The organism is Aeromonas eucrenophila, assembly GCF_000819865.1.
GTDB classification, from domain to species: domain Bacteria; phylum Pseudomonadota; class Gammaproteobacteria; order Enterobacterales; family Aeromonadaceae; genus Aeromonas; species Aeromonas eucrenophila.
The window spans coordinates 1-112,185 of record NZ_CDDF01000016.1 but is presented as its reverse complement, the minus strand read 5'-3'; the positions used below and the strand labels follow the sequence as shown (position 1 = coordinate 112,185).

The 112,185-nt window shown below is 60.3% G+C and carries 112 protein-coding genes and 2 tRNA genes (1 of these 114 only partly in view); 59 read left to right on the top strand and 55 right to left on the bottom strand.

Translation table 11 applies throughout. The features are described 5' to 3' along the window. The 3 genes from BN1124_RS16520 to cutA all read right to left on the bottom strand — a co-directional run. Window positions 1-265, bottom strand: partial view of a hypothetical protein gene (locus BN1124_RS16520; protein ID WP_042643674.1) — the 5' portion only. The gene continues 176 nt to the left of window position 1, outside the view; only the first 265 of its 441 coding nucleotides appear in the window; the start codon lies at window positions 263-265; its stop codon lies beyond the left edge, outside the window. Window positions 266-389: 124 nt separating this feature from the next. Beyond that, the gene (locus BN1124_RS16515; RefSeq protein ID WP_042643672.1) at window positions 390-2,168 is read right to left on the bottom strand and encodes a protein-disulfide reductase DsbD; all 1,779 of its coding nucleotides are present in this window, start codon (window positions 2,166-2,168) and stop codon (window positions 390-392) included. Then, window positions 2,165-2,482 carry a divalent-cation tolerance protein CutA gene (gene cutA / locus BN1124_RS16510; RefSeq protein ID WP_042643670.1) on the bottom strand — a complete coding sequence of 106 codons (318 nt, stop codon included), beginning with the start codon at window positions 2,480-2,482 and terminating at the stop codon, window positions 2,165-2,167. The genes BN1124_RS16515 and cutA overlap by 4 nt, the downstream gene beginning before the upstream one ends. A 193-nt stretch (window positions 2,483-2,675) precedes the next feature. On the opposite strand from cutA, the gene BN1124_RS16505 reads away from it, so the two are divergent. After that, window positions 2,676-3,017, top strand: a complete 342-nt coding sequence (locus BN1124_RS16505) for a hypothetical protein (RefSeq protein ID WP_042643668.1) — start codon at window positions 2,676-2,678, stop codon at window positions 3,015-3,017. A gap of 91 nt (window positions 3,018-3,108) precedes the next feature. On the opposite strand, the gene BN1124_RS16500 is transcribed toward BN1124_RS16505, so the two are convergent. Next, a complete protein-coding gene (locus tag BN1124_RS16500) occupies window positions 3,109-3,546 on the bottom strand; it encodes a PACE efflux transporter (protein WP_033128859.1) in 438 nt (145 codons plus the stop codon). A gap of 131 nt (window positions 3,547-3,677) precedes the next feature. Here BN1124_RS16500 and BN1124_RS16495 point away from each other — a divergent pair, with 131 nt between their 5' ends. Next, entirely contained in the window at window positions 3,678-4,559 is an 882-nt protein-coding gene (locus BN1124_RS16495; RefSeq protein ID WP_042643666.1) for a LysR family transcriptional regulator, read from the top strand. Between the two features lie 26 nt (window positions 4,560-4,585). On the opposite strand, the gene ygfZ is transcribed toward BN1124_RS16495, so the two are convergent. Then, window positions 4,586-5,497, bottom strand: coding sequence for a tRNA-modifying protein YgfZ (gene ygfZ, locus BN1124_RS16490; RefSeq protein WP_042643664.1), 912 nt, complete (start codon window positions 5,495-5,497; stop codon window positions 4,586-4,588). A gap of 113 nt (window positions 5,498-5,610) precedes the next feature. On the opposite strand from ygfZ, the gene BN1124_RS16485 reads away from it, so the two are divergent. Next, complete coding sequence (locus BN1124_RS16485) at window positions 5,611-5,880, top strand: FAD assembly factor SdhE (RefSeq protein WP_033128856.1); 270 nt, start codon at window positions 5,611-5,613, stop codon at window positions 5,878-5,880. Between the two features lie 67 nt (window positions 5,881-5,947). After that, complete coding sequence (locus BN1124_RS16480; RefSeq protein WP_042643662.1) at window positions 5,948-6,319, top strand: protein YgfX; 372 nt, start codon at window positions 5,948-5,950, stop codon at window positions 6,317-6,319. Window positions 6,320-6,508: 189 nt separating this feature from the next. Here BN1124_RS16480 and nadB read toward each other — a convergent pair whose 3' ends face one another. Then, complete coding sequence (nadB, locus tag BN1124_RS16475) at window positions 6,509-8,116, bottom strand: L-aspartate oxidase (protein ID WP_042643660.1); 1,608 nt, start codon at window positions 8,114-8,116, stop codon at window positions 6,509-6,511. A gap of 181 nt (window positions 8,117-8,297) precedes the next feature. Here nadB and rpoE point away from each other — a divergent pair, with 181 nt between their 5' ends. The 10 genes from rpoE to pdxJ all read left to right on the top strand — a co-directional run bounded on the left by rpoE (window position 8,298) and on the right by pdxJ (window position 17,158). After that, the gene (gene rpoE / locus BN1124_RS16470) at window positions 8,298-8,879 is read left to right on the top strand and encodes an RNA polymerase sigma factor RpoE (protein WP_033128853.1); all 582 of its coding nucleotides are present in this window, start codon (window positions 8,298-8,300) and stop codon (window positions 8,877-8,879) included. A gap of 24 nt (window positions 8,880-8,903) precedes the next feature. After that, window positions 8,904-9,491 (top strand): sigma-E factor negative regulatory protein, encoded by a 588-nt coding sequence (locus tag BN1124_RS16465; protein ID WP_042643657.1) that lies wholly within the window; start codon window positions 8,904-8,906, stop codon window positions 9,489-9,491. Window positions 9,492-9,512: 21 nt separating this feature from the next. Beyond that, on the top strand, window positions 9,513-10,493 hold the full coding sequence (locus BN1124_RS16460; RefSeq protein ID WP_042643655.1) for a MucB/RseB C-terminal domain-containing protein: 981 nt from the start codon (window positions 9,513-9,515) through the stop codon (window positions 10,491-10,493). Between the two features lie 102 nt (window positions 10,494-10,595). Next, window positions 10,596-11,057 (top strand): SoxR reducing system RseC family protein, encoded by a 462-nt coding sequence (locus BN1124_RS16455; RefSeq protein ID WP_042643654.1) that lies wholly within the window; start codon window positions 10,596-10,598, stop codon window positions 11,055-11,057. A gap of 185 nt (window positions 11,058-11,242) precedes the next feature. After that, entirely contained in the window at window positions 11,243-13,036 is a 1,794-nt protein-coding gene (gene lepA / locus BN1124_RS16450; RefSeq protein ID WP_042643652.1) for a translation elongation factor 4, read from the top strand. A gap of 3 nt (window positions 13,037-13,039) precedes the next feature. Beyond that, complete coding sequence (gene lepB / locus BN1124_RS16445) at window positions 13,040-13,963, top strand: signal peptidase I (RefSeq protein WP_042643650.1); 924 nt, start codon at window positions 13,040-13,042, stop codon at window positions 13,961-13,963. Beyond that, window positions 13,964-14,635 carry a ribonuclease III gene (rnc, locus tag BN1124_RS16440; RefSeq protein ID WP_033128848.1) on the top strand — a complete coding sequence of 224 codons (672 nt, stop codon included), beginning with the start codon at window positions 13,964-13,966 and terminating at the stop codon, window positions 14,633-14,635. It abuts the gene before it with no gap. Then, on the top strand, window positions 14,632-15,537 hold the full coding sequence (era, locus tag BN1124_RS16435) for a GTPase Era (RefSeq protein ID WP_042643648.1): 906 nt from the start codon (window positions 14,632-14,634) through the stop codon (window positions 15,535-15,537). Before rnc ends, era begins: the two co-directional genes overlap by 4 nt. A gap of 14 nt (window positions 15,538-15,551) precedes the next feature. Next, window positions 15,552-16,262, top strand: a complete 711-nt coding sequence (recO, locus tag BN1124_RS16430) for a DNA repair protein RecO (RefSeq protein WP_042643646.1) — start codon at window positions 15,552-15,554, stop codon at window positions 16,260-16,262. Window positions 16,263-16,420: 158 nt separating this feature from the next. Next, window positions 16,421-17,158 carry a pyridoxine 5'-phosphate synthase gene (gene pdxJ / locus BN1124_RS16425; RefSeq protein ID WP_042643644.1) on the top strand — a complete coding sequence of 246 codons (738 nt, stop codon included), beginning with the start codon at window positions 16,421-16,423 and terminating at the stop codon, window positions 17,156-17,158. A 69-nt stretch (window positions 17,159-17,227) separates the two neighbouring features. On the opposite strand, the gene BN1124_RS16420 is transcribed toward pdxJ, so the two are convergent. From BN1124_RS16420 to barA, 3 genes are all read right to left on the bottom strand, one after another. Then, window positions 17,228-18,109 carry an N-acetylmuramoyl-L-alanine amidase gene (locus BN1124_RS16420; RefSeq protein WP_042643642.1) on the bottom strand — a complete coding sequence of 294 codons (882 nt, stop codon included), beginning with the start codon at window positions 18,107-18,109 and terminating at the stop codon, window positions 17,228-17,230. Window positions 18,110-18,130: 21 nt separating this feature from the next. After that, window positions 18,131-18,610 carry a YehS family protein gene (locus BN1124_RS16415; RefSeq protein ID WP_033128843.1) on the bottom strand — a complete coding sequence of 160 codons (480 nt, stop codon included), beginning with the start codon at window positions 18,608-18,610 and terminating at the stop codon, window positions 18,131-18,133. A gap of 130 nt (window positions 18,611-18,740) precedes the next feature. Beyond that, on the bottom strand, window positions 18,741-21,461 hold the full coding sequence (gene barA / locus BN1124_RS16410) for a two-component sensor histidine kinase BarA (RefSeq protein ID WP_042643641.1): 2,721 nt from the start codon (window positions 21,459-21,461) through the stop codon (window positions 18,741-18,743). A gap of 234 nt (window positions 21,462-21,695) precedes the next feature. Between barA and rlmD the strand changes: the two genes are divergently transcribed. The 14 genes from rlmD (at window position 21,696) to rpoS (ending at window position 36,651) form a co-directional block, all read left to right on the top strand. Next, a complete protein-coding gene (gene rlmD / locus BN1124_RS16405) occupies window positions 21,696-23,018 on the top strand; it encodes a 23S rRNA (uracil(1939)-C(5))-methyltransferase RlmD (RefSeq protein ID WP_042643639.1) in 1,323 nt (440 codons plus the stop codon). Window positions 23,019-23,468: 450 nt separating this feature from the next. Continuing rightward, window positions 23,469-25,679, top strand: coding sequence for a GTP diphosphokinase (gene relA, locus BN1124_RS16400; RefSeq protein WP_042643637.1), 2,211 nt, complete (start codon window positions 23,469-23,471; stop codon window positions 25,677-25,679). 63 nt (window positions 25,680-25,742) lie between these two features. Further along, window positions 25,743-26,540 (top strand): nucleoside triphosphate pyrophosphohydrolase, encoded by a 798-nt coding sequence (mazG, locus tag BN1124_RS16395; protein ID WP_042643635.1) that lies wholly within the window; start codon window positions 25,743-25,745, stop codon window positions 26,538-26,540. 141 nt (window positions 26,541-26,681) lie between these two features. Next, a complete protein-coding gene (gene pyrG, locus BN1124_RS16390) occupies window positions 26,682-28,319 on the top strand; it encodes a glutamine hydrolyzing CTP synthase (RefSeq protein WP_042643633.1) in 1,638 nt (545 codons plus the stop codon). Between the two features lie 89 nt (window positions 28,320-28,408). Continuing rightward, window positions 28,409-29,710, top strand: a complete 1,302-nt coding sequence (gene eno, locus BN1124_RS16385) for a phosphopyruvate hydratase (protein ID WP_042643631.1) — start codon at window positions 28,409-28,411, stop codon at window positions 29,708-29,710. A gap of 229 nt (window positions 29,711-29,939) precedes the next feature. Continuing rightward, window positions 29,940-30,257, top strand: coding sequence for a cell division protein FtsB (ftsB, locus tag BN1124_RS16380; RefSeq protein WP_033128836.1), 318 nt, complete (start codon window positions 29,940-29,942; stop codon window positions 30,255-30,257). Then, the gene (ispD, locus tag BN1124_RS16375) at window positions 30,250-30,951 is read left to right on the top strand and encodes a 2-C-methyl-D-erythritol 4-phosphate cytidylyltransferase (RefSeq protein ID WP_042643629.1); all 702 of its coding nucleotides are present in this window, start codon (window positions 30,250-30,252) and stop codon (window positions 30,949-30,951) included. The genes ftsB and ispD overlap by 8 nt, the downstream gene beginning before the upstream one ends. Window positions 30,952-31,064: 113 nt before the next feature. Continuing rightward, window positions 31,065-31,541 (top strand): 2-C-methyl-D-erythritol 2,4-cyclodiphosphate synthase, encoded by a 477-nt coding sequence (gene ispF, locus BN1124_RS16370; protein ID WP_042643627.1) that lies wholly within the window; start codon window positions 31,065-31,067, stop codon window positions 31,539-31,541. Beyond that, entirely contained in the window at window positions 31,541-32,599 is a 1,059-nt protein-coding gene (truD, locus tag BN1124_RS16365) for a tRNA pseudouridine(13) synthase TruD (protein WP_042643626.1), read from the top strand. The genes ispF and truD overlap by 1 nt, the downstream gene beginning before the upstream one ends. After that, window positions 32,580-33,341, top strand: coding sequence for a 5'/3'-nucleotidase SurE (surE, locus tag BN1124_RS16360; protein ID WP_042643625.1), 762 nt, complete (start codon window positions 32,580-32,582; stop codon window positions 33,339-33,341). The genes truD and surE overlap by 20 nt, the downstream gene beginning before the upstream one ends. 4 nt (window positions 33,342-33,345) lie before the next feature. Next, window positions 33,346-33,963 carry a protein-L-isoaspartate(D-aspartate) O-methyltransferase gene (locus BN1124_RS16355; protein ID WP_042643623.1) on the top strand — a complete coding sequence of 206 codons (618 nt, stop codon included), beginning with the start codon at window positions 33,346-33,348 and terminating at the stop codon, window positions 33,961-33,963. Beyond that, window positions 33,960-34,541 carry a YqaA family protein gene (locus BN1124_RS16350; RefSeq protein WP_042643621.1) on the top strand — a complete coding sequence of 194 codons (582 nt, stop codon included), beginning with the start codon at window positions 33,960-33,962 and terminating at the stop codon, window positions 34,539-34,541. Before BN1124_RS16355 ends, BN1124_RS16350 begins: the two co-directional genes overlap by 4 nt. 9 nt (window positions 34,542-34,550) lie before the next feature. Further along, window positions 34,551-35,621: a LysM peptidoglycan-binding domain-containing protein gene (locus BN1124_RS16345; RefSeq protein ID WP_042643619.1), complete on the top strand. Its 1,071-nt coding sequence runs from the start codon at window positions 34,551-34,553 to the stop codon at window positions 35,619-35,621. A 46-nt stretch (window positions 35,622-35,667) separates the two neighbouring features. Next, a complete protein-coding gene (gene rpoS, locus BN1124_RS16340; RefSeq protein WP_042643617.1) occupies window positions 35,668-36,651 on the top strand; it encodes an RNA polymerase sigma factor RpoS in 984 nt (327 codons plus the stop codon). A gap of 68 nt (window positions 36,652-36,719) precedes the next feature. On the opposite strand, the gene tsaD is transcribed toward rpoS, so the two are convergent. Beyond that, complete coding sequence (gene tsaD / locus BN1124_RS16335) at window positions 36,720-37,733, bottom strand: tRNA (adenosine(37)-N6)-threonylcarbamoyltransferase complex transferase subunit TsaD (RefSeq protein ID WP_042643615.1); 1,014 nt, start codon at window positions 37,731-37,733, stop codon at window positions 36,720-36,722. A 179-nt stretch (window positions 37,734-37,912) separates the two neighbouring features. Between tsaD and rpsU the strand changes: the two genes are divergently transcribed. The 5 genes from rpsU (at window position 37,913) to BN1124_RS16315 (ending at window position 42,805) form a co-directional block, all read left to right on the top strand. Further along, on the top strand, window positions 37,913-38,128 hold the full coding sequence (rpsU, locus tag BN1124_RS21015) for a 30S ribosomal protein S21 (RefSeq protein ID WP_005309452.1): 216 nt from the start codon (window positions 37,913-37,915) through the stop codon (window positions 38,126-38,128). 14 nt (window positions 38,129-38,142) lie between these two features. Then, the gene (locus BN1124_RS16330; RefSeq protein ID WP_033128826.1) at window positions 38,143-38,586 is read left to right on the top strand and encodes a GatB/YqeY domain-containing protein; all 444 of its coding nucleotides are present in this window, start codon (window positions 38,143-38,145) and stop codon (window positions 38,584-38,586) included. A gap of 88 nt (window positions 38,587-38,674) precedes the next feature. Next, complete coding sequence (gene dnaG / locus BN1124_RS16325; RefSeq protein ID WP_042643613.1) at window positions 38,675-40,462, top strand: DNA primase; 1,788 nt, start codon at window positions 38,675-38,677, stop codon at window positions 40,460-40,462. 183 nt (window positions 40,463-40,645) lie between these two features. Beyond that, the gene (gene rpoD, locus BN1124_RS16320) at window positions 40,646-42,541 is read left to right on the top strand and encodes an RNA polymerase sigma factor RpoD (RefSeq protein WP_331415522.1); all 1,896 of its coding nucleotides are present in this window, start codon (window positions 40,646-40,648) and stop codon (window positions 42,539-42,541) included. Between the two features lie 187 nt (window positions 42,542-42,728). Further along, a tRNA-Ile gene (locus tag BN1124_RS16315) sits at window positions 42,729-42,805 on the top strand. 429 nt (window positions 42,806-43,234) lie between these two features. Here BN1124_RS16315 and BN1124_RS16310 read toward each other — a convergent pair. The 7 genes from BN1124_RS16310 to BN1124_RS16280 all read right to left on the bottom strand — a co-directional run bounded on the left by BN1124_RS16310 (window position 43,235) and on the right by BN1124_RS16280 (window position 48,586). Continuing rightward, the gene (locus BN1124_RS16310; protein WP_042643609.1) at window positions 43,235-43,666 is read right to left on the bottom strand and encodes a hypothetical protein; all 432 of its coding nucleotides are present in this window, start codon (window positions 43,664-43,666) and stop codon (window positions 43,235-43,237) included. Continuing rightward, window positions 43,666-44,040, bottom strand: coding sequence for a hypothetical protein (locus BN1124_RS16305; protein ID WP_042643607.1), 375 nt, complete (start codon window positions 44,038-44,040; stop codon window positions 43,666-43,668). The genes BN1124_RS16310 and BN1124_RS16305 overlap by 1 nt, the downstream gene beginning before the upstream one ends. A 226-nt stretch (window positions 44,041-44,266) precedes the next feature. Next, window positions 44,267-44,620 (bottom strand): hypothetical protein, encoded by a 354-nt coding sequence (locus BN1124_RS16300; protein ID WP_042643605.1) that lies wholly within the window; start codon window positions 44,618-44,620, stop codon window positions 44,267-44,269. 205 nt (window positions 44,621-44,825) lie between these two features. Next, window positions 44,826-45,089, bottom strand: a complete 264-nt coding sequence (locus BN1124_RS21010; protein ID WP_082041660.1) for a recombinase family protein — start codon at window positions 45,087-45,089, stop codon at window positions 44,826-44,828. Between the two features lie 76 nt (window positions 45,090-45,165). Beyond that, a complete protein-coding gene (locus BN1124_RS16295) occupies window positions 45,166-45,525 on the bottom strand; it encodes a helix-turn-helix domain-containing protein (RefSeq protein ID WP_042643602.1) in 360 nt (119 codons plus the stop codon). A 1,169-nt stretch (window positions 45,526-46,694) separates the two neighbouring features. Then, the gene (locus tag BN1124_RS21400) at window positions 46,695-47,231 is read right to left on the bottom strand and encodes a hypothetical protein (RefSeq protein WP_143239016.1); all 537 of its coding nucleotides are present in this window, start codon (window positions 47,229-47,231) and stop codon (window positions 46,695-46,697) included. A gap of 53 nt (window positions 47,232-47,284) precedes the next feature. Further along, window positions 47,285-48,586: a tyrosine-type recombinase/integrase gene (locus BN1124_RS16280; RefSeq protein WP_042643598.1), complete on the bottom strand. Its 1,302-nt coding sequence runs from the start codon at window positions 48,584-48,586 to the stop codon at window positions 47,285-47,287. Window positions 48,587-48,752: 166 nt separating this feature from the next. On the opposite strand from BN1124_RS16280, the gene BN1124_RS16275 reads away from it, so the two are divergent. After that, a tRNA-Ile gene (locus BN1124_RS16275) sits at window positions 48,753-48,829 on the top strand. Between the two features lie 49 nt (window positions 48,830-48,878). Here the strand turns inward: BN1124_RS16275 and BN1124_RS16270 are convergent. The 6 genes from BN1124_RS16270 to purH form a co-directional block, all read right to left on the bottom strand. Then, entirely contained in the window at window positions 48,879-49,349 is a 471-nt protein-coding gene (locus BN1124_RS16270; protein ID WP_042643596.1) for a tetratricopeptide repeat protein, read from the bottom strand. A gap of 257 nt (window positions 49,350-49,606) precedes the next feature. Next, the gene (locus tag BN1124_RS16265; RefSeq protein ID WP_042643594.1) at window positions 49,607-52,183 is read right to left on the bottom strand and encodes an alpha amylase C-terminal domain-containing protein; all 2,577 of its coding nucleotides are present in this window, start codon (window positions 52,181-52,183) and stop codon (window positions 49,607-49,609) included. A gap of 342 nt (window positions 52,184-52,525) precedes the next feature. Further along, a complete protein-coding gene (locus tag BN1124_RS16260) occupies window positions 52,526-53,077 on the bottom strand; it encodes a cytochrome b/b6 domain-containing protein (protein WP_042643593.1) in 552 nt (183 codons plus the stop codon). Continuing rightward, window positions 53,058-53,432, bottom strand: coding sequence for a cytochrome b562 (locus BN1124_RS16255; RefSeq protein WP_042643592.1), 375 nt, complete (start codon window positions 53,430-53,432; stop codon window positions 53,058-53,060). Before BN1124_RS16255 ends, BN1124_RS16260 begins: the two co-directional genes overlap by 20 nt. Window positions 53,433-53,777: 345 nt before the next feature. Continuing rightward, window positions 53,778-55,067, bottom strand: a complete 1,290-nt coding sequence (gene purD, locus BN1124_RS16250) for a phosphoribosylamine--glycine ligase (RefSeq protein WP_042643590.1) — start codon at window positions 55,065-55,067, stop codon at window positions 53,778-53,780. Between the two features lie 105 nt (window positions 55,068-55,172). Beyond that, window positions 55,173-56,765: a bifunctional phosphoribosylaminoimidazolecarboxamide formyltransferase/IMP cyclohydrolase gene (gene purH / locus BN1124_RS16245; RefSeq protein WP_042643588.1), complete on the bottom strand. Its 1,593-nt coding sequence runs from the start codon at window positions 56,763-56,765 to the stop codon at window positions 55,173-55,175. A gap of 413 nt (window positions 56,766-57,178) precedes the next feature. Between purH and zntR the strand changes: the two genes are divergently transcribed. From zntR to BN1124_RS16230, 3 genes are all read left to right on the top strand, one after another. Next, window positions 57,179-57,616, top strand: a complete 438-nt coding sequence (gene zntR / locus BN1124_RS16240) for a Zn(2+)-responsive transcriptional regulator (RefSeq protein ID WP_033128817.1) — start codon at window positions 57,179-57,181, stop codon at window positions 57,614-57,616. Continuing rightward, window positions 57,606-58,157: a dihydrofolate reductase family protein gene (locus BN1124_RS16235; RefSeq protein ID WP_042643586.1), complete on the top strand. Its 552-nt coding sequence runs from the start codon at window positions 57,606-57,608 to the stop codon at window positions 58,155-58,157. The genes zntR and BN1124_RS16235 overlap by 11 nt, the downstream gene beginning before the upstream one ends. A 97-nt stretch (window positions 58,158-58,254) precedes the next feature. Beyond that, window positions 58,255-58,470 carry an alternative ribosome-rescue factor A gene (locus tag BN1124_RS16230; protein ID WP_042643584.1) on the top strand — a complete coding sequence of 72 codons (216 nt, stop codon included), beginning with the start codon at window positions 58,255-58,257 and terminating at the stop codon, window positions 58,468-58,470. 88 nt (window positions 58,471-58,558) lie between these two features. Here BN1124_RS16230 and hemW read toward each other — a convergent pair whose 3' ends face one another. Both hemW and BN1124_RS16220 read right to left on the bottom strand, forming a co-directional pair. After that, a complete protein-coding gene (gene hemW / locus BN1124_RS16225; protein WP_042643582.1) occupies window positions 58,559-59,704 on the bottom strand; it encodes a radical SAM family heme chaperone HemW in 1,146 nt (381 codons plus the stop codon). Window positions 59,705-59,868: 164 nt separating this feature from the next. After that, window positions 59,869-60,465, bottom strand: a complete 597-nt coding sequence (locus tag BN1124_RS16220) for an XTP/dITP diphosphatase (protein WP_042643580.1) — start codon at window positions 60,463-60,465, stop codon at window positions 59,869-59,871. A gap of 233 nt (window positions 60,466-60,698) precedes the next feature. Here BN1124_RS16220 and BN1124_RS16215 point away from each other — a divergent pair, with 233 nt between their 5' ends. The 3 genes from BN1124_RS16215 (at window position 60,699) to BN1124_RS16205 (ending at window position 63,619) form a co-directional block, all read left to right on the top strand. After that, on the top strand, window positions 60,699-61,865 hold the full coding sequence (locus BN1124_RS16215) for a multidrug effflux MFS transporter (protein ID WP_042643578.1): 1,167 nt from the start codon (window positions 60,699-60,701) through the stop codon (window positions 61,863-61,865). Between the two features lie 160 nt (window positions 61,866-62,025). Then, on the top strand, window positions 62,026-63,075 hold the full coding sequence (locus BN1124_RS16210) for an oxidoreductase (RefSeq protein WP_042643576.1): 1,050 nt from the start codon (window positions 62,026-62,028) through the stop codon (window positions 63,073-63,075). 310 nt (window positions 63,076-63,385) lie between these two features. Then, window positions 63,386-63,619 carry a hypothetical protein gene (locus BN1124_RS16205; RefSeq protein ID WP_033128959.1) on the top strand — a complete coding sequence of 78 codons (234 nt, stop codon included), beginning with the start codon at window positions 63,386-63,388 and terminating at the stop codon, window positions 63,617-63,619. 92 nt (window positions 63,620-63,711) lie between these two features. On the opposite strand, the gene BN1124_RS16200 is transcribed toward BN1124_RS16205, so the two are convergent. Continuing rightward, window positions 63,712-64,167, bottom strand: coding sequence for an NfeD family protein (locus BN1124_RS16200; RefSeq protein WP_042643575.1), 456 nt, complete (start codon window positions 64,165-64,167; stop codon window positions 63,712-63,714). Continuing rightward, on the bottom strand, window positions 64,164-65,087 hold the full coding sequence (locus tag BN1124_RS16195) for an SPFH domain-containing protein (RefSeq protein WP_042643574.1): 924 nt from the start codon (window positions 65,085-65,087) through the stop codon (window positions 64,164-64,166). The genes BN1124_RS16200 and BN1124_RS16195 overlap by 4 nt, the downstream gene beginning before the upstream one ends. Before the next feature lie 198 nt (window positions 65,088-65,285). Here BN1124_RS16195 and cysG point away from each other — a divergent pair, with 198 nt between their 5' ends. The 4 genes from cysG to cysC all read left to right on the top strand — a co-directional run bounded on the left by cysG (window position 65,286) and on the right by cysC (window position 69,814). Further along, complete coding sequence (gene cysG / locus BN1124_RS16190; RefSeq protein WP_042643839.1) at window positions 65,286-66,713, top strand: siroheme synthase CysG; 1,428 nt, start codon at window positions 65,286-65,288, stop codon at window positions 66,711-66,713. A gap of 105 nt (window positions 66,714-66,818) precedes the next feature. Then, the gene (gene cysD / locus BN1124_RS16185; protein ID WP_033128808.1) at window positions 66,819-67,727 is read left to right on the top strand and encodes a sulfate adenylyltransferase subunit CysD; all 909 of its coding nucleotides are present in this window, start codon (window positions 66,819-66,821) and stop codon (window positions 67,725-67,727) included. 11 nt (window positions 67,728-67,738) lie between these two features. Continuing rightward, on the top strand, window positions 67,739-69,166 hold the full coding sequence (gene cysN, locus BN1124_RS16180) for a sulfate adenylyltransferase subunit CysN (RefSeq protein ID WP_042643572.1): 1,428 nt from the start codon (window positions 67,739-67,741) through the stop codon (window positions 69,164-69,166). A 54-nt stretch (window positions 69,167-69,220) separates the two neighbouring features. Beyond that, on the top strand, window positions 69,221-69,814 hold the full coding sequence (gene cysC, locus BN1124_RS16175) for an adenylyl-sulfate kinase (protein WP_042643570.1): 594 nt from the start codon (window positions 69,221-69,223) through the stop codon (window positions 69,812-69,814). 317 nt (window positions 69,815-70,131) lie between these two features. Here the strand turns inward: cysC and BN1124_RS21605 are convergent, their stop codons facing one another. The 12 genes from BN1124_RS21605 to BN1124_RS16125 form a co-directional block, all read right to left on the bottom strand. Beyond that, the gene (locus tag BN1124_RS21605) at window positions 70,132-71,820 is read right to left on the bottom strand and encodes a hypothetical protein (protein ID WP_197066231.1); all 1,689 of its coding nucleotides are present in this window, start codon (window positions 71,818-71,820) and stop codon (window positions 70,132-70,134) included. 18 nt (window positions 71,821-71,838) lie between these two features. Then, window positions 71,839-73,266, bottom strand: coding sequence for a DEAD/DEAH box helicase (locus BN1124_RS21600; RefSeq protein ID WP_197066230.1), 1,428 nt, complete (start codon window positions 73,264-73,266; stop codon window positions 71,839-71,841). Then, window positions 73,256-74,065 (bottom strand): Hachiman antiphage defense system protein HamA, encoded by an 810-nt coding sequence (locus tag BN1124_RS21005; protein WP_082041659.1) that lies wholly within the window; start codon window positions 74,063-74,065, stop codon window positions 73,256-73,258. Before BN1124_RS21005 ends, BN1124_RS21600 begins: the two co-directional genes overlap by 11 nt. Window positions 74,066-74,639: 574 nt before the next feature. After that, window positions 74,640-76,268 (bottom strand): methyl-accepting chemotaxis protein, encoded by a 1,629-nt coding sequence (locus BN1124_RS16165; RefSeq protein ID WP_042643568.1) that lies wholly within the window; start codon window positions 76,266-76,268, stop codon window positions 74,640-74,642. A gap of 251 nt (window positions 76,269-76,519) precedes the next feature. Beyond that, window positions 76,520-77,371, bottom strand: coding sequence for a TIGR03899 family protein (locus BN1124_RS16160; protein WP_042643566.1), 852 nt, complete (start codon window positions 77,369-77,371; stop codon window positions 76,520-76,522). A gap of 171 nt (window positions 77,372-77,542) precedes the next feature. After that, window positions 77,543-78,013, bottom strand: a complete 471-nt coding sequence (locus BN1124_RS16155) for a DUF3299 domain-containing protein (RefSeq protein WP_378051619.1) — start codon at window positions 78,011-78,013, stop codon at window positions 77,543-77,545. Between the two features lie 17 nt (window positions 78,014-78,030). Further along, window positions 78,031-79,278 (bottom strand): ABC transporter permease, encoded by a 1,248-nt coding sequence (locus tag BN1124_RS16150; RefSeq protein ID WP_042643838.1) that lies wholly within the window; start codon window positions 79,276-79,278, stop codon window positions 78,031-78,033. Between the two features lie 82 nt (window positions 79,279-79,360). Then, window positions 79,361-80,047 carry an ABC transporter ATP-binding protein gene (locus tag BN1124_RS16145; protein ID WP_042643562.1) on the bottom strand — a complete coding sequence of 229 codons (687 nt, stop codon included), beginning with the start codon at window positions 80,045-80,047 and terminating at the stop codon, window positions 79,361-79,363. A 4-nt stretch (window positions 80,048-80,051) separates the two neighbouring features. Then, window positions 80,052-80,621 (bottom strand): DUF2796 domain-containing protein, encoded by a 570-nt coding sequence (locus BN1124_RS16140; protein ID WP_042643560.1) that lies wholly within the window; start codon window positions 80,619-80,621, stop codon window positions 80,052-80,054. Window positions 80,622-80,661: 40 nt separating this feature from the next. Next, window positions 80,662-80,952: a hypothetical protein gene (locus BN1124_RS16135; RefSeq protein ID WP_042643558.1), complete on the bottom strand. Its 291-nt coding sequence runs from the start codon at window positions 80,950-80,952 to the stop codon at window positions 80,662-80,664. Between the two features lie 45 nt (window positions 80,953-80,997). Then, entirely contained in the window at window positions 80,998-81,540 is a 543-nt protein-coding gene (locus BN1124_RS16130) for a YtfJ family protein (protein ID WP_042643556.1), read from the bottom strand. 221 nt (window positions 81,541-81,761) lie between these two features. Continuing rightward, window positions 81,762-82,637, bottom strand: a complete 876-nt coding sequence (locus tag BN1124_RS16125) for a hypothetical protein (protein WP_042643553.1) — start codon at window positions 82,635-82,637, stop codon at window positions 81,762-81,764. 140 nt (window positions 82,638-82,777) lie between these two features. Here BN1124_RS16125 and BN1124_RS16120 point away from each other — a divergent pair, with 140 nt between their 5' ends. After that, window positions 82,778-83,113: a hypothetical protein gene (locus BN1124_RS16120; protein WP_042643551.1), complete on the top strand. Its 336-nt coding sequence runs from the start codon at window positions 82,778-82,780 to the stop codon at window positions 83,111-83,113. Window positions 83,114-83,138: 25 nt separating this feature from the next. Here BN1124_RS16120 and ppa read toward each other — a convergent pair whose 3' ends face one another. After that, window positions 83,139-83,672, bottom strand: coding sequence for an inorganic diphosphatase (gene ppa, locus BN1124_RS16115; protein ID WP_033128795.1), 534 nt, complete (start codon window positions 83,670-83,672; stop codon window positions 83,139-83,141). 178 nt (window positions 83,673-83,850) lie between these two features. On the opposite strand from ppa, the gene mpl reads away from it, so the two are divergent. Both mpl and BN1124_RS16105 read left to right on the top strand, forming a co-directional pair. Continuing rightward, window positions 83,851-85,230 carry a UDP-N-acetylmuramate:L-alanyl-gamma-D-glutamyl-meso-diaminopimelate ligase gene (mpl, locus tag BN1124_RS16110; protein WP_042643549.1) on the top strand — a complete coding sequence of 460 codons (1,380 nt, stop codon included), beginning with the start codon at window positions 83,851-83,853 and terminating at the stop codon, window positions 85,228-85,230. Window position 85,231: 1 nt separating this feature from the next. Beyond that, complete coding sequence (locus BN1124_RS16105) at window positions 85,232-85,843, top strand: flavin prenyltransferase UbiX (protein ID WP_042643547.1); 612 nt, start codon at window positions 85,232-85,234, stop codon at window positions 85,841-85,843. 75 nt (window positions 85,844-85,918) lie between these two features. Here BN1124_RS16105 and BN1124_RS16100 read toward each other — a convergent pair whose 3' ends face one another. Further along, entirely contained in the window at window positions 85,919-86,533 is a 615-nt protein-coding gene (locus tag BN1124_RS16100; RefSeq protein ID WP_033128792.1) for a TetR/AcrR family transcriptional regulator, read from the bottom strand. A 201-nt stretch (window positions 86,534-86,734) separates the two neighbouring features. Between BN1124_RS16100 and hpt the strand changes: the two genes are divergently transcribed. The 3 genes from hpt to BN1124_RS16085 all read left to right on the top strand — a co-directional run bounded on the left by hpt (window position 86,735) and on the right by BN1124_RS16085 (window position 89,116). Next, window positions 86,735-87,265, top strand: coding sequence for a hypoxanthine phosphoribosyltransferase (gene hpt, locus BN1124_RS16095; RefSeq protein ID WP_033128791.1), 531 nt, complete (start codon window positions 86,735-86,737; stop codon window positions 87,263-87,265). A 113-nt stretch (window positions 87,266-87,378) separates the two neighbouring features. After that, window positions 87,379-88,296 (top strand): ABC transporter ATP-binding protein, encoded by a 918-nt coding sequence (locus tag BN1124_RS16090; protein ID WP_042643544.1) that lies wholly within the window; start codon window positions 87,379-87,381, stop codon window positions 88,294-88,296. Between the two features lie 46 nt (window positions 88,297-88,342). After that, complete coding sequence (locus BN1124_RS16085) at window positions 88,343-89,116, top strand: ABC transporter permease (RefSeq protein WP_033128789.1); 774 nt, start codon at window positions 88,343-88,345, stop codon at window positions 89,114-89,116. Between the two features lie 207 nt (window positions 89,117-89,323). Here the strand turns inward: BN1124_RS16085 and BN1124_RS16080 are convergent, their stop codons facing one another. The 9 genes from BN1124_RS16080 to thpR form a co-directional block, all read right to left on the bottom strand. Then, entirely contained in the window at window positions 89,324-89,671 is a 348-nt protein-coding gene (locus BN1124_RS16080) for a putative quinol monooxygenase (protein WP_042643542.1), read from the bottom strand. 13 nt (window positions 89,672-89,684) lie between these two features. Further along, the gene (gene panC, locus BN1124_RS16075) at window positions 89,685-90,542 is read right to left on the bottom strand and encodes a pantoate--beta-alanine ligase (RefSeq protein ID WP_042643540.1); all 858 of its coding nucleotides are present in this window, start codon (window positions 90,540-90,542) and stop codon (window positions 89,685-89,687) included. A 100-nt stretch (window positions 90,543-90,642) separates the two neighbouring features. Further along, complete coding sequence (gene panB / locus BN1124_RS16070) at window positions 90,643-91,437, bottom strand: 3-methyl-2-oxobutanoate hydroxymethyltransferase (protein WP_042643538.1); 795 nt, start codon at window positions 91,435-91,437, stop codon at window positions 90,643-90,645. Window positions 91,438-91,455: 18 nt separating this feature from the next. Next, on the bottom strand, window positions 91,456-91,953 hold the full coding sequence (folK, locus tag BN1124_RS16065) for a 2-amino-4-hydroxy-6-hydroxymethyldihydropteridine diphosphokinase (protein ID WP_042643536.1): 498 nt from the start codon (window positions 91,951-91,953) through the stop codon (window positions 91,456-91,458). A 7-nt stretch (window positions 91,954-91,960) separates the two neighbouring features. Beyond that, a complete protein-coding gene (gene pcnB, locus BN1124_RS16060) occupies window positions 91,961-93,436 on the bottom strand; it encodes a polynucleotide adenylyltransferase PcnB (RefSeq protein WP_042643836.1) in 1,476 nt (491 codons plus the stop codon). A gap of 176 nt (window positions 93,437-93,612) precedes the next feature. Then, window positions 93,613-94,515, bottom strand: coding sequence for a tRNA glutamyl-Q(34) synthetase GluQRS (gene gluQRS / locus BN1124_RS16055; RefSeq protein ID WP_042643534.1), 903 nt, complete (start codon window positions 94,513-94,515; stop codon window positions 93,613-93,615). Window positions 94,516-94,631: 116 nt separating this feature from the next. Next, entirely contained in the window at window positions 94,632-95,081 is a 450-nt protein-coding gene (gene dksA / locus BN1124_RS16050; RefSeq protein WP_005329052.1) for an RNA polymerase-binding protein DksA, read from the bottom strand. 119 nt (window positions 95,082-95,200) lie between these two features. Then, complete coding sequence (gene sfsA / locus BN1124_RS16045) at window positions 95,201-95,944, bottom strand: DNA/RNA nuclease SfsA (RefSeq protein WP_042643531.1); 744 nt, start codon at window positions 95,942-95,944, stop codon at window positions 95,201-95,203. Continuing rightward, window positions 95,941-96,492 carry an RNA 2',3'-cyclic phosphodiesterase gene (gene thpR / locus BN1124_RS16040; RefSeq protein ID WP_042643529.1) on the bottom strand — a complete coding sequence of 184 codons (552 nt, stop codon included), beginning with the start codon at window positions 96,490-96,492 and terminating at the stop codon, window positions 95,941-95,943. The genes sfsA and thpR overlap by 4 nt, the downstream gene beginning before the upstream one ends. 246 nt (window positions 96,493-96,738) lie before the next feature. Between thpR and hrpB the strand changes: the two genes are divergently transcribed. The 3 genes from hrpB (at window position 96,739) to gloA2 (ending at window position 102,047) form a co-directional block, all read left to right on the top strand. After that, a complete protein-coding gene (gene hrpB, locus BN1124_RS16035; protein WP_042643527.1) occupies window positions 96,739-99,186 on the top strand; it encodes an ATP-dependent helicase HrpB in 2,448 nt (815 codons plus the stop codon). Between the two features lie 82 nt (window positions 99,187-99,268). Beyond that, window positions 99,269-101,596, top strand: coding sequence for a penicillin-binding protein 1B (mrcB, locus tag BN1124_RS16030; RefSeq protein ID WP_042643525.1), 2,328 nt, complete (start codon window positions 99,269-99,271; stop codon window positions 101,594-101,596). Window positions 101,597-101,636: 40 nt separating this feature from the next. Then, entirely contained in the window at window positions 101,637-102,047 is a 411-nt protein-coding gene (gene gloA2 / locus BN1124_RS16025) for an SMU1112c/YaeR family gloxylase I-like metalloprotein (protein WP_042643523.1), read from the top strand. 80 nt (window positions 102,048-102,127) lie between these two features. Here gloA2 and BN1124_RS16020 read toward each other — a convergent pair whose 3' ends face one another. Together BN1124_RS16020 and BN1124_RS16015 are read right to left on the bottom strand one after the other, a co-directional pair. Further along, a complete protein-coding gene (locus tag BN1124_RS16020; protein WP_033128778.1) occupies window positions 102,128-102,448 on the bottom strand; it encodes an SMR family transporter in 321 nt (106 codons plus the stop codon). Next, window positions 102,436-102,837 (bottom strand): SMR family transporter, encoded by a 402-nt coding sequence (locus BN1124_RS16015; RefSeq protein ID WP_082041658.1) that lies wholly within the window; start codon window positions 102,835-102,837, stop codon window positions 102,436-102,438. Before BN1124_RS16015 ends, BN1124_RS16020 begins: the two co-directional genes overlap by 13 nt. A gap of 156 nt (window positions 102,838-102,993) precedes the next feature. Between BN1124_RS16015 and BN1124_RS16010 the strand changes: the two genes are divergently transcribed. Then, the gene (locus BN1124_RS16010) at window positions 102,994-103,875 is read left to right on the top strand and encodes a LysR family transcriptional regulator (protein ID WP_042643521.1); all 882 of its coding nucleotides are present in this window, start codon (window positions 102,994-102,996) and stop codon (window positions 103,873-103,875) included. Between the two features lie 35 nt (window positions 103,876-103,910). On the opposite strand, the gene BN1124_RS16005 is transcribed toward BN1124_RS16010, so the two are convergent. After that, on the bottom strand, window positions 103,911-104,423 hold the full coding sequence (locus BN1124_RS16005) for a DUF2937 family protein (RefSeq protein WP_042643519.1): 513 nt from the start codon (window positions 104,421-104,423) through the stop codon (window positions 103,911-103,913). Between the two features lie 198 nt (window positions 104,424-104,621). Between BN1124_RS16005 and BN1124_RS16000 the strand changes: the two genes are divergently transcribed. Together BN1124_RS16000 and BN1124_RS15995 are read left to right on the top strand one after the other, a co-directional pair. After that, the gene (locus BN1124_RS16000) at window positions 104,622-105,305 is read left to right on the top strand and encodes a phosphatase PAP2 family protein (protein WP_042643517.1); all 684 of its coding nucleotides are present in this window, start codon (window positions 104,622-104,624) and stop codon (window positions 105,303-105,305) included. 284 nt (window positions 105,306-105,589) lie between these two features. Further along, window positions 105,590-106,492 carry a sulfite exporter TauE/SafE family protein gene (locus BN1124_RS15995; protein ID WP_042643514.1) on the top strand — a complete coding sequence of 301 codons (903 nt, stop codon included), beginning with the start codon at window positions 105,590-105,592 and terminating at the stop codon, window positions 106,490-106,492. A gap of 37 nt (window positions 106,493-106,529) precedes the next feature. Here BN1124_RS15995 and BN1124_RS15990 read toward each other — a convergent pair whose 3' ends face one another. Together BN1124_RS15990 and hemL are read right to left on the bottom strand one after the other, a co-directional pair. Then, window positions 106,530-107,339 (bottom strand): hypothetical protein, encoded by an 810-nt coding sequence (locus BN1124_RS15990; RefSeq protein ID WP_042643512.1) that lies wholly within the window; start codon window positions 107,337-107,339, stop codon window positions 106,530-106,532. 218 nt (window positions 107,340-107,557) lie between these two features. Then, window positions 107,558-108,844 (bottom strand): glutamate-1-semialdehyde 2,1-aminomutase, encoded by a 1,287-nt coding sequence (hemL, locus tag BN1124_RS15985; RefSeq protein WP_042643510.1) that lies wholly within the window; start codon window positions 108,842-108,844, stop codon window positions 107,558-107,560. Between the two features lie 220 nt (window positions 108,845-109,064). On the opposite strand from hemL, the gene clcA reads away from it, so the two are divergent. The 3 genes from clcA (at window position 109,065) to erpA (ending at window position 111,678) form a co-directional block, all read left to right on the top strand. Then, the gene (gene clcA, locus BN1124_RS15980; protein WP_042643508.1) at window positions 109,065-110,459 is read left to right on the top strand and encodes a H(+)/Cl(-) exchange transporter ClcA; all 1,395 of its coding nucleotides are present in this window, start codon (window positions 109,065-109,067) and stop codon (window positions 110,457-110,459) included. A gap of 86 nt (window positions 110,460-110,545) precedes the next feature. Continuing rightward, complete coding sequence (locus tag BN1124_RS15975; protein ID WP_042643506.1) at window positions 110,546-111,238, top strand: DUF6776 family protein; 693 nt, start codon at window positions 110,546-110,548, stop codon at window positions 111,236-111,238. An 89-nt stretch (window positions 111,239-111,327) separates the two neighbouring features. After that, window positions 111,328-111,678, top strand: a complete 351-nt coding sequence (gene erpA / locus BN1124_RS15970; protein ID WP_042643504.1) for an iron-sulfur cluster insertion protein ErpA — start codon at window positions 111,328-111,330, stop codon at window positions 111,676-111,678. The last annotated feature ends 507 nt before the right edge of the window (window positions 111,679-112,185 follow it).

Here is a 112,185-nt window from a genome sequence, read left to right as displayed (position 1 = left end):
GGTCGTAGACCAGATCCTCATCCTGCAGGATCTGCAGCTGATCCAGTCCCTGCTTGAAGTGCAGTTGGTAGCCCACCTTCACCAGATAGACCCCCTCCATCCGCTCCTCCTTGCCGAGCACGGCGAAGTCGCTGATCTCGAACAGGTTGGCGTCTGTGTCTGCCTGGAGTCTGGCGGTGACCTGAGTCTGGATCGCCTCTTCACCTGGACCTGCGTCGCAGCCATAAAGCCAGCAGGCCAGCAGGGGGATGAACCACTTTTTCATCAAAACTCCGGATGATGCGAGACGGGAAAGGGCAAAGTTTGCCACGGCGTCTCGCAGATACAAGGGATGGCCAGAAAAATCAGCGACCGATCGCGGCCAGGCCCGGGGCTGTCGCCCCGAGGTCTCAGCGCAGTTTGTCCAGGTGGGCGAGGAACTCGGTCGGCCCCATGAAGCCGGTCACCCGCTGGCCACTCACCTCATTGCCGGCACTGTCGAAGAAGATCAGGGTCGGCAATCCCAGCACCTCCAAGCCGTTGAGCAGCTCGACATCGGCATCGTCGTTGACGGTGACATCCGCCTGCAGCAGCACCATGTCGGCGAAGCGCGCCCGCACCGCGGGGTCGCTGAAGGTCTTGTGCTCGAACTCCTTGCAGGCCACGCACCAGTCGGCATAGAGATCCAGCAACACCGGCTTGCCACGGGCGGCGGCGAGCTGGCTCCTGAGATCGTCCAGGGTCTTGATGCGGGTGAATTGGGGCGCCTGGGTCTGGGTGCTGGCACCGACCCCAGGTGTCGGCAACAGCAGATCCTTGCCCACCACCACGGCCCCTATCATCGCCAGCAACAGGGTGAAGCCACACAGGCTCCGGCCTATCGAATGGGGTCTGTGCTGGTTCTGGTGATAGAGGTAGGCGCACAGCACCAGACCCCAACCCAGCCAGACCAGGTTGGTGATCTGATCGCCCCACAGCCGCGACAGCAGCAGCACGGGCACCGCCAGCAGCGCAAAACCGAACAGCTGCTTGATCACATCCATCCAGGCGCCGGCCTTGGGCAGCAGCTTGCCCCCCGAGGTGCCGAGCAGCAGCAGCGGTAGTCCCATGCCCAAGGAGAGGGCATAGAGGGCCGCGCCGCCGAGCCAGAGATCGCCGCTCTGGGCCACGTAGATAAGCGCCCCGGAGAGCGGCGCCGTGGTGCAGGGAGAGCAGACCAGACCGGAGATCATCCCCATGATGCCGACCCCGACTACGGAGCCGCCCTGCTGGCGGTTGGACAGGCCGGAGAGCCGGGTCTGCAGGCCGCTCGGCAGTTGCAGGCTGTAGAGCCCGAACATGGAGAGCGCCAGCAGCACGAACATCACCGAGAGGCCGATCAGCACATAGGGGTGCTGCAGGGCGGCCTGGAATTTCAAGCCGGCCGAGGCCACCACCAGCCCGAGCAGGGTGTAGGTGACCGCCATGCCCTGCACGTAGACGAAGGAGAGCAGGAAGGCGCGGCGGGTGGAGAGGCGCTGGCCGGCACCGGCGATGATGCCGGTCAGTATGGGGTACATGGGGAAGACGCAGGGGGTGAAGGCGAGCCCCAGTCCCAGCGCGAAGAAGGCGGCGATATTGAGCCAGAAGCCCTGGCTGCCGAGGGCGGCGGCCAGCTGATCCTGCTGGCTGCTGGCCGGGGTGGTGGCCGTCTCTGAGCTCGCCGCCGCGTCGCCAGCGGGTTGCACCGCGGCTATGGGTTGCACCTCGACCCGCTTGTCGGTGGGGGGATAGCAGAGGCCATCGGTACAGCCCTGATAGCTGAGCTTGATGCTGGCGGCCTGGCCCACCTCGGTCAGGTTGACGGGGATCTCGACCTCCTGGTAGTAGACCCGGGTCTTGCCGAAGAAGTCGTCCTGGTGCTCGGTGCCGGCGGGCAGTTCGGGCTCACGGAAGGCGAGGTTCTCCCCCTTGAAGCTGAAGCGGTGGCGATAGAGATAGTAGCCATCGGCGATGCGCAGGGTCAGCAGCAGCTTGTCCCCTCGCTGTTCGCTCTCCAGCACGAAGGCCTCGTCGACGGTCAGAAACTTGGGTTGGGCGCTGGCCTCAATGCCGAGGCTGGCGAGCAGGTCGGTGCCGCTGGCATGCACCGGGGACGCCAGCAGGCTGAGCAGGAGCAGCAGGGGAGAGAGCAGGCGCGGCAGAGTCATGAGGTCTCCTGTGTTAACCAGTCGAGGTAGGGCTGATGACCCTGGCTGACGGGGAGCGCCAGGATCTCCGGCACCTCATAGGGATGATGGTCGAGGATGCACTGGCGAAGGGGCTCGAACAGCCCGCTCCTCGACTTGATGATGAGCTGGATTTCACGGCTGCGTTCAATCTTGCCCTGCCAGCGATAGACGGAGGTGAGCCCCGGCAGCTGATTGATGCAGGCGGCGAGGTGCCCGGTCAGCAGCTGTTCGCAGATGCGATCTGCACTGGCTTCATCCGGGCAGGTGCATAGCACCAAAATAGCGTCGGTCATGGCGTGAAAATCTCGTCAGAATGGGCTGAAACAGACCCATAAACCAGAGGCTACTATACCTAGGGGCCGCATAAATAGCACCCGCCGTGCATGTCCTGCCAAGCCGCCAAATAAGTGGTGCGCCCGAGATAGACGCTGTGAAAAGGACAGGGCAGAATGAGCTGGCTTGTTCCCATTCGACGTAAGGAAATGTATGACCCAACAGAATGAGCAGCAGAGAAACCGCATGTTGAGCCTGTTGCGCGAAGGTGAGCGCCGTATGTTGGTGCAACTGGCCGGTCTGCTGCGTACCAGTGCCGATGAAATCAATGCCGAGCTGGAAAAAGAGGAGCTGCTGGCTACCCTGGATCAACCTGTCACGGTGGAGTATCTCAACGGCGTGGTGCAACACCATCTGTTCGAGCGTCTGCACAAGGGGGACATGGTGGCGGCTCAGCGCATGCTGACCCAGTACCAGAGCAAGCTCGAGGCCCTGCTGGCCCAAGAGTCAGCCGAGGCAGAGGCCCCGGCCGAAGAGGTGAAGGCACAAGCCTGATCGCCCGGCAGGCCCGGCGGCTTGTCCTCCCAGCACCATCATGCCTCTCGCATGATGGTGCCTCGCATGACTTATCACTTCTTTCTATCGCTTAACCCAGTGCGTTCTGCTGCACCCGAGCCGGGATGGGGAACAGCTTGTCATAGCTCCAGTTGTAGACGAAGGCATAGACCAGATAGAACAGCACGAAGCCCAGATCCAGCACCAGCGCCTCCAGCAGGCCGATGTTGAGCCACCAGGACATCACCGGCAGGGCGACTATCAGCAGGCCCCCCTCGAAGCCGAAGGTATGCAGCACCCGTTGCCATAGCGTCTTGTGGGTATGGCCCTGGTAGCGCAGCAGCAGCTTGTCCACCCCGATGTTGTAGACATAGTTCCAGACGGTGGCGACCACCGAGAAGAACAGGGCCAGCGGGCCCATGTGATTGAGGCCGACGCCGGTGACCCAGCTCGCCAGCGGGGCCGCGATCAGCAGGCCAATGAGTTCGAAGCCAATGGCATGGCGCAGACGATCACGAGTATTACGCATCTTCAGTCTCCTTTACTTGATGGCTGAATCTCTATGGCGGGTAATTTAGCGCTCTTATCGGATAGATTCACGTTAGTATCTATCGCTAAAATAGATGGATGAAACGCCCCCCTCATGAAAGGAACAGGCCGATGAACCCCTCTCTGGAACAACTCAAGGCGCTGCTGGCGGCGGCACAAACTGGCTCCTTCTCGGCGGCGGCGCGCAAGCTGGGTAAGGCGCAGTCGGTGGTCAGCACCGCCATCGCCAACCTGGAGATCGATCTCGGGCTGGAGCTGTTCGACCGCAGTGGCCGCTATCCCGTGCTGACCGAGGCGGGGGCCCGCATCAGCCAGGAGGCCGACATACTGCTGGCCCAGAGCGAGCGGCTGCAGGCGATTGCCGGGGAGCTGGCCACCGGCATCGAATCCCGGCTCACCCTGGCCATCGACGATGACTCCCACCTGCCCTGGCTCGGCTCCTTGCTGGAGGAGTTCGCCACCCGTTACCCGACGGTGGAGCTGGAGCTGTTGTTCCCGCTGATGGAGGACGTGACCGAACTGCTCAAGAGCGGCCGCGCCCAGCTCGGCATCAGCTACCAGAAGGAGCAGCCGGAGCGGGAGATAGTCGCGCGCTCCCTCGGGGTGGTCAGCATGCCGCTGGTAGTCTCCCCGGATCACCCGCTGGCCCACAAGGCGCCGCTGCGGGAGAGCGATCTGCAGGGGGCGCGTCAACTGATGGTGACGGGACGACGGGAGGGGACGGAGCGCCATCGCTTCCGCCTCTCGTCCCAGGTGTGGTGGGTCGAGGGGGATCTGGGCATCCTGGAGCTGGTGAAACTGGGGCTGGGCTGGTCGGCGGTTCCCGACTTCTTGCTGCATCGGCCCCTGGCCAGGGGGGAGGTGGTGATACTGACCCCCGACTTTCTTTCAAGCCAGGAGCTGGGGCTGGAGTTGCAGTGGCATCGCGCCCGCCCGCTGGGGCTGGCGGGGCGCTGGCTGAAAGAGGCACTGCTGGCGCGCGTGCCTCGCTAGCGATCGCGGCATCCGCCGAGCGGGGATCAGTCGATCAGGGGATAGGGCAGGGGTTGCAGGGCGAGGCTGGAGCCTTCGTCCTGCTTGAGACGGAACTGGGCGTCGGCCTCGGTGTCCTTGGGCAGCACAGCGGTGAGCCACAGCTGTCCCTCTTGCTGCCAGGCGTTGAGCACCATGCCGCTGCGGCGCCAGTTGTCACCGAGGCGGATCTCCAGGGGATCGCCGCTGGCGACGGGCTCATTGGCCTGCCCGGCCAGCACGAACAGGGCGCGGTTGTTGGCACCACGATACTTGGCGCGAGCCACTATCTCCTGCCCCATGTAGCAGCCTTTGGTGAAGCTGATGCCGTCCAACGCCTGCAGGTTCAGCATCTGGGGAATGTATTCCCCCTGATGCACCGCCTCCAGATGCGGCATGCCCGCCTTGATCTCCAGTCCCCACCAGAGCGACTCGTTGCCGGCCGGCAAGTCGATGGCGAGGGGCTGTTCGCTCACCAGTAGCCAGCGATCCGCCTCGACCCGCACCGCCATACCACCCTCGATCAACGCCGTCTGTGACAGGCCAAAACGCGTCGCAACCCAGCCGTCCGTGCCCTGACCGGCCACCCCGACCGCCTGGCCGTGATTCTCACCAATCTCGACCTTGGCGAACACCGCAAACTTCTTGAGCTCCGGCAACTGGCGTACCAGCACCGAGGGCTTGGTCAGCATCAGCAGGCGATCCTCCAGGCAGAGCAGGCGAAAATCGCTCCACAGCTTGCCCTTGGGATCGCAATGACCCCCCAGGCTGCTCTGGCCCGGTTGCAGCGCATTGACGTCGCAGGTGACCTGGCCTTGCAGATACTTGGCGCGGTCCTGACCGGTGAGGCTGGTGATGGCGAGATCCGTCAGGGGGAAAAGGGTTGGCTCGGCAGGAAAAACAGGGGTCAGCAGGCTCACGATGGTATTCCAGAGACAGAAAGTATGTGACCTGCATGGTAAAGACGTAAGGAATGTTTGTCAGCCGGAAAATCCAGCTGCTACCATTCCCGCGTCTTTGTAAGGAGAGTTCCATGTTGAGCCCAATTGAAAAGTCCCGCCTGAAATGGGCCTGCCGCCGCGGCATGCTCGAGCTGGATGTGATCTTTATGCCTTTTCTTGAACACGAGTTCGACAGCCTGAGCGACGAGCAGCAGCAGACCTTCATCCGCCTGCTGGCGTGCGAGGATCCGGACCTGTTCCGCTGGAGCATGGGCCACGGCGTGCCGGAGGATCCCGCCTTCGCCGCCATGATCCCGCTGATCCTGGAGCGTAACCAGGCCCGCCACGACAATCTGCGCTGATCCTCGCAGCTGACGCGCACCCAGGGCCATCATGACTGACGGCACCGCCGCCCGGACGCGGGTTCAGATGCCCGTCCTCGTCTCTCGCCAGCAGCTTTGCCTGCTGTGCCTCCTGTTTCTGTTGTTGCTCTGGCCCACCGCCAGCCTGATCCAGGGCTGGCAGTGGGGCTTGTTCCTGCCTTGTTGGCTGGCGGCGCTCTGGCTCGCCTGGCGCCGTGCCCTGCAAGTGCAGGGGGCGCTGGTCTGGGATGGGGAATGGCTGGAGTGGCAGGGGCGACGCTACCGGCTTGGCCCCCGTTGCCGCGTATTGCCAGGCGTGCTCTGGCTGCAACTGCAGGGGGAGGGGCAAGGGCTCCAGCTCTGGCTCTTCTCCGATGCGCTTGCGCCGGCGCACTACCGCATGCTGGCCCGCGCCATCCATCTCGCGCCGCCCCGCTGACAGCGTTTTCCCGTCGCCCATAAACAGTGAACCCCGCCGGGGCGGGGTTCACTTGGTCATTTGCAGTGGGATCAATATCTGTCCGGGGTCAGCACCGTCGGCTTGGAGTCCGGCTGCAGGCCCGGGTAGTCCGGAGTGCCAGCAGTGCAGGCCATGGGACTCCCCTTGGCTCATTGCTGGCGGGCAGGATCAATCCCTGTCCGGCGTCAGCACCGTTGGCTTGGAATCCGGCTGCAGGTCCGGGTAGTCCAGGTTGTAGTGCAGACCGCGAGACTCCTTGCGCTGCAGGGCGCAGTTGACGATGAGCTCGGCCACCTGCAACAGGTTGCGCAGCTCCAGCAGGTTGTTGGAGACCCGGAAGTTCGCGTAGTACTCCTGCACCTCCTGCTTGAGCAGATCGATGCGGCGCTTGGCGCGGGCGAGACGCTTGTTGGTGCGCACTATCCCCACATAGTCCCACATCATCAGCCGCAGCTCGTGCCAGTTGTGCTGGATCACCACCTGCTCGTCCGAGTCGTCTACCTGGCTCTCGTCCCAGGCCGGCAGCTTGGGCGGCTCCACGCTCATGGGCAGCTTGGCCAGGATGTCGGCCCCCGCCTGATGGGCGTAGACCACGCATTCCAGCAGCGAGTTGGAAGCCATGCGGTTGGCGCCGTGCAGGCCGGTATAGGTCACCTCGCCGATGGCGTAGAGGCCGGGGATATCGGTCTGACCGTTGTTGTCGATCATCACGCCACCACAGGTGTAGTGGGCCGCCGGCACGATTGGCATGGCCTCCTTGGTGATGTCGATACCGACCGCGAGGCAGCGCTCGTGGATGGTCGGGAAGTGCTTGATGATGAAGTCCGCTGGCTTGTGGCTGATGTCCAGATACATGCAGTCGGCGCCGAGGCGTTTCATCTCGTGGTCGATGGCGCGGGCGACTATGTCCCGCGGTGCCAGCTCGGCCCGCTCGTCGAAATCTGGCATGAAGCGGCTGCCGTCCGGGCGGCGCAGATAGGCCCCCTCACCGCGCAGGGCTTCGGTCAGCAGGAAGTTGGGATCGTCCGGGTGGAACAGGCTGGTGGGGTGGAACTGGTTGAACTCCAGGTTCGCCACCCGGCAGCCGGCGCGCCAGGCCATGGCGATGCCATCGCCGGAACTCACGTCCGGGTTGGAGGTGTACTGATACACCTTGGAGGCGCCGCCGGTGGCCAGTGCCACGAAGCGGGCGCGGATCACTTCGACCTGTTCGACGTTGCGGTTCCAGACGTAGGCACCGAGCACCTTGTTGCCTGGAAGGTTCAGCTTGCGGGTGGTGATGAGATCCACCGCGTTGAAGCGCTCCATCAGCCGGATGTTGGGGTGAGCCCGCACCTGATCGATCAGGGTGAGCTGCACCGCTTTGCCGGTGGCATCCGCCGCGTGGAAGATGCGGCGATGGCTGTGGCCGCCCTCGCGGGTCAGGTGGTAGTGGGATTCGCCCTCGGCATCCTCTTCCTGATCGAAGGGGACCCCTTGCTGGATCAGCCACTGGATGGAGCCACGGGCGTTGCGGGCGGTGAACTCCACCACGGCCGGGTCACACAACCCGGCGCCGGCGTTGAGCGTATCGCTCACGTGGGATTCGATGCTGTCGGTCTCGTCGAACACGGCAGCGATGCCTCCTTGCGCATAGAAAGTGGCCCCCTCACTGATGGGCCCCTTGCTCAGAACCAGGACTTTGGCCTGGTCCGCCAATCGCAATGCGAGGGACAGACCGGCGGCACCGCTGCCAATGATCAGTACGTCGCAAAGGTATTCAACACTTGCTTTCATAAGTATCATTGGCCTGGATTAAGAACTGGCCCCATGGTAGCCCAAGGGGGGTTGTGATGCAGCTCGCATCACATTTTTTTCAATGCAAGCGAACTTTCTCTGATTCCTCCTGTCTGAACTTGTGCGCTTAGAAAGGGCCGGAAAAGAAGAACGATAACCTGATGGGGGTTTTACGGCTCTGATGAGCGACCAGAATCTACTGGACGAACAGCTGGTTGAACGGGTCCAGCGTGGCGATAAAAATGCATTCAACCTGCTGGTAAAAAAATACCAGCATAAGGTGGTCAACTTGGTGGCCAGGTATGTCAACAATCCGGGCGATGTACCGGATGTGGCGCAGGAGGCTTTCATCAAGGCTTACCGTGCGTTGCCGACATTCCGTGGCGAGAGCGCGTTTTACACTTGGTTGTACCGAATCGCCGTGAACACGGCCAAAAATTACCTGACATCACAGGGGCGCAGACCGCCCAGCAGTGATGTCGAAGCAGATGAGGCTGAATACTATGGTGGCGGTGAAGCCTTGCAAGAGGTGGCTACCCCGGAAAACCTGGCGCTGACCGACGAGATCAAGCGCACCGTGTTTACCGCCATAGAAGCCTTGCCTGAAGACTTGAGAACAGCGATCACCCTCCGTGAAATGGAAGGGCTGAGCTACGAAGAGATTGCGGAGATCATGGATTGTCCGGTGGGTACGGTGAGATCCCGCATTTTCCGGGCGAGGGAAGCAATCGATAAAAAGCTGCAACCTCTGATCGAGAATTAAAACTGGGGAAAGACAGGCAAACTTATGGCAAATAAAGAGCAACTTTCAGCCCTGATGGATGGCGACCTGAGCGAAGTTGAGGTTCTGAACGAGTTGGGAACGGATCCGGCTCTGCAGGATACCTGGGCTCGTTACCATCTGATCGGTGATGCCATGCGGGGCGACCTGCCGGTCAATCTGCAACTGGATCTCAGTGACAGCATCATGCTGGCACTGGAAGACGAACCGACTGTGCTGGCTCCCAAGCCGGTACAACCCACAGCGCCGCAGCTTCACACTACCGGCAAGGTGCTGCCGCTGATCCGCCGCTTCGGCCAGCAGATGGGGCAGTACGCCATCGCCGCCTCGGTCGCCGCCGCCGTCATCTTCGGTGTGCAGCAGTATCAGGGCAACGACGGCATGCCGGTCAACCCTGTGCTCAACACCATACCAGTGGGCGGCAGTGCCACCCCGGTGAGCGTGCATTATCCACAAGAGGGCAACCGCGCTACCACTCGCCAGCAAGGGCTGAGTGAGCAGCAGATGCAAGAGCAGCGCGAGCGGATCAATGCCTTCTTGCGAGATCACCAATTGCAACAACGTCTGCTGCAAGACAAGCAGATCCAGGAATAACGCATTTTTAGGGATCAGATCGTGCGCCAGTCCAGCCGTGTCCTGCTGGCCTCTCTCCTGCTAATTTGTGCCAAGGCCTCGGCCGACGATCTGTCGGCCGAGGCCTTGTTGCAGCAGATGCAGAGTGCCGTTTCGCATCAAAATTTCGAGTTATCCATGGTCAAGGCCCGTCAGGGGCGCCTCGAGCCAATTCGCTTCAGTCACGGGGTGATAGATGGCAAGGAGATCGCTCATCTGAGCTATCTCGATGGCAAGACGGTGGAATACCTGCAACGCCAGAACGAATACACCTTCTTCGAAAATACCCATGAACCCTACACCCTCAAGGGCGCCCGTTTCCCCGGTGTCTGGTCGAGCCTGGTGAAGATGCCGCTGCCCCGGGTGCTGGAGAGCTATGACCCCGTTCTGGCTGGCCGCAGCCGGGTCGCCGGTCTGGTGGCCCAGGTGGTGAGGCTGGTGCCCAAAGAGGCGGACAAATACGGCTTCGTGCTCTGGGTTGACGAGCAGAGTCATCTGTTGCTGCGAGTCGACATGGTGGATCGGGAAGGCAACCTGGTGGAACAGGTGCTGGGCGTGGATCTGGACAGGCAATCGACCCCGGCTCCCTGGCTGGTGACCCTGGCCAACAGCAAGCTGCCCGAGGCACTGGCGTTGGAAGACGCTTATCCTACGCCCCAGCAGAGCCTGAGCTGGCACCTGACCTGGTTGCCGGGTGGATTCAAGGTGCTCTCTCAGGATCGGCATCAGCTGGTCAGCACCAGCCAGCCGGTGGACTACATGATGCTCTCCGATGGGCTGGTGGATCTCTCCGTCTATGTCTCCCGGGTCGATCCCAAGCAGGCGGTGCGCCAGCAGCTGATACGCCAGGGCGCCACCTCGCTGGTGAGCTATGTCAACGAGGTCGGGGTGGAGATCACCGTGGTAGGTGAGGTCCCGGCCGAGACCGCAAAACGCATCGCCGAGTCGGTGCAACCGCTGGCGCGCAACGAGGCGGTGCAATAAAGCTTCCTCCGAGATACACCTATTTGGCTTGCCGCGGCGGGACGGGCGTGTTCAGATTGGATAAATCCATTGCTGTTAGTCTGGAGCCGTCAGGTGAGTAACATGAGTGAAGAGCTGGCGACTGTGGTCGCCATCGAGGGAACCCATGCCTGGGTGGAGTGCGAACGACGCTCCGCCTGCAGCGGCTGCCATCAGCAGTCCAACTGCGGTACCGGCACCGTCGCCAAGGCCTTCCCCATGACGTCGCAGCGGCTGCGGGTCGCCCTCACCGGTGAGGTCATGGTCGGTCAGCAGATCCGCCTCGGCATTCCCCAGGCGAGCATATTGCGCGGCGCGGCCTTGGTGTATGTGCTGCCGCTGTTCTGCCTGCTGCTCGGCGCCATCCTGGGTCAGCTCTGGCTGGCACCGCTGTTGTCGGCGGGGGAGGGGGTAACCATCCTCAGTTGCCTGCTCGGTGGTACCTTAGGTTTTTTACTGGTTCGTTACTTTTCCGCAAGGCTCGAGCAAGGGGAATATGGTCCTCGCATGCTCGGTGTGGTACTCAGTACCCGCCACCTCTCCTGACACTGGCCAGATTCAATATCTGGCTCTTTCATGCTCGGCGTGGCGCTCGATGCCCGCCAGCACGCGTGATTGGCAAGGTGCTATTTCTGGTGCCCGTCGACTAAAGATTGGCCGTCGACCGGGTTATCCAGTAAAATCCTGCCCTCATATCCGACCCTAACTTAATTTTGAGTGATTCTTGCTCGATGAAACACATTCGTAACTTTTCGATTATTGCGCACATCGACCACGGTAAATCGACCCTGTCGGACCGTCTGATCCAGACTTGTGGCGGCCTGTCCGACCGCGAGATGCAGGCTCAGGTGCTTGACTCCATGGATCTGGAGCGCGAGCGCGGCATTACCATCAAAGCACAGAGTGTGACCCTGAACTACCAGGCACAAGACGGTAACACCTACCAGCTGAACTTTATCGACACCCCCGGCCACGTGGATTTCTCCTACGAAGTCTCCCGCTCATTGGCGGCCTGTGAAGGGGCGCTGCTGGTGGTGGATGCCGGTCAGGGGGTTGAGGCACAGACTCTGGCCAACTGCTACACCGCCATGGAAATGGAGCTGGAAGTGGTGCCGATCCTGAACAAGATCGACCTGCCGGCCGCCGAACCGGAGCGGGTAGCCGAAGAGATCGAAGACATCGTCGGCATCGATGCCATGGAAGCGGTGCGCTGCTCCGCCAAGACCGGCCTCGGTGTCGATCTGGTGCTGGAAGAGATAGTGGCCCGCATCCCGGCACCGGAAGGGGATCCCGATGCCCCGCTGCAGGCGTTGATCATCGACTCCTGGTTTGACTCCTACCTCGGCGTTGTCTCCCTGGTGCGCATCAAGAACGGTTCGCTCAAGAAGAACGACAAGATCAAGGTGATGAGCACCGGTCAGGTGTGGGGTGTCGATCGCATCGGTATCTTCACACCGAAGCAGGTGGATACCATGGGCCTGGGCTGTGGCGAGGTAGGTTGGGTCGTCTGCGGCATCAAGGACATCCATGGTGCGCCTGTGGGCGATACCCTGACCCAGGCCAAGAACGGTGCCGAGAAGGCGCTGACGGGCTTCAAGAAGGTCAAGCCGCAGGTGTATGCGGGCCTGTTCCCCATCTCCAGCGACGACTATGAGTCCTTCCGCGATGCGCTGGACAAGCTGTCCCTCAACGACGCCTCCCTGTTCTTCGAGCCGGAAAGCTCCACCGCGCTGGGCTTCGGCTTCCGTTGTGGCTTCCTCGGCATGCTGCACATGGAGATCATCCAGGAGCGGCTGGAGCGGGAATACGATCTGGATCTGATCACCACGGCGCCGACCGTAGTGTATGAAATCGAGCTCAACGACGGCTCGACCATCCACATCGACAGCCCGTCCGCCATGCCTCCGGTGAACAACATCAAGGAGATGCGCGAGCCCATCGCCGAGTGCAACATTCTGCTGCCGCAGGAGTACATGGGCAACGTCATCACCCTCTGTATCGAGAAGCGTGGCGTGCAGACCAACATGGTCTATCACGGCAAGCAGGTGGCGCTGACCTACGAGATCCCGATGGCGGAAGTGGTGCTCGATTTCTTCGATCGCCTCAAGTCCACCAGCCGTGGCTACGCCTCCCTGGATTACGGCTTCAAGCGCTTCGAGACCTCCGACATGGTGCGCCTCGACATCATGATCAACGGTGAGCGCGTCGATGCCCTGGCCATCATCACCCACAAGGAGAACGCCCAGTATCGCGGTCGCCAGGTGGTGGAGAAGATGCGTGAGCTTATCCCGCGCCAGATGTTCGACATCGCGATTCAGGCTTCTATCGGCAACCAAATCATCGCCCGCAGCACGGTCAAGGCCCTGCGCAAAGACGTGACTGCCAAGTGTTACGGTGGTGACGTGAGCCGGAAGAAGAAGCTGTTGAACAAGCAGAAAGAAGGCAAGAAGCGGATGAAGTCTGTCGGCCGTGTCGACGTGCCGCAAGAGGCCTTCCTCGCTATCCTCCACGTAGGCAAGGACTAATCGATGGCTAGCACCTTTTCCCTGATCCTGGCGATTGTCACCGTCCTGACCGGCATCATCTGGACCGTCGACAAGCTGGTCTGGTCCAAGCAACGGGCGGCCAAGATTGCGGCGGCCCGCGCCAATGCCGGCCCGAATGTCGACGAGAAGACGCTGGCCAAGGTGGCCCCCATGCCGGTCTGGATCGAACAGACCGGTGGGGTCTTCCCGGTCATCGCGCTGGTGCTGATCCTGCGTTCCTTCATCTTCGAGCCGTTCCAGATCCCCTCTGGCTCCATGATGCCGACCCTGCTGGTGGGTGACTTCATCCTGGTGGAGAAGTTTGCCTACGGTCTCAAGGATCCCGTGACCAACACCCAGTTCCTCGAGACAGGCAAGCCTGCGCGCGGCGATGTGGTGGTGTTCAAGTATCCGCTGGATACCCGGATTGACTACATCAAGCGGGTGGTCGGCATGCCGGGGGACAGGGTCATCTATCGCAACAAGGAGCTGATGATTCGGCCCAAGTGCGAGGAGCAGGAAGGGAAAACGTGCCCGGGCTTCAAGAAGCTCGACGTCAAGTTTGAACAACGGGGTGAGTTCAGCCAGATGGGGATCCCGCTGGATCGCTACACCGAACAGCTCGGCAACGTCCCTCACGAAACCCTGCGCAATCCCCTGATGCCGGATCTGGTGGATCGTTACTACCGCCAGCCGGGCACCTACCCGGATGAGTGGGTGGTGCCGGAAGGCCACTATTTCGTGATGGGCGACAACCGCGACAACAGCACCGACAGCCGGTTCTGGGGCTTCGTGCCCGAGCAGAATCTGGTGGGCAAGGCCGTTGCCATCTGGATCAGCTTCGAATTTGAGCGCGAGGAAGGTTCCAGCTTGCCAAGCTGGGTGCCGACTGGCGTGCGCTTCAACCGCATCGGCGGAATACAGTAAATGAATATCAAGATGAACAGACTGCAGTCCCGTCTCGGGCATGTCTTTCAGGATCAGGAACGACTGACCCGGGCCTTGACGCACCGCAGCGCCGGTTCCCGTCACAACGAGCGACTGGAATTTCTGGGTGACTCCATCCTGAGTCTGGTGATTGCCGACGAACTCTTCCACCGCTTCCCGCAAGCGGCGGAAGGGGATCTCAGCCGGATGCGCGCCACCCTGGTGCGCGAGAAGACGCTAGCCGAACTCGGCCGGGAATTTGACCTCGGCGATCACCTGATCCTGGGACCGGGCGAGCTGAAAAGTGGCGGATTCCGCCGCGAGTCTATCCTGGCCGACACGGTCGAGGCGGTCATCGGCGCCGTCTATCTGGATACCAATCTGGAGACGGTGCGGACCCTGTTGCTTAGCTGGTACGCCAGCCGCCTGGACGAGATCAAACCAGGCATAGAGCAGAAGGACCCCAAGACCCGGCTACAGGAAATTTTGCAGGGAACCCGCAAATCCCTACCGACCTACACAGTGACCAACGTCAAGGGCGAAGCCCACAACCAGGAGTTTACCGTCCAGTGTGAGGTAGATGGCCTGGCGGGTCCGCTGGTCGGGGTCGGCACCAGTCGTCGCAAGGCCGAACAGGCAGCGGCGCAGCAAGCATTGGAAAGATTGTCATGACAGATACAGATACCACTTATTGCGGCTTTGTCGCCATCGTGGGCCGCCCCAATGTGGGCAAGTCCACCCTGCTGAACAAGCTGCTTGGCCAGAAGGTCAGCATCACCTCGAAGAAGCCCCAGACTACCCGTCACCGGATCCTGGGGATCGACACCGAGGACAACTATCAGACCATCTATGTGGATACCCCGGGCCTGCACATCGAAGAGAAGCGGGCCATCAACCGGTTGATGAACCGCGCCGCCACCAGCTCCCTCGGGGACGTGGCCATGGTGGTGTTCATGGTCGACGGGACCCACTGGACCAAGGATGACGAGATGGTGCTCGGCAAGCTGCGCCACCTGCCCTGTCCCGTGGTGCTGGCGGTCAACAAGATCGACAACGTGAAGGAAAAGGAAGATCTGCTGCCCCACCTGGAGTGGCTCGGCCAGCAGATGAACTTCGCCCACATCCTGCCCATCAGTGCCGAGAAGGGCACCAACGTGGGCAAGATCCGCGAATGGGCCAAGGATCTGCTGCCGGAAAACAACCACTTCTTCCCGGAAGACTACGTGACCGACCGCTCGTCCCGCTTCATGGCGTCCGAGATCATCCGCGAGAAGCTGATGCGCTTCACCGGTGAGGAGCTGCCCTACTCGGTGACGGTGGAGATCGAACGCTTCAAGGTCGAGGAGAACGGTCTGTACCACATCCATGGCCTGATACTGGTGGAGCGCGATGGCCAGAAGAAGATGGTCATCGGCAACAAGGGCGAGAAGATCAAGACCATAGGCACAGAAGCACGCCTCGACATGGAACGGCTGTTCCAGAACAAGGTGCACCTGGAGCTGTGGGTCAAGGTCAAATCCGGCTGGGCTGATGACGAGCGCGCCCTGCGTAGTCTCGGTTATGGGGACGATTAAGTGGCGATGCGCGATTGCTGAGTCCGGCTTTCGTTATCCACAGTCGGCCCTATCGGGAGACCAGCCAGCTGGTCGAGGTCTTTACCCAGGATAGTGGCCGATTTACCCTGGTGGCTCGCGGTTCTCGCGGGCCACGCTCCCCTCTGAAGGGGCTGTTGCAGCCCTTCTCCCTGCTCACCATCAGCTGGCGCGGCAAGGGGGACCTCAAGAACCTCGCCCAGGTCGAATGCCCGGATCACTCCCTGCGTCTGGGGGGCGATCGACTGTTTTACGGCCTCTACCTGAACGAGCTGGTCTACTACCTGCTAGAAGCCCATACCCCCTTCCCCGAGGTGTTCGACGCCTATGCCCGCGCCCTGATGGCGCTGGCGGATGGCGAGACCCCCGAGCTTCCCCTGCGTCGCTTCGAGTTCCTGCTGCTGCAGGCCCTCGGCTACGCGGTGGATTTTGAATACGCCGCCGACGACGAATCCCCGATCCAGCCAGCCCTGCTGTATGGCTTCGAGCGGGAGCTCGGCTTTGTCGCTTGCGAGCGGGCGCCGGATCCCCGTACTCTCTTCCTCGGCGCCCACCTGCTGGCCTTCGCCGAGGGGCGTTTCGACAGCCCTCCCTTGCTGCAGGCGGCCAAGCGTTTCAGCCGGCTGGCGCTGCAACCTTATCTGGGGAAACGGCAGCTAAAGAGCCGGGAGCTGTTTCTGAAGCGCAGAGGCAGTGTTTCAGGCTGATTTAGGAAAACAAAGCGGCCGTTTATGTATTCAAATCTGCCACTTTAAGCATATAAAACTGCCATCTGCGTGCAAATATCGACAGGTGGCGGCCCATGGACAGACGAGGCTGGCGCACTCGCCAGCCCGAACAGATGACCTGTATCAAGGAGTAAGCAATGAGCGAGATCTACCTGGGTGTGAACATCGACCATATCGCCACCCTGCGCAATGCCCGCGGCACCCAGTACCCGGATCCGGTACAGGCCGCCTTCGTGGCCGAGCAGGCCGGTGCCGATGGCATCACGATCCACCTGCGGGAAGATCGCCGCCACATCACCGACCGCGATGTGGAGGTCCTGCGCCAGACCATCCAGACCAGGATGAACCTGGAGATGGCGGTGACCGAGGAGATGATCGGCATCGCCCAGCGTATCCAGCCCCAGTTCGTCTGCCTGGTGCCGGAGAAGCGCACCGAGGTGACTACTGAGGGTGGCCTGGACGTGGCCGGTCAGCTCGACAAGATCACCGATGCGGTGACCCGTCTGGCCGCCGTCGGCGCTCAGGTGTCGCTGTTTATCGATGCGGATCCGCTGCAGATCGACGCCGCCGCCGCGAGTGGTGCCCCCTTCATCGAGATCCACACCGGTCGCTACGCCGATGCCACCACGGATGCGGAGCGCAACGCCGAGTTCAAGCGCATCGCCGCCGGTGCCTCCTATGCCGCCGGCAAGGGGCTCAAGGTCAATGCCGGCCACGGCCTGCATTACCACAACGTCAAGGCCATCGCCGCCATCCCCGAGCTCTATGAGCTCAACATCGGTCACGCCATCATAGGCCGCGCCGCCTTCGACGGTCTGGCCAAGGCGGTCAGCGACATGCGTCTGCTGATGCAGGAAGCCCGTCAGGGGATCTGATGCCGGATTATCGGGATCGAACGAACAAGGGACGCCACGGCGTCCCTTGTTGTTTTTCAGCGCCGGAATTCAGTGGGCCGGGAAGTAACGTTCCAGCAGTGCCATCAAGATGGCCTGGCTCTCGGCATCCGGTTCGCCGCTGACCAGGGCGGGGCGAAAGTGGAGCTGGAAGGCGCGCAGCACGGCGCGGCTCTGCTCATCCCAGAGGCCGCTGGGGGCAATGCCATAGCCGTAGCGTGCGAGCCCCTGCTGCCACTGGAGCACATCCCAGGTGGGCGGAGGAGCTTGTTGCAGGGCGGCGACCCTGGCCTCGTCCGGCCAGGCACCGACGCCGTATGTCAGGGCCAGCTCACGCCAGGGGAAGAGCGGGCCGGGATCCTGCTTGCGCTCGGGGGCGACGTCGCTGTGCCCCAACACCTGGGTCGGCGGTATCTGGTAGCGCTGGACCAGCTCCCGACTGAGGGCACCGACGGCGGCGATCTGGGCGGGGGTATAGGGCTGCCAGTGGCGCAGTTGAACGGGGAGATCGGCTTCCTGCTCGTCGTAGCCCAGGTTGACTATCTCGATGCCGAGCGAGCTGGCGTTGAGCCCCGCATATTGCTGCCAGCGGCTGCGGCCAGCATGCCAGGCACGCTGGCTGTCGGGCACCAGCTGATAGACGGGGAGCGGGCGTTGCTCGGTGTCGCGTGGGACAAGGTAGTGGGCACTCACCTTGTGCTCGGGCTCGGTCAGCAGACGCAGGGAGTGGGCGTCGTCCTCATCCGTGTAGTGCAGGATCAGGAAGGCGATGCGCTCATTCTGGTTGGCGCTGACATGGCGGGTATCGAGGCGGTAGGAAGCAGGTTTGGGTGCGGGCTGACAGGCGGTCAGCAGCAGAACAAGCAGACAGAGCGACCAGCACCGCTCACCGGCCATCCTGATGCGGGCTGACGGTGAGTGGCGCTGGTCCATGGCTTGGGCGTGGTGCCTATGTCAAGCGCGATGCTTGGCAGTGAGGCCAATGAGGAAGTTGCGCAGGATCTGATCCCCGCAATCCTGGTAGTGCTTGTGATCCTTGGAGCGGAACAGGGCACTGAGTTCGGACTTGGACAGGTTGAAGTTGGCGAGCTTCAGGGTGCTGAGCATGTCCTCTTCCTTGTAGTCCAGGCCGATCCGCAGCTTGCGCAGGATCAGGTTGTTGTTGATCCGGTTCGGGACCACCTGGGCGGGGGCGCCTTCTTTCACACCGCGGCGGGCGATGATGAAGCCGTCGAGGAACTGGCTCAGGGCGGCGTCGGGGCAGGCGACAAAGCCCGCTTCCTGCTCTTCCCCTTCCTCGGCGCCTTTGAGCAACCAGCTGTGCAGTTGGGCGTGATCGACGGTCAGGTTGCCCTTGGCAAACATATCGACCATCTGGTCGTTGCTGATGGTGAGGGCGTAGCGCAGACGGCGCAGAATATCGTTATTCGTCATGTTGACTCCTGTGGAAACGGCGCGATTTTACCATCTGTCGAGCTTACCGCCATCAAAAGCGGCTGCTTTGCCCGATCCCATCATGGATGCCGCCCGCGCCGATGAGCCGCCATCCTGTCATAACGACGGCTTATTCGGTCGCCCCGAGGTAGCGGGGGGCCTCCTGGCGCACCTGCTCCAGCGCATCCTGCAGCTCCAGCAGCTCGGGCTCCAGCTCGCTGACCGGCACTCCGTCGCGTAGCTGCTGCTCCAGTTGGGAGAGCAGCCGTTGCAGGCCGGGGACGCCCGAGTAGGCGCAGCCGCCGTTGAGACGATGGAGCTGGGCCAGTACCTCGGCGTCGTCCACCTCGCCCGCCAGCGTCGCCTCCAGCACGGGCTCCACCTCATCGAAGCTGGCCAGCAGCATGCGCAGCATCTCCAGGGCGAGATCCGTCTTGCCGGCGGCCTGGCGCACGGCGAGGGACCAGTCGATCTGCTGATCCCCGTGATTCTGGTGGCGGCGATGGGCGAAGTCGGTGATGAGCTGCGCCAGCATGCTCTCGTCGATGGGCTTGGCCAGATAGTCGTCCATGCCCTGGCGGATCAGCCGTTCCCGCTCGCCGGGAATGGCGTGGGCGGTGACCGCGACTATGGGAGTCTCGGTGTTGAGGGAGTGGTGGCGAATGGCCTGGGTGGCGCTGATGCCGTCCATGATCGGCATCTGTATATCCATGAAGATGATGTCGAACGGCTGGCTCTGGGCCAGGCTGACCGCCTCCTTGCCGTTCTTGCACACCACCACCTGGCTCACCATCTCCTTGAGCATGGCCGCGATCAGCTTGAGGTTGGCGGCATTGTCATCCACCGCCAGCACCTTGACGTCCTGCACCTGACGCTGTGACGGGGCCGGCAGCGGTATGCTCCGGACGGCCTCGGGAGAGAGCAGGGCGTTGAGCAGCTTGCGGTGATTGATGGGCTTGGAGAGACAGTGCTGGGCGCCGTGGGCCTGCATGGCGTCATACAGGGCTGGCTCGTGGCTGCTGAGCACCACTATGGTGTTGTGTTGTCCGCTCAGGGCATCGAGGCGGCGGATCACCTGCTGCGGGGTATGCAGGGTGCTGCTGCCGATGATGACGATGTCCTGACTGTTCATCTCTGGCCAGTCGGCGTCGATAGACAGGGATTGCACATCCAGCTGCCATTCGGCCAGCAGGACGTGCAGGGAGGCGTGGGCGAAGGGATCTGGCTCCAGCAGCCAGACCCGCTTGCCCTGGATCCCGTCCAGCGGCAGCCGGTCGGTCTGGGGCAGGGGGGAGACATCCAGCTCCAGGTTGAAGGAGAAGACGGAGCCCTTGCCGAATTCGGATTCGAACCGGATCTGGCCGCCCATCTGCTGCACCAGCTTCTGGGTGATGACGAGGCCGAGACCGGTACCGCCATAGCGGCGCGAGATCGAGGAGTCGGCCTGGTTGAAGGCCTGGAACAGCTGGCGCTGCTGCTCCTCGGAGATGCCGATGCCGGTATCGCGGATCAGCACCTTGAGGCGCACCTTGTTGCCGTGGGCACCGCCGGTCTGCTCGACGCGGACATCCACGTTACCGTGCTCGGTGAACTTGATGGCGTTGCCGGTGAGGTTGGTCAGCACCTGCTGCAGACGCATGGGATCGCCGGTGAGGTAGTCCGGCACCGCGGCATCCACCTGCAAGGAGAGCTCCAGTTGCTTGTCGTGGGCGCTCGGGCCCAGCAGGTGCATGGTCTCGTTGAGGGTGTCGCGCAGGCTGAAGGGGATGTGCTCCAGCTGCAGCTTGCCGGCCTCGAGCTTCGAGAAATCGAGGATGTCGTTGATGATGCCGAGCAGGTTGCGTGCCGACTTTTCGATGGTCTGCATGTAGTCGGCCTGATTCGGGGTCAGGCTGGTCTTGAGCAGCTGGCGGGTGAAGCCGATGACGCCGTTCAGGGGGGTGCGCAGCTCGTGGGACATGTTGGCAAGGAACTCCGACTTGACCCTGGCCGCCTCCTGGGCCCGCTTCTTCGCCATGTCGAGCTCGACGTTCTGGATCTCTATCTGTTCCAGGGTCTCGCGCAAGTCGGAAGTGGCCTGATCGATGTTCTGCTGCATCTCCTCATGGTATTCAGACAGCGCCTTGGCCATGGCGTTGATGCCGTTTTTCAGCATGTCCAGCTCGCCGGTGAGCTGGCCGCTGACCCGGGTATCTAGCCGCCCCTCCCTGATCCGGTGCACCGCTTGCACCATATCGGTGATGGGCTGGGTCACGCTCTTGACCAACCGGAAGCCGAACAGGGTGCTGATGGCGAGGCCGATGAGCACCATGAGCACGGCGAAGAAGGCATCCCGATACTGCAGGACGATGGCCCTGTCGGTGGCGAGCTGCATGGAGATGTAGCCGATCACCGGCGGCTCCAGATCGCTCGGCAGGGGGAAGCCGTCCAGGCTGGTCTCGGCCTGGATCGGAGTGCGCAATATGATGTCGTCGCCGTTGAAGGAGACGCTGGTCAGCTCCGGAATGGCGCTGCCATCGGGCAGGCGCAGCTGGCCGAAGTCCCTGTGGTAGTTGGAGGTGACGAACAGCTGGTTGTCCTGGGTGAAGACGGCGATGGACTTGATGAAGGGGGAATTCTTGCGATGGGTCAGCCCGATCAGCCGCTTGAGGGACTCGCGGCTGTGCTGGGTCATGCCGTATTCGCTGGCGATGGCCAGGGGCTCGATGATGTTGATGCCCTGATCTATCAGGTTGTTTTCCAGCTGATGATAGCGGTGGAAGGTGAAATAACCGGCTATCAGACCGCCGATGATGAGGGTTGGCAATATGGTAAAAGCCAGCACACGGGCCCGCAGACCGTATCTAGTCATGCTGAAAAACCACCGGCGATGAAGATGGGCAAAAAGACAAGGGTCATTGCAGCACGGGCTTGGGGGCCGTATCGGGTCATATCCATGGGCCACTTATGGTCAGCATTGGCGATAGGGTTGAATGCCACAGCCCGGGCCCTCAGACCGTATTTGGTCATACTATTATTCTTGTGGGACAATGGCCTGCTGCAGATTCCACAATCATGACATAGCCACCTATAGGCACCAAGTTTTATGGCCCAGTTTTTCAAGCCCCAAAAGAAATCCACCCAGCCCCAACGTATTGAATTTACGATAGACAGTCTGGATCACCACTGTGTCGGTATCGGCCGTCATCAGGGCAAGGCCATCTTCGTCGAAGGGGCGCTGCCCGGCGAGCTGATCAAGGCCCGCATCGTCGACGACAAGAAGCAGTATGCCCACGCCGCCCTGCAACAGATAGTGACCCCGGCGAGCAATCGCATCGCGCCCTTCTGCCCCCATTATCGTGAGTGCGGCGGTTGCAGCGCCCAGCACCTCTCCGAAGTTGATCAGCAGGCGGCCAAGGAGGCCGGGCTGGTCAGTTTGTTCGAGCGCCTCGGCAACATCCAGGCACCGGCGCTGGAGCCCGTGCTGACCGGGGAATCCCGTGCCTATCGCCGGGTCTGCCGCCTGGCCATCAAGTTTGACAAGAACGGTCGCTGCACCCGGGTCGGCTTCCGCCGTCGCCAGTCCAATGATCTGGTGGAGATCACCGGCTGTCCCGTGCTGAGCGCGCCCCTGTCGGCCCTCATCAACCCGCTGCGCGACTGCCTCAATCGCCTCAAGAGCCAGCGTGAGCTGGGTCATGCCGAGTTCATCCAGGCCGAGCAGGGCATCATGATGCTGCTGCGCCACACCGGCCGCCCCAACGAGATGGACCGCGCCCTGCTGGTGGAGTTTGCCGAGGCTCAGGGCATCGATCTCTACTTGCAGGCCGCTGACGAGCAGATAGAACCCCTGCGTCAGCAATTCCAGCCGAGCTATTCCCTCGATGGCCTGGCTCTTGCATTCGCCCCCGGTGACTTCATTCAGGTCAATGGTCCCATCAACCAGAGCATGGTGGCCCAGGCGCTGTCCTGGCTCGGTGCGACCAAGGATGACAAGGTGCTGGATCTGTTCTGCGGCATCGGCAACTTCACCCTGCCGCTGGCCCGTCAGGCCCGCGAGGTGGTCGGGGTCGAGGGGGAGCTGGCCATGGTGGCGCGCGCCGAAGAGAACGCCCGTCGCAATGGCATCGACAACGCCCGCTTCTACAAGGCGGACTTGAGCGGTGACATCGTCGGCATGTCCTGGGCGCGGGAAGGCTTTGACCTGGTCTTGCTGGATCCGGCCAGACCAGGTGCGCTGGAGGTGATGAGCCACGTGGCGGCACTTTCGCCGAAACGGGTGGTCTATGTTTCCTGTAACCCGGTGACCCTGGCGCGGGACAGTCAGGTGCTGGTAAAAGAGGGCTACCGGCTGACTCGCCTGGGGATGCTGGACATGTTCCCTCACACCGGCCATCTGGAATCCATGGCGCTGTTTGAGCGGAAATAAATCAGGTAATCCGGCCCCGACAGTTGGCTTGTTGTGGGGGCTGGATGTGCTCTCTCATACTGGCTATCTGGCATCCAGAGTGCTGTTTGAGAGAACATGCATAAGGTAATCCAGCCCCGGCGGCTAGCTCCTTCATGCTGGCCATCTGGCATCCAGGGTGCTGTTTGAGAGAAAAAGAATGAGGTCACCCGGCCCTGGCAGTTGGCTTGTTGTAGGGGCTGAACGTGCTCTCTCATACTGGTCGTCTGGCATCCAGGGTGCTGTTTGAGAGAAAATGATTGGGGTAATCTAGGCCCGCAGGGATCGGCAAGGTTTGTTGGAGACTCCTGTCACCTTTGAGGATGACATGCCTTGAAAAGTCTCTTGTTTATCCCCATTTGAGGCATTCATCAGCTGATGAGGGGCAGGAAAGCACCGGCTTTCGACCCCACAATTTTAAGGATTGATACCATGGTTGCGGTGCGCGATATTCATTTGAAAGACAATTTCACCCTGGAAGAGTGGGTCAGTACCCTCTCCCTGAGTGAAGGCGACAAGAATCAGCTGCGAACCGCCTACCAGTATTGTCTGACCCTGGGTGACGAGGCACTCACCAACCGCCTGCTGGTACGCGGGGTCGAGATGGTGGGCATACTGCTGATGCTCAGCATGGATCTCGCCACCCTCAAGGCCGCCATCCTCTATCCCTTCGTCGAAGCCGGCCTCCTCCAGCAGGAGAAGCTTGAAGAAGACTTCGGCACCAAGATCGCCAAGCTGGTGGAAGGGGTGCTGGAGATGGAGGCCATCCGTTCCCTGCAGACCCTGCATCGCACCGAAACCTCGCCGGAGCAGGTCGACAACGTGCGGCGCATGCTGCTCGCCATGGTCGAGGACGTGCGCGCCGTGGTGATCAAGCTGGCGGAGCGGATCGCCTGCCTGCGGGAAGCGAAGAAGGCGGATGAAGAGACCCGGGTGCTTATGGCCCAGGAGATCACCAACATCTATGCCCCGCTGGCCAACCGGCTCGGTATCGGTCAGCTGAAATGGGAACTGGAGGATCTCGCCTTCCGCTACCTGCACCCGGACACCTACAAGCAGATCGCCAAACAACTCGATGAGAAGCGCCTCGACCGGGAGCGCTACATCCGCGAGTTCGTGCAGTCCCTGCGGGATGCGCTGGCCGAGGCCGGGGTCGAGGCCGAAGTCTATGGCCGCCCGAAACACATCTACAGCATCTGGCGCAAGATGCAGAAGAAGCACCTCGAGTTCAACGAGTTGTTCGACGTGCGTGCGGTACGGGTGGTGACCAAGCGGCTGCAGGATTGCTACGCGGCGCTCGGCATAGTACACACCCATTTCCACCATATTCCCCGCGAGTTCGACGACTACGTCGCCAACCCCAAGCCCAACGGCTATCAGTCCATCCACACCGTGGTGGTGGGGGAGGAGGGCAAGACGGTCGAAATCCAGATCCGTACCGACCAGATGCACCAGGACGCCGAGCTCGGTGTCGCCGCCCACTGGCGCTACAAGGAAGGGGCTCAGGTCGCCGCCAAGACCAGCACCTTCGAGGACAAGATCGAGTGGCTGCGCAAGCTCCTCGCCTGGCAGGAGGATCTGTCGGAAAGCGGCTCTCTGCTGGACGATCTGCGCAGTCAGGTATTCGAAGACAGAGTCTATGTCTTCACTCCCAAGGGTGATGTCATCGATCTGCCGGCCGGCGCCACCCCGCTGGACTTTGCCTATCACGTGCACAGCATGATCGGTCACCGCTGCATCGGCACCAAGGTGGATGGCCGCATAGTGCCCTTCACCTACACCCTGCAGACCGGCGATCAGGTGGAGGTGATCACCCAGAAGGAGCCGAACCCGAGCCGCGACTGGATGAACCCCAACGCCGGCTTCCTGCGCTCCAGCCGGGCGCGGGCCAAGGTGGCGACCTGGTTCAGAAAGCTGGATCGGGACAAGAACATCGCCGCCGGCAAGGAACTGCTGGAGAAGGAGCTGGACAGGCACAACCTGACCCTCTCCAAGGTGGACAAGGTGGTGCTGGAGCGCTTCCATGCGGAGGAGCTGGACGACCTGCTTGCGGGCATCGGCAGCGGCGACATTCGCATCAACCAGCTGCTCAACTACCTGGACACCCGCTACAACAAGCCGACGGCGGAAGAAGAAGATCGCCGGCTGCTGGCGAAGCTGGAGCAGAAGGCCAATGTGCCGTTCCGGCACAAACCCAAGGATCACATAGTGGTGGAAGGGGTCGGCAATCTGATGACCCACATCGCCCGTTGCTGTCAGCCCATCCCGGGGGATGGCATCCAGGGCTTCATCACCATGGGGCGCGGCGTCTCCATTCACCGGGAGGATTGCGAGCAGTTGAAAGAGCTGACCCGTCGCAACCCGGAACGGCTGATTGAAGCGGTCTGGGGGGAGAACTACTCCGGTGGTTACGGCCTCACCATCCGCATCCTCTCCAACGACAGATCCGGCCTGTTGCGCGACATCACCACCGTGCTCGCCAACGAGAAGATCAACGTGATGGGGGTGCGCTCGCGCTCCAACGTGCGTGAGCAGACCGCCGAGATCGACATGGAGCTGGAGATCTACAACATCAATGCCTTCAACCGGGCGCTGGCCAAGCTCAGCCAGCTCAACGACGTGATCAGCGCCAAGCGCCTGTGATATCAACCGACCGGCCCCAGTGGCCGGTTGTTCTTTGACCCTATTTGATGAAGTGAACCCCTTATGTCCCCACGTTACGACTTGCCCCAGTTGCTCGACATCATGGCTCAATTGCGCGATCCGAACGGCGGTTGCCCCTGGGACCTCAAGCAGGATTTCCAGACCATAGTCCCCCACACCCTGGAGGAGGCCTACGAAGTGGCCGATGCCATCGAAACCCGGGATTGGGAGGGATTAAAGGGTGAACTCGGCGATCTGCTGTTCCAGGTGGTGTTCTACGCCCAGCTTGGCAAGGAGCAGGGGCTGTTCGATTTTGCCGATATCGTCGATACCGTGAGCGAGAAGCTCATCCGCCGTCATCCCCATGTGTTCGCCGAGGCGAACCTCGAGGACGAGCAGGCGGTGAAGCAAAACTGGGAGGCGGAGAAGGCCAAGGAGCGGGCGGCGCTGGACAAAGAGAGCGTGCTGGATGACATCCCGCTGGCGCTGCCGGCCCTGAGCCGGGCCGCCAAGATCCAGAAGCGCTGCGCCACCGTCGGCTTCGACTGGAAGACCCTGGGCCCCGTGGTGGACAAGATCCACGAGGAGATCGAGGAGGTGATGGAAGAGGCGCTGATGGTCGATGTGGACGAGGCACGGGTGAGCGACGAGCTCGGTGACCTGCTGTTTGCCACCGTCAATCTGGTGCGCCATCTGGGCAAGGATCCCGAGCAGGTACTGCGGGCCGCCAACACCAAGTTCGAACGTCGTTTTCGTCAGGTTGAGCAGTTTATTGCCGCGGAAGGCTTGAAAATGACCGATTGTACCCTGGAGAAGCTCGATGCTGCCTGGGACAAGGCCAAGGAAACCGAGCAAAGTTGATTTGGCGCAAGACGGGGGCGCGGCGAGCCTGATAGATTTTTGTTCATTGTTTGGGAGAGGGGGTTTTGGTATACTGTTTCCCCGTCCTGCTTCATCCCCGAAGCACCCCTTAAAAATCCCTAAACTTCTTTCAGGTTCAGCATGACGACAAAATATATTTTTGTAACTGGTGGCGTTGTTTCATCCCTCGGCAAAGGCATTGCCGCAGCTTCTCTGGCAGCCATTCTGGAAGCCCGTGGTCTGGATGTGACCATCATGAAACTGGACCCCTATATCAACGTGGATCCGGGCACCATGAGCCCGACCCAGCATGGTGAAGTGTTCGTAACCGAGGACGGGGCCGAGACCGATCTGGATCTGGGTCACTACGAGCGTTTCATCCGCACCAAGATGACCCGTCGCAACAACTTCACCACCGGCCGTATCTACGCCGACGTGCTGCGCAAAGAGCGCCGTGGTGACTATCTGGGCGCCACCATCCAGGTCATCCCGCACATCACCAACGCCATCAAGGAGCGGGTGATTGCCGGTGCCGAAGGCCATCAGGTGGCCATCGTCGAAGTGGGCGGTACCGTAGGCGATATCGAGTCCCTGCCGTTCCTCGAAGCCATTCGTCAGCTGGCTGCCGAAGTGAGCCGCGACAATGCCATGTTCATGCACCTGACCCTGGTGCCTTACCTGGCCGCCGCCGGCGAGGTGAAGACCAAGCCGACCCAGCACTCAGTCAAAGAACTGCTCTCCATCGGGATCCAGCCGGACGTGCTGATCTGCCGTTCCGATCGCGCCATTCCGGCCAACGAGCGTGCCAAGATCGCCCTGTTCTGCAACGTGCCCGAGCGCGCCGTCATCTCCATGAAAGACGTCGACTCCATCTACAAGATCCCGGCGCTGCTAAAGTCCCAGAATCTGGATGACTACTTCATCGCCCGTTTCGGTCTGGCGTGCAAAGAAGCCGACCTGTCCGAGTGGGAACAGGTTGTCTACGAAGAGGCCAACCCGACCGCGGAAGTGACCATCGGCATGGTGGGCAAGTATGTCTCCCTGCCGGATGCCTACAAGTCCGTCAACGAGGCGCTCAAGCACGGTGGTCTGAAGACTCGTCTGTCTGTCAACATCAAGTTCATCGACTCCCAGGACATCGAGACCCGTGGCGCCGAGCTGCTGGAAGGTCTGGACGCGATCCTGGTGCCGGGTGGCTTCGGTGAGCGCGGCGTGGAAGGCAAGATCCTGGCCGCCCAGTATGCCCGTGAGAACAAGATCCCTTACCTGGGCATCTGCCTCGGCATGCAGGTTGCCATGATCGAGTTCGCTCGCAACGTGGCCGGCATGACTGGCGCTCACTCCTCCGAATTCAAGAAAGATTGCGCTTATCCTGTCGTTGGCCTCATCACCGAGTGGGTGGATGAAGAAGGCAACGTCGAGACCCGTACCGAGAAATCCGATCTGGGCGGCACCATGCGTCTGGGTTCCCAGCTCTGCCACCTGGTCGAAGGTTCCAAGGTGCGTCAGATGTACGGCAGCCCGACCATCTATGAGCGCCACCGTCACCGTTATGAGGTGAACAACAAGCTGCTGCCGCAGATTGAAGCGGCCGGCCTGAAGGTCACCGGTCTCTCCGCCGACAAGAAGCTGGTGGAAATTATCGAGATTCCGGATCACCCTTGGTTTGTAGCGGCGCAGTTCCACCCGGAGTTCACCTCGACTCCCCGCGATGGACACGCCCTGTTTGCCGGTTTCGTGAAGGCTGCCGGTGAGTATCAGAAGCGTAATTTGAAGTAATTTAAAATAAATGCGGTTGAGGCTCTGTGCCGCAGCCGCTTTTTTTGGCATATTTTTGTTGTTTTTTTACGAAACCTGAGGAAATACACATGTCCAAGATCGTTAAAGTGATCGGTCGTGAAATCATCGACTCCCGTGGTAACCCGACCGTTGAGGCCGAAGTTCATCTGGAAGGTGGTTTTGTTGGTATGGCAGCCGCTCCGTCTGGCGCGTCCACCGGTTCCCGCGAAGCGCTGGAACTGCGTGACGGCGACAAGAGCCGTTTCCTGGGTAAAGGCGTACTGAAAGCCATTGCCGCCGTCAACGGCCCGATCGCCCAAGCACTGCTGGGTAAAGATGCCAAGGATCAAGCCACTCTGGACCAGATCATGATCGATCTGGACGGTACCGAGAACAAATCCAAGTTTGGCGCCAACGCCATCCTGGCCGTTTCTCTGGCTGCCGCCAAGGCTGCTGCTGCCTCCAAGGGCCTGCCGCTGTACGCTCACATCGCCGAGCTGAACGGTACCCCGGGTGTGTACTCCATGCCGCTGCCCATGATGAACATCATCAATGGTGGTGAGCACGCCGACAACAACGTCGACATCCAGGAGTTCATGATCCAGCCGGTTGGCGCCAAGACTCTGAAAGAAGCCATCCGCATGGGTGCCGAAGTGTTCCACAACCTGGCCAAGGTACTGAAGTCCAAGGGCTACGCTACCGCCGTTGGTGACGAAGGTGGCTTCGCGCCTAACCTGAAGTCCAACGCCGAAGCGCTGGAAGTGATCGCCGAAGCCGTTGCCGCTGCCGGTTACAAGCTGGGCACCGACATCACCCTGGCCATGGACTGCGCTGCTTCCGAGTTCTACGACGCCGAGAAGAAAGAGTACAACCTGAAGGGCGAAGGTCGTATCTTCACCTCCAACGAGTTCTCCGACTACCTGGCCGACCTGACCACCAAGTTCCCGATCGTCTCCATCGAAGATGGCCTGGACGAATCCGACTGGGATGGCTTCGCCTACCAGACCAAGGAACTGGGTAGCAAGATCCAGATCGTGGGTGACGACCTGTTCGTAACCAACACCAGCATCCTGAAGCGCGGCATCGACAACGGTATCGCCAACTCCATCCTGATCAAGTTCAACCAGATCGGTTCCCTGACCGAAACTCTGGCTGCCATCAAGATGGCCAAAGACGCTGGCTACACCGCCGTCATCTCCCACCGTTCCGGTGAGACCGAAGACGCGACCATCGCCGACCTGGCCGTGGGTACCGCTGCTGGCCAGATCAAGACCGGTTCCATGAGCCGTTCTGACCGTGTTGCCAAGTACAACCAGCTGATCCGTATCGAAGAAGCCCTGGGTGCCAAGGCTCCGTTCCGCGGTCTGAAAGAAGTGAAAAACCACGCTTAATGCCGAGTTTCACTTGAGCTGTACAAAGCCCCGCCACCTTGTGGCGGGGCTTTTTCGTCTCTGCTGCCTGAGCGGTACAAAGCCTCACCACCTTCCCCGTCTCGGTTTTTCATATCCGCCCCCGGATCCCGCCCGTTTTTTTATTCCCCCTTACCCGTCTGGCACACCGGCTTCCTTTTGTCTTGCCTGCGAATATGGGAAACTAGGCCGCTTGAAGGAGATTCAGTGCATGCGGCTATTCACTCTTATCCTGCTCTTCCTGTTGGGAGGGCTGCAGTATGATTTCTGGCTGGGGAAGAACGGCCTCTCCGACTATCGGGAACTCTCCGATGCCATCAACCGGCAGCAGCAGGACAATCTGACTCTCAAGGATCGCAACAATTTGATTTATCGTGAGATCGACGATCTCACCTCGGGCCTCGAGGCCATCGAGGAGTTGTCGCGCAACGATCTCGGTTACATCAAGCAGGGTGAGACCTTCTACCGGATCATTCCCAAGGAAAAAGACCAGGTAACAGAGCCGGACGGTGCGCCATACGATGACTGATCACCACCGCAGGCAGATAGCCACCGGCTTGACCGCCATAGTGCCGGCCGCCGGTATCGGCAGCCGCATGGGCGCCGAGTGCCCGAAGCAATACCTGCCGCTGGCGGGGAAGACCATTCTGGAGCATACCCTCGGCTGTCTGTTGTCCCACCCGGCCATCGCCCAGGTGATAGTGGCGCTGGCGCCCCACGATGGCTGGTTCGATGCACTGCCCATCGCTGCCGATCCACGCATCCTGCGGGTCGAAGGCGGTGCGGAGCGCGCCTACTCGGTACTCAATGCCCTGCAGGTGGCGAGCTCGGACTGGGTGCTGGTGCACGATGCCGCCCGTCCCTGCCTCTGTCACGGCGATCTCGATGTGCTGATCGCGGCGGCCCTGACGTGCGATGGCGCCATCCTCGGCAGCCGGGTACGCGATACCATGAAGCGCACCGACGCGGCTGGCAACATAGTGGCGACCGTCGAGCGCGAACAGCTCTGGCATGCACTGACCCCGCAGATGTTCCCCACCGTCCGCCTCAAGCGCGCGCTGGAGGAAGGATTGGCGCTCGGCGCCAGCATCACCGATGAGGCCTCCGCCATGGAGCGGGCCGGTTTCCCGGTGCGGATGGTGGAAGGGCGCGCCGACAATATCAAGGTGACCCGGCCGGAGGATCTCTCTCTGGCGGGGCTGTTTTTAAGCCAGCAGGCATAATCCGTCCTCGCGACGAAGTGACTTGAAGGAGCAGGCATGATCCGCATTGGTCATGGTTTTGATGTGCACGGCTTGGATGAGAAAGGTTCCTATATGTTGGAGGGAAGTCAGGCATGATGCGGATTGGACACGGTTTTGATGTGCACAAGTTTGGCGGCGTCGGCCCCTGTATGCTGGGCGGCGTGGCGGTGCCCTATGAGCAGGGTTTGCTGGCCCACTCCGACGGTGATGTGGTGCTGCACGCGGTGAGCGATGCCCTGCTCGGTGCCATCGGCGCCGGCGACATCGGCCGCCACTTCCCCGATACCGCCGCCGAGTTCAAGGGGATCGACAGTCGCATCCTGCTGCGGGACGTCTATGCCCGGGTGCGGCAGGCAGGCTATGCCATCGGCAACCTGGACGTGACCATCATCGCCCAGGCTCCCAAGATGGCGCCCCATATCGATGCCATGTGCGCCGTGCTGGCGGCGGATCTGCAATGTGATTTGAACCGGGTGAACGTCAAGGCGACCACCACCGAACAGCTTGGTTTTACGGGGCGCAAGGAAGGGATTGCCACCGAAGCCGTCGTCTTACTGGTGAAACAATAATGTTGGAACAGCTTAGCTATCTGCACGGGGCGCCGACCGCTCGCGGAATCCTCAAAGCCGAGGCCAGTGACTTCGTGGTGGTCGAGGATCTCGGCTTCGAACCCTGCGGTGAGGGTGAACATATCTTCGTGCGGGTGCGCAAGACCGGTGAGAACACCGCCTGGGTCGCGGGTCTGCTGGCCGACGCGGCCGGGGTCAACCGCAATGCGGTGACCTGGGCCGGCCTCAAGGATCGCCACGCGGTGACCGAGCAGTGGTTCGGCATTCACTTGCCGGGCAAGGGTGAACCCGATCTGTCGGTCATCCAGAGCGACAGCATCCAGATCCTGCAGGCCAAGCGTCACAACAAGAAGCTGCGGGTCGGTTACCTCAAGGGCAATCACTTCACCCTGCGCCTGACCGGCATAGAGCAAGCCGATGGGCTGGCATCCCGCCTGCAGGCCATCGCCAGCCAGGGGGTGCCGAACTATTACGGCGAGCAGCGCTTCGGTCGCGGTGGCAACAACCTGGAGGCGGCCAAGGCGATGTTCGCCGGCAAGCGGATCAACGATCGCAACAAGCGCTCCCTCTATCTTTCCGCCGCCCGCAGCATGCTGTTCAACGCCATCGTCAGCGCCCGCATCGAGCAGGGGCTGGCTCACCAGCTGCTGGCCGGTGATTGTCTGATGCTCAAGGGCAGCCACTCCATCTTCAGCGAGGAGGCGGTGACCCCCGAGCTGGAGGCGCGGTTGGCCTCGGGTGACGTGCAACTGACCGCTCCCCAGTGGGGCCGTGGCCGGCTGGCCAGTCAGGGCGCCGCCGCCGAATTCGAACTGGGCGTGCTGGCCGCTTACCCCGACTGGTGCGCGGGCCTGGAGAAGGCCGGGCTGGATCAGGACAGACGCCCGCTGCTGCTGCAACCGGAAGGGATGAGCTGGGAGCTGGGCGCCGACGCGCTGACCCTGTCGTTCTTCCTGCCGGCGGGCGCCTTTGCCACCAGCGTGGTACGCGAGTTAATGCAGGCCGAAGAGGCCGATCACGGTTTCAGGAACCCAACCGATGCGAATTCTGGTCAGTAATGACGATGGAGTACATGCCGAGGGGATCCTTGCCCTCAGCACGGCACTGACGGCCTGTGGCGAGGTCATTGTGGTGGCGCCGGATCGCAACCGCAGTGGCGCCAGTCATTCTCTGACGCTGGAAGTGCCGCTGCGGGTCACCCGCATCAGCGATGCTGCCTTTCACGGGAGCAAGAGCTATGCGGTCAAGGGAACGCCGACCGACTGCGTGCACCTCGCGGTCAACGAGCTGGTGCGCCCCGAGCCGGACATGGTGGTGGCCGGTATCAACCACGGCGCCAATCTGGGGGATGATGTAATCTACTCGGGCACGGTAGCGGCCGCGACCGAGGGACGTCACCTCGGCTTCCCGTCGCTCGCCATCTCCCTGGTGGGCAAGACCCACTTCGCCACGGCGGCCCACTATGCGGCCCAGCTGGTGCGAGGCCTGATGGTGCACCCCTTGCCTGCCGACCAGATCCTCAACGTCAATGTGCCGGATCTGCCGATCGAGCAGATCAAGGGGATCAGGGTGACCCGTCTTGGCAATCGCCATCGGGCCGAGGCGGTGATCCGTACCGAGGATCCCCGTGGTCAACCCATCTACTGGATAGGCCCGCCGGGCAGCCAGCAGGATGCGGGGGAGGGCACGGATTTCGCCGCCATCGAGCAGGGTTATGTCTCCATCACCCCCTTGACCATCGACATGACGGCCTATGGCAGTCTGGCGAGTCTGGGAGCCTGGCTGGATCTGCAGGGATGACGCGGTGATCGTACAGCGCCTGTTGAATCAGCTGATCGCTCAGGACATTCGCGATTTCCGCGTGCTCGCGGCGATTGCGAAAGTGCCGCGCCAGCTATTTGTGGATGAAGCCATGGCGCACAAGGCCTGGGACAACACGGCCCTGCCCATCGGTCAGGGCCAGACCATCTCGCAGCCTTACATAGTGGCGCGGATGACAGAGCTGCTGATCCAGAACAATCCGGCCCATGTGCTGGAGATAGGCACGGGCTCCGGTTATCAGACCGCCGTGCTGGCTCACCTGGTGGAGCATGTCTATACGGTGGAGCGGATCAAGTCGCTGCAATTCCTGGCCAGGCGCCGGTTGCGTCAGCTCGATCTGCACAACGTCTCGGCCAAGCATGGCAACGGCTGGCTTGGTTGGCCCAACAAGGGGCCGTTCGACGCTATCCTGGTGACGGCGGCGGCGAGTGAGGTGCCCAAGGCCCTGACCGATCAGCTGGCCGATGGCGGCCGCCTGGTGTTGCCTGTGGGTGACAGCCAGCAGACGCTGCAGCTGATCGAACGTTCTGGCTCCCAACTGACCAGCCGGGTGCTGGAGCCGGTGCGTTTCGTACCTCTTGTCGACGGAGATGTCGAGTGACGCTGTTTTCCCGCCTCTATGCCGTGGTGATGCGCTGGGCTCGCCATCAATACGCACCTTATTATCTGGCGATCACGGCCTTCATCGAGTCGGTGTTCTGGCCCATTCCGGTGGATGTGATGCTGGCCCCCATGGCACTGGCCAAGCCCCGGCGGGCCTGGCACTATGCCGCCCTGGCGACCCTGTGCTCGGTATTGGGGGCGCTGTTTGGTTACCTGCTTGGCTATGCCTTATGGGATCCCGTGGTGCAGCCGCTGGTGGTCTCGGTCGGTTATGAAGACAAGATTTCCCTGGCCGAGCAGTGGTTTGAACAATGGGGCATCTGGGTGATTTTTATTGCCAGTTTCACGCCGATCCCCTACAAGGTGTTTACCGTCACGGCGGGCCTGCTCCACATGGCGCTATTGCCCTTCATCCTGACCTCGCTGATAGGTCGTGGCATGCGCTTCTTCCTGGTGGCGGGCCTGATGCGCTGGGGCGGTGAGAAGATGGAGCGCAAGCTGATGCACTATGTGGATGTGCTGGGTTGGCTCTGTATTGGTTTGGCCGTTGCGGCCTATTTCTGGTTTAGTCGTTAAGGATCCACTATGCGTTCGCGTGTTTGGCAAGGTAGCAGTGTTGTCGTGTTGTCGTGGCTGCTGCTTGCCTGCTCTTCCAGCAAGACTGCTGCTCCGGTACAGAGTCTGGGCAATGATCCGGTCGCCTCGACCATACCGACGCGTCAAGGCATGACCAAGCCCGTCATTCCGGGTGGCGGTTACACTGTGGTCAAGGGGGACACCCTCTATTCCATCGCATTCCGCTCGGGCATGGATGTCGCGTCCCTGGTCAGTCTCAATGGCATCAGCCCCCCCTACAACATCTATCCGGGTCAGCAGCTCCGGCTGGATGGTGCATCATCCGGTACTGTGGTGAGCGCAGCGAGTGTTGCCAGCCATGGCAGCGTGGCCAGTAACGGCACTTATGAAGTGCGCCGTGGCGACACGCTGAGCAGCATTGGCCGCCAGTTCAACGTATCCAACCAGACGCTGGCCCAGCGCAACAATCTGCAGGCACCCTATGGACTGCATGTCGGCCAGGTGCTGAGCGTGCCGTCGTCCAGTGTGGCGAGCGGCGGTCAGATGGTGGCGGTGACGACACCGGCTGTGACCAGTTCCGGCCCCAAACCGCTGGCGACCGCACCAGCAGGTACGACCACCCCATTCATCTCACAAAAAAGCATTGCTCCGGCATCTTCAACAGCATACGCTCAGTCGACAGAACAAAAAAACAGCAACTCCCAGTCGACACTCTCGTGGCACTGGCCGACACAAGGCCGGATCGTCGAAGGTTTCTCTGTTGCGGAACAGGGGAACAAGGGTATCGATATCTCGGGCCAGAAGGGGCAACCCATCTACGCCGCGAGCGGTGGCAAGGTGGTCTACGCGGGTAGCGCACTGCGGGGTTATGGCAAGCTGATTATTCTCAAGCACAACGATGACTACCTCTCGGCCTATGCCCACAACGATGAGTTGAGGGTGAAGGAGGGAGACTCCGTCAAGGGCGGGGCTGTCATCGCCAATATGGGTAGCACGGATGCGCCGGATGTGCGCTTGCACTTTGAAATCCGGTACAAAGGCAAGTCAATCAACCCGATGGGCTATTTGCCAAAGCGTTAACCCAGAGAGCTGAGTCTTGCTCTGGTTCAGGTCAGGGAGACATATCATGAGCCAAGAACAACTGGTAATGCAGGATGCAGAGTTAGAGTTCGACGAGGAGCTGGAGTCTCAAGAGGAAGAAGAAGTTCAGGAAGTCGCCGCCGAGGCCGAGGAGACCATCTCCGACGAGCTCATGGTGCCCGAACTGAACAAGGTAATGGATGCCACCCAGCTCTACCTGGGGGAGATAGGATTCTCCCCCTTGCTCACTGCCGAAGAAGAAGTCTATTACGCCCGTCGTGCCTTGCGTGGTGACAAAGCCGCCCGCAAGCGCATGATCGAATCCAACCTGCGTTTGGTGGTCAAGATCGCCCGTCGCTACAACAACCGCGGCCTGGTGCTGCTGGATCTCATCGAAGAGGGCAACCTCGGTCTCATCCGTGCGGTCGAAAAATTCGATCCCGAGCGCGGCTTCCGTTTCTCCACCTATGCCACCTGGTGGATCCGCCAGACCATAGAGCGGGCCATCATGAACCAGACCCGCACCATCCGTCTGCCCATTCATGTGGTCAAGGAGCTGAACGTCTATCTGCGTACCGCCCGCGAGCTCTCCCATCGTCTCGATCATGAACCTACCGCCGAGGACATTGCCCACGCGCTGGATCGTTCGGTCGACGACGTGAATCGCATGCTCAAGCTCAATGAGAAGATCACCTCGGTGGATACCCCCATCGGTGGAGATCGGGACAAGGCGCTGCTGGATGTGCTCTCCGACGAGCGCGGCATGGGCCCGGAGCTGGAGTCCCAGGACGACGACATGCGCGCCAGCATAGTGCATTGGCTGGAAGAGCTTAATCCCAAGCAGCGTGAGGTGCTAGCTCGCCGCTTCGGCCTGCTCGGCTATGAACCCGCGACTCTGGAAGACGTGGGGGCCGAGATCGGCTTGACCCGGGAGCGGGTGCGCCAGATCCAGGTCGAGGGGCTGCGTCGTCTGCGGGAGATCCTGATGGGGCAAGGGCTCTCCATCGAGGCATTGTTCCGCACAAACTAAGCGTTGCAGTCAGAAACAACAAAAAGGGGCCTGAGGCCCCTTTTTTATATTGCAATGGATCCTGTGGATCACACCGGATCCAGGGTGTCCAGCGGCCAGCGTGGCACCGCCTTGATGACCAGGGGTTCAAACACGCCAGCCTTGAGGCGCTGCATGCCGGCGTAGGCGATCATGGCGCCGTTGTCGGTGCAGTATTCGGTGCGGGGATAGAATACCTCGCCCTTGAGGCTCTCCATCAGCTCGGCCAGCTGGGCCCGCAGGTGGCGGTTGGCGCTGACGCCACCGGCGACAACCAGGCGCTGCAGACCCGTCTCTTTCAGGGCACGGCGGCACTTGATGGCCAGGGTGTCGACCACCGCATCCTCGAAGGCGCGGGCGATATCGGCGCGGGTCTGCTCATCGTTGTCATTGGCCGCAATGGTGTTGGCGGCAAAGGTCTTGAGGCCGGAGAAGCTCATGTCGAGGCCGGGTCGGTCGGTCATGGGACGCGGGAAGACGAAGCGCCCCGTGGTGCCCTTCTCGGCAAGACGCGACAGCAGGGGGCCACCTGGATAGTCCAGCCCCATCAGCTTGGCGGTCTTGTCGAAGGCCTCGCCGGCGGCGTCGTCGATGGACTCTCCCAGCAGCTGATAGCTGCCGATGCCGTCGACCCGCACCAGCATGGAGTGACCGCCGGAGACCAGCAGCGCCACGAAGGGGAATTCGGGGGCTTTCTCTTCCAGCATGGGGGCAAGCAGATGACCCTCCATGTGGTGCACGGCGATGGCTGGTTTGTTCCACGCCATGGCCAAGGAGCGGCCTATGGTGGCACCGACCAGAATGGCGCCAACCAGGCCCGGACCGGCGGTGTAGGCGATGCCGTCGATGTCATCCTTGCCCAGCCCCGCCTCTTGCAATGCGGCCTGGATCAAGGGGATCGTCTTGCGTACATGATCCCGGCTGGCGAGCTCGGGGACAACGCCACCGTAGTCCGCATGCAGCTTGACCTGGCTGTATAACTGATGGGAAAGGATCCCTTTTTGATCATCGAAGATCGCGATCCCGGTTTCGTCACAGGATGTCTCTATACCCAATACACGCATTGCTAAAAAATTTCACTGCTAAAATGAGACGGCTATGGTAACCTTCGCGGGTTTTTTAAACCAGAGCGATCTCTACGGGTTTACTTTCATTCCCTGTCCAGAGTATAATTTCGCACCATTTTAAGACATGCTGATCGACTGATGGTCAGCTAACAATATATCACTGAGGTGAAAGGCACATGCCAGTAATCAAAGTCCGTGAAAATGAGCCGTTTGACGTTGCTCTGCGTCGCTTCAAGCGTTCTTGCGAAAAGGCCGGTATCCTGTCTGAAGTTCGTAGCCGTGAGTTCTACGAGAAGCCGACTACCATCCGTAAGCGCGCCAAAGCGTCTGCCGTTAAGCGTCACGCCAAGAAGCTGTCCCGCGAAAACGCACGTCGTATCCGCCTGTACTAATTGGGGATAATGCCGTGTCTCTGAAGGATCAACTCAAGGATCAACAAAAACTCGCCATGCTTGCCAGAGATAAGGCTCGCCTGGGGACGATCCGTTTGTTGATGGCAGAAATCAAGCAGCGTGAAGTTGATTCCCGTATCGAGCTCAATGATGAGGATATCCTCGCTGTCGTGACCAAGATGGTCAAACAGCGCCGCGATTCCATCAGCCAATTTGAAGCTGCCGGTCGTCAGGATCTTGCCGACATCGAGTCTGCCGAGATCTTGGTTCTGCAGGAATTCCTGCCGCAACAGCTGACCGCAGACGAAATTGCCGCGTTGATCGAGCAAGCCATCGCTGAAAGTGGTGCTGCCGTCATGGCTGATATGGGCAAGGTCATGGCTGTTCTGAAGCCGAAGATTCAGGGGCGTGCCGATGTCGGCGCTGTCAGCGCTCAGGTGAAAACCCGTTTGGCATAACAGGCATTTCTCTTGTTAGTCGAAAGAAGCCGTGCTTCCCTGTGAATGCGCGGCTTTTTTATTTTCCGAGTCATGAAACAGGACGGTTATGGCAGGCAGGATCCCACAATCCTTTATCGATGATCTGCTCGTACGCACAGACATAGTCGAGCTGATCGATTCACGAGTGCGTCTGAAAAAAGCCGGCAAGAACTATCAGGCTTGCTGCCCTTTTCATAACGAAAAAAGCCCCTCTTTCACCGTCAGTCAGGAGAAGCAGTTTTATCACTGTTTCGGTTGTGGCGCCCACGGCAACGCCATCGGCTTTGTCATGGAGTACGACGGACTCGAATTCCCCGATGCCATCGAAGAGCTTGCCAACCTGCAGGGTATGCAGGTGCCCCGTGAGCAGAATGCGGGCGGGACGGGCAAGGCACAGCCTGCCGTCAGCAAGGATCTCTTTGAACTGATGAGCCAGATTGCCCGCTTCTACGAGAGCAATCTGAAGAGTGCACCCCAAGCTGTCGAATATTTGAAGGGCCGTGGTCTGACCGGGGAAGTGGTCAAGCGCTTCAATATCGGTTATGCCCCTGCAGATTGGGATCAGGTGAGGCGCCGTTTTGGTGCCAGCCGGGATCACGAGCAGTTGCTTATCTCCGGCGGCATGCTGATCACGCGCGATAGCGGCCCCGGTAGTTATGATCGTTTCCGCGATCGCATCATGTTCCCGATCCGTGACAAGCGCGGCCGGGTCATCGGCTTCGGTGGCCGGGTGCTCGGCGATGGCACGCCCAAGTACCTCAACTCGCCGGAAACGCCCATTTTCCACAAGGGACGAGAACTGTTTGGCCTCTACGAGGTGAAGCAGGCACACAAGGATCCTCGCCGGATCCTGGTGGTGGAAGGCTACATGGACGTGGTGGCCCTCGGCCAGTACGACATCGACTATGCGGTGGCTGCGCTTGGTACGGCCACTACCAGCGACCATATCCATACCCTGTTCCGTACCACGGCCGAAGTGGTCTGTTGCTATGACGGTGACAATGCCGGTCGCGAGGCGGCCTGGCGGGCGCTGGACAATGCGCTGCCTCACCTGCAGGACGGGCGGGAGCTCAAGTTTGTGTTCCTGCCAGATGGTGAAGATCCGGATTCCCTGGTGCGCCAGATTGGCAAGGAGGGCTTCGAAGCCCTGCTGGACGAAGCGCAGCCCTTCGCCGATTTCATGTTCGAGCGTCTGGGACGGGATGCCGCGCTCTCCGGTGAGGCGGGCAAATTCGAAGTCGCCAACAAGGCGGCCGAGCTGATTCGCCGGGTGCCGGAAGGCTTCACCCGCGAGGGACTGATCACCCGGCTCTCCAGCATGATGCGCTGGGGGGAGAACAAGCAGCGGATCGCCGAGCTGTTTGCCCGCAACAGCCAACCCAAGGCCGAGCTCACCAAGCCCAAGGCCGCCAAGCTGACGCCGATCCGCCGCGCGCTGGCGCTGATGCTGCAATACCCGGCGGTGACGGCCGAGTTGCCGGCCATGCCGGAGTTGGCCGGGTTGCGGGTGCAGGGCATCCAGTTCCTGCTGCAGCTGCATCAACAGATCCTGTCCCAGCCCGCGGTCACCACCGGCATCTTGCTGGAGCATTGGCGTGGCACCCGGGAGGGAGAGATCCTCGCCCAACTGGCGATGCACGACCTGTTTGAAGATATCAAGCTCGATCAAGAGCCGGATATTCTGGGGGAGTTGCAGGATACCTTCGTCGGATTCATCAATCAGTTTCTGAAGCAACGGATTGAAGAATTGCAGACCAAGGTGGCCCAGGAGGGACTAAGCTCTGAGGAAACACAGGAGCTGATGATGCTGATCAAAGAGGTACAGACTGAGAAAAGAAATGAGAGCGGGGCTTGATATTTGAGTGATGGGCCCCAATATGTCTACTGTTGCCCGAATCGACGGGATTAAAAGCAAAAATTTTATAACCGCCTGGCCCCGACAATACTGCGGGCAGGGGTTTCTCATGACCGACGCCGCAACCAGACATAGCATGTCTGGCGGTTTTCTATTAGAATTGGCTATTTGCGCAGCAGCGCACTGTACGCGCAACCTAGCAACACCAACCGGATGAGTTCTATGGAGCAAACCCCGCAGTCTCAGCTTAAACTCCTCGTTGCCAAAGGTAAAGAACAGGGCTACCTGACCTATGCCGAGGTGAACGATCACCTCCCGCAAGACATTGTCGACTCTGACCAGATCGAAGACATCATCCAGATGATCAACGACATGGGTATCCAGGTGGTGGAGAACGCCCCGGATGCCGATGACCTGATCATGGCCGAAGGTGGTACTGCCGATGAGGACGCTGCCGAAGCAGCGGCCCAGGCTCTGGCATCTGTTGAATCTGAGATTGGTCGCACGACCGATCCCGTCCGCATGTACATGCGGGAAATGGGTACCGTCGAACTGTTGACCCGCGAAGGCGAAATCGACATCGCCAAGCGGATCGAAGACGGTATCAATCAGGTACAAAGCTCCGTTGCCGAGTACCCCGAAGCCATCACTTACCTGCTCGAACAGTACGACAAGTACGAAGCCGAGCAGCTGCGTCTGTCCGACATCATCTCCGGTTTTATCGATCCGAACGAAGCGGATGACGTGGCACCGACCGCCACTCATATCGGCTCCGAACTCAGCGAAGATGATCTGGCTGACGAAGATGAAGATGAAGACGAAGATGAAGACGGTGATGGTGACGACGCCGACGACGAGGGGGACGGTGGTCCGGATCCCGAAGTCGCTCGTGAGAAGTTCGGTGAACTGCGTGCTCAGTACGAAGTAACCCGTCTCTCCATTCAGAAGAATGGTCGCGCCCACGATGAGACCCAGGCCGCTATCGCCCAGCTGGCCGATGTGTTCCGTCAATTCCGCCTGATGCCCAAGCAGTTCGATCGCTTGGTCAACAACATGCGCGAGATGATGGAGCGGGTTCGCGTGCAGGAACGCATCATCATGAAACTCTGCGTTGAGCAGGCCAAGATGCCGAAGAAAACCTTCGTCGCGGCCTTCACCAACAACGAGTGCGAGACTGCCTGGTTCGAATACCAGAAGCAGGCCGGCAAGGCCTGGTCTCCCCGCCTGCTGGAGATGGATGAAGACGTGCTGCGTGCCATCGGCAAGCTGCAGCAGATCGAAGAAGAAACCGGTCTGTCGATTGCCCAGATCAAGGACATCAACCGTCGCATGAGCATCGGTGAGGCCAAGGCCCGCCGTGCGAAGAAAGAGATGGTCGAAGCGAACTTGCGTCTGGTTATCTCCATCGCCAAGAAATACACCAACCGTGGTCTGCAGTTCCTGGATCTGATCCAGGAAGGCAACATCGGTCTGATGAAGGCGGTGGATAAGTTTGAATACCGTCGTGGCTACAAGTTCTCGACCTATGCCACTTGGTGGATCCGTCAGGCCATTACCCGCTCCATCGCGGATCAGGCCCGTACCATCCGTATCCCGGTGCACATGATCGAGACCATCAACAAGCTCAACCGTATCTCCCGTCAGATGTTGCAGGAGATGGGTCGTGAACCGAACCCGGAAGAGCTGGCGATGCGCATGGGCATGCCGGAAGACAAGATCCGCAAGGTGTTGAAGATCGCCAAGGAGCCCATCTCCATGGAGACGCCCATCGGTGATGATGAAGATTCCCACTTGGGCGATTTCATCGAAGACACCACCCTGGCCCTGCCAGCGGATGCGGCCACCAGCGAGAGCCTGCGCAACGCGACCCGCGAAGTGCTGGCCGGTCTGACCGCCCGTGAAGCCAAGGTGCTGCGGATGCGTTTCGGTATCGACATGAACACTGACCACACCCTCGAGGAAGTGGGCAAGCAGTTCGACGTCACCCGTGAGCGTATTCGTCAGATCGAAGCCAAGGCTCTGCGCAAACTGCGCCACCCGAGCCGCTCGGAAGTGCTGCGCAGCTTCCTGGACGAATAGTCCCAGGGCATGTGATACAGCCTTGTCAAAAGCCCCGCCATGCGGGGCTTTGTTTTATCAGGGTTCCACGCGTCATGGGGAGCAGGCAGATTGGCGGCGGCTGTACAAAATCTCGGCAAGTGATTGATCTGCCTATGGACGAGGTATCTCGCATCCCCTATAATCCACGCCGCAAAACCAAGATTCTGGCCCCTTAGCTCAGTTGGTTAGAGCAGTCGACTCATAATCGATTGGTCGCCCGTTCAAGTCGGGCAGGGGCCACCAAATTCCAGAAAGGCGCAGTAGGTTAGTAACCGCTGCGCCTTTTCTATTTCTGGCGTTTTGAAGTGTACTTGTGAGTGTACTTAGCTAACTGCTAGGGGCGGAATGGTGACGGCATTCCAAGCCCTATCAATTGCCCAGTGATAGGTTGACACAATGACAGTGGTTTTAGGGGACAGGAAGAAAAGTTGTGTGGGGAGCGGAGAGAGGCATCGTCGATTTGCTGGGGGGAATTGCATGGAGGGGAGCAGGGGGTAAGGGGGGTTCTTATATATATGCAATGAGGCTTGAAAAAATCTCACAGAAAATATGACAAATGGCCCTCTCTGCAATAGCCAATACAACCCCATAGATGTACTAGCAACAGAGGATAGTAATCAGATGGGGGCTGTATGTCTTGAGAGGCGTAAGGGGTAAAGCGCTTCCCCTCTGTCACCGGATTACTTCATCTTTCACGGCTTCATAGTAGGAATAATGGGAGTGTCGAGCGCATAAAGGGCAAGAGATACGCTCATCGCGCCAATCTTTCTTCTGAATGAGCGTTACGCCCTTACAAGCTGGACAGTGGTAATTGATATTCAGCGCCCTTAGCTCTTCTTGGCGTTCGCTGTCAACGTTCAGAAGGGCCAAATCAAGCGTCCCTTGTAGCGAACGAGTATCGGTATAGACACCATCACACAAAGCCATATCAAAGCCTTTAAGTTTGGGTGGCGTAATGCGGTAGCTAGAGCCTTTACGCTCAATGACAATGCCCTTGTAAGAGAATTTGATAACATCTGGTTTGTATTCATGAGTGCGGACAGGCTTATCTGCCTGCCCTCCGAATTTGAAATTTGCTATCTTGGGCTTCTTGATGAGAGGCATTAACCACCTCTCAGCTTCTTGAAGAACTCTACAGCGTCCTGAGTGTTGTTAAGCGGATTTGGCTTATAACCAGCTTTCACACGTCTAGCACGTTCCCATTGCTGCCATTGCTTGGTTGTCCAATTGGCGTTGGCTAGTTCTTCCCCCGTAAATTCTGTTTGTTGGGGAGCTTCAGAGAATCCATGTTTGCGCATAGCATCATTCTTCAATGACTGCATATAAGCAATGTGCTCTTTAGAGCCAGCACCAATACCAAGAGCTTTCATGCTCTTGCTCACTTTAGAGGCGTCGCCTTGAGCCTCTTGAATGATGGCTGCAAGCTGATCATCACTAATTGATTCGTCTTGAAACAGGTCTTTGATTTGTTCATTCATATTTAACTTCTCCGAAAGGGGTTAGGTGCCCAGGTGAAAGGGGCATCAATGTCATAGTTCTTGAATTTTGAATAATCGCGGTAGTGGTCACAGTGGGTTACAGGAACCCGTTTGCGTGTGTTAAGAAAACACCACATAGTAAGAGTCCTACTTTGCTAAAAATGGCTGTTTTAAGCCTTGATAGACAAGGGCTAGAGAGGAAGTGACACAGGGGGGAGGTACTGCCCTACAGGGTAGGGGGAGTGGCACTGATAAGCTCGTTACGCAGTCGATGATAAGTGCGTTTAGAAAGGCCGTATTTGGTATGCAATACAGAGTGGGAACAACCGAGCTTAATCTCTCGCTCTAGCTCTGGGGTACGTTGGTAGCGCATCCCTTTCGATTTATTCAATTGTTCTTGCTTTGTGAGTAAGGCTTCATCGATTGCTTCAGAGAGAGTAAAAGTATCAATGACTAGCAATCGGCTGTAAAGGCTGGTCGGCCTGATGCCTGCAATCACTTTGATGATACCATTTGCGCTTTGGCGCTCTACACATACCGCCTTGTCTTGTTGGTTGTAATAGACGCGATAGAGGTTCATACAGTAACAACCTCCTCGCCAACTACGACCGTGACGCCTTGGGAGGAGACGGTGTTACTGATCTCTCGCATAGCCAGGCTTATGTATCTTTCTGAAAGTTCTTTGTAACTCACCGCGTTATCCAAACTCCCCGCCAGGAGAATTAGCTCCCCTGTTCGCTCTCGTTCTACTGCGCAGCAGCGACCATATTGATCGAGGTGCGCTATTATTGTTCTTTGCATTCTTGTTCTTCCGCTCCCACTGTAGAAAGCCGTAAGTTATTTAAGAGGGTACGCACACTCTCACGAGAGAAAGGTTTGCCTCGTTGGGTCAAATATCCCTTGGCGTTAAGCGCTGAAGCCAAAGCCTTGTACCCGTAACCAAACGCCAATAGCTCTTGCACTGGTTCCAGTAGCTTAGTGAAGTAGGTTGCATTGGCCGCCTCTTTGGCAGTGTTGAATTGCTCGTGTGTTGAGTTGTATCGTTGCATTGTCGTTACCTATTGGATTATAAAAATTGAAATCATGTGGGTTAAATAGACTACAAGGGGATATAGAAATAGGATTTTACCAGTCATCTAAATCATCCTCCCAAGCATCTTCTTTAGCTTCTTGCTCTGCCTTTACTGGCGTCAGCTTGTCTAGGTTAAGGATTAAAATTCGTGTCCGCTTGTTAGCGTCAGGATCAAATTTCGTATGTCGCTCAATGAGGCCCATTGCCTCCAGCCTTACCAAGGCTCGGATAATTGCCCGTTCAGATAGCCCAGTTTGAGCCGCCAAAAGGCTGTTCGTGGGCCAACACCTAGCACACTTATCCCGCTCTAGGTTAATGAAGGTGGAGATAAGCAGCAGGGTGATCTGTTCGGAGGCGGTAAGATCTTTAGGAAGGTTGCGTAGAATCTTGGTTGTAATTTCTAGTTGCGTCATCACTTGTGCTGTGATCCTCTTTCTTTGTAGCCAAATCCCTCAGGATTAGGTCAATGATATAGCGGGTCGGTTTTACACCTTCTGGCAAATGCTTGATTAGCTCATTAGCGCAAAAGGCGGGAACCTTGACCCGAAGGCCATTTTCTTGGGAATACATCATCTCATTACCTCTATCTTGATTTGGAACGGGCAAGAGCCCACTTACTGGCGCAAGCAGGCTACAGTTTTCAACTATGTATACTTATATATACCTGTGAGACAGGTGTTTCTGCTACAACTATTTTTTAATAGTCAGGTGGGTAGCAGGGGACAATCTCTTGTTTCATTCCTCTACCCCTCAAAATTGAGTAATAGATGTGACTCTAGCCCAGAGCCAGCTTGAAGGGGAGAGCCTGCTATTATATTAAGAGGATGGGATGATACCATTTGTCATTAGGGGGCATCTTCTAAGTGCAAGAGGGGTGACAAATTGTCAGGGGGGGGGGTGACAATTTGTACCTAATAACAGATAAAGTAACAGATAATATAAATACTATTATAGGTGACATTTTGTCACCCCATTGTGCCGAAGGCGTATATAGAAACTATCTGACTGTATGTGCCTCAGGCCGGCAGGGCCAAGCTAAAGAAGACGCCTAAAGGAAAGAGAGAAAAGACTAACCCCTTCTCTCCCATGCTTCTGTAGCCCTTGGCTACTAACTACCTACTGTGTGGATTTCTTCCCTTCTTTTTGGCGTATCTTTTACTCTTTGCCGAAGGCGTTAGTCTGCTTACGTATGTCATAGAGTGTCACTAGGCGTAGCCTATGGATTCTACAGGTAATCTCCTAAACCTCGTTAGAGAGTCTCCTAGACGCCTTCCTGTGTGTTTATCTAATCAGCGTTGCTTTCTTCAATCACACACAAACGTCCTTTGGTTTGGATCAAAATGTGTCTGGGCTTACCACTATCCAATATTCCCCAGACACCAACCAATTCGATTCTATCGTCATAAACCCTGATGTCTCGTCCTTCAAAGCTAACGTGCCCTCCTTGTGACTCACACATAACCTTTCCCTTTTCAAAGTTTGGATAGAACTTGAAAAGGAATGGCCCTGCCACCAAGATCAGCAACACAGCAATGATCGCTATGAAGGAGACTTTTCTATAAAAATCCATGACAATCAAGCCCTAGTCTAAAACGATCCTTGGCGGTTCCTGACTGCCATCACTATCAAGGTACTCCTCAAACTTGGCAATGAAAGCAGAGAGGGCTTTGTGAAGCTTGTGCAAGTCGTACCCACGTAAATCAATATTAGAGAGTAGCGACTGTGCCATGCCTAACGCATCTTCATCCATGCTAATCTGATCAATTGAAAACCCCTGTTTTGCTAAGTGTTGGTACAACCAATGAACATCTGAGGGGGTCTTATACAAACACCAATGGAAGAAAAATATCAGCGCACCACACTCATATATGAAGTGGAAAGGGGCGTCTGTATTCCCCTTTGTTTGCTCCACCATATGACACAGCTCATAACCATTCTTAGGCCCAAGATCCATCATCATACGTGATACCAATGATGACTTAATCCCCAGGGCACGTGACAATAATTTTACTCCCTTTCTTACAGTTTTTGCTTCGGGGTTTAGTCTAATGAACACTTGATATAAACAGATTCCCACAGCCAAAAGAGCAAGCAAACCGTAGCCTATTGTTATTGCCATTCCATCCCTGCCCTAGCTTGACATAACTAACCAGCATGGTAGCGCCTTTGGCGTCAGGAAGATAACTCACGTCCCCCAAAGTTAACGGAAACCACGGTATCCGCTGCCAGATCCAATAACCGCCGCTCCCATAGCTCCAAGGCTCGGCGCTTCTCTGGTAGGTACTCATATCGGTCATAGTGTTTACTGGATACGTCATTCAGGGCGTGATTCTGTAGGCGGTCGCGCAGATCTTTAGCTATGCCAAGCTCACCCATCAGGGTCTTACAGGTGCGGCGAAAATCGCGGGGGATAAAGTGCGCTATCTCGGTGCGTTTACGGTAACGGTCAATCGCTTGGCTAAGTGAGGCCATCGGCATTGGCTCGTTTGGCTTGGTGGCGTGAGCAAAGATAAAGGGGTTACCCGCCGTTTCCTCTTGCTGCTCTCTCAGTACTCGTAAGGCACTATCAGTAAGGGGGATCAGGTGGGGGCGGCCATTCTTGGAAAGCTCGGCGGTAATGGTCAGGGTCTTGGCTTGCCAGTCGATACTTGCCCAGCGTGAGGCGGCAAGTTCATAGGGACGTTGGCCGCCCGTGAAGAAACAGAGTCGGATCAGGCTGCGCAGGGTCAAGCCTAAGCTAGTGGGTTGCTCCATATCATCGAGCAACTGGCGAGCCTCTGCCCACGTTAGGAAACGCTCCCCAACGCGTTCGGCGGCCTTTTGCTTGGGTATGGCAGCCACCGGATTAAGCACCAAACCAAATTTGGCATCGTCTATGAAGTTGGCGGGGTCGTTGTCATGCTTTAGCCCGTAATTGAATGCGGCCATTAGATAGCTTCTGACTCGATTGGATTGGGTAGCAGCACCACGGTGGATCATGTGTGCCAGAATGATTTTGATATCGTGTGCGGTCACGTCCTTAGCTTTGGTCGTGGGTTTGATTACTGGGTAGGTCTCTTTCTCCAAGGCCACCAATACGGCCTCATAGGTGCGCTTGCCATCCTTATTCATCTGCTCGGTGTAGCTTTTGAATAGCTGCTCAATGGTTCCTTGCTGCTCATGCTCCCGCTTTTCTTGCTCCCGCTCCTTTGCTTGACGGGCCAGCTCGTCTTTGGGGTCTAGGCCATCGCGGATCATCTGACCAAACGCCTTGGCCTTCTCGCGGGCATCGGCAAGGGTGAGGTTTGGGAAGCTGCCAAGCGGTATAAATGCCCACTTCCCATCGCGCCTGTAGCGAAACGTCAGGGTCTTTGTGCCACTAGGGAATACCTGTACACCTAACCTCCCTTCTCCTCGGGTGCGATTGTCGTCAGTCTGAAAATACGGGTTCTTTTTCGCGGGTAGCGCGTTTACTTCACTGTGAGTCAATGGCATTGGATGGCAAACCTCGCTAAGTGCACTTCAATATTTTCGAAGTGTACTTGCAAGTGTACTTGGAATGAAGCTACCTGTTACTATCTGAGACATAATGATACACGTCATGCTTGTAAGTGATTGTTATATAGGTAATTAAAAATCCTCGCCGCTAAATGCACAATCTGGCCCCTTAGCTCAGTTGGTTAGAGCAGTCGACTCATAATCGATTGGTCGCACGTTCAAGTCGGGCAGGGGCCACCAAATCCAGACAAAGCCGCTCATCATGAGCGGCTTTGTCGTTTCTGGCGTCTCACCAGCGCCTGTCCAGATCCTCGGCGTAGAGCGCCATGGCGCGCCTGTAGGTGACGAGGGCGGGATCCGCCGTGGTCTCCGCCAGTACCCCCAGCAGCGTCTCCATTCCCTCCTTGTGCTGTCCCAGGTTGTAGCGGGCCATGGCACCAAACACCCTGAACTCGTTGGCCTCGGGGAAGTGGGCCTGCCCCTGCTCGAAGGCGGCCAGTGCCTCGGCATACTGCCCTGTGCTGCGATAGGAGCTGCCAAGGCCCAGCCAGGCACCACGCAGCGAGGCTTCACTCAATCCCAGAGCGATGGCCTTCTGATAGAGGGGAATGGCCTGAGTCTCGCGACCCAGATTATCGTGCAGACCGGCCACCTCGTAGTGCAGCTCTGCGTGCTGCGGGTGCTCCACGAGCTGCAGCAGGCCGTGTTGGCGGGCCTCTTCAATCCTTCCCTCGGCCTTGAGGGCTTCCAGCTGTTTCATATGCGCTCCTGCATGGGGATGTCGACCCAGTATGCCTGCGAGTCGGCGGGCGGGAAATGGGGCAAGCGAAGTGGCCTGTGTATGAGGAGGCAGAGGAGTATTCGGTTGGGCTGTTGGGATCTGAATCGGAAGGTAAGTAGATAAGTGTCACCGGGCCCAAGGCCCGGTGACAGGGTTTCATCATGACGGATCAGGCCAGTTTCCGATGGCGAGCAGCATGGATTCCGCTCGCCATCGGAGGCTTCGTCGCCCGCGGCTTATTGGGCGCTCAGGCTGTAGGCCAGGGTCTGGTCGTTGAAGCGCACCACATAGGTGCCGACCAGGGTGGTGGTGATGTCAGCCCCTGCCGATTCGGCCACGCCGTCCTTGTTGGTGTCGCCGTAGTTCTGGGTCCAGTCTCCCTTGACGTCGAACTTGAAGCGCTGAGCCCCGTTGGCATCACCGCTGCCGGTGAAGGCCAGGCTCCCCTGCCACAGATGATCCCCCACTAGGGTCATGGGGGTGGAGCCCCAGTTGTTGGGGGTGCCACGGATGTTCAGGCTGGGGAAGGTCTTCGCATAGCCGACGCTGACCGGGGTCAGGCTGTAGGCCAGGGTCTGGTCGTTGAAGCGCACTCTGTACTGACCAATGACCGTGGTGGTGATGTCATTGCCAGCGAGATTGGCGATGCCGTCCTTGTTGTTGTCACCGTAGTTCTGGGTCCAGTCTCCCTTGACGTCGAACTTGAAGCGCTGATTGGTCTGGCCGTCGAAGCTGACCAGCGCTTCCCACTGGTTGTCGGCGACCAGCGTCATGGCAAGCGTTCCCCAGCCGTTGGGAGTGCCACGGAAGCTCAGGGTCGGCAGCACGCTGTTGTAGGCGCCGTTGCTGTCGGTGACGGTTACCGTGGCGCTGGCACTGGCGGTCAGCCCCTCGGCGTCGGTGACGGTGACCGTGATGGTGCGGGTCCCCAGGGCATCGAACAGCACAGTCTCTGTCTTGGCGCTGCCACCGGTGGACCAAGTGTAGCTCAGCACACCGGCATCGTCGCTGGAGGCGGAGGCGTCGAACACCACGCTCTCACCCAGCTTGACGCTGATGGTCTTGGGAGAGAGGACGGCGACAGGGGCCTGGTTGTCGTTCAGCGGGGAGATCTGGTAGCTGAGATCGCTCTCCTTGAGGGAGATGCGATACTGGCCGGCGCCGCTGATGAAGATGTCCTTGGTGCTGCTCTTGTCGGCGATACCATCCCCCTCGTTGTCGCCGTAGTTTTCGGTCCAGTTGCCGAAGACGTCGAATTTGACGCGCTGGGCTCCGGTGGCATCACCGGCGCCGGTCAGGTTGACGGTGGCGGACCAGACGCGGTTGGTATCGACTGTCATGGGGGTATTGCCCCAGGCATTGTGGGTGCCGCGCAGGTTCATGCTGCTGAACTTGTTGCCAGGCAGGGTGGTCCCGCCACAGGGGCTGGCCTTGGTGCAGCCGGCCAGGATGGCGGCGGCCTTCATGCCGGCGAGGTTCAGGTTGGCCTTGCCGCTGCCGTCGACTGTGATGTAGGCGCCGCTGCAGTAGTCGTTGCCACTCAGGATGTTGCAATACTCGCCGGCCGGCAGGCTGGTCTGCACCGAGGCCACCAGGTTGCCGCTCTCGTTGTTGATGGCGACGAAGCCCTTGTCACCCCGGCTAAAGGCGATCTGGTTGTTGCCGTTATCCCACCAGTTGCTGACCGCCGTGCCCTCGGTGCGGTTGTTGAACAGGGCCATGTTCATGATGGCCGGGCGGCGCTGCTCGCAGTTCCACTGGCTGTCGGAGCAAGGCGTGCTGCCGGGCGCCCCCTTGTCGGTCTCGTATTTGCCCATGTCGGCGAAGCGATAGCCCGACATCACCTGCTTCCAGCCATAGGGCCAGGCCATCATGAAGACGTTGGCCAGCTCATAGCGGGCGCCGTTCATGAAGGTGAGCATGCCGCCGCCACCGTGGCCGCGTTCGCGGTCGTGGTTGACCACGAAGATGAAGGACTTGTCGGAGGGGAGCAGGCCCCAGCTCTCGCCCAGGGTCTTGAGGTTCTTGATCTGGCCGTTGAAGTTGGCGGCCAGACTGGTGCCGTATTTGAAGTCGGTGACCCTGTCGATATAGGTGTAACGGTTGGGCTGGATCTCGGCGGACTCACCGCCGGCGCCTATCACCTCTAGGTAGGCCTTGGGGCTGCCCGCCTTGTCGAGGATTGCCTTCACCTCGCTCGGGGCCATGTGTTTGGCCGCATCGACTCGAAAACCGGCAACCCCCCAGCCGAGCAGGGTCTTCATGTAGGTGGCTATCTGATCCTGCACGTAGACGGAGCCGGTGTTCAGATCCGGCATGCCGTAGAGGGCGCCGTTCCAGACGTTGTTGCTGTCGCCGTAGTTGGTGATGTCACCGCTGTGGTGGAAGTCGTTGTAGCCGAACTGGGGATATTGGAACTGACCCGAGTTGTAGTTGCCGCCGCCGGTGGCGGTACCTGTGCCGGAGGCGAGCTGGTTGAAGACGGCATCGGCATAGATCTTGACCCCGGCGGCGTTGCAGCGGGCGATCATGCTCTTGAGCTCCGCCTCGCTACCGCCGAAGCTGTTGAAGTTCTTGAAGCTGACGGGCTGGTAGACGGTCCACCAGTACTCGCTGCCCTGCTTGTGCTCGGCCGGTGGCGTGATCTGGACGCCCCCGAACCCCTTGGGCCCGAGCACGGTCTCGCACTCGTTGGCGATGTCGTTGAACTTCCATTGGAACAGGTGGACCATGACCCCTTCGGCGCTGGCGCTGTGGCTGAATGAGCCAAGCGCCGCGGCGAGCAGGGCGGTTCGAAACAGTGTGTTGTGCATGACGATTTTCCCTTCGACTTTGTTATTGGTTATCACTGCCTGAGTCTCGAACGGACGACGAACAACCTCGTTCGGTCAGTAGCATTCATGAAATCGAAATGGTTGAAAATCGAACAGCGGGATTTAGTTAAGAACTGTGAATGAAAATGCTTTCATATGAGGCTTATCGAAAGGCTGTATTGAGACCCTGATCGGACATTTGTGCCATCTCGGTAAAGGGTTGGCTTGCGAAAGCCTGGGGCATATTCAGAGGGGGAGGGAGGACGCCATGCCTGACCATGCAAGATGGCATCAGGCTGGCGGGATAATGGAACGAGCACCCGGAGTGGGTGCCCGTCTGGCTCAGGAATGAGTTTCTTGCCGGGCCGGGGTTGCGCGGCGGCGCGTCGGCAGCATGCGCGCGACCAGGTTGTTGCGCTGGCGCCAGGAGGTATAGACGATGGCGCACAGGTGCAGGGCTATCATGGCCTGCAGCGCCCAGGTACACCACTCGTGCCAGTCATCGGCGCCGAGCTCGAAGCCCATCTCGGTGTTCTGGAACCAGCCGCTGCCGGCGGTGGCCAGGATGATCAGCCAGAGTGCCCAGACCGCCAGCTTGCCGCTGCCGTGATGGCCGGGGGCGGGAGGGGTGCGCTCGCGCAGCGCCGCCGCCTGCTGGTGGAACTCGGCCCGGTTCGGGATGAGGGCACTCAGACGGGCATGACCCCGCGCAAAGGAGAGGCCCCAGCCCAGCCGGACACTGATCAGAATGATGGCCAGATAGCCGAGCCGTTCGTGCCAGGTCTCCCCGGCTTCGTTGAACCAGAGGTTGGCGACACAGGCGGCCGCCACCCCCCAGTGGGTGAGGCGGACCAGCGCATCCCAGCGAAAGGGATTAGCCCTTCTGCTTGGCATAGGTGTGGTACTCCTTCTTCAGGTCGTTGATCTTGGCCAGGTGAGCGCGGGCCTTCTCCTGATCACCGGCCTGCAGCGCCGCCAGGCTGGCATCCAGCTCGGTCTGCACCTCGTTCATGCCTTCCAGGAACTTCTCTTTCTTGGCGGTCGGCATGTTCTTCTCTTTGGCGATGTCGAGCTGGGCCTTCATCTCCTTGATGTGTTTCTCCATGGTGGCGGCATCGTCAGCCTTGACGGCCTGCTTGTAGTTGAAGCCGATATTCTTCATCGGCTGCTCCAGATCGCCGGCCATGGCAGGCAGGGCCATCAGGCCGAACATCAGGGGCAACAGCAGGGGGCGCACAGTTTTCAACATGGGATTTCCTTATGAGGTCACGACATTGCAGTTTCTTATGGCACTCATTTGAGTGCGGTATCATGCAGCATGATGCCACGAAAGCGAGGCAATTGTATGGATAAAGTGCGACCAATTGTGACGAAATGTGTGCATTGTGCTGATGGCATGTAGCCGCGCAGCGCAAAAACAGGGGAAGACGGTCAGACCCGGCGGCGATCGTCGGCGACATGCAACCATGCAACAACGGGGCGGCACAGGGGGGAACGGCCGTGATCCGGGCCCTTGAAGGGGCTATGGCAGCCTCGCTGGGGGCAGCAAAAAGGGCCCGCAGGCCCTGATGTTCAGCTTGAGACGAGTGCCCGGTTATTGGGCCTGCTCACGCAGGATGGCGCGCCAGCCGATGTCGCGGCGGTAGAAGACGCCGTCCCACTGGATGCGGTCCGCCAGCAGGTAGGCGCGTCGCTGCGCCTCGGCGACCGTGTGGCCCAGGGCGGTGGCGCACAGCACGCGACCACCGGCGGTGACGACGGTATCCCCTTCGAGACGGGATCCGGCATGGAACACCTTCTCGCCGCTCGCCTCTTCCACCGGCAGGCCGCTGATGGGCTTGCCCTGGACATAGTCACCGGGGTAGCCGCCGGCGGCCAGCACCACGCCGATGGCGACGCGGGGATCATAAATGGCTTCGACCTGATCCAGCTTGCCGGCACAGGCGGCCAGGCACAGCTCCACCAGATCGGAGCGCATGCGCAGCATGATGGGCTGGGTCTCGGGGTCGCCGAAGCGGCAGTTGAACTCGATTACCTTGGGGTTGCCCTGGCCGTCGATCATCAGGCCGGCGTAGAGGAAACCGGTGTAGACATTGCCCTCGGCCGCCATGCCGCGCACCGTCGGCATGATCACCTGTTCCATCACCTTTTGGTGCACCGCATCGGTCACCACCGGGGCCGGGGAGTAAGCCCCCATGCCGCCGGTGTTGAGGCCGGTGTCCCCGTCGCCGACCCGCTTGTGATCCTGGCTGGTGGCCATGGGCAGCACATGCTCGCCGTCTACCATGACGATGAAGCTCGCCTCTTCCCCGTCCAGGAACTCCTCGATCACCACCCGGGCGCCGGCATCGCCGAACGCATTGCCGGACAGCATGTCGATCACGGCCTCTTCGGCCTCCTGGGGGGTCATGGCGACGATGACGCCCTTGCCGGCGGCCAGGCCGTCAGCCTTGATGACGATGGGAGCGCCCTTCTCGCGCAGGTAGGCCAGTGCTGGCTCCACCTCGGTGAAGTTCTGGTACTCGGCGGTCGGGATGGCGTGACGGGCCAGGAAGTCCTTGGCGAAGGCCTTGGAGCCTTCCAGTTGGGCGGCATTGGCGGTCGGGCCGAAGATGGCGAGCCCTTCGGCGCGGAAGGCATCCACCACCCCTTTCACCAGCGGGGCCTCGGGGCCGACTATGGTGAGGCCGATCTGCTGCTGTTTGGCAAAGGCCAGCAGGGCCGGAATGTCGGTGGGCTCGATGGCGACGTTCTCTATGCTGCCTTCGTGGGCCGTGCCGGCATTGCCGGGGGCGACGAACACCCGGGTCACCATGGGGGATTGTTTTGCCTTCCAGGCCAGAGCATGTTCACGGCCACCATTACCAATGATCAGTACTTTCATCGTCTCGCTCGCTTCTATTCGTGATAACCCACTGCATTTGCAGGTGCAAACCAGTCAGTTGAAATAGTTCGTTGGAAAGAGGGCCGCTTGTGGCGGCCCGTCTCATCAGTGGCGGAAGTGGCGCATGTTGGTGAACAGCATGCACATGCCGTGCTCGTCGGCGGCGTCGATCACCTCCTGATCCCGCATCGAGCCACCCGGCTGGATGACGCAGGCGATACCGGCGGCGGCGGCGGCATCGATGCCGTCGCGGAACGGGAAGAAGGCGTCGGAAGCCATGACGGAGCCCGCCACTGTCAGCCCTTCATCCTCAGCCTTGATGCCGGCGATCTTGGCAGAGTAGACCCGGCTCATCTGGCCGGCGCCGACGCCTATGGTCTGGCCGTCTTTGGCGTAGACGATGGCGTTGGATTTGACGAACTTGGCGACTTTCCAGCAGAACAGCAGATCTTTGAGCTCAGCTTCGGTGGGCTGGCGCTTGCTGACGACCTTCAGATCCCCGAGCGTGACCATGCCCAGATCGCGCTCCTGCACCAGCAGGCCGCCGTTGACGCGCTTGAGATCAAAGCCTTGCGCCGGCGCGGTCCACTGGCCGCATTCCAGCAGGCGTACGTTCTGCTTGGCCGCCACGGCGGCGCGAGCCTCTTCGCTGACGCTGGGGGCGATGATCACCTCCACAAACTGGCGCTCGACGATGGCGGCGGCGGTGGCGCCGTCCAGTTCACGGTTGAAGGCGATGATGCCGCCGAAGGCGGAGGTGGGGTCGGTCTGCCAGGCGCGCTCGTAGGCGCTGAGCAGGTCGTCACCTATGGCCACGCCGCAGGGGTTGGCGTGTTTGACGATGACGCAGGCCGGCTCGCTGAACTCCTTCACGCATTCCAGCGCCGCATCGGTGTCGGCGATGTTGTTGTAGGAGAGGGCCTTGCCCTGCAGCTGGATGGCGCTCGCCACCGAACCCGGAGCGGCCTGCTCCTCGGCATAGAAGGCGGCGGCCTGATGGCTGTTCTCGCCGTAGCGCATGTCCTGCTTCTTGACGAACTGGCTGTTGAAGGTGCGCGGGAAGCGGGACTCGGCGTCGCCCTCCTTGTTGTCGCCGTAGCTCGGTACCAGGGTACCGAAGTAGTTGGCGATCATGCCGTCGTAGGCGGCGGTGTGCTCGAAGGCCGCGATGGCGAGATCGAAGCGGGTCGCCAGGCGCAGACTGTTGCCGTTGCCGTCCATCTCGGCGATCACCCGGCCGTAGTCGGCGGCCTTGACGACGATGGTCACGTCTTTGTGGTTCTTGGCGGCAGAGCGCACCATGGTCGGGCCACCGATGTCGATGTTCTCGACCGCGTCTTCCAGGGTACAGCCTGGCTTGGCGACGGTGGCGGCGAAGGGATAGAGGTTGACGACAACCATGTCGATGGGGGAGATAGCGTGCTGGGCCATGATGGCGTCATCCCGATCGCGGCGGCCGAGAATGCCACCGTGCACCTTGGGATGCAGGGTCTTGACCCGGCCGTCCATCATCTCGGGGAATCCGGTGTAGTCGGAGACCTCGGTCACCGGCAGACCCGCCTCGGCAAGCAGCTTGGCGGTGCCACCGGTGGAGAGCAGGGCAACGCCACGCTCAACGAGAGCCTCGGCAAATTCCAGGATGCCGGTCTTGTCAGACACACTCAGCAGCGCACGGCGAATGGGTCGAGCTTGTTCCATCACACTATCGTCCTCAGCATAACGGGGACCGTTCCATGGGAGGCGAGGCTCAACACAGAGAGTCCCCAAATAAATGGAAGTGGGGGATTTCGCAAAGCACTCTCACCGGCACTGGGCAAGAGTATTTTAGGAAATACCCGCTTGACGCGACGCTCTCTTGTGGGCGCGTATTCTACACAGAAAATGTGAGCCGTGGTGGATTTTTTAACACGACGAAGCCTTTTGCGGTGCGGTGTTAAACGTTTTCTGGCTGTATTTGGCGAAACGTTTGTCTTTTCAGTGTTTTGATTGGAAATGACCGGGCGGGACCTCGTTATCTACTGCTTTCCTGCCTTTGGCTGGCAATCGACGAGCAAAGGAGTGATAGTGGTAGCCGGTTTATATTGAGTACCAACGCCGGCGGGAGAGCGGACATGTATCGGATCGGAGAACTGGCCAAGGCATGCGGAGTCAAAGCGGATACCCTGCGCTTTTACGAGAAGAACGGGTTGCTCTCACCGGGTCTGCGCAACGACTCCGGCTACCGCGTCTATGGCGAGCAGGACAGGCGACGGCTTGAATTTATCATCCGCGCCAAGTCGGTGGGCTTCTCCCTCGCCGACATAGGCGAGCTGCTGGATCTGGACACCAACAAGGCCAGCGTCACCTGCCAGGAGGTGAAGGCGGTGGCCGATGCCAAGCTGGCGCAGGTGGAGCAGAAGATCATCGAGCTGACCCGTTTTCGCGAGAACCTGCGCGAGCTCTCCAACATCTGCTGCGGTGGCCCGCGCTCGGCCGAGCACTGCGCCATCCTCGAGACCCTGGAGTCCGGCGCGCCGGCCCAACATGAGCATCACGATCATGAGCACTGAATCCATTGGCACCCAGCCCCGCCCCAGCGTTTCCGCCTTCCTAGCACTCTCCCTCGACGGCTTTATCGCGGGGGAGGGGGGCGATCTGGACTGGCTGGCCCCCTTCTCCGGTGACTCACCGCAAGAGACGGGCTACAGCGCCCTGATGGCGAGCGCGGATGTGCTGCTGATGGGGCGCAACACCTTCGATGTCGTGCGTGCCTTCCCCGACTGGCCCTACGGCGACAAACCTGTGGTGGTGCTGACCCACAGGCCCGCCGAGCCTGGTGCGAACCTCTCCTTCCGACAGGGGGAGCTTGGGCAGGTGCTGGGGGAACTATGGCAGGAGGGGGTTCGGCACCTCTATCTGGATGGCGGCGAGCTGGTGCGCCAGGGTCTGCAGGCCGGGCTGGTGGATGAGTTGACCCTGTTCTGGGTGCCGGTCACCCTGGGGCGCGGTGTTCCCCTGTTCGCGGGGGCCCTGCCCGGGCGGCTCAGTCCGGTCTCCAGCACAGTATTGCCTAGCGGCCTGGTGCGGGTGATCTACAGTCCCGCCCCCTGAGCCCTTGCGAGATGGCCGCGGCAGGCGCACAATCGGCGCGTTTTTATGTCCCCTGGCGTTTTTTCAGCCAGATCCAACGACAATGACAGGAGCCAATATGGCCAAGAAGAAGCGGGTCGATGTGATCGACCAGGCCCACGATCATCAGCGTGGCATCATTCAGGACAATCACCTCAAGGCACTGGTGACCTCGCCGCTGTTCCAGGCTCGGGTCGAGCCGAGCAAGAAGGGCAAGGGCAGCTATCAGCGCAAGGCCAAGCATGGCCAGCGGTGGGAGCCCGGCCAACAGCAGATGATGAGCGTCTGCTGCTGAGCGGGTTTCTGCCGTCGGCAGGATTCAAAACAATCAGGGCGCCAATGGCGCCCTGATTGTTTATGGGAAAGAAGCCAGGTACGGCTCCTCACTCGTCCATAAAGAGTTCCAGCAGGACGTTCAGATAGCGATGGCCGAGGGAGGTCAACTGCCAGCTGTCGCCGAGATCCTCGATCAGCTCCTTGGTCTGGGCAATCGCCAGCATGGTCTCCACCCGCTCCAGCGCCAGACCGGTATAAGCCTCGAACTCCGCCTTGGGGGCCGGTTCGAACAGCCGGAACCGGTTCATGAAGTACTCCAGCGGCAGATCGTCCTCGGTCACCGTCCACTGATTGTCCAGGTAGGGGCGGGCGGGATCCAGATAGCCTTTCGGGTGCTTCACCTTGGCGCTGCGCAGGATCCGCTGACCGGCCAGATCCGTCATCTTGCCGTGGGCACCGCAACCGATCCCCAGATAGTCGCCGAAGCGCCAGTAGTTGAGGTTGTGGCGGCACTGATAGCCCGCCTTGGCGTAGGCCGAGATCTCGTACTGGTGGTAACCCTGGGCGGTGAGCATGGCGTGGCCCTGCTCGTAGATGTCCCACAGGGTGTCATCTTCCGGCAGCTTGGGGGGCTTGGAGGCGAAGGCCGTGTTTGGCTCTATGGTGAGCTGATACCAGGACAGGTGCGGCGGCGCGCAGTCGATGGCTTGCTGCAGATCATAGAGCGCATCCTCCAGGCTCTGATCCGGCAGGCCGTGCATCAGATCCAGGTTGAAGGTGGGAAGCGCTATGGCGTGAGCCAACTCGGCGGCCTTGCGCGCCTCCTCGGGGCCGTGGATGCGGCCGAGCCGGGTCAGCTTCTCCTGCTGGAAGCTCTGCACCCCGATGGAGATGCGGTTGATGCCAGCCCGCTGGAAGCCGGCGAATTTGTCCGCCTCTACCGTGCCCGGGTTCGCCTCCATGGTGATCTCGCAATCCGGGGTCAGCGCGATGCGGGCGCGAACCCCGTCCAGCAGCATCTGCATGGCCTCGACGCTCAGCAGGCTCGGGGTGCCGCCACCGATAAAGATGGAGGAGAGCGGACGCCCCTGGGCCCAGTGCAGATCCTGATCCAGATCCTCCAGCAGGGCCGCCACATACTCGAGGTGCGGCAGCTCCCCCTTCTGGGCGTGGGAGTTGAAGTCGCAGTAGGGGCACTTCTGGACGCACCAGGGCACATGAATATAGAGGGAGAGGGGCGGCAGTTGCAGCATGGGGTTTCCAGTAATCAAAAATCAGAACGGGGGCCGATGGAACTGACCCCCGTTGCAGATGACAATGTGTGTTTGCAGCTCGGCGATGCAGCGAGCAAAACGGGGGCCGACGGCCCCCATTGTAGATGAAATGCGCGCCGGCGTATCCTGAGCCCGGTCGGGTCTCAGTGCGCCGCCGCCAGGGCGGCCTTGAGCTTGGCCAGCGCCTGACCACGGTGGCTGAGCTGGTTCTTCAGCTCCGCCGGCATCTGGGCTGAGGTGCAGTCGTGATCCGGCACGAAGAACACGGGATCATAGCCAAAGCCGTGCTGGCCGCGGGGTTCATCGAGGATGGTTCCCTCCCAGCTCGCCTGGCAGATGATCGGCGTGGGATCGTCGGCGTGGCGCATGTAGACCAGCACACACCAGAAGCGGGCGCTCTTGAGGTAGTCTGGCGCACCCTTGAGCTCTTCCAGCAGCTTGTCGATGTTATCCTTGTCGCTGGCGCCAACACCGGCGAAGCGAGCGGAGTAGACGCCGGGGCGACCGTGCAGCAGGTCCACTTCCAGACCGGAGTCGTCGGCGACGGCAGGCAGGCCGGTGATGCGGGCGGCGTGGCGGGCCTTGATGATGGCATTCTCGACGAAGGTGGTGCCGGTCTCCTCGGCATCGGAGACAGCGAACTCGCTCTGCGGGATCACCTGGATCTTCATATCGGCCAGCATGGCGGCCAATTCCTTCACCTTTTTCTGGTTACCTGTTGCCAGTACAAGCTTGCTCATCACGCATCTCCGCAAAAATTATCTGCGCATTCTATGCGGGGCAGGCATTTAGTCAAAGCCCAATTACCCCTTGGCGGGGCCGCCCTGGGCCCGGATCACGGGTCGCTGAGGAGCAAGTAAAATACATCTTTCCATAATGGAATAACCGAAGTGATTAAATACCATTTCAATTCATTACTCTGAGTCAGTAGACTCGCGCCCCAATCGAAATTCCCCACGGCTTGAGGTGACTGATGCCATTGATTCTTCTGCTTGTACTCCTGGTGCTGTTCAGTCCGCTGGCCATCGACATCTACCTGCCCGCCATCCCGCAGATGGCCGAGCAGCTCGGCGCCGAGGTGACCCTGATGCAGGGCACCATCACCTGGTTCCTGTTCAGCATGGGGCTGGGCCAGCTGCTGGTGGGGCCGCTCGCCGATCGCTACGGTCGCAAGCCCATCGCCCTGGGCGGCGTCTTGCTCTATGGCCTGAGCGCCCTGGCCGCGGGTTTTGCCGCCAGCCTGGGTGAGCTGATGCTGGCGCGGGTGCTGCAAGGCTTCGGCGCCTGCGCCACCTCGGTCGCCGCCTTCTCGGTGGTGCGTGACAGCTATGGCCCCAAGAAGAGCGGTCAGATGATCTCCTACCTCAATGGCGCCATCTGCTTCATTCCCGCGCTGGCACCGCTGCTCGGTGGCTGGCTCACCGCCAAGGCGGGCTGGTCGGCGAACTTCTGGTTTATGGCTGGTTATGCGGTCATCGTCGGCAGCTGGCTGCTGTGGCGCATGCCGGAGACCCGTCCGGAGGAGACCAACAGCCACGGCCAGTTGATCAGCTGGTCCCGCTACAGCCCGGTGCTGCGCAGCCCAAGCTTCCTGTTCAACGCCAGCCTCTGCATGCTGGCGATGGCGGTGATCCTGGCCTATGTCACCGCCGCACCCGTGCAGCTGATGGTGAAGCTGGGTCTGGACATGAACGGCTTCAGCTACTGGTTTACCGCCAACGCGGCGCTGAACATCCTGGCCTGCTTCCTGGCGCCGCGCTTCATCGCCAGAGTGGGCCCGAGACGCACCCTGCGCATCGGCCTGCTGGTGTTGCTGGTCTCGGCCGTGGTACTGACCCTGACCATGCACCTCGCACACCCGCTCGCCATGATGGGCCCCGTGTTCCTCTCCAGCATCGGCTTTGCCATGATCCTGGGGGCCGCAGCCGGCATGGCGCTGGCACCCTTCGGCCACTGTGCCGGCACCGCGGCGGCCCTGCTCGGCTTGTTCCAGATGAGCGGCTCCGGCGCCCTGGTGGGGATCACCGGCGCGCTGATGCCGGATCCCCTCAGCCAGCTGGCGCTGCACATGTGGCTGCTGTTGCCGCCGCTGTTGCTGCTGATGACCCGCCAGGGCCGTCGCCTCTGCCTGCAGCCTTGATGGCGCGGGCCGCCCATTTCCTCAGGGCTGATGGATAACGCGGCTTGTGTTGGCAATAAATCCTGTGCTCTGATGAGCGCAAGCGGGGGCTTAGGCCCCCTTTTCTTTTGCAGGCAACTCGCCTGATACTCATGACACAGATGCCCGTGGAGACAACCGGATGAGTCACACAATCAATGCCGCCCTGGTGGGCTATGGCTTCGCAGGCCAGACCTTTCATGCCCCCTTCCTGACCAGCACCCCGGGTCTCTCCCTCGGTTGGGTGGTGAGCCGGGATGCCACCAAGGTGCAGGCCGAACTGCCCGGCTGCCAGGTCGGCTCGCTGGAGCAGGTGCTGGCCGATGCGAGCGTGGATCTGGTGGTGATCGCCACGCCAAACGATACCCATGCCCCCATCGCCCGTCAGGCGCTGCTGGCCGGCAAGCACGTGGTGATCGACAAGCCGTTCGCGCTGGACCTGGCCGAGGCCGAGGCGCTGGTGGAGCTGGCGCAGAAGCAAGACAGAGTGCTCAGCATCTTCCACAACCGGCGCTGGGACGGGGACTTTCTCACCGTGCGCCGCCTGCTGGCCGAGGGGGCCCTGGGGCAAGTCGCCCAGTTCGAGTCGCACTTCGACCGCTACCGTCCCGAGGTGCGTCAGCGCTGGCGGGAGGCCGGTGGCCCGGGCTCGGGTCTGTGGTTCGATCTCGGCCCTCACATCCTCGACCAGTCCCTGCAGCTGTTCGGTCAGCCCGACTGGATCCAGGCCGATCTCGCCCAGCAGCGTCCCGGCGCCCTGAGCGATGACTACTTCCACGTGGTGCTGGGCTATGGTCAGCTCAGGGTGATATTGCACGGCAGCTGCCTGGTGTCCGCCACCATGCCGCGTTTCGTGATCCACGGCAGCACAGGCTCCTTCATCAAGTTCGGCATGGATGTGCAGGAAGAGCAGCTCAAGCTCGGCTTGCGTCCGCCCGCCGCCGACTGGGGTCGGGATCCCGAGCCGGGCCAGCTCAGCCGTGTGGTGGACGGGCAGTCTCAATCCCAGCCGGTGAACGGCGAGGCCGGTGACTACGGTGCCTATTACCGCGGGGTCTGCGCCGCCATCAGGGGAGAGGCCGCCAATCCGGTGCCGGCGCAGGAGGCGCTGGCGGTGATGGCGCTGCTGGATCTGGCCAGGGAGAGCGACAGCCAGGGCAAACGGTTGAGCTGTCAGAAGCTGTCTTACTGAGGTCGATTTTCGGGGCCGGACCCGCTTGGGTGAAACGACAATGAGTGGCTGGTAATGGCCACGTTAACGGTGTTTTATTATGCAATTTGCGATTTTTAATAGTGGATTGTATTAATATTTGTCGTTGCAGTAGTTCTTTTCATCCAGCCCACGAGAAAATATCATTGTGATATGCGTTTTCATTGGCGGCGTATGGCGCTATATTTCGCGCGCCTCCTGGCTCCCGGTGTATGGCTTTGCTTACCGGGGGTGAAGACGCACAGTGATGGTCGTCGAGACTATCTCTCCATCTTTTTTTGAGGGTATGCACATGAACAAAGTACTGGTAGCCGGTATCCTGGGTCTGATGTTGACCGCCTGTGGTCAGAAAGAAGAAGCCGCCGCTCCGGCCGCTACTCCGGCCGCCGAAGTTGCTGCAACTGTTAGCGAAGCTGCCTCTACCGTAGAGAAGGCTGCTTCCGAAGCCTCTGCTACCGTCGAGAAGGCTGCTGCTGACGTAGCCACCAAGGCGGAAGCTGCAGTGAGCGATGCCAAGGCCAACTAAGCCTGCACCTCATCTGAAAACGGGCCCGGCGCTTGCGCGCCGGGCCCGTTTTTTTATGGGTTTCTCACGAGGTTGGGGGGCTGGCGCCGCGCTCAGGTCAGCAGCTCCACCAGCAGGATGTGGGAGTCAGCCCCCACCACTTTGACCCGGCTGCCCGCCGGCAGGGCGACCTCGCAGCGCACCGTCCAGACGGTGTCGTCCAGGTGCACCCGGCTGGTGCCCTGGGTCACGTCATCCAGCAGGGTCAGCTCCCGCCCCAGATAGCTGTGCATCCGCTCGTTGATGGTGCTGGCCGCATCCTGGCTCGAGCGATCGCGCCTGTGCTGCCAGCGCCACCAGGCCCAGGTGGTGAGCAGGGACTGCACCGCGAACAGCAGCAGCTGCGCCTGCCAGCCGAAGGGCAACAGCAATAGCAGCAGCCCGACCTCCAGTGCGGCTATGCCGGTCCAGAGCAAGAAGCCCACCGAGCCCAGCACCTCGATGGCCAGCAAGGCGAAGCCCAGCCCCAGCCAGTGCCAGTGGGTCAGTCCCTCGAACAGGGCTGTCATGATTTGTTGGCCTTGCCATCTTTGTTGAACAGCTCGGCCATGCCGGCGACCGAGCCTATCAGGCTGCCCGCCTCCAGCGGCATCATGATGATCTTGCTGTTCGGGCCTTCCCCGATGCGGGCAAGGGCCTCGGTGTACTTCTGGGCCACGAAGTAGTTGATGGCCTGCATATCTCCCTCCGCGATGGCTCTTGAGACCATGTGAGTCGCCTTGGCTTCGGCTTCGGCGGCCCGTTCCCGCGCCTCGGCGGCGAGGAAGGCGGCCTGGCGTTCACCCTCGGCTTTGAGGATCTGGGATTGCTTCTCCCCCTCGGCCTTGAGGATCTTGGACTGACGCACCCCTTCGGCCTCCAGCACCTCGGCCCGTTTCTGCCGCTCGGCCTTCATCTGAGCATTCATGGCTTCCACCAGCGCCAGCGGCGGGCGCACATCCTTGATCTCGATCCGGGTGACCTTGATGCCCCAGGGGGCGGTGGCGGCATCCATGGTGCGCAGCAGCTTCTCGTTGATGGTGTCGCGCTGGGAGAGCATCTCGTCCAGCTCCATGGCCCCGAGCACTGTCCGCATATTGGTCATGGTGAGATTGCGGATGGCGCTGGTGAGATCGTTGACCTCATAGGCGCCCTTGCGGGCATCCACCACCTGCACGAAGCTGATGGCGTCTATGGTGACGTTGGCGTTGTCACGGGAGATCACCTCCTGGGCGGGGATGTCGAGCACCTGCTCCATCATGATGATCTTGTGGCCCACGCGGTCCACATAGGGAATGAGCAGGTTGAGGCCGGGTGTCAGGGTGCGGGTGTAGCGGCCGAAGCGCTCCACGGTCCAGTTATAGCCCTGGGGCACTATCTTGATGCCGGCGCTCAGGGTGGCGAGCACCAGGAATACGAAGATCCCCAATACAATCAATGACTCATTCATTATTTAGCTCCTTATGAAACACTTTCACTAGCCTAGAGTCTGGTGCCCGGCACCACAAGGACATTCACTCGCCTTTGCCAGCTTGGGGCTTTACTAATTACCAAAACGCATTAAAGAGCATTTTTTATTATTTTGAAGGAATAAGCAGCCTGCCTATAGTCGCCCCAGATGTCGTCGTATGCCGAGGAGCGGGCCCTGATGGATTATTTACCTATGTTTGCCAAGTTGGAAGGGCGCCCGGTATTGCTGGTGGGGGGCGGTGAGATTGCCCTGCGCAAGGCGCGCCTGCTGCTGGCGGCGGGTGCCAAGCTGACCCTGGTTTCCCCCGAGCTCGATCCGGCGTTTCATGAATTCGGCGACCGTTTCACCCATCTGGCGGAGCACTTCACCCCGCAGCACCTGGCCGGCCAACAGCTGGTGGTGGCCGCCACCGACAGCCTCGAGGTCAATGCCCTGGTCTACCAGAGCGCCGATGCACTCGGCCTGTTCGTCAATGTGGTGGATGACCCCCAGCGTTCCAGCTTTATCTTCCCTTCGATCATCGATCGCAGTCCCATCATGGTCGCCGTCTCCAGCGGCGGCAAGGCGCCTGTGCTGGTGCGGCTGTTGCGCGAGCGGCTGGAGAGCCTGTTGCCCCGCCATCTCGGCGGGCTGGCGGAGCTCTCCGGTCGGGTGCGCGGCAAGGCCAAGCAGGTGCTGGTGTCTATCTCCGATCGTCGCCGCTTCTGGGAGCGAGCCTTCGCCTCCAACACCCTCGGCAGCTTGGTCGAGAAGCAGGATTGGCAGGGGGCCGAGCGATGGCTCAATGAGGGGCTGGACAAGGCCCAGAGCGAGGTCGGCGAAGTGGTGCTGGTGGGAGCCGGTCCCGGCGATCCGGGCCTGCTGACCCTCAAGGCGCTGCAACAGATCCAGCAGGCGGAAGTGGTGCTTTACGATCAGCTGGTTTCCCCCGAGATCCTGGAGCTGGTGCGCCGTGATGCCACCCTGGTGTCGGTCGGCAAGAAGGCCGGTGCCCACAGCGTGCCCCAGGAGGAGACCAACCGCCTGCTGGTGGAATACGCCAGGGCGGGCAACCGGGTGGTGCGCCTCAAGGGCGGCGATCCCTTCATGTTCGGTCGCGGTGGCGAGGAGCTGGAAGTACTGGCCGCCGAGGGTATTCCCTTCTCCGTGGTGCCCGGCATCACGGCCGCCGCCGGGGCCACCGCCTATGCGGGCATTCCGCTCACCCACCGTGATCATGCCCAGAGCGCCGTCTTCATCACCGGCCATTGCCAGGGGGATGGCAAGGAGCCGGACTGGCAGCAGCTCGCCGTCACCAACCAGACCCTGGTGATCTACATGGGGCTGATGCGCTCCGAACACATTCAGCAGCAGCTGGTCGACCATGGCCGAAGCCGAACTACCCCCATCGCCATCATAGAGAGAGGCACCCAGGCCAGTCAGCGCGTGTTGACCGGCACGCTCGCCGAGCTGGCCACACTGGCCGCTCAGGCGGCGAGCCCCTCGCTTATCGTCATCGGCGAGGTAGTGGCCCTGCGCCAGCAGCTGGCCTGGTTTGGCGAGCAAGGGCGCGCGCAGGCTGCCGATGCGAGCAGCACGGATCTGAAGCTGGTCAGCCTGGCCTGAGCCATCTGCCGTTAAAGACGAATCGATTTTCCGGCGCTGCCAACGCGGCGCCGCACTGAACCCAAGGCACGCCAAGGCGTGCTGGTAATGACTGAGGACCCAGACATGGATCGTGAAAGACTAACTCACCTGCAACAACTGGAAGCCGAGAGCATCCACATCATTCGCGAGGTGGCCGCCGAATTTGAAAACCCGGTGATGATGTACTCCATCGGCAAGGACTCCTCCGTCATGCTGCACCTGGCCCGCAAGGCCTTCTATCCGGGCAAGATCCCCTTCCCGCTGCTGCACGTGGACACCAACTGGAAGTTCAAGGAGATGATCAAGTTCCGGGACGAGACCGCCGCCAAGTACGGGCTGGATCTCATCGTCCACAAGAACCCGGACGGGCTGGCGATGGACATCAACCCCTTCGTGCACGGCAGCGGCAAGCACACCGACATCATGAAGACTGAGGGGCTCAAGCAGGCGCTCAACAAGTACGGCTTCGATGCCGCCTTCGGTGGCGCGCGCCGGGACGAGGAGAAGTCCCGGGCCAAGGAGCGGGTCTACTCCTTCCGTGACAAGTCCCACCGCTGGGATCCCAAGAACCAGCGGCCCGAGCTGTGGCGCGTCTACAACAGCCAGGTCAACAAGGGGGAGAGCATCCGGGTGTTCCCGCTCTCCAACTGGACCGAGCTCGACATCTGGCAATACATCTACCTGGAAAACATCGACATAGTGCCGCTCTACTTTGCCGCCGTGCGCCCCGTGGTGGAACGCAGCGGCATCAAGATCATGGTGGATGACGAGCGCATGCCAATAGGCCCGGAAGATGAGGTGAAGCAGGAGCTGGTGCGCTTCCGCACCCTCGGCTGCTACCCGCTGACCGGCGCCATCGAGTCCGATGCCACCACCTTGCCGGAGATCATCGAGGAGATGCTGCTGACCACCTCGAGCGAGCGGCAGGGACGGCTCATCGACCACGATCAGGCGGGCTCCATGGAGCAGAAGAAGCGTCAGGGATATTTCTAAGGAATCGACACATGAACAACCACATTCAGACCGCCATCACAGAGCAGGGCATCGAAGCCTACCTGCACGCCCAGCAGCACAAGAGCCTGCTGCGTTTTCTCACCTGCGGCAGCGTGGATGACGGCAAGAGCACTCTCATTGGCCGATTGTTGCACGACTCCCAGCAGATCTATGAAGATCAGCTCAAGGCGCTGGAGTCCGACAGCCAGAAGCTCGGCACCACGGGCGAGAAGCTCGACTTGGCGCTGCTGGTGGACGGCCTGCAGGCCGAGCGCGAGCAGGGCATCACCATAGACGTGGCCTACCGCTATTTCTCGACCGCGAAGCGCAAGTTCATCATCTCGGACACCCCGGGCCACGAGCAGTACACCCGCAACATGGCCACCGGCGCCTCCACCTGCGATCTCGCCATCATCCTCATCGATGCCCGCAAGGGGGTGCTGGATCAGACCCGTCGCCACAGCTTTATCGCCAGCTTGCTTGGCATCAAGCAGTTCGTGGTGGCGGTCAACAAGATGGATCTGGTGGAGTTCAGCCAGCAGGTGTTCGATCGCATCAGCGCCGAGTATCGGGAATTTGCCAAGAAGCTCAGCGTCGATAACATCCAGATCGTGCCTGTCTCGGCGCTGGATGGGGACAACGTGGTCAACCAAAGCGACAAGCTGGCCTGGTATCAGGGGGAGACTCTGCTCTCCCTGCTGGAAACCGCTGAGGTGGAGCGCGAGCTGGAACGCCATCCGGTGCGCCTGCCGGTACAGTATGTCAGCCGCCCGAACCTGGACTTTCGCGGCTTCGCGGGCACTCTGGCCTCCGGCGTGCTGAGGGTAGGTGACACCCTGGCGGTGCTGCCCTCCGGCAAGCAGAGCAAGGTGACCCGCATCGTCACCTTCGACGGGGATCTGGAGTACGCCCTGCCGGGTCAAGCCATCACAGTGACCTTCGCGGACGAGATCGACATCAGCCGGGGGGATCTGCTGGTGGACGCCGCTCGCCAGCCCAAGGTGACCCAGAACGTGCTAGCCCACATCGTCTGGATGGGGGAGGAGTCCCTGCAGCCGGGCCGGGTCTACGACATCAAGCTGGCCACCAAGAAGACCCGTGGTCAGGTGGAGGCCATTCGCCACCGCATCGAGATCAACAAGCTGAACGAGTTGGCAGCCTCCGAGCTCAAGCTCAACGAGATAGGCCTGTGCGAGCTGAGCCTGACCGATCCTGTGGCGTTCGATCCCTACCAGGAGATCCGCGATACCGGCAGCTTCATCCTGATCGATCGGCTCTCCAACGTCACCGTCGGCGCCGGCATGATAGTGGAAGGGCTGGCGGCCAAGGTGGCTAAGGGGCAGTACAGCGAGTTCGAGATCGAGCTCAACGCCCTGGTGCGCAAGCACTTCCCCCACTGGCAGGCGCTGGCAGTCGGCAACGACAGCGGCAAGCAATAGAGCCTGGTGCCCTCTCCCTCGGGAGAGGGCAAGAGCCGTAGAGAAGGAATCTGGATGAATAACGTCGTGTGGCATCAGCATGCCGTCAGCAAGCAGAGCCGATCACAGTTGAAGGAACAGAAACCGCTGGTGCTCTGGTTTACCGGCTTGTCCGGGGCGGGCAAGTCCACCCTGGCGGGGGCGCTGGAGCAGGCGCTGGCGGCCGAAGGCAAGCACACCTATCTGCTGGATGGAGATAACGTGCGCCACGGCCTCTGTGGTGATCTCGGCTTCGACGATGCCTCCAGGCAGGAGAATATCCGTCGGGTAGGTGAAGTGGCAAAATTAATGGTGGATGCGGGCCTTATCGTCCTCACCGCCTTTATCTCGCCGTTTCGCGCCGAGCGGGATCTGGTGAGAAGTCTCTTGGGGGCGGACGAGTTTATCGAGGTGTTTGTGGATGCGCCGCTCGCCGTGTGCGAGGAGCGTGACCCCAAGGGGCTCTACAAGAAGGCGAGGGCGGGTGAGATCCGTAACTTCACCGGCATCGACTCCGCCTATGAGGCGCCGGAGTCTCCTGAAATCCATCTGCTTAACGCCGGCAAGTCGGTAGATGCTTTGGTGGATGAGTTGCTAACCGCTTTACGCCAACGGGGCTTGATCGACTGAGGTTGATTGCCCGCACTGAGCATTGATATCTGAGGGGGGGTTTGCCCCCTGTTTATTGATTTCAGCCATTCTCTTGTCGTTGCTATTTCTCCGTCGAGCGATTTTGATATGTAGGGTGAAAAATAAGCGCAGTGCATTGCATCACCAAAAGAAAGGTCCCCCCTGCCTCCGCTCGCTTAAAATCCATGTCTCGCGACAGAGCTTCGTCGCCTTGTTTCGGCGAATCAGAGGGGGAACCAAAACCGTGCCCGGCAGTGGCTAAGTGGGCTCGCTACGCGGCGCTCGAAATGGTGGGTGTCCCAATTTAGTTGTTTTGACTATGTACGCCCATAAAGAGAGTTAAAAAATACTGAAGGGAACTTATGCAACTCAGGCTCAATTACATCACGGTGGGTCATAGCTAGTTTTTTACCATGCTCAGATACTTCCTTCTCGGATTCAGCAATGCGATCTGCGACAGCTAATGCAACAGCTCTATCAGCCAAACCAATCGCATAAAGCTCCTTGGCGATATTATTAGATAGCCCAATACGTAGAGCTAGTTGTAATTCACGTACTGAATCAGCCAGTAATTGCTTCCCGAATAGGCTCTCAATAATGTCAGCGCAAGCTCCCACTATCAGCATCACATCATAGCCCAATGCACTGTCACAAATGTCGATAATGTTCTCTAATTTCAGCCTTCTTTGCTGAGAACCTGCCCTAAATCTGAAAGCCTTCTTGTTTGCCTGCAACAACATTTCATTGTATGAAACGCCAGAACACCATTTCTTAGCAAAAAATAGGTGTGCGTCTTCACCGATAAGCTTATTCAGGCTGTTGTTCATGCCTAAGCTTGCAACCATAGGCCAAAGCGACTCTAGTATCCCTATAACATCCGAGACTTCATCTAAATTTTCTATGTTATCTATTAGCCAACGTTCAATAACATTTAGTTCATTGATACCCAGAAGAGCTTTTCCAAAACAAGGGCGCTTTTCAGCCTCAACTTGTTTTACCCGCTCTGCTACCATATTAAAAACTTGTCCTAACTTGTCCTTTTCAGCATCAGAAGCAAGGCTATAGGCAAAGGTTCCATGGCAAAGTTCAGTCAAAGCCTCGCCATCAAGCATTTCGTCACTAGTGAGGTTTGCCAGCAGATAGCTTTCAAGACTTTCTATGTAGCCCACCCGTTGTCGCATTTGTCTAAGTAAGCTTTTAATATCAACTTTCTGGCGCTCAGCGGCCTCAATGATAAATTTTTCATACTCTTCAGGTGACGTTATATGCTGGATAGGATTGATATTGAATGGATCGTCAAAAAACGGCTGAACCAGAGTTAATAGACTACTTAAACAGCTCTCTGATTGAGACGGGTCTAACAAATTGTTCATTTGTTTCCACTGTCTCCACTTTGAGGTGCGACGATTATCAAATAATTCGGTATCTGCGAAAATGATACTTCCCTCTGTATGCTTACCAGCTCTACCAGCTCTACCAGCTCTACCCGCTCTACCCAAAAGATTATGAAAATCTCGAGTCGATATCAGTTTCTCTCCTTGAAAAACACCAGAGACTACTAAGTACTTAATTGGAAGGTTAACTCCCTGAGCTAAGGTTGATGTGCAAACAACGCAGCGACCGTAACCATATTCCATTGCATGCTCGACAGATATCCTCAAACCATTAGGAATGTTTGCACTATGCGGTAAAACACCAAGCTTTATTGCTTTCGTAACAACTGCGCTACTCCCTAGATGCAATTCCGATAACTTCCCAATTTTCTGGATTTCATCTTGATCGCTAAATCGTATAGGCTCATCGAGTTGCTGAATTCTCTCCAACGGCTTAAGGACTTCCCGACAAATTTTTATAACTGAACTTTTTTGCCCACAAAAAACTGCTACGGGGCCATGTTCAGATAGTTTTAACCCCAGATATGCCGCAACAAGTGATTTATCCTCCTTAGGAGGGAAATATCGTTGGACACTTTCACTCCCCCTTCTAGGTAGTTCTAACGATTCCATCACTCTGGGAACGAAGAATTACTCTTCATCAATATTAAATGGTTCTACGTAGTGGAACTGCCCACGTCCACTTCGCCAACTAGCAAAAGCAACACTTCGCTCTGTCGATAAGCACTCTGCCCCATTTACGACGAGGCCATCACCGGCATAAAGCCAATCTCCTATAGACTGTGCATTTGACAAAACTGCTGAAATCAATACATGTTGCGTCTGTGGGTTCAGCTCTCGCTTTAGACTGGTTAAAAGTAACTCATAAGTTACCCCTCTAGCACCAGTATCAAACTGATGCCCCTCATCATAGATAACTAAAGAAATTGCTCCAGCCAACTCAGGCTTATGTCGTAGCAGGTAAACTAACTTCTCTGGAGTTGCAATGATAATGGTTGGAACATCTCGAATATCCTCTTCTGCCTCTCTGAACAACTGCGAAAATAATTCTACATCAAAATCATCTATTTGAGGAATGTCGCTAAGTTGGTTCACCAACACTTCTTCGCCAGAAAAAGATATAGAAAGTGAAGAGCTAATCTCACGGCATAGTGAGCGAAAAGGTGCAATAATCACAGCAGCCGTCGCTCTTCCTGACAAGAAAGCAGAGCGTATTATCAACTCTGCTGATTTCGTTTTTCCCGCGCTGGTAGGGAGTTGCACAATTGCAGAGCTTCCTTTTAATACTCCAGCTTCACCTAGTAACCTTTGAGCTGGCCAAAATTCTCTAACGAACGTCTCCTTGTCCAGAGCGGGTAGCCAATCCTCCACAGGCAAATTTGTATAAGCTGGGAGTAAGTTAATTGATGCGTTGTTTATCTTACGTACGACAACAGAGGAAACTATATCCGCCAATAAAAGTTCACGATCACTACCGCTTTCATGACAGTGTTTACGAATATTATTGGCGAGGGTTAAACTGTTAGATTTAGCATTTACATCTGAGCCAACATAGGCATGAAGTGACTGAGATAATTCGGTCATTAAAGGGGTTAAAATAGTTTCGCGTTCAAAATTCAGAGGCTCAGAGAAGTTTGATTGTAACAGCCATTTCAATAGATTATCAATTGATGAGTCCGTCAAGCTGACACTTAACGCATCAAGCTTGTTGGATAAAACAATGGCACTTCCAGGCATGTCTGCAAGGTAATATGATGCTGCACCTAATAGGCAAAGGTAGTAGTTATGTTCAGTTTGTAGCTTTGAAGAAAGAAGAGCATCGAAGTACCTAGCTACATTTCGAATTTCTCCCCTCCTCAATTCGTAAGTTGCGAGATTTCTTTCGATAGAAAGTTCTTCTCGGCATAGATCACCTAAGATACCAATTGTCATTAATAGCAATTTAGTTGGTGATTCTATTAAACGAATATGATGCTCTTCATCTAAACCAAACTCGTACATTTTTGCCTTTGATTTAGTAATGGAAAGCAGTTTTGAAGATTGATTTTCAAATCTCATGAGCAGCCCTCTCGTACAATGTGTGAGCGAGAGCCATTAACTCAGTTCCTTGAATGGCTAATAACTCCAAGTCATTTGCATGTGGATGATTAGTAGTATCCGCTTGCTCAAGTATCGCTGCATCATATGCGCTGTCAGAACATACCGCAGCTGCTCCAAATCTCAACTGATAAGGTCGATTTACTGAATCCTGAAACCTATTAACCATTCCTACACTAGCCAGTTCGTTCCGATCAATCATTCTTTGCTTTATTCCATTCAGAGATTCAGCCAAACGTAAGGGATCTTTGGCTGAGTGATCTACTGCTTCTTGAAGCATCGACTTAGCCCCAGCACTGAGCTTCGCTTTGACTTCATAGACTAACAACTCATCATTGGCTTGATTAGTTTGGTTATATTTAAAAGCCAAAACGTCTGACCCCTTGGTGGATTCATTAGGTACACCTTTTCGGTCATAACGTGTTCTAGGGACGGTGTAATTCTTAAGGTATGTTAAATAATCAGCGACAAGGATTTCCGCGAAATCCCCAGCTCGAATACTTGGCCCTGGAGGTATTGTAGAACTGGGGAATTTCATCGTTATTAAATAATCAGAGCTAGACTGACCTGGAGCCTTTAGAAGATCTATTTGATGGTCGTTGCAATAATGGTTTCTAAAGTGCTTAGCCCATGCGGCCATTTTATTATCATCATTTACATCGTGATGAAGCCTATAAACTGGTACTTGCTTACCACACGTTAGTGTTAATGCATTTCCGGTGTCTTGCAGCCATTCGATGTGCTCATTAGTCCATGGCATTTTCTATTTCCTAATAATACTTTTCTAAATGAACCTGTGAAAGTCACCATTGTGAGTGGCTCGTAGTGGGCAACTCTCGCTTATCCATTCTATCCGGCAAGGCTACCGCCCCTGAATGACAGCCTCCAGCCTACTGATCTTTCCCTGCGGTGTTGCTCTGGTCTGGCTCATGGTTGACTCCAACGAGACATTTACCAAATGGCAGTGTTACCGAACGGGGCTGGGGAGAGAAGCGGGAGAGGGGCGTTTTCTGGGCAAGATCAACAAATTTATTAATAACGGGTGGTTATGGGGGGCTCAGCATCGGCAACGCATATGAGCAGGGTGGTGAGCTCGGGACAGTCACCCTGTTGAGTACGGCGTCGTGCAGCAACCATTCAAAGATCTGCAAGGGCAAACTGGTAGAGGCTATGGTGGATAAGCTTCTCACTGCCTTGTGCTGTCGGGGCCTGATCTAGGGTGCTGCCCCAGCCTCATAAGGTCGATGGGCCCCGTCTCGTGAGAGACGGGGCCCATGCTTTTTTGTATTAGCGCACGGTCTTTATAGGGTGTGACTGGCTTCCTCCATTAAGGCTCAGCGGGCGAGCAGGGCTCGACCACTGGGCTGCGGTTCACTGGCGGCATGAGGGGCGGGGCGTTGTTGGAATTGGCGCACCAGCCGCTCCAGTTCGTTTAATTGCCGCACCAGCGCGATGACGCCCTGCACCGCGTGCTGGCTGCCCAGACTGGAGTCATCCGCGAGGCTCTTGATGTTGAGCACGTTGCGGTTGATGTCCATGGTGACCTGGGATTGTTCCTGCACCGCCTGGGCAATCTGGCTGCTGCCGGCGGCCACCTGCAGCAAGCGGTCGCTTATCTGTTGCAGCACGTCGCCGGTGGCTGAGGCCTTGAGGCGACAGCTGGCGGAGAGTTGCTCCCCCTTCTCCATGGCCTGCTCCGCATCCCCGGCACTACCCTGCAGCAGGCTAATCATCTTCTGGATCTCGCCGGTGGAGGACTGGGTCTTGATGGCCAGTGTCCGGATCTCGTCCGCTACCACCGAAAAGCCACGGCCCGCCTCACCGGCCCGGGCGGCCTCGATGGCGGCGTTGAGGGCCAACAGGTTGGTCTGGTTGGCGATGTTGTTGATCACATCCAGAATGCCGTCGATGGCCCGGCACTGGCTGGCTAGCGTGTTGATCACTCCCTTGGAGGTGACCAGCTCGCTGTGCATCCCTTCCACCGCGCTCATGGTCTCCAGCACGCTGCGGTTGCCCTCCTTGAACAGATCGGCGGTCTCGTCCAAGCGGTCTGAGGAGGCGGTCGAGCTGTGGGAGACCTCGCGGATGGATTCCGCCATTTCGGTGATGGCGGTGGCGACCTGGTTGGTCTGCGCCTGTTGCTGCTGCAGGTTGTCGGTGATGGCCTCGGCGTTGTGCAGGTCAGTCTGCGCGGAGCGCAAGATCTGCTGGCAGGTTTGCTGGGTGCGGGCCAGCACGGCGTTGAACTCGGCCTGATTCATCCGCATGGCGAGCTCGACGGCGGCCAGGTTGTCGACCCGGCCTGTGTAGAGCAGCTGCATCAGCGGGTTGTCGAAGCGGTTGCGGGCCAGCTTGCCGAGTTTGCCGAGGCGCCGGGAGAGGGCATTGACGACAAGGGCGGCGCCCGCCAGCGGCAGGACGGCTGCGGCCAGCAGCCAACCCGACTCGTGGCGATAGCCCAGTGCGACCATGGCTACCAGGGCAAGCAGCAGGCAGAGGTTGAGCGCGAGGGTGTGGGAGAAGGCCGGCAGGCGCAGGGCCAGGGGCTGTTTGTCTTCCCTGAGCTGGGCATAGACCCGCTCCGCCCGCTGTTTCAGCTCCCCATCCGGCGCGGTGCGCACGGATTGATACTCCACCACCTTGCCGTTGGTGTCCTGAATGGGGGTGACGAAGGCGTTGACCCAGTAGTGATCGCCATTCTTGCAGCGGTTCTTGACCGGTCCCATCCAGCTCTTGTTCTGGCGCAGGTGTGCCCACATGTCGGCGAAGGCCTGGCTCGGCATGTCGGGGTGGCGCACCAGGTTGTGCGGGGATCCTTGCAGCTCCTCCAGCGCGAAGCCGGCGATCTGGCAGAACTCCTCGTTGGCATAGGTGATGCGACTCTCCAGATCCGTGGTCGAGATCAGGCTCTGATGCTCCGGAAAGAGGCGCTCACGCTGGGTTACGGGTTGATTGACTCTCATAGGGATTCCGACTGGGATTGGGGCTATGAGTCCCGTCTGCAAGCCGTGCACCAGAGTGGCGGAAAAAGCTCAAATAATGGGCTGGACGGGGGTTATTCGAAGAAAATTTGTCAGCGGAGGAGGGCGAGCGGGCAGGGGGGCTATGGGTTGCTGAATCGATTCGCTTTTTGGGAGCCGTTTTGGGAATAAAACCCCCGGTTTCGCAATTTGGCAAGCCGTGAAACGGGAGCCCTGATGGGCTCCCGGCCGATTCAGGCGGGGATCTCCGGCGTGCTGGCGGGGGGCGTTGTCAGGGTCTCGATCTGCAGGTTGGTCGACAGCAGGGTCTTCAAGTCCTGCAGGTACTCCTCCAGCGGCGGCTCATCCAGCAGCAGGGCGAGCTCGTTACCGACCGGGGTGAGGCGATAGTAGAGCAGGGTCAGGCCGCTCTGACGCTGGCGCAGTCGCCAATGCTGGTTGCCGAAGGCGAGCTCCACCCCGTCCGCCGGCAGGGGCCCGGATTCCAGCTCCCCCCGATGCAGCAGGCCCAGATCGAACAGCAACAGCAGCGCGCTGTAGGGCACCCGGTATTTGCCTAACCCCATGCGGGTGACTCTGGCGCGGCTGAGCAGGCTGGCGCCCTTGTGCATGCAGAGCAGCAGGCGCTGCTCGTCGCTGCCCTCGTAGTGGCAGCAGAGGGCGCAGATGCGCTGGAACAGCTGGGCCTCGCGCTGGGTCATCTCCTTGAGGGTGCTGAGGGCCCGGATGGAGAAGCGACCGGGGGTCGCCACTTCGAGTGCGAAGATCCGCCCCCACAACTGCTGCATGGGCACCATGCTGATCTCCTCGGCCAGCTGCAGGAAGCGGGTCAGCCAGTCGCTGTCCATCTCGCCGCCGGCGGCCGTCTCCTCGCAGTGGCGCGCCGCCATCACCATGATGGATTCCAGGTTGCGCTGACGGGCGGCCTGATCCGCCAGCTGGCGGAAGGTGGCGCGCTGCTCGAAGGTGCTGTCGCTGTTGCGGGTCAGCATGCCATCTATGTTGCGGCTACGGGCCAGGCGCAGGGTCTGCTCCTGACTGCTCAGAATGGAACTCTCTTTCTTGGGGGGCGGAAGATCGGTCATGCTGGCTCCGTGATGGCTGAGGGGATTCAGGCTGGTATTCAATGTTACCCCAAGCAGCCAAACGAGCAATCCCTCAGGCGGTGCTGGGCCCCCGATGTGCAGGCCGGATAACAAAATGGCCTCCCAAGGGAGGCCATTTTGATTGTGCATCAAGGCAATAGGCGCAGCGGCTTACTCTTCGTAGACGCTGACCTCGGTCGCCTCCATGGAGTAGGAGGCGGTGGCCATCTCGTGGCTGGAACTGATGGTGCGCATCTTGCCCTTCACCCAGATGGCGTCCCACAGATCGTCCACCGGCGCACCCTTGGGGTAGCTCACGTAGATCACCTGGTTGGTGGGGGGCGGCGGCACGTGGATGCAGGCGCCGAAGTAGGGCACGAGCAGGAAGGCGGTGATCTTCTTGGCATCTCCCTCCAGCGGCACCACGAAGCCCGGGATGCGCAAGTCCTGGTTGTCCAGCTTCTTGTTGACCCCGCCGACGGGCTGCGGCACCGAGGCGAGGTTGCCGTCGTGGCTGACCTGGGGCGGCGGCAGCAGTTTTTCACCCTCTGGAATGAGCACATCCCAGTCGATTGTCTTGTAATCCACGGCATGGGCAGGCAATGCCAACACACCCAGCAGCAGCGCCAGCATTCTCCACATCGTCATCTTTCCTTTCGTCATATCCGGATACTCATGCCATCGCTCAGGCTGTAGCGGTAAGCGCGGGCGGCGGGCAGCAGCCCTATCACCATGCCCGCCAGCCACACCAGTCCCAGCAACTGCCATTCATAGGCGCTCGGCAGGCCGAGGCCAAGTTGCAGGCCATAGTGGCTGAGCAGCCAGGGGGTGGCAAGCAGTTGTCCTAGGTAGAGCACCCCGACCCCGAGGGTGATGCCGAGGGTGGTGAGGGCCATGGCCTCCAGCGCCAGCAGCAGGAACAGGTGGGACGGGCCGGCGCCGAGGGAGCGCAGGATGGCGAGCTCACGGCGCCGCTCGTTGAGCCCCGCCAGCAGGGTGGTCAGCATGCCGATGAGGCCGGCCACCACCACGAAGCCGGCGATGACGGTGAGCGCCGTCTCCATCACGCTCATCATGCCCCACAGCTCCTGCAAGGCGGCCCCCGGCAAGATGGCCATCAGGGGTTCACCTGTGTAGGTGTTGATGCCGCGCTGCAGCTGGAATGCCAATATGCGGTTGCTCAGGCCCACCATAAAGGCAGTGATGGTCTTGGGGGTGAGATCCTGCGCCAGCGCTTGCTCGGCGGTGACGTTTTTGCTGTGGCGGCCGGTGTCCCAGCCGAGGTGGATGGCTTCGATGCCCGCCAGCGGCACGTGCACGGTGCGATCGACCGGGGTGCCGGTCGGTGCCAGTATCCCCACCACCTTGAACGGCAGGTTGTCGTGCTGGCTGAAGGAGGTGTTGCCAGCGCCGTGGGCGATGACGATGGACTGATCCAGCTTGTAGCCGAGTTTCTCGGCCACCTGGGCGCCGAGCACCGCCTCGAACGGCGTCTCGAACGGGCGCCCCTCCCGCATCTGCAGCGACTGCTGCTGGCCATATTTCAGGTGAGTGAAGTAGTCGCCAGTGGTGCCGAGCACCCGGAAGCCCTTGTGAGAATCACCGAGGGAGAGGGGAATGGTCCAGGCGATGCCGGGGCGCTGCTTGATGGCCTGATAGGTGTCCCAGCCCACGTTGTTGGTGGGGTTGCCGATGCGAAACACCGAGTAGAGCAGGAGGTTCACCTGGCCGGAGCGGGCGCCGACGATGAGATCGGTGCCGGAGACGGTGTTGGCGAAGCTCTCGCGCGCCTCGGTGCGCACTCGCTCCACCCCGAGCAGCAGGGTGACGCTGATGGCCACGGCCAACAGGGTGAGCCCGGCGGTGAGGCGGCGGGCCCAGAGACTTTGCAGGGCGAGTTTCAGCATGGCGACCTCCGCACTGCTCTGGATGGCTGGCAGCCTGCCTGTGCGGGCACGCATGGGCAGAGGTTCTGGTTATCCGATCTCATCATGCCGCCCTCCGGTTGAGCCGTTGCAGGTTCTCCACCCGGGGGAAGAGGGGTTCGAGATAGGGGTCGTGGCTGACGAAGATGAGGGTCGATCCCTGCTTGTCGCACTCCTCGAACAACAGCTTGATGAAGGCGGCCCTGTTGTCGGTATCGAGCGCCGAGGTGGGCTCGTCGGCGATCACCAGGGGCGGAGAGCCGATCAGCGCCCGGGCGGCGGCGACCCGCTGTTGTTGGCCGATGCTCAAGGCATGGACCGGCCTGTGCAGCGCCTCGTCCGGCAACTGCAACTCCCCCAGCAGGCGGCGGGCTTCCTGCTCCGGATTGCAGCGCAGGCGGGCTCGCTTCTCTCGGGAGAAGCTGAGCGCCGTAGTGACATTGTCCAGTACGGATAAAAAAGGCAGCAGATTGAACTGCTGGAAGATGTACCCCAGATTGGCCGCCCGGAAGTGGTCACGGGCGCGGCCGGAGAGCTGGGCCAAAGGCTGGCCCAGCACCTCCAGAGTGCCGTGGTTGGCGGTCTGGATCCCGGCAAGCAGCCCGAGCAGGGTCGACTTGCCGGAGCCCGAAGGCCCCTTGATAAACACCCGCTCCCCTTGCGCGATGCGCAGGGCGGGCAGATCGAGTACAGCCTCGCCACCTGGCCAGGCGAAGGCCAGATCGCGGATCTCAACCACGGCGTTGTTCATGGGATCACCAGCTCAGTTTGTAGGCGGACGGGGTCAGCTCGGCCGCGGTCTGACCGGTGGGCAGGATGCCCTGCACGCTCAGCTTCTCTAGGCTCGGGTAGACGGTAAAGAGGGTGGCTTCCAGCCCGGTCAGCTTGGCCGGAGCCGCGCAGGTGTAGGTGTACATGGCGCCCATGTCGGCGTGACCGTCTTCGTGGTGATGTTCGTCGTGATCGGCGTCAGCCTTGTCGTGGTCATGATCGTGATCATGCTCTTCTTTGGCTGCGTTGATCTCCTGCTGGGTCAGGGTACAACCGGCGGCGGGGTCGAGGCGGAACAGGGCATCCGGCTGCTTGAGCTGGGTCATGGCCTTGGCAAATTGCGCCTTCTCGGCATCCGTCTTGGCGGCGTGCTCGAAGCCCACCAGATCGGCGGCAGGGGCCTGCAGCTCTATCATCAGCTGGTTGCCATCGAGTACCAGATTGAGGTGACCGTGGCCATGCTCGTGGGCGCCGTGGCCGTGACTCTCGTGCTCATCGTGGTTGGCTTGCACGCCAAAGGCGGCGGCCGCCAGTAACAGGGTGACTGCTTTCATCGTGATTCCTTTTAAAACCATTGATCGTTAAGAGAAATGTTTAATCGGTTGAACGCTGAAGCAGGGGCGGGGCACGGATGCTGTAGTGAGGTTTTTCCAGACTCGAGGCGCGGGTGATCTCGGTGGAGAGGGCTTGGTAGGCGACAAAGGGGTGGGCTGGGGCAAGGGGGTTGGGCGTCAGGGCCAGCTTGCCATCCAGATGGAGGGCGCAGATCAGGCAATGGTGGCTGTGATCGGGCAGGTCTGCTTCCAGCGGGTGTTGTGCCAGTGCCGGTTGCAACCACAACCAGCCCAGCAACAACAACCAGATTTTCAGCTTGGTACGACCCATAGACCCTTTTTGGAAAGGGCGCCATCAGCGCCCCTCCTCTCTGATTCAGAGATGGGACTTGATGAGCCCCATCACTTTGGTGATGTCGGTGGCATCGAGCTGGCCATCTTTGGCGAACAGCACCTTGCCTTCTTTATCCAGCAATACGATGGCCGAACTCTCCGGCGCGAGCGCCCAGGCGTTGCGGGCCATGCCCTTGGCATCCAGTATCAGCGCGGACCAGGGGAACTCTTTCTTGGTGTCTTCGGCACTGCTCTTCACGAAGCCGGAGGTACCCCAGATGGCGTCATTGCTGTTGATGATGGTGACGGTCTGGTACTGCTCGTGGGGCAACTTGGCCGCCTTTATCGCCTCTATCATGGGGGCATTGAGCTCCTTGGCACTGGAGCGACCCGCGATGTGCTGGATCAGAAATACCTTGCCGGTCAGCACCTGGCTCTGCCACGGCTGGTAGCTGATCTCTTTGTCCTTCAGCACCAGCTCACCCTTGTCACTGATATTGACCAGCGGCACCTGGGCGGATTCTTTGATGTTGTGGGCCATGACCAGGCCTGGCAGCAGCGCCAGAGTAAGTACGAGATGTTTCATCCGGATGACACTCCTTTGTTATGTTATAACGATTTCACGATTGAGGGAATGGGACAGTACTCATCCTAAACTGATCGGATGTGTTTAAAAAGTGTTAAATAAAGTCGCGAATGATCAGGCGATGCTGCGTGTCAACGCAGGACGCTGGCTGGCGAGGGCGGCTAGAATGGCATGCGGCAGTTAATAATAAACCTGTTATTAACTGGTTTGAGGAGTCAGGGTCAGTAGAGCGGTTCGCTCACCAGCGGGATCTGGGCCATGGTCATCTGCTGGGCCAGCAGGGGCGAGCCGGTCAGCAAGACGTGGCGCTGATTGTCGATCACCACCGTATCGCCCTTCAGCCCGCTGTCCGCCGTGATGGCGAGCCAGGCCGGGGAGACGCTGCCGATGCTGATGTTCGGGTAGATGATGCTGAGCATGTATTGCGGCGCCAGCTCGGCCAGGAGGCTGGCCATCAGCAGCGCCTTCTCGTCGCTGTCGGCCTTGTTGTCCTGCAGCGCCTGCAAGGGCGGGGCGAAGTGATCCATCTGTTCCGGTGGGGTGGGAATGGCGTTCAACCACTCCTGCAGCAAATGCACGCTGGTGGCCAGATCCTTGGCCGAGAACTGCTGGGCAAGGGGCTTCAGATCCCCCTTGAATTGATAGAACAACTGGGAATAATTGGGTCTCACGCAGGGCAACTTGCGATTGGCCGGATGGACGCAGGGCAATACCCGCATCTGGTAGAAGGCATCCTCCTGATACTGCTGATAGGCCTGCCAGAACTGGATCGATTCCATGCTGTCGTCGTGCAGGGTAAAGGCCTGCTCCAGATTGCGGAATTTGGTGGCGGTTTCGGGGCTGCTCTGATTGATCTGGTTGATGCTGCTGTAAAGGCGCGGGCTGATGTAGGAGTAGAGCGTCTCAAGCGGGAAGTTGAGAGAGGTGTCGATCAGCGTCATCTCGTGACGACTGGCGGAGATGACGCGCTCATCCGTACTCAGCTGCAGGTGTTTCTGCTGGCCGTCGGCAGACTGCCATTGCCAGCTGAAGCTGACTTCCTGGGCGGCGGCTGAGCCAAGTGCCAGAGTCCACAGCAGAGCTTGTGCCAGTTTCATGAGGGTGCGTCCTGCGCCGGGTGATACTAAACAACTAGGTTAGGCAGCGGAATTTGGGTTGTTCCAATTGCACATGAGTTGGTAATTATCTGATAAAGCTTTTAATTTAATTTTTAAAATAAGCCATATGGGGAACCACCATGAAAGCTGTCGCCACCTTCTTTCTGCTATCGCTCTCGTTGCCGGCGGCCGCGGGCCAGGTTTTCGTCAATCAGGGGCTGTCCACGGCGGACACCTTTGCCCTGCGGGATCAGCTGGCGCGGGAGCATGAATGGCAGGAGTGGCTGCGTTTCCAGCAGGCGGTGAAGTGGCTGGAGGTGTTGCCGGTCAACTGCGATCTGGTGGGAGGAGAGGGCGGGGACTACCGTTGCGGTGACAGCTACTATCGCCCCTATCGGCAGAATGGACGGGATCTCTATATCCAGGGGGATCCGCCGGGATCACGTTCGCAAGGTCATATAAAAAAAGCGCCATAAGGCGCCTTTTTTGCGAAAGGTACGCTTACTTGGCGGCAGCGTAACGCTCGGCGGAGGTGACGATCTCTGCTTCGGCGGCGGCCTTATCGCCCCAACCTTCCACCTTGACCCACTTGCCTGCTTCCAGCTCTTTGTAGCGCTCGAAGAAGTGCTGGATCTGGGCTTTCAGCAGCTCGGGCAGATCGTTCACATCCTTGATGTGATCGTATTGCTTGGTCAGCTTGGAGTGCGGCACGGCCACGATCTTGGCATCTTCGCCAGATTCGTCGGTCATCTTCAGCACGCCGACCGGGCGGCAGCGAATGACGGAGCCAGCCAGCAGCGGGTAAGGGGTCGGCACCAGCACGTCGACCGGATCCCCATCCAGAGACAGGGTGGCGTTCACGTAGCCGTAGTTGCACGGGTAGAACATGGGGGTGGACATGAAGCGGTCAACGAAGATGGCACCGCTGTCCTTGTCGACTTCGTATTTGATCGGATCGGCATTCTGCGGGATCTCGATGATGACGTAGATGTCGTCGGGCAGGCTCTTGCCAGCCGGTACCAGGTTCAGGCTCATGACGTTTCCTTTGAGTGTTTGAGTCAAGTTTGCAGGCCGATATTATAGCGATGTCGCATCAAATGACCATATTTCAAGGGCAGTGCGACAGAGTTGGTGTCCGTCATGCAGCTTGGGTCTGCCAAATCCCGGTTAGCTTGGTAGAATGCGCACTCCCTTTACTGGAAAAGGCAGTGGTATGCACATTCATATTCTCGGGATCTGCGGCACCTTCATGGGTGGTCTGGCGGTGTTGGCGAAGCAGCTCGGTTATCGGGTGACCGGTTCGGATGCCAACGTCTATCCCCCCATGAGCACCCAGCTCGAGCAACAGGGCATCGAGTTGACCGAGGGCTATGATCCATCCCAACTCGATCCGGCGCCGGATCTGGTGGTGGTCGGCAACGCCATGAGCCGTGGCAACCCTTGCGTGGAATATGTGCTGGATCGCAACCTGCCTTATATCTCGGGCCCGCAGTGGCTGCTCGAGCATGTGTTGAAAGATCGCTGGGTGCTGGCCGTGGCGGGCACCCATGGCAAGACCACCACCGCCAGCATGCTGGCCTGGGTACTGGAGTACGCCAAGCTGGAACCCGGCTTCCTCATCGGCGGCGTGCCGGGCAACTTCCCGGTCTCTGCCCGCTTGGGCGACGCGCCCTTCTTTGTCATCGAGGCGGACGAGTATGACTGCGCCTTCTTCGACAAGCGCTCCAAGTTCGTGCACTACCACCCGCGCACCCTCATCATGAACAACCTGGAGTTCGACCACGCGGACATCTTCCCGGATCTCGCCGCCATCCAGCGCCAGTTCCACCACCTGATGCGCACCGTGCCGAGCAATGGCCGGGTGCTGTTCCCCCAGGCCGATCACAACCTCAGTGCCGTGCGTGAGATGGGCTGCTGGAGCGAGGTGGAGCTGGTGGGTCAGGACGACGCCAAGTGGAAGGCGGTCAAGCTGGCGGATGACGGCTCGGTATTCGAGGTGTGGCTGGACGGCGCCAAGCAGGGCGAGGTGCACTGGGAGTGTATCGGTGAGCACAACGTCAGCAACGGTCTGATGGCCATCGCCGCCGCCCGCCATGCCGGTGTCATGGTGGAGCACGGCATTGCGGCCCTGTGCCAGTTCAAATCTCCCAAGCGGCGCATGGAACTGAAAGGCGAGGTGGCTGGCGTCAGCGTCTATGACGACTTCGCCCACCACCCGACCGCCATCGAGACCACCCTCGGCGGCCTGCGCGCCAGGGTTGATGCGATCGGAGGCAAGGCCCGCATCCTGGCGGTGCTGGAACCCCGCTCCAACACCATGAAGCTGGGTGTGCACAAGGCGGAGCTGGCCGCCTGCTTCGACGGCGCCGATGAGGTGTTCTTCTTCCAGCCGTCCAACATCGGCTGGGATCTGGGCGAAGTTACCGCCCACATGAGCCGTCCGGCGACCGTGTTTGGCGATCTGGATACCCTGATCGCGCAGCTGGTGGCCGAGAGCCGCCCGGGGGATCATATTCTGATCATGAGCAACGGCGGTTTTGGTGGCATTCACGACAAGCTGCTTGCCCGCCTCCAGCAGAAGATCTCAGATTAATATGGATAAACAGATCACTCTGGCTATAACGGGTGCCTCCGGCGCCCCTTATGCCCTGCGTTTGCTCCAATGTCTGGTACAAGCCGATTATCGGGTCTATCTGCTGGCCTCCTCGGCGGCCCGGGTGGTGTTGAAAACCGAGCAGCAGGTGGATTGGCCGGCCTCTCCCAAGGAGTTATCTGCCTACCTTTGCCGCCAATATGGCGCAAAAGAAGGGCAGATAGTGGCCTGCGGCAAGGAGGAGTGGTTCTCGCCGGTGGCCTCGGGCTCGGCGGCCCCGAAACAGATGGTGGTCTGCCCCTGCTCCATGGGCACTGTCTCCGCCATTGCCAACGGCGCCTCCGACAACCTGCTGGAGCGGGCGGCGGACGTGGTGATCAAGGAGCGTGGTCAGCTCATCCTGGTACCCCGGGAGAGCCCCTTCTCCGCCATCCATCTGGAGAACATGCTGAAACTGGCGCGGCTCGGAGTGACCATCATGCCGGCGGCCCCCGGCTTTTATCACGAGCCCAAGAGCATCGAGGATCTGGTGGACTTCATGGTGGCGCGGATCCTCGACCATCTGGGGATAAAGCAGAGCCTGACCCAACGCTGGGGCTACGCCCAGCCCTGAGCAGGGTAGAAAGCAGACAAACAAAAGCGGCGCCGACCTGAACAGTCCGGCGCCGCTTTTTATTGGCGAGGCGAGTTAGGCAGCCTGAATGGGGGCCGTCACATATTTGAACAGAAAATCGGTCACCTCTTCCCGGGATGGGCGTTGAGGTTGATTGATCATCTGCATCATGACATAGCCAAACCCGGTCAGGGAGCGGGCCAGATCCTGCGCCGACAGCACGCTTTGGATCTCGCCACTGTCCATGGCGGCTTGCAGGTGAGGCGCGATCCGTTCCAACGCCTTGTCCAGCAAGCGGGTGTAGCGAGGCCATACCTCTTCCCGTACCGATGAGCTCCACTCCAGCCAGATACTGGCATGATCTGGCTGATCATAGGCCGCATCGACAAACAGTTTCACGTGGCGGTGGATGCTGTCCCTGACTGGACCCTGGCCACTGTAAGCCTGCTCGAGGATCTGTTGCACAAAGCCTTCGATCTCGGCCAACACTTCATCCACCAGCTCTTCACGGGTGTTGAAGTAGTTGAACACGGTCGCGACCGATACCTTGGCCTGCTCGGCAATCTCGGCATGACCCGCACGGCCGATGCCGCGACGGGAGAACACCTCGATGGCACATTCCATCAATTGATCACGGCGAGCCTCCGGCGAGAGCCGGGTCCGACGTCTTATTTCTGCGCGTGGTTCCATAGTTTTTTCATCTAATAGTTATTGATTATGGTGTTTATAGTATTGTCACCGATAATGCCAAAAGGCTCGCTAACTCTATCAATTAAAATAAGCCGATAAAAGCATCACGTATGCCTGACGCCCTCCGGTTGGAATGGTAGAATCTTCGGTTTTGATGTTAATGAACGGCCAATAACCCTTTGGCCATTATTGGAGTATGTGATGAAGCACATTGTCGAGGTGATGATCTCCGAGGCCGACGTGGCCGCCCGGATCGCCAAACTGGGTGAAGAGATCACCGCCCGTTATCAGGGTTCGGACGAAGTGGTCATGATTGGCCTCTTGCGCGGCTCCTGCGTCTTCCTGGCCGATCTGTGCCGTCAGACCCAGCTGCCCGTCACCCTGGATTTTATGACCGCCTCCAGCTATGGCTCCGGCATGCACAGCACCCGTGACGTGCGCATCCTCAAAGATCTGGATGACGACATCAAGGGCAAGGACATCGTGATCGTCGAAGACATCATCGATACCGGTTACACCCTCAACAAGGTGCGTGAGATCCTCTCCCTGCGTGAACCCAAGTCCCTGGCCATCTGCACCCTGCTGGACAAACCGTCCCGCCGTGAGGTACAGGTGCCGATAGACTGGGTAGGCTTCGCCATTCCTGACGAATTCGTGGTGGGCTGTGGTATCGACTATGCCCAGAAATATCGTAACCTGCCGTTCATCGGCAAGGTAGTTCCGCAAGAATAAGCAAGGCTCGGAAGTGGCAAAGGCAGTATGGTGGTCCGCCATCACTGTCTGCAGGCGGCCTTGGCCGCCTTTTCTGTCTCGAGATGGGCGCATCATCCATCACAGGGGTTGCAATGAACGCATTGGAAATCACCAGTCTGAAAAAGACCTATCAGGGGGGCGTCGAAGCCCTCAAGGGCATAGATCTCACCGTCAAGCAGGGGGACTTCTTCGCCCTGCTCGGTCCGAACGGGGCGGGCAAGTCCACCACCATCGGCATCATCAGCTCACTGGTGAACAAGAGTGCCGGCAAGGTGAAGGTGTTCGGCTACGACATCGATGGCCAGCTGGAGCAGGCCAAGGCCCAGCTCGGCCTGGTGCCCCAGGAGTTCAACTTCAGCATGTTCGAGAAGGTGAGCCAGATCATCACGCATCAGGCCGGCTTCTACGGCGTGCCAAGTGGCGAGGCCAAGGTGCGCGCCGAGAAATACCTGCGTCAGCTCGACTTGTGGGACAAGCGCGACATGCCGGCCCGCACCCTGTCCGGTGGCATGAAGCGCCGCCTGATGATAGCCCGCGCCCTGATGCATGAACCCAAGCTGCTGATCCTGGATGAGCCGACCGCCGGGGTGGACATCGAGATCCGCCGCTCCATGTGGCAGTTCCTGCAACAGCTCAACGAGCAGGGCGTCACCATCATACTCACCACCCACTATCTGGAAGAGGCGGAGATGCTGTGCCGCAACATCGGCATCATCGACAAGGGTCGCCTCATCGAGAATACCAGCATGAAGAACCTGCTCGGCAAGCTGGGGCGGGAGACCTTCATGCTGGACCTGGCCCCCGGCTCGGCCATGCCGAATGTGCCGGAGTTCCAGGGCCATATGCAGGATGAGCGCACCCTGGAGGTGGAGCTGGACAAGAGCCAGTCCCTCAACAGCCTGTTCGAGCAGCTCTCCGCCCAGGGGGTGCAGGTGCAGAGCATGCGCAACAAGGCCAACCGGCTGGAAGAGCTGTTCGTCAATCTGGTGGAAGAGGGCCGCAAGGCATGAAGACCAACCCTAATTGCATCACCCTGGTGGAAGAGAGTCACAGCGCATGAACGCCAACACCTATTACATCGCCTTCAAGAGCATACTGACCAAGGAAGTGGTCCGCTTCACCCGGATCTGGCTGCAGACCCTGGTGCCGCCCGCCATCACCATGAGCCTCTACTTCGTCATCTTCGGCAACCTCATAGGGTCGCGCATCGGTGACATGGGGGGCTTCAGCTACATGGAGTTCATCGTGCCCGGCCTCATCATGATGTCGGTCATCACCAACGCCTACTCCAACGTCGCCTCCTCCTTCTTCAGCGCCAAGTTCCAGCGCAACGTGGAAGAGCTGCTGGTTGCACCGGTGCCGAATTACGTCATCATCGCCGGCTATGTGGGCGGTGGCGTGGCGCGGGGCCTCTGCGTCGGTCTCATCGTCACCCTGGTGTCGCTGTTCTTCGTGCCGCTGCAGATCCACCATCTGTTCAGCGTCTGCTTCACCGTGCTGCTGACCGCCATCCTGTTCTCCCTGGCGGGGCTCATCAACGCGGTGTTCGCCAAGACCTTCGACGACATCAGCATCATCCCGACCTTCGTGCTGACGCCGCTCACCTACCTTGGCGGGGTCTTCTACTCCATCAGCCTGCTGCCGCCGTTCTGGCAGGGGGTCTCCCAGGTGAACCCCATCATCTACATGGTGAACGCATTCCGTTACGGCTTCCTCGGTATCTCGGACGTGCCGCTCGGCACCGCCTACCTCATCATCATCGGCTTCATCGTGGTGTTCTACGCTCTGGCCTGGTGGCTCATCTCCCGTGGCACCGGTCTGCGGCACTGAGTATTCGAACCATGAAAAAGGCGCCTGCGGGCGCCTTTTCTTTGTTCACCGCCCCCTCAGAGGACGGGAGCGTCATAACCTTCGGGCTCGTCGCTATCGATGTAGGAGCAGAGGTTCCACTCTCCCGCGGCATCGGCCTGCGGCGCTGAGTATTCGAACCATGAAAAAAGGCGCCTGTGGGCGCCTTTTGTTTGTTCATCGCCCGCCTCAGAGGGCGGGGGCGTCATAGCCTTCGGGCTCATCACTGTAGACGCAGACGTTCCACTTGGCGGCCAGGCCGTCATCGGCGAGGCAGTAACGCTCGAAGAAGGCCTTGATCTCGGCCCGCTGGCAGTGGGCCTCGAAGCTTGCCATGTCGCGCCAGATCTCGTTGAACACGATGGGGAAGCTCTCCCCTTCGGCGAAGGGGCTGGGGATGCGGCGGGTGACTATGTACTGCTGGCAGCCATCCTCGCGCAGGGTGTTGGGCTCGAGCCCCTGCAACACGGCAAACAGGGCCTGCTCCTGACCCGGCTTGGGCTGGAACTGGGCGATGCAATAAACCTTCTTGGACATGGTGGCTCCGGGATCAGGTGGGTTGGCGCGTCACGACGCGGTTATCGATGAGACGGGCCTTGCCGAGATAAGCGGCCATCAGGATCACCAGCCGCTCGCTCTCGCCGGTGGCGGACTCGAGGGTATCGGCATCGACGATGTCGATGGCATCCGTTTTGAAACCGGCGTTGTCGAGACGCCGGCTGGCCTGGGCCACCAGGGAGGGCAGGTGGTGATCCCCTGCCTCAATCTGCTCGGCTATCCAGTTCATGGTGCGTGGGAGCTCGGGGGCCAGCGCCCGCTCGGCCTCGGTGAGGTAGCCGTTGCGCGAGGAGAGCGCCAGCCCGTCCTCGGCCCGCACCGTCGGCACGCCGACGATCTGGACCGGCATGGCCATGTCGGCCACCATCTTGCGGATCAGCGCCAACTGCTGGTAATCCTTCTGACCGAAGCAGGCCACGTCCGGCTGCACCAGATTGAACAGCTTGGTGACGACTGTGCTGACGCCGCGAAAATGGCCGGGACGCAGGGCACCTTCCAGCAGGCCGGAGAGGCCGGGCACCTCGACGAAGGTCTGGCTGGCCAGCCCATGGGGGTACATCAGCTCCGGGGTCGGGGTGAACACCAGATCCACGCCGGCGGCGCGCAGGGCGGCACAGTCCTGCTCCAGGGTGCGGGGGTAGTTGGTGAGATCCTCGGCCTTGTCGAACTGCAGGGGGTTGACGAAGATGCTGACGACCACCTTCTCACCGTGGCTGCGGGCCTCGTTGACCAGGGTCAGGTGGCCCTGATGGAGATTGCCCATGGTGGGCACGAATGCGATGGCACGGCCTTCGCGACGCCATTGATTGATCTGCTCACGCAGCGCGGCGGGATTATTAACGACCAACATCAAGAGTTCACCTTCAGATACTTCAAAGAGAGATGGAATCGACCAGTTAAGAATGACGAAGCGGGGGCCTGTGCCCCCGCTATTGCCCTGAGGCGTGCAATCAGTTGAAGCAGTGTTCGGGGCCGGGGAAGGTGCCCTCGCTGACCTGCTTCACGTAGAGGCGGATAGCGGCATGCATGTCGCCGGTCTCGGCCAGGAAGTTCTTGGTGAACTTGGGCACATAGCCGGAGGTGATGCCGAAGGCATCGTGCATGACCAGGATCTGGCCGTCGGTGGCGGGGCCGGCACCAATGCCGATCACCGGGATGCGCAGCGCCTTGGTGATCCGCTCGGCCAGGGCAACCGGCACGCATTCGAGCACCAGCAGCTGGATACCGGCGGCTTGCAGCTCGAGGGCATGGCGATACATCTCCTGGGCCTGGAACTCGTCGCGTCCCTGGATCTTGAAGCCGCCAAACACGTGCACGGATTGCGGTGTCAGACCGAGGTGACCGCAGACCGGCACGCCGTTGCGGGTCAGGTGACGGACGCTGTCACACAGCCAGTCGCCCCCTTCAATCTTGACCATGCGAGCACCGGCGGCCATCAGGCGGGCGGCGTTCTGGTAGGTCTGCTCGGGGGTGGCGTAACTCATGAACGGCATGTCACTCACCACCAGCGCCTTGCTGGTGCCACGCACCACGCAGCGGGTGTGGTAGACCATTTCGTCCATGTTGACGCCCAGGGTGTCTTCACCCCCCTGCAGCACCATGCCGAGGGAATCACCGATGAGCAGCACCTGGGCGCCTTCGTCGTCGAACAGCTTGGCGAAGCTGGCATCATAGGCGGTGATGGCGGTGATCTTCTGCCCGTCCTGCTTCATTTTCAACAGGCTGGTGGTGGTTATCTTGCTCATAACGTTGCTCCTACTCCTCTACTCACCCGTGGCGCTGGCAAGGATCTCGAGACCATTGCGCGGGCAGCGGGCAACCAGTTCGGTGAGTGGGGTGCCGCAGGGCAGCACCAGGGCGGGTGCGAGCTCGGCAAGGGGGAGCAGGACAAATTCCCGCTCCTTCATGCCGTAGTGGGGAACGGTCAGGCGTTCATGCTGGATGACTTGCTCGCCATAGAGCAGCAGATCCAGATCCAGGGTTCTTGGGCCCCAACGCTCGTCCTTGCGCACACGTCCCTGTTCCAACTCGATTTTCTGCAGTTGATCCAGCAAGGCCAGGGGGCCGAGCCGGGTATGAAGTCGCACCACGGCATTGACGTAGTCCGGCTGGTCCGCAGGGCCCATGGGGCGACTGCCGTAAAGCTGCGAGGTCTGTTGCAGCTCGGACTCCGGCAGCGTCGCCAGGGCGGCGATCGCACGTCGGGCCTGGGCAACGGGATTGCCCAGGTTGGAGCCGATGGCAACGAAGACCTCGGTCATCAGAGTATCACTCGGCCGCTTTCGGTTTGCGGCGACGGGGGCGACGGCGATTGCGGCTGTTGGTGCCACGTTTCTCACCGTCAGCGCTACGTGCTTCAGCCGCCGGGGCGCGCTCACCGCTCGCCGGGCGGCGGGTCGCCTCCCGTTGCAGCTGCGGGCGCACATCCGGATTGGAGGCCACATAGCGCTCCCACCAGCTGGCGAGCTCGCCGAGGCCCCGCTCTACCCGGTTGCGCAGCAACAGGAAGTCAAAGGCCGCGCGGAATTTCGGATGCTCCATGGCGCGCTCGGGGTGACGGCCCTGGCGGCGGGTCAGCCGCTGTTGCAGCGCCCAGATGTCGCGCACGTCCGTGGTGAAGCGGCGTGGCACGGCGATGATCCGCACCTGAGCGTCCAGCACCTCGTTGATGGCCAGCATGAAGGCATCGTGCCAGGGCAGTCCGCTCTCGTTTTCCAGCACCCGGGCACGGGCCTCGACGGCGCCCCACAACAGGGTGGCGTAGAGGAAGGCAGGGTTGACCCGCTTGTCTTCACGAACCCGGTTGTCGGTGTCCATCAGCGCCTGCTCGATGAACTGCTCGAACGGCGAGGTGCCGTGCGGGGTGAGCAGGGCGGCGACCTGCGGGAACAGCGGCTGGAACAGCCCGTATTCGCGCAGCAGCTTGTAGGTGGCGAGGCCGTCGCCGGCCAGGAACAGCTTGAGGGTCTCCTCAAACAGTCGCGCGGCCGGAATGTCCTGCAGCAGCGGCGCCAGCTCCTTGATGGGGGCGGCGCTGCGCGGGCTGATGGTCATGTCCAGCTTGGCGGCGAAGCGCACGGCGCGCAGCATCCGCACCGGATCTTCCCGGTAACGGGTCTCGGGGTCACCGATCAGCTCCAGCTTGCGCTGGGCGAGATCCTCGATGCCACCCTCGAAATCGTGCAGGGTGAAATCCTTGGCGCTGTAGTAGAGGGCGTTGACGGTGAAATCGCGGCGCTCGGCATCCTCTTCGATGGTGCCGTAGACGTTGTCACGCAGCAGCATGCCTTCATCAGACTGGGCCGACACGTGCTTGCTGGTATTGACCTGATGGTGGTGACCACGGAAGGTAGCCACTTCGATCACGTCACGACCAAAGACGATGTGGGCCAAGCGGAAGCGACGGCCGATCAGGCGGCAGTTGCTGAACAACGCCTTGATCTGCTCCGGGGTCGCGTTGGTGGCGATGTCGAAATCCTTTGGCGTCTTCCCGAGCAGCAGGTCACGGACGCCGCCGCCGACCAGGTAGGCGTCATAGCCACCTTTATTCAGGCGGTAGAGCACCTTGAGCGCATTCTCGCTGATCTCTTTGCGCGAGATGGGGTGTTGGTCACGGCTTAAGGTACGACGCTGGCCGGCTACGTGGGTCGGAATGGTTGACTCCACCGGCTGCTCGCCGTCTTCCTTGCCGAGCACCTTGCGGCAAAAGTTTGCGATCTGGGAAAAAATGGTACACCTCTTCATGACTTCAAATTGACGGGAGGCCAAAAAATAGCGGCCTATCATAGCTCAGCCCTGACCAAATGAGAAACGGTGAGGTCTGCTCACTTGGTTTGGGCCCGCCTGCCTAAGAAATTGAGCTGTCTATTTATATCGCCCACATGGCTCAGACCTGACCAAATAAGAAACAATGGGCCTGCTTATCGGGATCCCAGGGCGATCTTTTGCTGATGCGGGACCTGTGCCAGCCGCCAGTGGGCGATAGCCCAGGCGATGATCTCCTCGACCGTGCCTTCTCTCAGCTCAGGCGGGGGACATTGGCCGAGAAACGCGAGCGCCTGCCACAGGGCCGGCCTGACATCATCCAGCGCCAGTGCCGGCGCATGGTTCTGCTTGGACAGCTTGTTGCCATCGGCCAGCACCGCCAGCGGCAGGTGCACCCAGCCGGGCACGGTCGCCCCCAGGGTCTGGTAGAGCGCAATCTGGCGCACCGTGGGTTCCAGCAGATCGGCGCCGCGCACTATCTCGGTGATGCCGCTGTCCATGTCATCCACCACCACCGCCAGGTTGTAGGCGTAGAGCCCATCCCGACGGCGAACGATAAGGTCCTCCTCCGCGAGCCCGGCGGGCACGACTATCTCACCTTGCAGTTCATCGTCGAAGCGGTAGACGGGATGAGGCTGGCGCAGTCGGGCGGCGCAGCCTTGTGGACTCAGCCCCAGCTCACGGCAGTGGCCGTTATACAGGCCGCCGCTGGCCATGATCTCGCGCCGGGTGCAGCGGCACCAGTAGAGCGCCCCCGCCCGGTAGAGTTGTTCGATGATCTCGTCATAACGGGCGTGGCGTCGGCTCTGGAACATCGGCTCCCCATCCCAGTGCAGGCCATGGGCCTCCAGGGTCTCGAGGATGAGACTGCTGGCCCCCGCCATCTCCCGCGGGGGATCTATGTCTTCAATCCGCACCAGCCAGCGCCCTCCCTGCGATCTGGCCTGCAGGAAGCTGCCGAGGGCCGCCACCAGGGAGCCAAAGTGAAGCGGACCCGAGGGGGAGGGGGCGAAGCGGCCTATATAAGGACGAGGCTGGGAGGGGGGAGCTGGGTTCACGGGCGTGGCGATTCGGGCAAGGGGTTCATTGAGGCAGCATTTTGGGACGCCGTGGCCAAAAGCTCAATAAAAAAGGGAGCTCGCAGGCTCCCTTTTGTGCATCTAGACGGTCGGCATCAGCCGGCCATCTGCTTTTCCTTGATTTCGGCCAGCGTCTTGCAGTCGACACAGAGGTCTGCAGTCGGACGGGCTTCGAGACGACGAATGCCGATTTCGATACCGCAGTGTTCGCAGTAACCAAAGTCGTCTTCTTCGAGCAGCAGCAAGGTCTTCTCGATCTTCTTGATCAGCTTGCGTTCACGGTCGCGGGTCCGCAGTTCGAGAGCAAACTCTTCTTCCTGCGCAGCGCGATCGACTGGATCCGGGAAATTGGCAGCCTCATCCTTCATATGGTCAACGGTGCGGTCAACTTCCTGCATCAGTTGGTTGCGCCAGGCTCCCAGGATCTTGCGGAAATGTACCTTCTGTTGGTCATTCATGTACTCCTCACCGGCTTTGACCTGGTAAGGCTCTACACCCGCAATGGCCAGGGGGCCCAGAGATTTCCTGTTTTCGCCTGTTGGCATGCCCTGTCTCCTAATTCAGCACGCTACCCGTGCCATCCGTAAATTGAGGGCCGTATCTATAGCAGAAGGGTTAACCTGAGGCAAACAAGCCTTGCCAAATATGTTACCCACTCCAGTATTTATTCGCAGCCCTGGGGTAGCAGGCGGCCAGATTCAAATGGAATAAAACTCTGTGCCACCATGCCCTGCACCCCAACATGGGGGCGGTAGCATAAAATTTCAACCCCCGCCGCCATTGCCTGCTCAACAAGCAGACTATAGTGCGGATCTATATGGGCTGCAGGACGCATCCGCTCAATCCCCGAGTGCAACACCATGAACAGCAGCACGGCTCTGTGACCGGCCGCCTTCATGGCCATTAATTCACGCAAGTGCTTGGCGCCACGGGTGGTGACCGCATCCGGGAAGTAGCCCATGCCAGGCTGTTCGCGCTCGTCCAACAGGGTGACGGACTTCACCTCTATGTAACAGCGGGGCCTGTCATCGTCCTCCAGCAGCAGATCGATGCGGCTGTTCTCCTCACCATATTTCACCTCGGTGCGCAGCCTGGCATAACCCGCCAGCGGGGCGAGCTGATCCTGCTCGATCAGCTCGCGGGCTATCTGGTTCGCGCGGGCCGTGTTGACGCAGATGAAGTGACCCGCCGGGCTCTCGGCTATCTCCCAGCTGTGGGCCAGCTTGCGCTTGGGATTGTTTGAGGTGGAGTACCAGACCCGGGTGCCCGGCAGGGCGCAGCCGGTCATGGCACCGGTGTTAGCGCAGTGGATGGTGATCTGCTCGCCGTTGTCGAGCAGGACGTCGGTCAGGAAGCGCTTGTAGCGGCTGATCAACTGCCCGGATTGCAGGGGAGGATCGAAGATCATCGGCTCGCCTCCCCACTCTGTTGTTCCTTGTCTTTGGCGCGGGCCCGCAGCGGCCAGCAGGCCAGCGGCTCGTATTGAACCCCGTCCGGCGTGCTGACGGAGCTATAGAGGCAGAAGCGATCGGCGTGCAGCATGAAGTCCGGCGCCGGCAGCTCGGCCGGGGCTTCGGCGGCCTTGCGCGACAGAGTGACATGGGGGCGATAGCCCAGCTCACCGTTGCCAAGCCCCAGCTTCTCGCCGTGGCGACGCAGGGCCCTGGCCAGCACGTTCAGCTCGTTCGGCCACTCTCTCGGCCCCACCCAGGCGGCCTTGGCGCGATTGAACCAGCCGGTCTGATCGAGCCGGACGCTAAATGGCGGGCAGTGTTGCAGCTCGGCGGCCGCCATCAGCTGGGCCTGGGTGGCCTCGTCGGCCTCACCGAGAAAGGCCAGGGTCAGATGCAGGTTGGCTTGGGGCACCGGCAGGCCGGGCCAGGGACGCCGCTCACGCCAGTCGATCAGGGCGGGGGCCAGCTCGTGCAGAGGCAGGGCAAAGAAGAGTTTGGGCATGCGAGTCGTGGGTCCTCGTGGGCACAGTGGAATGGCCCATTCTATGGCAGCGAACCGGCTCCTGTCTCGCCATCGCTGCCCGGCAACCCTGCCTCAGGGTGGCAACTGCCGTGACGAAAGCCGCGAGCCGCAACCTGAATCCCCGTGGATGCCGTCACGCGCCAGTGACATCCGCTTATGGTCTTGGCGGATGCTATGGCAGAATGGACCCCGTTTTTAAGGTCGCCACAGAAGGTTTTCGCCGTTTTGTCCCAACTCCCCATCGTCTCGGTGCTGTCCGAGCTGTTTGACGCCATCGCTGCTCATCCAAGCGTGATCCTGCAGGCGCCCCCCGGCGCGGGCAAATCGACCCTGTTGCCGCTGGAGCTGGTGCGCCAGGGCCGGCTGCCCGGTCGCATCATCATGCTGGAGCCGCGCCGTCTGGCGGCGCGCAATATAGCGAGCTTTTTGGCCCGTCAGCTGGGGGAGAAGGTGGGGGAGCGCATCGGTCTGCGGGTGCGCGGGATGAGTCGCACCAGTGCACAGACCCGGCTCGAGATAGTGACCGAGGGGGTGCTGACCCGGATGCTGCAGCAAGACCCCGAGCTGGCGGGCGTCTCCCTGGTCATCTTCGACGAATTTCACGAGCGCAGCCTGCACGCCGACACCGCGCTCGCCTTCGCCATCGAGAGTCAGCAGGGGCTGAGGGAGGATCTCAAGCTGCTGATCATGTCCGCCACCCTGGATGGCATGGCACTCGAGCGCTTGTTGCCGGGGGCCCCCGTCATCCGCTCCGAGGGGCGCGGCTTCCCCATCGACTATCACTACCGCCCCGCCAACCGCCAGCAGTGGCTGGAGCCGCAAGTCGGCGCCGTGGTGCTCGAAGCACTGGCCAGCCATGCCGGCAGCGCCCTGGTGTTCCTGCCGGGGCAGGGGGAGATAGAGCGGTTGGCGCAATGGCTGGAGGGCAAGCTACCGGATGACGTGCGACTCGCGCCGCTCTATGGCCGCCTGGACATGGCGGCCCAACAGGCCGCCATCGAGCCAGCGCCGGCGGGCCGTCGCAAGCTGGTGCTCACCACCAATGTGGCTGAGACCTCTCTCACCATTGAGGGCGTGTCTGTCGTCATCGACAGCGGCCTGGAGCGGCGTGCCAGCTTCGATTTGAAGAGCGGTGTCACCCGGCTGGAGACCCGCCAGATCGCCAGGGCATCCGCCACCCAGCGGGCGGGCCGCGCCGGCCGCCTCGGCCCCGGCGTTTGCTACCGGCTGTGGAGCAGCGAAGGGCAGGAGCGGCTCGCCGAGCAGAGCCCACCGGACATCCTGACCCAGGAGCTGACCGGCCTGTTGCTGGACGCCGCCCAGTGGGGAGCCAGGGTCGAGAGCCTGCCGCTGCTGGACATGCCCCCCGCCGCCGCCGTGGCCAGCGCCCAGCGACTGCTGGTGGCGCTCGGCGCCATGCAAGCCGAAGGCGAACAGCAGCTCACCGCCGAGGGCAGGGCCATGGCGGCGTTCGGTACCCATCCCCGGCTTGCGCGCCTGTTGCTGCGCGCGCGGGCGCTGGAAGCCGGGGGTCTGACAGGGATTGTCGCCGACGCGGCCTATCTGGTGGCGCTGCTGGAAGAGGATCTGCGAGGATCCGAGCGCCTCTCGGTGCTGTTCCATCGTCGCCAAGGGGCCCTGCGCCAGGGGGCCGCCCGCTGGTTCGAGCGCCTCGGCGCAAGGCCTGCGGCTGCCCAGGGTCAGTGGCTCGGGCTGCTGTGCGCCCTCGCCTGGCCGGACAGGATCGGCAAGCTGCGCAGCGGCAGCCGCTATCAACTCAGTGGTGGGGTGAGCTGCGATCTGGTAGAAGGTCATCCCTGTCAGGGACAAGCGGCGATCGTCGCCGTGGAGATGGGGCAGAACGAGCGCGGCAGCCGCATCTTCATCGCCGAGCCCGTGGCGCTGGACGAGCTGGTGCGCTTGCTGCCGGAGCTGGTGAGCGAGCGGGAGCGGTTCGACTGGGACGAGCGTGAGGAGCGGGTGCGAGCCGAGCGCCAGCAGGTGCTGGGGGAGCTGGTGCTGAGCCAGCGGCCGCTGACCGAGCTGTCGGACGAGCAGAGGGGGCGCTGCCTGCTGCAGGGGATCCGGCGCAAGGGGTTGCAGGTGCTGCCTTGGGAGGAGGGCAGCGAGGGGCTGCTGGCCCGGCTGCGCTGCGCCGCCGACTGGCTGCCGGAGGAGGGTTGGCCCGCCATGGATGAGGAGAGCCTGCTGGCTCGCCTCGAGGAGTGGTTGCTGCCCGCCCTCGGTGGCATGACCCGGCTGGAGCAGCTCAAGCGCCTCAACCTGACCGAGCTGCTACGCCAGTCCCTGCCTTGGCCCTTGCCCAAGCGGCTGGACGAGGCGCTGCCGAGCCATTTTCAGGCGCCGACCGGCAGCCGGGTGCGCATTCGCTATGAGCCGGGACAGGCGCCGGTGATCCCGGTGCGCATTCAGGAGATGTTTGGTCAGGCCAGCACGCCTTGTGTGGCCGATGGCCGGGTGCCGCTGGTGGTGGAGCTGCTCTCCCCGGCCCAGCGGCCGCTGCAGATCACCGCCGATCTCGCCGCCTTCTGGGCGGGTTCCTACGGCGAGGTGAAGAAAGAGATGAAGGGGCGCTATCCCCGCCACTACTGGCCGGACAACCCGCTGGAGGCGATGCCGACCAAGGTGACCAAGAAGAAGATGGGGATCTAACCCTGATCCGCTCCCGGCAGACGGGGGATCGATGAACACGCCACTGTGGCCAACGCATAACGACGAATAGCAAAGAGGATTCATGGCAACCCAAAGACGCAAGAGCGCCCCCAAGAAGGCGGCGCCCAATCGCACCATCTGGCGCAAGCTGTTCTGGCTTGGCTTCAAGCTCTCCCTGGTGGTGGGCGCCTTCATGGTGGTCTTCGGTATCTATCTCGATACCAAGGTGCGCGAGCGCTTCGATGGCGAGAAGTGGCAGTTGCCGGTGATGGTCTACAGCCGTCCGCTGGAGCTCTACCCCAGCCAGCGTCTCTCCCAGACCCAGATGATGCGCGAGCTCAACATGCTGAGCTACAAGCAGGTGCGCCAGCCTCACACCCCGGGGGAGTATGCGGTCAACGGCAACAAGATCGAGCTTATCCGCCGTCCGTTCGCCTTCCATGACGGTGCCGACGGGGCGCGCGGCCTGCGCCTCACCTTCAACGGCGGGCGACTGGAGGGGATCCAGTCCCTCGAGAACCAGCGTCCGCTCGGTTATGCCCAGATGGACCCTGTTTTGCTGGACCGCCTCAACACCGAGGATCGGGAGGATCGCCTGCTGGTGCGCATCGCCGAGGTGCCGGATAGCCTGCTGGTGACCCTGCTCACCACGGAAGACAGAGACTTCTACCAGCACGGCGGCGTCTCGCCGGTCGCCATCATGCGCGCCATGGTGGCCAACGTGCTGGCCGGCCGCACCGTGCAGGGGGGCAGTACCCTCACCCAGCAGCTCGCCAAGAACTTCTTCCTGACCCGCGAACGCAGCCTGTGGCGCAAGGCGCAGGAAGCCTACATGGCGGTGCTGATCGACTACCGCTACAGCAAGGACGAGATCCTGGAGGCCTACCTCAACGAGGTCTATCTGGGGCAGAACTTCTCCCAGGGGGTCTACGGCTTCGGGCTCGCCTCCTACTTCTACTTCGGCATCCCGGTCAACGAGCTGGACATCGATCAGGTGGCCCTGCTGGTGGGCATGGTGAAGGGGCCCTCCTATTACGATCCCTGGCGCTTCCCGGATCGGGCCAAGGCACGCCGGGATCTGGTGCTCAAGCTGCTGATGGATCACGGCAGCCTGACCCAGCCGGAATATGAGCTGGCCAGCAAGCAGCCGCTCGGCATCATCACCCGTGGCCAGATGAGCTATGGCCGTACACCGGCCTTCATGGGCCTGCTCAAGCGCGAGATCCAGAGCCGCTTCGGCCCGGATCTGCTCAAGCAGTCCGGCCTCAAGATCTTCACCAGCCTGGATCCCATCGCCCAGCACGCCGCCGAGCAGGCGGTGGAGTCCGGTCTGGCCACCATCGAGAAGCAGCGCGGCAAGAAGAAGCTGGAGGCGGCTATGGTGGTCTCCGACTGGCACAAGGGTGAGGTGGTTGCCATGGTGGGGGGCCGGGATCCGCGTTACGCCGGCTTCAACCGGGCGCTGGATGCCCGCCGCCAGATAGGCTCCCTGGTCAAACCCGCCGTCTACCTGACCGGCCTCTCCAACGGCCTGACCCTGGGCACGCCGTTGAAGGATCAGCCGATCCGCATCCGCGGTCAGGACGGCCAGATCTGGACGCCCCAGAACTACGATCGCAAGTTCCGCCAGAGCGTGCCGCTGATGGAGGCGCTGGCGAGCTCCCTCAACGTGCCGACCGTCAACCTCGGTCTGCAGGTGGGCCTGGACAAGGTGGTGGACACCCTGCACAAGCTCGGCGTCTCCCAGGAGATCCAGCCCTATCCGTCCCTGGTGCTGGGGGCCGTGGCCCTCTCGCCCATGGAGGTGAACCAGATGTACCTGCCCATCGCCAACCAGGGGCTGACCCAGCCGCTGTCGGCCATTCGCGCCGTGGTGAACAGCGATGGCAGTCAGCTCTATCAGCACGATGAGGCCGCCAAGCGGGTGACGGATCCCCAGGCCAGCTGGCTGACCCTGTTCGCCATGACCAAGACGGTGAGCCAGGGCACGGCCCGCGCCCTGAGCGCCAAGTTCCCCGGCGCCACCATGGCCGCCAAGACGGGGACCACCAACGAGCTGCGCGACTCCTGGTTTGCGGGTCTGGACAACAACGAGCTGGTTAGCGTCTGGGTCGGTCGTGACGACAACACCCCGGCCGGGCTGACCGGTGCCAGCGGCGCTTTGCAGCTGTTCAGCGGCTACATGAGCCAGCGCGGGGTCAACAGCCTGAGCCTGAACATGCCGGAAGGGGTGAGCTGGGCCAGCTTCTCCCGCGCCAGCGGCGCCCGGGTCACCAACGACTGCCCCGGCAGTCTGCAGGTGCCGGCCAAGCTGGCGGGGCTGGGGGAACCCATGAGCTGCGCCAGCCCGGTCTCCAACCCGAATCCGGTCAATGCCCTGGACAACTGGTTCAACGGTTTCTTCAACTAACGAGACGGGCGGCCAGGCCGCCCGTCTTCACGGAGTCGATATGACAGTGCCCCTGTTTGACGGCATTCATCACGTGGCCATCATCGCCAGCGACTATGCCCGCTCTCGCCGCTTCTATCACGAGCTGCTGGGGCTGCCCATCCTGGCCGAGACCCTGCGTGCCGAGCGCGAGTCCTGGAAGCTGGATCTGGGCCTGCCGGATGGCAGCCAGATCGAGCTGTTCAGCTTCCAGGCGCCGCCGGCGCGGCCCTCCCGACCGGAGGCCTGCGGCCTGCGTCATCTGGCGTTTCGGGTGACAGATCTGGAGCGGGTCATCGCCCATCTGCAAGCCCACCAGATCGAGGTGGAGCCGGTGCGATTGGACGAGCTGACCGGCCGGCGCTTCACCTTCTTCGCCGACCCCGACGGCTTGCCGCTGGAGCTGTATGAGGCAGCGACTTCCGCTGCCTGATTCATCTGTAGCAGGGTTTTTATCCAACAAAAAGCCGCCCGGCAAACCGGGCGGCTTTTTTATGTGCAACTGGCAGCGTGTCAGGCGGTGGTCAGCAGCGCCACCGCCACGGCCATCACCAGGATCCCGGCCCAGCCGATGGGTTTGAGCCGCTCGCCGAACAACAAGAGCCCGCCGAGCGCGGTGCCGAGGATGCCGATGGCGCCCCAGGTGGCGTAGGCGATGGCGAGATCTATCTTGCCGGTGCTCACCGCCTCCGAGAGCAGGGTGAAGGCGCAGAGCACCAGCAGGATGCCGAGAAAGCCCCAGCCCTTGTAGCGAAAGCCGACCGAGCGGTTGATGGCCATGTTGGCACAGATATCCAGCAGCGCCGCACCGAGCACGATGATCAGGGGGTGCATACCGCCTCCTTCAGCTTGCTCGGGTCATTCTGGCTGCGCGGCTCCTCATGGGTTTCCCCCAGGGTCACCATAACAATCCCCACTATGGCCAGCGCCAGACCGATCAGCTCCTGAGTGCCGAGGTCGTAATCCATGAACAGTATGGAGGCCAGGGTGATGAGACCGATCCCCAGCCCCTCCCACAAGGCGAAGGCGATCCCAATAGAGATTGTTTTGGCGGCTTTGGCCAGCAACAGATAGGAGAGGGTGATTAGCCCCCACATGGGCAGATAGTTGAGCCATCCGGCTTCATTGTCCGGGATCAGGGCCATGGTCGAGGTGCCCGCCACCTCGGTGAGGATGGCGCCGGTCAGAAAGATCCGGGCCAATAACATGCGACTGATTAACATACGACATCCTTTTGTGACTGCGACCCTGAGATGATAGCCGCGGTGAACGCCGGCTCGGGAATCGCTGAGCGTCGAGAAACCGAACGCTGTGGGTTTGCCTTGTATGTTAGGGGCGAGCTAAGGTAGTCATAGGAACCTCTGCCAACCACGGCCCTTATGAAGCTCAATCAGATACAACTCTTTGTCGAATCGGCTGACTGCGGCTCCATTGCCCATGCCGCTCGCCGGCTTGGCAAGAGTCGCAGCGCGGTCAGCACGGCGATTGCGGCACTGGAGCTGGAGCTTGGCGTCGATCTTTTTGAACGAGGGGCCAACCAGAGTCGGCTGACCGAGATAGGGGAGCAGGTGCTGGACGACTGCAAGCGGCTGCTGCAGGCGGCCAACAGCCTGAAGCTCAAGTGCGAGCATCACGCCTCGGGCGCCGAGGTGGCGCTGCGGGTGGCGCGGGACGATGCCATTCCCGAACCGGTCTGGCGGGACATGCTGGGCACCCTGCGCCGCCAGTTCCCGGGCACCAGTATCTCCCTGGTGCTGGCCTCGCCCCCCGAGCTGCCGGCGCTGGTGGAGGAGGGGTTTGTGGATGCAGCCTTCGGCCTCATCACCGACGAGCAGGAGCGCAGCGGTCTGTGCATCGATGTGCTGAACCCGATCCGCACCCTGATGGTGGTGGCGCCGAGCCACCCCCTCGCCAGCCTGAAGCGGGTGCTGCAGCAGGATCTGGCCGGCCATACCCAGGTCACCCTCTCCTACGTCGACGAGTATTCGGTGAAGAGTCTGTTGCCCATCGTCGGCCAGCACATAGGCCTGTCGAGTTTCGAGCTGATGCGGGACGCTGTGCTGGATGGCCTCGGTTGGGCCGTGCTGCCCTCGCCGTTGATCCAGAGCCAGTTACGGCAGGGGGAGCTGTTGACCCTGAAGCACAAGTTCAGCCTGCAGTGGCGCGATTACGGCGTCTATCTGACCGAGAATGCCCACCATGGCAAGGTGCTCGCCTGGTTGAAGAAGGCGATCCAGGCCTACCTCGAACCCTTCGAGTAAGACCGTGATCGCCAGGGGGCAGGCTGTTAACCCGCTTAGCGCAGGCTATGGCGGGCGGCAGGACGTTGACGAAAGGGCAGCAGCACTATCCCCAGCAGCAGATCCCCGAGCAGGGCGGCGAGCACGCCGGCACTCAGACCACAGAAGATGGCGGCCTGCTTGAGGGGCACCACGTAACTGTAGTTGTGCAGGGTGTCTTGCCAGAGCTGGGGATCCGGTTGCAGCAGCAGGTGGGACAGCTGCCGATACCAGGGGGCATCCTGAAAGGCGCTCTCCTGTTGCAGCCGCTGTTGCTGGCTCACCAGCAGTTGCAGGCTGGTGGCGTCCTGGGTGAAAACCGGATCCTGGCTGGCGCGGTAGTGCTGGATCAGGGCGCTCAGATCCCCGCCAAAATGCTGATCCGCGGTGCCCTGGAAGGGCGCCAGACTGAGATTGGCCTGTTGCAGCCGGGCATCCAGCCGCTGGTAATAGAGATCGATCAGCCCCGGTATCTGCACGCCTGCCAGCAAACCGAGAGCAAACAACATCATGCGAAGGTAGCTGCGCATCGTCATCATCCTGAGTGAGGGGAGAGACCATACTAGCCGCAAGCCGCTGGCGAGCCAAGGCGACGCTTCCTCCGGTCCCGGCCGATGGGGTTTTGGTCAGCACTCGGAAACAGCGTCTGACGGATCCCTCCTGTTTTTTGTGATTCAGATCACCAAAATTCTGCTTTAACATGGGCCCTTTTCGAAGGAGGCGCTGGCATGAGCAAGTTCATCCCTTTCTATCTGGTCGGGGGCCTGATCGCCCTCAGTTGGCTCGTCCTGCCGGGCCATGGCCCCTGGGATAGATGGGATCTCGCCACCTTCCGGTTGGTCAATGGCTGGCTTGGCGCCTCTCCGCGCTGGGCCGATCTGGTCGCCATCACCAATCACCGTCTGTTCGATCTGGCCGTGCTGGCCTGCATGGGGGGGATCCTGGCCAGCTGTTTCTTCCACGTCCAGGGGCGGGAGCGCCACCGGCTGGTGGCGATGGGGGTGGTCATGCTGCTCGGGGCCCTGCTCATCAATCAGTTCGGCCATCTGCTGCCGATCAGCCGCCCCAGCCCCACCCTGATGGTGGCGGGGGCACTGCGGGTGAGCGAGCTTAGCCAGATCCCGACCAAGGATTCTGCCGGCGACAGCTTTCCCGGCGATCACGCCCTGTTCCTGATGATCTTCGCCGGTTTCGCCTTGCGTTACCTGCCGCGCTGGGCTGCCGTCGTCGCCGTGTTCATGGTGCCCCTGTTCTCGGCCCCCCGCATCCTGGCCGGAGCCCACTGGTTGACGGATGTCTATGTGGGTGCCCTCAGTCTGGCCCTGCTCTGCCTGCCGCCACTGCTGCTGACCCCCTTGTCGGATCGGCTGATCGCGCGCCTCGTCCCCAGACTGTCTCGCTGCCTGTCCTGATGTCCTCTCCCTCACTGACCCACGCACGATAAAAAAGAAGGCGGTGGTTAGCCGCCTTCTTTTGGTGATGCACCATCGGAATCTGTGGTCGTCGCGAAATGACCATGATTACGACCGATGAACCCGGGCTTGCGCCCTCATAGACAAGTATTAGCAGAGCCGTTCGGGCGTGCTTGTCGATAAATCCTCCGGTTAATCGTTTGCATCGGCTGAAGGGTTGATCCTGACCAAGATTTTTTATTCTTGCTGCCTTAGAATCGCCGCCCGTCGCTGGAGGACTTCGTATGCTCATTACTTTTTTACGCCTGTTGTTTGTTGGCTGTGCCCTGGTTTTCATCTTCATGCTGCTCCGCGCCTGGTGGCACAAACGGCGTCAGGGCGAACTTGAGTCCACGCCATTCTGGCCGGTGGCGGGCATAGGCTTTGTCGCCAACTTTCTCGATACCCTGGGGGTCGGCAGCTTCGCGGTGAAGACCGCCTGCTACAAGCAGTTCAAGCTCATCGATGACCGCCTGTTGCCCGGCACCCTCAACGGCCAGTGCGTGCTGCCGACCGTGGTCCAGTCCCTCATCTTCGTCGGCGCCGTCAAGGTGGATCCTGTCACCCTCATAGGCATGATGGTGGCGGCCGCGGCGGGAGCGGCCTGGGGGGCGCGTCACGTCGCCTCCTTCGACCGGCAGACCATCAGGCTGGTGATGGCGGTCTCCCTGCTGGTGGTGGCCGGGCTCATCTTCGCCGGGTTGCTGGGCCTGTTCCCCCTGGGGGGGGCGGCCATGGGGCTGACCGGCTACAAGTTGGGGATAGCGCTGCTCGGCAACTTCATCTTCGGCGTGCTGATGAATGTCGGCATCGGCCTGTTCGCCCCCTGCATGACGCTGGTCTATCTGCTGGGCATGAACCCGCTGGCGGCCTTCCCCATCATGATGGGCTCCACCGCCGTGCTCAGCGTCTTCTCGGCGGGTACCTTCATCCGCAAGGGGGCCTTCGATGCCAAGGCGGTGCTGGCGGTGGCCATCTTCGGCCCGATCGGCGTCGTGCTGGCCGCCATGCTGGTGCAGTCCATGGACATGCAGATGCTGAAATGGCTGGTGGCCTTCATCGTCATCTACACCTCCTGGACCATGTATGCCTCCTGGAAGGCAGCGCGCCATCAACCCCAGCCCCAGCTGGCGGGTGCCACCGGCTAGTATCACAGGCCCACCAGGCGAATAGCCGGTGGGCCTGTCATTTGGCGCGCCGGATCCCGCGTCTGGCGAGTGGCCCCGCCTTCATCTGGCCCGTGCTGGGCGGGGGACGCTGGCTGGAGGCGACCAGGGCCGCCTCGGCCTTGGCTCCGAGGAAGACATAGAGCCCCAGCGCCAGCAACAACCCCACGGCGCAGCCCATCACCCCCACCGCTGGCCAGAGCAGCTCGAGCTGGCCGAGGGAGCCCTTGAACAGCAGCAATAGCCCCTCGATGGAGACAGCGATTAGGATGGCGGCGATGAAGCGGGTGATGGTGCGGCGAATGGCGCTGTGGCGGAAGATGTCCTTATGCAGCAGCACCTCCTCCTCCAGAATGGTCTTGCCGAGATCGAACACCGCCAGCGCCAGGGTCAGGAAGATGATGGCACTGAAGGCGCCGAGCCGGTTCTGCTGGGTGCCGCACAGCAGCAGGTAGAGCTGCTCCAGCCCGTGCCAGATCAGGGTTGCGACGATGAGAAACAGCGCCAGGCTCAGGACCACATACACGGCCCTGAACCAGGGGATGGCGCGGCGCCGCTCCCTGTCTCCCATCAGCCAGGCGATCAGCTGATGCAGATTGATGCCGAGCTCGCAGCCATGGCCCTGTACCACCAGTCGAAGTTGCCCCTGGGGGGCGGGGATGGGGGCCAGTATGCCGGGCCTTGCCTGGCTCTGGCCTATGCTCTGAACGAAGGGGTAGCCCTTGAGGGCCTCCGGGGGGAGGGTTAGCAGCCCCAGCAACAGGGGGGTCAGCTCGGTTTCGTACTCCTGATAGCGCCGCAGCACATCGATGGGGCTCATCTCTGCCATACAAACCTCGGTCAAGTGGGCTCCTGCACGGATCAGTGCAAATAGTGGGCCTGCTTTATGACAATCAGGGGGGCGATCGTTGCACCAAAGGGTGGCAAAACGGGGGAGAGGCGCCGGGATGAGCACCAGAAAGGGGAGTGAAGCCGAACCTGGCTCCCGGATGAAGATGAAAAAGGGCCCTGCGAGGGCCCTTTGCTATTTCTGCGATGCGCGGCGCGTTAACCCGCCAGCTTGGCGAAGCTGCGATCGGCAGCGGCCAGGGTGTGTGCTATCTCCTTGTCGCCGTGAGCCAGGGACAGGAAGCCTGCCTCGTAGGCACTTGGCGCCAAGTAGACGCCTTCCTCAAGCATGAGATGGTAGAAGCGCTTGAAGCGTTCCATGTCGCAGCGGGTTACCTGCTCATAGCGGGTGATCTCGGTTTCCTCGGTGAAGAAGAAGCCGAACATGCCGCCCACATGGGTGATGGCGAGCGGGATGCCGTGCTTGGCGGCGGCGGCCTTCAGCCCCTCGGCCACCTGGGTGGTCTTGGCGCTCAGCTGCTCATAGAGGCCAGGCGCTTGCAGCAGATCCAGCATGGCGAGGCCGGCAGCCATGGCCACCGGGTTGCCAGACAGGGTACCCGCCTGATAAACCGGCCCGGTCGGGGCTATGTGCTGCATCACCTTCTTCTTGCCGCCGAAGGCGCCCACCGGCATGCCGGCACCGATGATCTTGCCGAGGGTGGTGAGATCCGGCTCTATGTTGTAATGGCCCTGGGCGCCGCGCAGGGAAACGCGGAAGCCGGTCATGACTTCGTCCAGGATCAGCAGGGCGCCAAACTCGTCACAGATGGCGCGCAGCCCTTCCAGGAAGCCGGGGACCGGCGGGATGCAGTTCATGTTGCCGGCTACTGGCTCGACTATGATGCAGGCGATCTCGCTGCCGTACTGCTGGAAGGTGTCGCGCACCGACGCCAGATCGTTGAACACGCAAGTCAGGGTGTGCTTGGCGAAATCGGCCGGCACGCCCGGGCTGTTCGGCTGACCCAGGGTGAGGGCGCCGGAGCCTGCCTTCACCAGCAGGGAGTCGGCGTGACCGTGGTAGCAGCCTTCAAACTTGACGATCTTGTCGCGGCCGGTGTAGCCACGGGCCAGGCGGATGGCGCTCATGGTGGCCTCGGTACCGGAGTTCACCATCCGTACCTGCTCCATGGAGGGGACTATCTGGCGCACCTTCTCGGCCATCAGCACTTCGATCTCGGTGGGAGCGCCAAAGCTCAGCCCCTTCTCCACCGCCTGGATGACGGCGGCCTTGATGGCGGGGTGATTGTGGCCGAGCAGCATGGGGCCCCAGGAACCGATGTAGTCCACATAGGCCTGACCATCCACATCATAGAGATAGGCACCGTCGGCGTGATCGATGAAGCGGGGCGTGCCACCGACCCCGTTGAAGGCGCGGACCGGGGAGTTGACGCCACCCGGAATGGTCTGGCGGGCCTGTTCAAACAGCTGATCTGATTTTGACATGGATCATCCTTAATGGGATTTTGGTTGTCGTACCCGGGAAGATGGCCGAATGAGGCTCGGCAGCCAGGAGGGGGTGGAGTATGCTTTGCGCTCTCGTTACCCGGGCCCTGGCCTGCTCCGTGGCACATGAAACGGGCCGACTATAGCAGAAAGGCCCTGTGCTGGGCAGCCGGGCCGCCGTCGGGTGTCTCCAAATCTGGTTAGATGAATATGGTATCCCATGGTGCAAGAAACTCTCTTCTCTTCTGAACCGGCTGCGCCACACCGCAGACCCGTCTTTTTTCGCCTAATACAGCAGGACAAGATGCCGCTGCTGGTGTTGCTGCTGGCTGCCCTGGTCGGCATCCTGGCCGGACTGGTATGTGGACTGTTCGAATCCTCGGTGCGCTGGCTGGGGGAGCAGCGGCTCGAGCTGCTGGCGGATCGCCCCTGGTGGCAACTCGGCCTGCTGGGCTTCGGCTTCAGCGCCCTGCTCGGCCTGATCGGTTACTTTCTGACCCATACCTTTGCCCCCGAGGCGGGGGGATCCGGTATTCCCGAGATCGAGGGGGCCATGGACGATCTGCGGCCGGTGCGCTGGTGGCGGGTGCTGCCGGTCAAGTTCTTCGGCGGCATCTGCACTCTGAGCTCCGGCATGGTGCTGGGACGGGAGGGGCCCTCGGTGCAGATCGGTGGCAACCTCGGCAAGATGGTGGCCGATATCTTCCGGCTGCCCAAGGAGCATGGCCATGCCCTGCTGGCCGCGGGGGCGGCTGGTGGTCTGGCCGCCGCCTTCAATGCCCCGCTGGCGGGCATCCTCTTTGTGATGGAGGAGATGCGGCCGCAGTTCCGTTACTCCTTCCTCGCCATCAAGGCGGTGGGGATCTCCGCCGTCATGGCGACCCTGATGCTGCAAAACATGAAGGGGCAGGGGCCGGTAATAAGCCTCCCTCATTACGATGCTCCCGCCCTGAAGGCACTCTGGCTTTTCCTCTTCATGGGGGGCTGTTTCGGCGTGTTGGGTTTCGTCTTCAACAAGCTGGTGCTCGCCTGTCAGGACGGCTATCTGGCCCTGCACCAGAACAAGCGGCATCGCTTCGTCGCCATCGGCATGCTGGTGGCGGGCACCTTCGGCGTGCTGTCGCTGTTTGTCCCCTCGGTCACGGGAGGCGGCACCGAGCTCATTCCCCATCTGCTGGGCAATGAATATGCGCTGGCGACCCTGTTCCTGCTCTTCTCGGTGCGGCTGATTGCGACCCTGATCTGCTTCTGTTCGGGGGCGCCGGGCGGTGTCTTTGCCCCGACCCTGGCATTGGGCACCCTGTTCGGGGTGGTCTTCGGCCACCTGTTTCATGCGGCCTTCCCCGAGCTCGGCATCGAGCCGGGCGCCTTCGCCATCGCCGGTATGGGGGCGCTGTTTGCCGCCACTGTGCGGGCCCCCATCACTGGCATAGTGCTGGTGACCGAGATGACGGATAACTATCAGCTGATCCTGCCCATGATGATCACCACCATAGGTGCGACGCTGGTGGCGCAATGGTTGGGGGGACGTCCCATCTATTCCCAGATCCTGGAGCGAACTTTACGGCTGGCGGCGCGTCAAAAACGGGGAGAAAGCAGTGTGACGGCCGGTTAACTCCTTGTTTATCCGCATCAATCAGAGGATGCGCGTATAGTGAAGAGAGAGTGGCCCTGTGCGACGCAGTCATATAAAGAGGCCCTATGTCCCGAATCGTGAAGGTATTGGTCGTGTTGTTGGTGGGAGCGATCATCGGTTATTTCGTCGGTAATCGGCAGGATCTGGCTCAAGGCAGCCTGTTGACGGTGCAGCAGGAGACTCTGGAACGTCAGAGCAAGGCGATAGGCCAGCTCAAGACGGATCTGGGGGTAAAGGATACGCTGCTGGCGACCCAGAAGGCGGCCTTCGAGCAGTTGCAGCAGGCCCTCAAGGATCAAGAGGCGCAGGTGCAGGAGCAGAAGCGCCAGCTAGCCTTCTTCGAGCGGATCATGCGCCCCAGCGGTGAGCAGGTCGGGGTGGTGATAGACAATCTGACGCTGCAGGAGACCAGCGTGCCCGGCCGCTACCACTATCGTCTGGCCCTGACCCAGCCCGCCAAGAAGCGTGAGCTGTTTCGTGGCCAGGTCCAGATTAAAGTGGAGGGGAGCCTGGCCAACAAGCCAAAGACGCTCAGCAGTCGGGATCTTGGCATGAAGGTCGGGGAGGGGCGCTATGCCCTGCGTTACTTCCAGCTACTGGAGGGAAACTGGCAATTGCCGGAAGGCTTTATCCCGGATCGGGTGCGGGTGACCATCGCCAAAGAGGGCCGCCAACCCGCCCAGGAGTTGCTGGCTGAGTGGGGCGAGGTGCTCAAGCCGCTGGTGGCGCAACCCGCCCCGTTGCCTGCGGCACAGTAACAGAGCTGTGAATACTTGAACTAAATGGTCGGGTATTGGATAATTTCGCAGTTTCCATGTTTGTGGATTTAACGGTTGTGAGGTCAGTGATGAGTGCAGTAGCAGAAGCCCCGTTGCCAATCCAGATGACGGATGCGGCGGCTAACAAGGTAAAGACCTTGATTACCGAAGAAGAAAATACCGAGCTCAAGCTGCGGGTCTATATCACTGGGGGGGGCTGCTCCGGTTTCCAGTATGGTTTTACCTTTGACGAGAAGATCAACGAGGGTGACACCATTGTCGAGAAGAGCGGGGTGACCATGGTGATCGATCCCATGAGCCTGCAATACCTGGTCGGTGGCAGTGTGGACTACACCGAAGGGTTGGAAGGCTCTCGCTTCATCGTGACCAACCCCAATGCCACAACTACCTGTGGTTGCGGCTCCAGCTTCTCCATCTGATCGATGGCTGCAGTGAGATTGAAAGGGCCCATCTGGGCCCTTTTCTATTAGGCCGTCTTCTCTCTCCTATATATGTGCACCAGTTGCAGAGCCTTGCGCCCGACGTCGTAGCTCAGTTCAGTGCAGAATTGACCCTCCATGAGTCCTTTTGTGCTGCTCTCTTGTACGATCTGGTTGTTGATTAAACACTTGAACGCCTTTCTCAAAAAAACACATAGTTTTTGCTTGTCAGAAAGAATCAGGCCCCTATAATGCGACCCCATCAGCACGGCGCAGTGCGCGTCTGGTCTGGCTTGCAAAGCAACCCAGTGAGGGTTATAGTTTCAAACCCTGCTCTTTAACAATTTGAATCAAGCAATCTGTGTGGGCACTCACAGCATCGAGCATCAAAATTAATTTTTGATTTTCAATGTCTGGTGAAGTGACCAAAACGACTTGTTAGCAATAACAAGCCGAACAGTTTATTTCAGCAATTCATTGAGCCGCTGAGTTACTCCGGTAACAACG

Coding starts and splice junctions, on each gene's coding strand:
- hemL (WP_042643510.1), bottom strand. CDS start 108,844: ATGTCAAAATCAGATCAGCTGTTTGAACAGGCCCGCCAGACCATTCCG.
- BN1124_RS16310 (WP_042643609.1), bottom strand. CDS start 43,666: ATGCCTCTCATCAAGAAGCCCAAGATAGCAAATTTCAAATTCGGAGGG.
- rlmD (WP_042643639.1), top strand. CDS start 21,696: ATGGCCCAGTTTTTCAAGCCCCAAAAGAAATCCACCCAGCCCCAACGT.
- BN1124_RS16260 (WP_042643593.1), bottom strand. CDS start 53,077: ATGCCAAGCAGAAGGGCTAATCCCTTTCGCTGGGATGCGCTGGTCCGC.
- rpoE (WP_033128853.1), top strand. CDS start 8,298: ATGAGCGACCAGAATCTACTGGACGAACAGCTGGTTGAACGGGTCCAG.
- BN1124_RS16215 (WP_042643578.1), top strand. CDS start 60,699: ATGCCATTGATTCTTCTGCTTGTACTCCTGGTGCTGTTCAGTCCGCTG.
- purD (WP_042643590.1), bottom strand. CDS start 55,067: ATGAAAGTACTGATCATTGGTAATGGTGGCCGTGAACATGCTCTGGCC.
- eno (WP_042643631.1), top strand. CDS start 28,409: ATGTCCAAGATCGTTAAAGTGATCGGTCGTGAAATCATCGACTCCCGT.
- BN1124_RS16230 (WP_042643584.1), top strand. CDS start 58,255: ATGGCCAAGAAGAAGCGGGTCGATGTGATCGACCAGGCCCACGATCAT.
- BN1124_RS16485 (WP_033128856.1), top strand. CDS start 5,611: ATGTTGAGCCCAATTGAAAAGTCCCGCCTGAAATGGGCCTGCCGCCGC.
- dksA (WP_005329052.1), bottom strand. CDS start 95,081: ATGCCAACAGGCGAAAACAGGAAATCTCTGGGCCCCCTGGCCATTGCG.
- ispF (WP_042643627.1), top strand. CDS start 31,065: ATGATGCGGATTGGACACGGTTTTGATGTGCACAAGTTTGGCGGCGTC.
- purH (WP_042643588.1), bottom strand. CDS start 56,765: ATGGAACAAGCTCGACCCATTCGCCGTGCGCTGCTGAGTGTGTCTGAC.
- cysN (WP_042643572.1), top strand. CDS start 67,739: ATGAACAACCACATTCAGACCGCCATCACAGAGCAGGGCATCGAAGCC.
- BN1124_RS16165 (WP_042643568.1), bottom strand. CDS start 76,268: ATGAGAGTCAATCAACCCGTAACCCAGCGTGAGCGCCTCTTTCCGGAG.
- BN1124_RS16080 (WP_042643542.1), bottom strand. CDS start 89,671: ATGTCCAAGAAGGTTTATTGCATCGCCCAGTTCCAGCCCAAGCCGGGT.
- BN1124_RS16235 (WP_042643586.1), top strand. CDS start 57,606: ATGAGCACTGAATCCATTGGCACCCAGCCCCGCCCCAGCGTTTCCGCC.
- BN1124_RS21400 (WP_143239016.1), bottom strand. CDS start 47,231: ATGGCAATAACAATAGGCTACGGTTTGCTTGCTCTTTTGGCTGTGGGA.
- BN1124_RS16255 (WP_042643592.1), bottom strand. CDS start 53,432: ATGTTGAAAACTGTGCGCCCCCTGCTGTTGCCCCTGATGTTCGGCCTG.
- BN1124_RS16100 (WP_033128792.1), bottom strand. CDS start 86,533: ATGGAACCACGCGCAGAAATAAGACGTCGGACCCGGCTCTCGCCGGAG.
- nadB (WP_042643660.1), bottom strand. CDS start 8,116: ATGAAAGCAAGTGTTGAATACCTTTGCGACGTACTGATCATTGGCAGC.
- zntR (WP_033128817.1), top strand. CDS start 57,179: ATGTATCGGATCGGAGAACTGGCCAAGGCATGCGGAGTCAAAGCGGAT.
- BN1124_RS16085 (WP_033128789.1), top strand. CDS start 88,343: ATGAACGCCAACACCTATTACATCGCCTTCAAGAGCATACTGACCAAG.
- BN1124_RS21605 (WP_197066231.1), bottom strand. CDS start 71,820: ATGGAATCGTTAGAACTACCTAGAAGGGGGAGTGAAAGTGTCCAACGA.
- BN1124_RS16515 (WP_042643672.1), bottom strand. CDS start 2,168: ATGACTCTGCCGCGCCTGCTCTCTCCCCTGCTGCTCCTGCTCAGCCTG.
- mazG (WP_042643635.1), top strand. CDS start 25,743: ATGTCCCCACGTTACGACTTGCCCCAGTTGCTCGACATCATGGCTCAA.
- lepA (WP_042643652.1), top strand. CDS start 11,243: ATGAAACACATTCGTAACTTTTCGATTATTGCGCACATCGACCACGGT.
- BN1124_RS16000 (WP_042643517.1), top strand. CDS start 104,622: ATGAGCAAGTTCATCCCTTTCTATCTGGTCGGGGGCCTGATCGCCCTC.
- erpA (WP_042643504.1), top strand. CDS start 111,328: ATGAGTGCAGTAGCAGAAGCCCCGTTGCCAATCCAGATGACGGATGCG.
- BN1124_RS16345 (WP_042643619.1), top strand. CDS start 34,551: ATGCGTTCGCGTGTTTGGCAAGGTAGCAGTGTTGTCGTGTTGTCGTGG.
- ftsB (WP_033128836.1), top strand. CDS start 29,940: ATGCGGCTATTCACTCTTATCCTGCTCTTCCTGTTGGGAGGGCTGCAG.
- BN1124_RS16270 (WP_042643596.1), bottom strand. CDS start 49,349: ATGAAACAGCTGGAAGCCCTCAAGGCCGAGGGAAGGATTGAAGAGGCC.
- BN1124_RS15990 (WP_042643512.1), bottom strand. CDS start 107,339: ATGGCAGAGATGAGCCCCATCGATGTGCTGCGGCGCTATCAGGAGTAC.
- era (WP_042643648.1), top strand. CDS start 14,632: ATGACAGATACAGATACCACTTATTGCGGCTTTGTCGCCATCGTGGGC.
- BN1124_RS16300 (WP_042643605.1), bottom strand. CDS start 44,620: ATGAACCTCTATCGCGTCTATTACAACCAACAAGACAAGGCGGTATGT.
- rpsU (WP_005309452.1), top strand. CDS start 37,913: ATGCCAGTAATCAAAGTCCGTGAAAATGAGCCGTTTGACGTTGCTCTG.
- tsaD (WP_042643615.1), bottom strand. CDS start 37,733: ATGCGTGTATTGGGTATAGAGACATCCTGTGACGAAACCGGGATCGCG.
- BN1124_RS16160 (WP_042643566.1), bottom strand. CDS start 77,371: ATGACCGATCTTCCGCCCCCCAAGAAAGAGAGTTCCATTCTGAGCAGT.
- gloA2 (WP_042643523.1), top strand. CDS start 101,637: ATGACAGTGCCCCTGTTTGACGGCATTCATCACGTGGCCATCATCGCC.
- BN1124_RS16090 (WP_042643544.1), top strand. CDS start 87,379: ATGAACGCATTGGAAATCACCAGTCTGAAAAAGACCTATCAGGGGGGC.
- relA (WP_042643637.1), top strand. CDS start 23,469: ATGGTTGCGGTGCGCGATATTCATTTGAAAGACAATTTCACCCTGGAA.
- pyrG (WP_042643633.1), top strand. CDS start 26,682: ATGACGACAAAATATATTTTTGTAACTGGTGGCGTTGTTTCATCCCTC.
- cysC (WP_042643570.1), top strand. CDS start 69,221: ATGAATAACGTCGTGTGGCATCAGCATGCCGTCAGCAAGCAGAGCCGA.
- BN1124_RS16455 (WP_042643654.1), top strand. CDS start 10,596: ATGAGTGAAGAGCTGGCGACTGTGGTCGCCATCGAGGGAACCCATGCC.
- BN1124_RS16280 (WP_042643598.1), bottom strand. CDS start 48,586: ATGCCATTGACTCACAGTGAAGTAAACGCGCTACCCGCGAAAAAGAAC.
- BN1124_RS16135 (WP_042643558.1), bottom strand. CDS start 80,952: ATGGGTCGTACCAAGCTGAAAATCTGGTTGTTGTTGCTGGGCTGGTTG.
- cysD (WP_033128808.1), top strand. CDS start 66,819: ATGGATCGTGAAAGACTAACTCACCTGCAACAACTGGAAGCCGAGAGC.
- BN1124_RS21010 (WP_082041660.1), bottom strand. CDS start 45,089: ATGCAACGATACAACTCAACACACGAGCAATTCAACACTGCCAAAGAG.
- sfsA (WP_042643531.1), bottom strand. CDS start 95,944: ATGATCTTCGATCCTCCCCTGCAATCCGGGCAGTTGATCAGCCGCTAC.
- BN1124_RS16210 (WP_042643576.1), top strand. CDS start 62,026: ATGAGTCACACAATCAATGCCGCCCTGGTGGGCTATGGCTTCGCAGGC.
- clcA (WP_042643508.1), top strand. CDS start 109,065: ATGGTGCAAGAAACTCTCTTCTCTTCTGAACCGGCTGCGCCACACCGC.
- pdxJ (WP_042643644.1), top strand. CDS start 16,421: ATGAGCGAGATCTACCTGGGTGTGAACATCGACCATATCGCCACCCTG.
- truD (WP_042643626.1), top strand. CDS start 31,541: ATGTTGGAACAGCTTAGCTATCTGCACGGGGCGCCGACCGCTCGCGGA.
- hemW (WP_042643582.1), bottom strand. CDS start 59,704: ATGCTGCAACTGCCGCCCCTCTCCCTCTATATTCATGTGCCCTGGTGC.
- folK (WP_042643536.1), bottom strand. CDS start 91,953: ATGACCGAGGTCTTCGTTGCCATCGGCTCCAACCTGGGCAATCCCGTT.
- BN1124_RS16105 (WP_042643547.1), top strand. CDS start 85,232: ATGGATAAACAGATCACTCTGGCTATAACGGGTGCCTCCGGCGCCCCT.
- BN1124_RS16120 (WP_042643551.1), top strand. CDS start 82,778: ATGAAAGCTGTCGCCACCTTCTTTCTGCTATCGCTCTCGTTGCCGGCG.
- BN1124_RS21600 (WP_197066230.1), bottom strand. CDS start 73,266: ATGAGATTTGAAAATCAATCTTCAAAACTGCTTTCCATTACTAAATCA.
- BN1124_RS16205 (WP_033128959.1), top strand. CDS start 63,386: ATGAACAAAGTACTGGTAGCCGGTATCCTGGGTCTGATGTTGACCGCC.
- BN1124_RS16200 (WP_042643575.1), bottom strand. CDS start 64,167: ATGACAGCCCTGTTCGAGGGACTGACCCACTGGCACTGGCTGGGGCTG.
- BN1124_RS16140 (WP_042643560.1), bottom strand. CDS start 80,621: ATGAAAGCAGTCACCCTGTTACTGGCGGCCGCCGCCTTTGGCGTGCAA.
- surE (WP_042643625.1), top strand. CDS start 32,580: ATGCGAATTCTGGTCAGTAATGACGATGGAGTACATGCCGAGGGGATC.
- BN1124_RS21005 (WP_082041659.1), bottom strand. CDS start 74,065: ATGCCATGGACTAATGAGCACATCGAATGGCTGCAAGACACCGGAAAT.
- BN1124_RS16150 (WP_042643838.1), bottom strand. CDS start 79,278: ATGCTGAAACTCGCCCTGCAAAGTCTCTGGGCCCGCCGCCTCACCGCC.
- BN1124_RS16265 (WP_042643594.1), bottom strand. CDS start 52,183: ATGCACAACACACTGTTTCGAACCGCCCTGCTCGCCGCGGCGCTTGGC.
- panC (WP_042643540.1), bottom strand. CDS start 90,542: ATGTTGGTCGTTAATAATCCCGCCGCGCTGCGTGAGCAGATCAATCAA.
- BN1124_RS16125 (WP_042643553.1), bottom strand. CDS start 82,637: ATGAAACTGGCACAAGCTCTGCTGTGGACTCTGGCACTTGGCTCAGCC.
- BN1124_RS15975 (WP_042643506.1), top strand. CDS start 110,546: ATGTCCCGAATCGTGAAGGTATTGGTCGTGTTGTTGGTGGGAGCGATC.
- BN1124_RS16505 (WP_042643668.1), top strand. CDS start 2,676: ATGACCCAACAGAATGAGCAGCAGAGAAACCGCATGTTGAGCCTGTTG.
- BN1124_RS16130 (WP_042643556.1), bottom strand. CDS start 81,540: ATGAAACATCTCGTACTTACTCTGGCGCTGCTGCCAGGCCTGGTCATG.
- hpt (WP_033128791.1), top strand. CDS start 86,735: ATGAAGCACATTGTCGAGGTGATGATCTCCGAGGCCGACGTGGCCGCC.
- BN1124_RS16500 (WP_033128859.1), bottom strand. CDS start 3,546: ATGCGTAATACTCGTGATCGTCTGCGCCATGCCATTGGCTTCGAACTC.
- cysG (WP_042643839.1), top strand. CDS start 65,286: ATGGATTATTTACCTATGTTTGCCAAGTTGGAAGGGCGCCCGGTATTG.
- BN1124_RS16295 (WP_042643602.1), bottom strand. CDS start 45,525: ATGACGCAACTAGAAATTACAACCAAGATTCTACGCAACCTTCCTAAA.
- BN1124_RS16465 (WP_042643657.1), top strand. CDS start 8,904: ATGGCAAATAAAGAGCAACTTTCAGCCCTGATGGATGGCGACCTGAGC.
- pcnB (WP_042643836.1), bottom strand. CDS start 93,436: ATGAAGAGGTGTACCATTTTTTCCCAGATCGCAAACTTTTGCCGCAAG.
- ppa (WP_033128795.1), bottom strand. CDS start 83,672: ATGAGCCTGAACCTGGTACCGGCTGGCAAGAGCCTGCCCGACGACATC.
- BN1124_RS16005 (WP_042643519.1), bottom strand. CDS start 104,423: ATGCGCAGCTACCTTCGCATGATGTTGTTTGCTCTCGGTTTGCTGGCA.
- BN1124_RS16145 (WP_042643562.1), bottom strand. CDS start 80,047: ATGAACAACGCCGTGGTTGAGATCCGCGATCTGGCCTTCGCCTGGCCA.
- dnaG (WP_042643613.1), top strand. CDS start 38,675: ATGGCAGGCAGGATCCCACAATCCTTTATCGATGATCTGCTCGTACGC.
- BN1124_RS16220 (WP_042643580.1), bottom strand. CDS start 60,465: ATGAGCAAGCTTGTACTGGCAACAGGTAACCAGAAAAAGGTGAAGGAA.
- BN1124_RS16420 (WP_042643642.1), bottom strand. CDS start 18,109: ATGGACCAGCGCCACTCACCGTCAGCCCGCATCAGGATGGCCGGTGAG.
- BN1124_RS16155 (WP_378051619.1), bottom strand. CDS start 78,013: ATGTGGAGAATGCTGGCGCTGCTGCTGGGTGTGTTGGCATTGCCTGCC.
- BN1124_RS16495 (WP_042643666.1), top strand. CDS start 3,678: ATGAACCCCTCTCTGGAACAACTCAAGGCGCTGCTGGCGGCGGCACAA.
- lepB (WP_042643650.1), top strand. CDS start 13,040: ATGGCTAGCACCTTTTCCCTGATCCTGGCGATTGTCACCGTCCTGACC.
- cutA (WP_042643670.1), bottom strand. CDS start 2,482: ATGACCGACGCTATTTTGGTGCTATGCACCTGCCCGGATGAAGCCAGT.
- rpoS (WP_042643617.1), top strand. CDS start 35,668: ATGAGCCAAGAACAACTGGTAATGCAGGATGCAGAGTTAGAGTTCGAC.
- mpl (WP_042643549.1), top strand. CDS start 83,851: ATGCACATTCATATTCTCGGGATCTGCGGCACCTTCATGGGTGGTCTG.
- BN1124_RS15995 (WP_042643514.1), top strand. CDS start 105,590: ATGCTCATTACTTTTTTACGCCTGTTGTTTGTTGGCTGTGCCCTGGTT.
- thpR (WP_042643529.1), bottom strand. CDS start 96,492: ATGCCCAAACTCTTCTTTGCCCTGCCTCTGCACGAGCTGGCCCCCGCC.
- ispD (WP_042643629.1), top strand. CDS start 30,250: ATGACTGATCACCACCGCAGGCAGATAGCCACCGGCTTGACCGCCATA.
- BN1124_RS16020 (WP_033128778.1), bottom strand. CDS start 102,448: ATGCACCCCCTGATCATCGTGCTCGGTGCGGCGCTGCTGGATATCTGT.
- BN1124_RS16195 (WP_042643574.1), bottom strand. CDS start 65,087: ATGAATGAGTCATTGATTGTATTGGGGATCTTCGTATTCCTGGTGCTC.
- BN1124_RS16415 (WP_033128843.1), bottom strand. CDS start 18,610: ATGACGAATAACGATATTCTGCGCCGTCTGCGCTACGCCCTCACCATC.
- BN1124_RS16305 (WP_042643607.1), bottom strand. CDS start 44,040: ATGAATGAACAAATCAAAGACCTGTTTCAAGACGAATCAATTAGTGAT.
- panB (WP_042643538.1), bottom strand. CDS start 91,437: ATGAGCAAGATAACCACCACCAGCCTGTTGAAAATGAAGCAGGACGGG.
- rnc (WP_033128848.1), top strand. CDS start 13,964: ATGAATATCAAGATGAACAGACTGCAGTCCCGTCTCGGGCATGTCTTT.
- BN1124_RS16010 (WP_042643521.1), top strand. CDS start 102,994: ATGAAGCTCAATCAGATACAACTCTTTGTCGAATCGGCTGACTGCGGC.
- BN1124_RS16015 (WP_082041658.1), bottom strand. CDS start 102,837: ATGTTAATCAGTCGCATGTTATTGGCCCGGATCTTTCTGACCGGCGCC.
- barA (WP_042643641.1), bottom strand. CDS start 21,461: ATGACTAGATACGGTCTGCGGGCCCGTGTGCTGGCTTTTACCATATTG.
- BN1124_RS16480 (WP_042643662.1), top strand. CDS start 5,948: ATGCCCGTCCTCGTCTCTCGCCAGCAGCTTTGCCTGCTGTGCCTCCTG.
- mrcB (WP_042643525.1), top strand. CDS start 99,269: ATGGCAACCCAAAGACGCAAGAGCGCCCCCAAGAAGGCGGCGCCCAAT.